Raw genomic sequence first — 88977 nt, 5'->3', positions numbered from 1 at the left:
GAGCACATCACTCATAATGATGGGGTCGCAGGTTCAAATCCCGCAGTAGCCACCACTTATACAACGTCTTATTGAAGCACCAATATTCGATATGACTATAAAGATTTGCTGCGGTCGTGGCGGAATTGGTAGACGCACCAGATTTAGGTTCTGGCGCCGAGAGGTGTGAGAGTTCAAGTCTCTCCGACCGCACCATCATTAAATAGAACCCAGCTTTTTAGCTGGGTTTTGTTTTATCTGGAATATGCAAATCTGCTAGCCAAGTCACCAAGTATTCTCTTCTATAACCTCACTTTTAATACGATTTTATAAGACAATGTCAGCTCCATTTTCTAATTGAGTATGACTAGCCTATGAAACCCCTCCCCTTAACGATCGGTTGCTACACAGATACACCAAGTAAAAGCCAAGGTGTTTATCAAACTCAGTTAGATCTAGAAACAGGAAAACTATTACCTCTAGAGCTGATCATCAAATGTACTAACCCCTCTTTTATTACTGTAACAAAGACTGGGATCTATACTGCATCGGAAGTGGACCAGCAAAAACAGCCCCAGCTCATTCATATACCTAATGTTGATTCACAGCTAACACACAATACAAGCCTCATCTCGGGAGATCACCCTTGTCACGTCGCGATAGATCCACACAATAAGTTTGCTATCACGTCGCAATACTCATCAGGCACATTCGATATTTTTAGCTTAAGTATCAACGGCAGCATCGATAAACGACTCAAAACAATCCAGATGGTTGGTTCCGGGCCAAACAAAGAGAGACAAACTAGCCCACACGCCCATCAATGCCTGTTCTTACAAAACTCACCACAGTTTGTGACTGTCGATCTCGGCACCGATCGCATCAACTTCTATTGCTTTGATGAAGAGCAAGAAGAGTTCCTTGATGAGCCAATGCAGTCTATTAAGGTGCCCGCCGGCAATGGACCTCGCCATTTAATCTTTAACAAAGCTGAAGACAGAGCCTATGTGGTCTGTGAACTCTCTGAAACGTTGCTGACTTTGGAAAAGGTTTTAGGCATTTGGAATGTAGTGGAAGAGATTGATGCATTGCCTAATATGGAGAAGGGAGAAGCCGCAGCTGCGATTAAGCTATCGCCTGATGAGCAATTCCTTTATGTGTCATGTCGACACCAATCAAGGATCAGTTGCTTCAGAATCGAGCCTACAACGAAAATGCCTATTTTTATTGATAGCTATAATACTGAAGGCAACTTCCCTCGCGATTTTCATATTACTGACTGCGGACGATGGCTTATCGCAGCAAACCAACACTCCAATAGCATCACCTCATTCAAACGAAATAGTGAGGATGGGTCTTTGGTTTATACAGGATACTCTTTAGAGATCGACGCACCGGTTTGTGTGACGCAACAGCGATAGTAGTCATCTGATACAAAAAAGGAGAGCATTCGCTCTCCTTCTCTTTATAAAGTGTCTGTAATACTCAATTAAAGGCCCAGGGCATACTTCAACACTTGAGCTTTAATCGGCCCTGAGTTCTCTGCTAGCTTGAGTGCAGCATTACGCACAAACTTAAGTGGACCAATGTCGTTGCTGAATGTCTTATAGAAGAAATCCATACCGCTTTGCATCACTAGGTTGTCACCTCTTCTCATCACCTCGTAGCGTCTTGCTACAGACTGGTTCAATTCACCCTTTTCTTTGGTGACATCCAGCAGTACTGATACATCTTTGAAGCCTAAGTTAACACCCTGCCCAGCCAAAGGGTTGATGGTATGCGCAGAGTCTCCGACCAAAATACAGTTATTCTTCGAGTATGATTGAGCATGACGTCGTGTCAGAGGAAAAGAACCCGAATTCAAGACTTTGATATCACCTAACTCTTTAGGAAAGTGAGTAAGTACTTCGTTACGTAGTTTTTCAGGGGCCATTGCTGACAGTTGCTTAATACGCAGTGGAGAATCATACCAAACTAACGAGCCCAGCCCGACTTCTTGACCGTCAGAGGTTAGAGAACACAAAGGCAAAAATGAACGAGGGCCACTTGGTAGAAATTGCTGCCAAGTAATATCTTGCTGAGGTTGTTCTGTTTCTACATTGATAAGCATACAGTGTTGTCGATAATCCCAAGCCGTGATGCCAATTCCAGCTTGTTGGCGAACGGCTGAATTCGCACCATCAGCACCAACCACCCACTTCGCAGACAACTCAGCCCCTGATTGAAGCTTTACGATATTGATTTCACCAAACTCAATCACATCGAGCTTTTCTGGGCATAACAGTTCGAGATTGTCGTAGGCATCAAATTGAGACCATAAACCTAATTGAATGAGTCTGTTCTCAACGATATAGCCCAAACGAGGAAGGTCTAGTGAGGCAGCATCAAATCGAGTACGACATTCTGGGTGTTCCCAAGTCTCTAAGCGCTTGTAAGAGCAAACTCGCATTGCTGCTATGTTCTGCCATGCACCAAGATCGTCAAGTAAATCGACTGACGCCTGAGAAATCGCTGACACTCGAATATCCATCGCTTGCGACTCATCAAATGCTTGTGGGGCAAAACCTTCGATCACCGCAACACTCAGACCTTGCTTTGCAAAACCGATTGCTGTTGCTGCGCCAACCATGCCGCCACCGACTACTACAATATCGTAACTGTTCATATTTCGTACTTATCAGTTTGATTCTTTGACTGTTTTTGATTGTACTTTTTCATAACTAACTTGTAACCAAAAACCTTATTCGAAAAAAGGGTTATCCCTTATGGCATATGGCGTTAACGATAATAAAAACCACTACATAAGAGATTTGTTCAGACTACTAGTCAGTCGGTTTTGAAACCAGTACAATACGCCGCTTGCCGCTAGAGCCTGTCATAAAATTGAATACCGAATTATGACAAACGGGGCTAGCGGATGAATAATGGGCGATTTGCTCCCTTAAATTAAACTAACGATCGAGCGAACATATAATGAGTAAGAAACTGCTAATTAAAACTTGGGGCTGTCAGATGAATGAATATGATTCATCAAAAATGGCCGACCTGCTTAACGCTGCAAATGGCTATGAGCTAACTGAAGTACCTGAGGAAGCAGACGTACTACTATTGAATACTTGTTCTATCCGCGAAAAAGCGCAAGAAAAAGTATTCCACCAGCTTGGTCGTTGGAAAACGCTTAAAGATAAAAAAGAAGGTGTGGTGATCGGTGTGGGTGGCTGTGTAGCGACTCAAGAAGGTGATCACATTCGTCAACGTGCACCTTACGTAGACGTTATCTTTGGCCCACAAACATTACACCGTTTGCCAGAGATGATTAAATCATCACTGTCTAACGAAAAGCCAGTAATGGATATCTCTTTCCCAGAGATCGAAAAGTTCGATAACCTGCCAGAGCCAAAAGCTGAAGGCGCGACGGCGTTCGTTTCTATCATGGAAGGTTGTTCTAAATACTGTACTTACTGCGTTGTACCATACACACGTGGCGAAGAAGTTAGCCGTCCAATGGATGATGTACTTTTCGAAGTTGCTCAACTTGCAGAGCAAGGCGTACGTGAAGTTAACCTGCTAGGTCAAAACGTAAACGCATACCGCGGTCCAACACACGAAGGCGATATCTGTTCATTCGCAGAACTGCTTCGTCTTGTTGCTTCTATCGACGGTATCGACCGTATTCGTTTCACAACAAGCCACCCGCTTGAGTTTGGTGACGACATCATTGAAGTTTACAAAGACACACCAGAGCTAGTGAGCTTCCTTCACCTACCAGTACAAAGTGGTAGTGACCGTATTCTTACGATGATGAAGCGCCCACATACGGCTATCGAGTACAAATCTATTATCCGTAAACTGCGTAAAGCTCGCCCTGACATTCAAATCAGCTCTGACTTTATTGTTGGTTTCCCTGGTGAGTCTAAGCAAGACTTCCAAGATACAATGAAGCTAATTAAAGACGTTGATTTCGATATGAGCTTCAGCTTTGTTTTCTCTCCACGTCCAGGTACGCCAGCGGCAGATTACCCATGTGATGTACCAGCACAAGAGAAGAAAGATCGTCTGTACGAACTGCAGCAAACGGTAAACACACAAGCTATGCGTTTCTCTCGTCTAATGTTAGGCACAGAGCAACGTATCCTTGTTGAAGGCCCATCAAGAAAGAACCTAATGGAACTTCGCGGCCGTACTGAAAACAGCCGCGTAGTGAACTTCGAAGGTTCTGCTGACCTTATCGGCCAGTTCGTAGACGTGAAAATCACAGAAGTATTTGCTAACTCACTCCGTGGTGAAATAGTACGTACTGAGAAAGACATGGATCTTCGCAGCGTGATCTCGCCGACTCAAATGATGGCGAACACAAAACGCGAAGACGAGCTAGGTGTAGCGACATTTACGCCATAGGCAATACAACTGTTTGAGCACAAAGCGCAAACACAAAGCTTGAAATTACCTAACTAAGTGACCATCTTAGAAATAGGGATATCACCATCAGAAGCCCGGTCTAAATCGGGCTTTTTGCTCTTTGTTTTATTTAAGAGTGAGTGGCACAAAATGAGAGGCTAATTTGAGCAATAAAATCGTTACCTTAGAGATAAATCTAGAACCAGCAGACAACAAGCGCTTGGCAAGTTTATGCGGACCATTTGACGACAACATCAAGCATCTTGAGCGTCGTCTGGGCGTTGAGATTAATTACCGTAGCAACTTTTTCACCATTGTTGGTAAGCCTCACACTACAGCCGCAGCTTTAGACATCATCAAACACCTCTATGTTGAAACGGCTCCAGTTAAAGGCAACATAATCGATATCGAACCAGAGCAAATACATCTGGCGATCACCGAGTCAGGCATTTTGGAGCAACACGTCGAGTCTGAAATTGACTACGGCAAAGAAGTGACCATTAAGACTAAAAAAGGCGTCATCAAACCTCGAACGCCAAACCAAGCACAGTACCTAATGAACATGGTGACTCATGACATCACCTTTGGTATTGGGCCAGCAGGTACAGGTAAAACCTACTTAGCCGTTGCTGCAGCAGTTGATGCACTTGAACGCCAAGAGGTTCGCCGAATCCTACTGACTCGTCCTGCTGTTGAAGCCGGTGAGAAGCTTGGTTTCCTACCGGGTGATTTAAGCCAAAAAGTAGACCCATATTTACGTCCACTTTACGATGCGCTGTTTGAGATGCTTGGCTTTGAGCGAGTTGAGAAGCTGATTGAACGTAACGTAATTGAAGTTGCGCCACTGGCTTACATGCGTGGTCGTACATTGAATGATGCGTTTATCATTCTTGATGAGAGCCAAAACACCACGGTAGAACAGATGAAGATGTTCTTAACCCGTATCGGTTTTAACTCACGCGCTGTGATCACAGGTGATATTACGCAAATCGATTTACCTCGTGGTGCAAAATCAGGCTTACGCCATGCGACTGAAGTGCTCAATGAAGTCGACGACATTAGCTTTAACTTCTTCATGTCTGAAGACGTCGTTCGTCACCCTGTAGTTGCTCGTATCGTCAACGCATACGAGAAGTGGGAAGCAAAAGACCAGAAAGAGCGCAAAGAGTTTGAAAAGCGTAAACGTGAAGAGCGTGAAGCCAAACTTCTTGAGGCTCAGCAGGTAGTTACGACACAATTAGCAACACAAAATAGCTCTGTAATTGCAGAACAAGGTGATAAATAGATGTCTATTGAACTAGACCTGCAATTAGCGGTCGAAAATGAGCAAGGTCTTCCAACTGAGCAAGATATTCAGCTTTGGTTGGACAAGACAATTCCTCAGTTTCAAGAGAACGCTGAGTTGACGGTTCGTATCGTTGATACACAAGAAAGCCACCAGCTCAATCATGAATATCGTGGCAAAGATAAGCCAACTAACGTGTTGTCTTTTCCATTCGAGGCTCCTCCAGGGATCGAGTTAGATCTACTGGGCGACCTCATTATCTGCCGCCAAGTTGTCGAAAAAGAAGCAGAAGAGCAAAGTAAGCCTCTGCTAGCACACTGGGCTCATATGGTTGTACATGGCAGTCTGCATCTGCTAGGTTATGATCATATCGAAGATGATGAAGCTGAAGAGATGGAGTCACTCGAGACAGAAATCATGCAATCTATGGGGTTTGAAGACCCTTACATTCTAGAAAAGTAAATTGATTCTAGTAAAGTAGGTTGCAGAGAAACAATAACTCATCGAACCTGTGATTTTCACAGGAATCTGAGTTGTAACGTGTGCTATCACACTTCTGATAGCGTTATTTTTTGAGAAATCATGAACGAAGGTAACCCCCCCACTTCTGAGGGAAGTAAAAAATCTGAAGGTCCGAGTAGAAAGTCCTTCTTTGAACGCCTAGGCCAACTATTTCAAGGTGAAGTAAAAGATCGCCAAGAGCTCGTAGATGTAATCCGCGACTCAGAAATTAATGACCTAATTGACCACGACACACGCGACATGCTCGAGGGTGTTATGGAAATTTCAGAGATGCGAGTACGCGATATCATGCTGCCTCGCTCTCAAATGGTTACAGTTGAACGCACAGATGATCTAGATACATTGATTGCGCTCATTACTGATGCTCAACACTCTCGCTACCCAGTGATCAGTGAAGATAAAGACCATGTTGAAGGCATTCTATTAGCGAAGGACCTACTTAAGTATTTGGGTTCAGAAAGTGCTCCATTTGATATCGAACAAGTGATTCGCCCTGTCGTGGTTGTTCCTGAAAGTAAGCGAGTTGATCGCCTGCTTAAGGAGTTCCAAGAAGAGCGTTACCACATGTCTATCGTTGTCGATGAGTTTGGTGGAGTTTCTGGCCTGGTAACCATTGAAGATATCCTCGAAGAAATCGTTGGTGAAATTGAAGACGAGTTCGACGATGAAGAAGAGCTAGATATTCGTAAGCTGAGTAAGCATACCTTCTCTGTAAAAGCTTTAACCACTATTGAAGAGTTCAACGATACGTTTAACACTGCCTTTAGTGACGACGAAGTGGATACGGTAGGCGGCATGGTTATGACAGCACTCGGCCACCTGCCGGTTCGTGGCGAAATTGTAGAAATCGAAAACTACCATTTCAAAATAACATCAGCAGATAACCGTCGTGTGATTCAGCTACAGGTAACCATTCCTGACGAACAGCCTCTTCCGACTATCGAAGAATAACAACTTCTCTCTAAAGAGATGACAGAAATTAGATGACTAATACCTTTATTCATCGCCTATTACGGCCGCTTGCGGCCGTTTTTGTTGGCGCTATAACCACCCTTTCATTCGCTCCATACTCTATATGGCCTCTTGCTATTCTCAGCCCAGCTTTGTTGCTGTTACTGATCCACAACCGCTCTCCTAAAAGTGCGCTTTGGATTGGCTACGCATGGGGTTTAGGTCAATTCACCACAGGTATCAGCTGGGTATACGTCAGCATTGATGGTTTTGGCGGCATGCCACTGGCAGCCAACCTATTTTTGATGGCATTGCTTGTTGGCTACCTAGCCGTTTATTCAGGGCTATTTACCTGGGGTTTGAATAAATTCTTCCCTGCCAATAACCTAAGCCGCTTTTTCCTTGCAGCTCCTGCATTCTGGCTAGTCTGTGATTGGCTGCGTGGCTGGGTAATGACGGGCTTCCCTTGGCTTTGGTTAGGCTACAGCCAAATCGATTCGCCATTGGGTTCATTTGCACCGATTGGCGGCGTAGAGCTAGTAACTTTAGCGATCATTGTTTCAGCCTCTGCATTCACTTATGCGATTGTTAACCGGGCTTGGAGCATCGCTCTCATTCCCGCCGTCGTATTTAGTGCAGGCTTTGGTATTCGCAACATCGATTGGGTCACGCCGAACCCTGAAAAAACCACGTCAGTCGTATTGATACAAGGCAACGTCGATCAAGACAGTAAATGGCTACCGAGTCATCGCTGGCCAACCATGATGAAGTACACCGACCTAAGCAGAGAAAACTGGGGAGCGGATATCATCATCTGGCCTGAAGCGGCTATTCCAGCATTCGAAGTTGAGATCCCATCTTTCCTACGTAACTTGGATAGCGCAGCGAAGATGAACAACAGCTCGATCATTACCGGTGTGCTGAATCAGTCTGAAGATAAGAAATACTACAACAGTGTTCTTTCTCTCGGTGTGAATCCATACGGTGAGTACAGCTACGATCCAGACGAACGCTACCATAAACACCACCTGTTACCATTTGGTGAGTTTGTGCCGTTTGAAGATATCTTGCGTCCATTAGCACCTTTCTTTAACTTGCCAATGTCATCATTTAGCCGTGGCGACTTTGTTCAACCAAACATAGTGGCAAATGGTCGTCACTTAGCGCCGGCACTGTGTTATGAGATCATCTTTAATGATCAAGTTAGACAGAACGTAACCGACGAGACTGACTTTATTTTAACGCTCTCTAACGATGCGTGGTTTGGTCGTTCGATTGGCCCTCTGCAACATATGGAAATTGCACAGATGCGTGCTCTGGAGCTTGGTAAGCCGGTTATTCGCTCGACCAACAACGGTGTGACGGCAGTTACTGATTACAAAGGCAATATAATCAAGCAAGTGCCTCAGTTTGAAACGGCAGTGTTAAAAGCTGAACTCATTTCAACGGATGGTCAAACGCCTTATCACACAGTAGGTACTTGGCCACTGTATATCTGGGCGATGCTCAGCTTGGTGATTGGTTGGGTAATTAGAAAGCCAAAAAGCTAGATTCGACGAAAAGTGATTTGAGGGTTGACTGATCGGGTCAACCCTTTTTCATTGCTGTGGTTTTGCGTTGATACGCTATGGTTCAGAAGCTTACGGTTTAAGGGCTTTACGACTAAACCCTTTAGAACCACATTTAATGCATGGAATGATATTGGTTGGGTGGTTATATTCGGTTTGGTGACCACACTCGTCACATACTAAGGTTCCCAAGCCAATGACTTCACCCGCTTGATACAAGCCTTGGTGTTCTAAGTCTTGGAACAGTTCAACCCATTCCACCTTAGTACGATCAGTAATATCCAACAGCCCTTGCCAAATAGAGTCCGCAATCATCAAATAGAATGGACCGCTTTTACTCTCTTCATAGCTTTCGGAAAACTCTTTTAAGTCCGACTTCACGTAGGCAGAGATCAATGAAAGCTCATCTTTAGTCATATCATTAGCTGCTTTCGCAAACTTGCCCGACGTTTCGATTTTGTTGTTGAGCTCTTCAGGGCTATGCTTCAGCGTTTCAATCACCTCTTCGACGACTTCTTCATAGAGCGCTTTTTTCTTCGGCATAACAACCTCCTTAAGATAACCAACCTTTTAGTGAGCAAACGGATGCGCTGCAATGCACTCCCGCTTACAAACAAATGCAATTCATACTCTTAAGTATAGTTGCCCTGCGAAATTCAGTGAAAATTACACAATCTACTAAGCGGCAACTGCAAGTATGAAGGGTATAACTATTGTTGTACTCAGCTCCTTTAGGTATTCTATGACGATCTGTAAGATTCTGTTCTAACCGAACTCACAAATTCCAAGATAACCGGATACCATCGATGCAAGAACAATATAACCCGCAAGAGATTGAACAAAAGGTTCAACAACACTGGGATAACAGCGAGACTTTCGTTGTAAGTGAAGACCCAAACAAAGAAAAATTCTACTGTCTTTCTATGTTCCCTTACCCAAGTGGCCGACTGCACATGGGTCACGTGCGTAACTACACCATCGGTGATGTGGTATCTCGTTTCCAACGTCTACAAGGCAAAAACGTAATGCAGCCAATTGGTTGGGATGCATTCGGCCTACCTGCAGAAAACGCCGCTGTTAAAAACAATACAGCACCTGCACCATGGACTTACGAAAACATTGAGTACATGAAGAACCAGCTTAAGCTTCTAGGCTTTGGTTACGACTGGAACCGTGAATTCGCAACGTGTACTCCAGAGTACTACCGTTGGGAACAAGAGTTCTTCACTAAGCTTTACGAAAAAGGCCTGGTTTACAAGAAGACATCTTCAGTGAACTGGTGTCCAAACGACCAAACAGTACTGGCAAATGAGCAAGTAGAAGACGGTTGTTGCTGGCGTTGTGACACTCCAGTAGAGCAAAAGAAAATTCCACAGTGGTTTATTAAAATCACTGAGTACGCTCAAGAGCTACTAGACGATCTAGACAACCTTGAAGGTTGGCCTGAAATGGTTAAGACCATGCAGCGCAACTGGATCGGCCGCTCTGAAGGTGTTGAGCTATCTTTCGCTGTTAACGGCGAAGAAGCACCATTAGAAGTGTACACAACACGTCCAGATACACTAATGGGTGTTTCTTACGTTGGTATCGCTGCAGGTCACCCTCTTGCAGAGAAAGCATCGAAGAACAACCCAGAGCTTGCTGCATTCGTTGAAGAGTGTCGTAACACTAAAGTTGCTGAAGCTGAACTCGCAACGATGGAAAAGAAAGGTATGGATACTGGCCTAACGGCTATCCACCCTCTTAACGGTCGTGTTGTTCCTGTATACGTAGCAAACTTCGTACTTATGGATTACGGCACAGGTGCGGTAATGGCGGTTCCTGCTCACGATCAACGTGACTACGAGTTCGCAACTAAGTACGGCATCGATATCATCCCAGTAATCAAACCTGAAGATGGTTCTGAACTAGACGTGTCTGAAGCGGCTTACACTGAAAAAGGTGTACTGTTTGATTCTGGTGAATTCGATGGTCTTGCGTTCCAAGAAGCATTCGATGCAATTGCTGCGAAGCTTGAAGCTGAAGGCAAAGGTAAGAAGACAGTAAACTTCCGTCTACGTGACTGGGGTGTATCTCGTCAACGTTACTGGGGCGCTCCAATCCCAATGGTAACCACTGAAGACGGTGAAGTTCACCCAGTACCAGCAGACCAACTGCCAGTCATTCTTCCTGAAGATGTAGTAATGGATGGCGTAACGAGCCCAATCAAGGCTGACAAGTCTTGGGCTGAAACAACATTCAACGGCGAACCCGCTCTACGTGAGACTGACACGTTCGATACGTTTATGGAGTCTTCTTGGTACTACGCACGTTACTGTTCACCGCAAGCAGACGACATTCTAGATCCAGAGAAAGCAAACTACTGGCTACCAGTTGACCAATACGTTGGTGGTATCGAGCACGCTTGTATGCACCTGCTTTACTCTCGTTTCTTCCATAAGCTTCTACGTGATGCTGGCTACGTGACGTCTGATGAACCGTTCAAGCAACTACTATGTCAAGGCATGGTTCTGGCTGACGCGTTCTATCACGAAAACGAAAAAGGCACCAAAGAGTGGATTGCACCGACTGACGTAACGGTTGAACGTGACGGTAAAGGTCGCATCGAAAAAGCAGTCGACGATCAAGGTCGTGAAGTTGAACACTCAGGCATGATCAAAATGTCTAAGTCTAAGAACAACGGTATCGACCCACAAGAGATGGTAGACAAGTACGGCGCTGATACAGTACGTCTATTCATGATGTTTGCATCACCTGCAGACATGACGCTTGAGTGGCAAGAGTCTGGCGTTGAAGGGGCTAACCGCTTCCTTAAACGTGTTTGGAAATTGGTTCACGCTCACTCTTCTAAGGGTGCTGCTGAATCTGTTGATGCTTCTGCGCTATCTGGCGACCAAAAAGCACTTCGTCGTGATATCCATAAAACTATCGCGAAAGTAACGGACGATATTGGCCGTCGCCAAACGTTCAACACGGCAATCGCTGCAATCATGGAACTGATGAACAAGCTGGCGAAAGCACCTCAAGAATCTGCACAAGACCGTGCAATCCTTGACGAAGCGCTAAAAGCGGTAGTACGCATGCTTTACCCAATGACTCCACACATCTCTTACGAAATGTGGATTGCACTTGGTGAATCAAACGTAGACTCAGCAACATGGCCAACTTTCGATGAGAAAGCGCTAGTTGAAGACGAGAAAACTATCGTTGTTATGATCAACGGTAAGCTACGTGCGAAACTAACCGTTGCTGCTGATGCAACAGAAGAGCAAGTTCGTGAGCTTGGTCTAAACGATGAGAACGCTAAGAAGTTCCTAGATGGCTTAACTATCCGTAAAGTTATCTTCGTACCAGGTAAGCTTCTAAACATCGTTGCTAACTAATTTCGTTAGCACAATGCAATTGCTAAAGAATTAACGAACTTAATTCATCAAAAGCAGTCTGTAGACAGGGTAGCTAATTGCCCTGTCTACTTATTTAAGCGCTTTAGACTTGAGCCTAACCACTCAAACGAACTAAAGCCTTTAAATAAGTATTCTACCTTCATGAGAGCCATCAAATAATGCGCCTGATTTCACTATCTTCATTGAAAGTTACTGTTGTTGTTTTAACCGTCAGCCTATTAAGTGCGTGTGGTTTCCACCTACGTGGTGATTACTCCGTACCAGAAGAACTCAACAAGATCTCCGTAACCAGTTACGACCAATACAGTACGTTTACACGTATGATGAAAGGTCAACTGCGTATGAATGATGTAGAAATTGTGCTACCGGCTGAGAATACACCTAACCTGCATATTATTAGTGAGAGCGTAGGTGAGCGAACTCTGTCTCTATACCAAAACACTCGTGCAGCAGAGAAAGAACTGACATTCCGCGCTTCATACCGCGTAACTGTCCCGGATCTAGGCTCAAAGACGTTCTCAACCAGCGTAACCCGTAGTTACCTAGATAACCCGCTAACTGCACTTGCGAAGTCGGTTGAACGAGACATGATCGAAGATGAGATGCGTAAGTTGGCAACAAGCCAAATCCTTCGTCAGATGGCTCGTCTAAAAGCGAACATTGCAGCTGATAGCATGGACCTAGATGCACTAGAGCACGTTCAAGTGAAAGAACTCGAAAAGCAATACAACATCAAGAATGTTGAGATCGTACCAGCTTCAGAAGAACAACCAACACTTAGCGATTCGGCTGAGTAATAGGTTTATTTGATGCGTATTTTTGCTGACCGCTTATCAGAGCAACTTATTAAACAGTTGAGTAATGTTTACCTAATTTTTGGTAACGAACCGCTACTGTTGCAAGAGAGCCGAGAAGCGATTCAAAAGGCTGCAAAACAGCAAGGCTTTGAAGAACGTCACCGCTTTGCGATTGATAGCAGTCTCGACTGGAATCAAGTCTACGACTGCACTCAAGCACTGAGCCTATTCTCTAGCCGTCAGGTCATCGAGCTTGAACTGCCAGAGTCAGGCGTCAATGCCGCAATAGCGAAAGAGCTACTCGCAATCTCCGAGCATATCCACAGTGATATCTTGTTAATCTTGGTGGGCACTAAGCTCACCAAAGCTCAAGAAAGCGCTAAGTGGTTTAAGGCTCTTTCGAATCAGGGTCACTGGGTCAGTTGCCTAACGCCAGATGTCAGTCGGTTACCTCAGTTTGTCCAAGCGCGTTGCCGTCAAATCGGTTTAACGCCAGACCCTGAAGCGATTCAAATGCTGGCGCAATGGCATGAGGGTAATCTATTTGCTCTCACCCAAAGCCTAGAAAAACTGGCTCTCCAATACCCAGATGGAAAACTCACGTTAGTACGCTTAGAAGAATCGCTGAGTCGACACAACCATTTTACTCCATTCCATTGGAGTGATGCGTTATTGGCAGGCAAAGGTAACCGAGCACAACGAATCCTGCGTCAGCTAGAAGCTGAAGGTGTCGAACCCGTCATTTTATTACGTAGCATACAACGAGAGCTTGCTCTGCTATTACAAATGCAGCAACAAATGAAACAGATGCCGATTGGTCAGGTCTTCGAAAAACACCGTATCTGGCAATCTAAAAAGCCTCTTTATAACGCCGCGCTAACAAGAGTTTCGATTTCTCAATTACACTCTTTGTTCGCGTTGCTCACTCAAGCTGAATTGATGACAAAAACTCAATATGAGCAGTCGCCTTGGCCACTAATTCATCAGTTAAGCGTAGAGTTTTGTATCCCTTCAGCTTCAATACCATTTCACGCATAAAAGCGTGGTATATTCTAGGGTCGACAGCCCCTAAAAAGCTAAATTCAGATTAAAGGAACACCCCGTGTTACGTGAAGAACTAAAAGATTTTCTTGCAGACAAAGCCGACGACATGAAAGCAGAATCGATTGTGACTATCGATGTAGAAGGCAAATCAAGCGTTACTGATTACATGATTGTTTGTACAGGTACCTCTAAGCGCCATGTTGCTTCTATTGCACAGCATGTTGCTGATGAAATACGTAAAGCAGGTATGCAGCCACTAGGCATGGACGGCCAGCAAGAAGGTGAATGGGTTGTTCTAGATATGGGCACAAGCATGCTTCACGTTATGCAAGAAGAACACCGTGAACTGTACCAACTAGAAAAACTTTGGGGCTAAGCTTTGAAGATCCAGTTAATCGCAGTTGGCACAAAAATGCCAAAGTGGGTTGAAGAAGGCTTTAAAGAATATAAACGCCGCTTCCCTCATGATATGCCATTAGAGCTCATTGAAATTACTGCGGGAAAGCGCGGTAAAAATGCGGATATTGCACGCATTCTTCAAAAAGAAGGCGAAGCGATGTTGGCAGCGGTTCCAAAAGGCAACCGCATTGTCACGCTTGATATCCCAGGTAAAAAGTGGGACACATCACAACTGGCAGAGCAATTGGAAAGTTGGAAGTTGGATGGACGCGACGTTTCTATCCTTATCGGCGGGCCTGAAGGATTAGCACCTGCATGTAAAGCGGCTGCAGACCAAAGTTGGTCTCTGTCTGCGCTTACTCTCCCTCACCCATTAGTACGCGTTATCATGGCTGAAAGCTTGTATCGAGCTTGGAGCATCACTGCTAACCACCCTTATCATCGAGAATAAGCGTTAATGTTACGTAAACGTAGCCAAATCCGTGATTACAAAGCAGAAGCACGACTATTTACTAATCGTGCTTTTGTTGCGTTTGCGGGGATCATAGTCATGATATCGATGTTGGTTGTTAATCTGTACAACATTCAGGTCAATCAATATCAAGACTATAAAACCCGCTCTAACGATAACCGTATCAAGGTCGTTCCAATCGCCCCCAACCGTGGTTTGATTTATGATCGTAATGGTGTGCTTCTTGCCGAAAATCGCCCGGTTTTCAACCTAGAAATCACACCAGAAAAAATCAAAGATATGGATGACACGCTCGTCCGTCTACAAGAATTAATCGAGATCCCGCCAGAGCGCATTGAACTATTTGATCGTGATCGTCGCAATTCACGACGCTTCAAGTCAGTACCTATTCTGAATCAGCTTACCGAAGAACAAGTTGCGATCTTCTCTGTAAATCAACATAAGTTCCCAGGCGTTGAAGTTACAGGTACGCTAAAACGTTTCTACCCTTATGGTGATGTGTTAACTCACGTGATTGGCTACGTATCGCGCATCAATGACCGTGATATGCAGCGCCTGGTTCGCGAAGAGAAAGACGCCAATTACCAAGCCACTCGCGACATCGGTAAACTTGGTATTGAGCGCTACTACGAAGACATGCTTCACGGTACCGCTGGCTATCAAGAAGTCGAAGTTAACAGCCGTGGACGAGTGATCCGTACTCTAAAATTTGTACCGTCGGTTCCGGGTAAAGATATCGTGCTCAACTTGGATATCAAGCTACAACTATACGTACATAAGTTACTGGATGGCCGCCGTGGCTCAGCTATCGTTCTCGACCCGAAAGACAATGGCGTGTTAGCCATGGTATCTAGCCCAAGCTACGACCCAAATGCATTCGTACATGGTATTTCGTCTAAAGGTTATAACGCCCTGCTTCAAGACAAAGACCGCCCTTTGGTTAACCGTGCAACGCTAGGTATTTACCCACCAGCATCGACGATCAAGCCATTCATTGCTGTTGCGGCTCTGCAAGAAGGTGTGATTACACCTAATACAACGCGTAATGACCCAGGTTATTGGAAGATCCCTAATTCAAAAACAAGACCATTCCGTGACTGGTTGCGTTGGGGACACGGGGTCGTTGATATAGAGAAAGCGATTGAAGAGTCAGTGGATACTTTCTTTTACCAAATTGCTTATGATCTCGGCATTGATCGCATATCCAAATGGATGATGATGTTCGGCTTTGGTGATTATACTGGCATCGATATTTATGAAGAAAGCAAAGCCAATATGCCAACTCGTGATTGGAAGATGGCAAGACACCGTGTGCCTTGGTACCAAGGTGACACCATCCCAGTTGGTATTGGCCAAGGCTACTGGACTGCAACACCCATGCAGATTGCAAAAGCCACATCAGTTTTGGTCAATGAAGGTGAAGTAACCGCACCTCACCTACTTCGTTCAACCATTGATAACGGTCGTCCATTCGATGAACAAATCATGTCGGACATTGAAACTTACCCACCGCTAACCGGGGTTAAGAAGAAGTATTGGGATATCGCTCAGGAAGGTATGAGGCTGGCTAACCACGGTAAGAAAGGTACGGCAAGACGTTCATTCCAGAAGATGTCTTACCAAACCGCTGGTAAATCGGGTACCGCACAGGTATTCGGCTTAAAAGAAGATGAAGAGTACAACGCGGATGAAATCGCAGAGCACTTACGCGATCACGCCCTCTTTACGGGTTACGCGCCTTTTGAAGATCCTGAAGCCGTCGTGACTATCGTTCTAGAGAACGCAGGTGGCGGTTCTTCTAACGGCGGCCCAGTAGTAAGAAGGATTTTAGACCATATTATCCTTGCAGAAGATTATCAAAGTGAGCCAATTAAATAATGAAACTTGATCCTTCAACTGGACGAAATAGAGCCCTATTCGAAAGGCTGCATATCGACCTGCCGCTTTTGCTTGGCATTCTGGTTTTAATGGGCTTTGCCCTGCTGATCATGTACAGCGCAAGCGGACAAAGCCTTGCGATGATGGACCGCCAGGCGATGCGCATGGCTCTGTCTTTAGGTGTGATGATCTTCCTAGCGCAAATCTCACCTCGTACTTATGAAACCTTGGCACCACTGCTATTTGTAGGTGGTGTCATCTTGCTATTGGGCGTGTTGTTCTTTGGTGAAGCCTCTAAAGGCGCCCAGCGTTGGTTAAACTTCGGCTTTGTTCGATTCCAACCGTCAGAGCTATTAAAGCTCGCGGTGCCTTTGATGCTGGCACGATTTATCGGTAAGCGCTCACTTCCACCAACATTCCAAACATTAGCGATATCGCTAGTGATGGTGTTTGTACCGACGATTCTAATCGCAAAGCAGCCTGACCTAGGTACATCTATCCTTATCGCCGCATCTGGTATCTTCGTGATATTCCTGGCTGGTATCAGTTGGAAAATCATTGCTAGCGCGGCAATCGCATTAGGGGCATTTATCCCAATCCTATGGTTCTTCTTGATGCGTGAATATCAAAAAGTGCGTGTTAGAACCCTCTTTGATCCTGAATCAGATCCATTAGGTGCGGGTTACCACATCATTCAAAGTAAGATTGCGATAGGCTCTGGTGGTATTTCAGGAAAAGGTTGGCTGCAAGGCACTCAATCTCAACTAGAGTTTATTCCAGAGCGTCATACCGACTTCATTTTTGCGGTCATTGCCGAAGAGTGGGGCATGATTGGTATATTGTTCTTGCTTGCTATCTACTTGTTCATTATTGGACGTGGCTTAGTGCTTGCGAGCCAAGCTCAAACCGCATTCGGTCGAATGATGGGCGGCAGTATTGTACTGAGCTTCTTCGTTTATATTTTTGTAAACATTGGCATGGTAAGTGGCATTCTACCTGTGGTTGGTGTTCCTCTTCCTCTAGTCAGTTATGGCGGTACTTCAATGGTTACCCTCATGGCTGGTTTTGGTATTTTAATGTCGATACATACACACAGAAAAGCATTCTCAAAGGCGACCTAATCGATGTCTATTACAACGTTTCCAAAAAAAGCATCCTTGGTTGATGAGCTGCCAATCAAAAAAATAGCCTCTATCTTAGGGCTAGCGATTTTAATCAATGGTTGTTCTTCAAAGCAGCCAACAGGCCGCTACGATATTGATTCAGATATTGCACCAGACGCACCTATCTCAGTAGAGCATCTCGAGGATGCTCACCCTCAGTATGAACCTTATAGTTTAGGTGGTAACACGGATTACACTTTACGTGGCGAAGACTACAAGATCGTAAAGAAGACCGAAGGGTTTACTGAGAAAGGCAAAGCCTCTTGGTACGGTAAGAAATTTCATGGTCACTTAACGTCTAACGGCGAGATCTATGACATGTATTCGATGTCTGCGGCGCACAAAACATTGCCAATTCCAAGCTATGTAAAAGTGACGAATACCGACAATAACAAAACGACGATTGTTCGTATCAATGACCGCGGCCCATTCCATGAAGGCCGAATCATTGACCTTAGTTATGCGGCAGCTTACAAGCTCGATGTGTTGAGAACCGGCACGGCAAATGTTGAGATTGAAGTCATTACTGTGGCTATGCCAACCGACGCAAATAAAAAGGCTGCTTTACCGCAATTTATTATTCAAGTCGCAACATCTCCACATGAAGATAGGACCGAAAAGTTAGCGAAAGATCTAGCCGAAAAGCTAGAAGTAGCAACGTTCTTGCAGCCAAATGATGACAAATACCGTCTGATGATTGGGCCATTTCATGACTATGCTCTGACTCAAGAGAAATTAGAACAAGTTAAGCTAATGGGTTACCCGTCAGCTTATATAAAAAAACACACCCTAACTCGCTAATTAATCTAACAGTTACTTCTGGTAATCAGCGCTCTGGTGTGACAGAGTGATTCTGTTAATATATGAATAGTTCACCAAATAATTGCATTCAAAATGATTAAATCTAATAAACTTGTTAAATCGATTTTTGCTACTTCTGTTGCTCTTTCTGCAACGATAGCTACATCGTCATTCGCCGCTCCTATTGTTGTTCCTGATGCACCTCAAATCGCCGCTAAAGGTTTTGTTCTGATGGATTACCATTCAGGCAAAGTACTAGCAGAGAAAGAGATGAATACTCAGCTTTCTCCAGCAAGTTTAACCAAGATGATGACGAGCTACGTGATCGGCCAAGAGCTCGACCGTGGCAACATCAACCTAAACGACGATGTTGTAATCAGTGAAAATGCTTGGGCTAAAAACTTCCCAGATTCATCTAAGATGTTCGTTGAAGTGGGCACTACGGTTAAAGTTGAAGAATTAAACCGCGGTATCATCATTCAATCAGGTAACGACGCATGTGTTGCTATGGCTGAACACATCGCTGGCTCTGAAGATGCATTCGTTGACCTAATGAACGCTTGGGCAAGCTCTATCGGCATGAAAGACACGCACTTTGCTAACGTGCACGGTCTAGACAACCCGAACCTATACTCAACGCCTTACGATATGGCGCTACTTGGTCAGGCGCTGATTCGCGACGTACCAGACGAGTACCGTATCTACTCAGAGAAGAAATTCACATACAACGGCATCACCCAATACAACCGTAACGGTCTGTTATGGGATAAGAGCATGAACGTTGATGGCATCAAAACGGGCCACACAAGCAATGCAGGTTACAGCCTAGTAAGCTCAGCGACAGAAGGCAAAATGCGCCTAGTGGCTGTAGTTATGGGCACCAAGAATGCGAATGCTCGTAAAACAGAAAGCAAAAAACTGCTTAGCTACGGCTTCCGCTTCTTTGAAACAGTGGCACCACACACAGCCGGTGAAACCTTCGTAGAAGAGAAGATCTGGATGGGTAGCAAGGACACAGTTGCACTGGGTGTCGACGAAGATACTTTCGTAACGCTACCTCGTGGTCAAGCTAAGAACCTGAAGGCAAGCTTCGTTCTTGAGAAAGAACTAGAAGCGCCAATCAGCAAAGGCGATGTAGTTGGTAAACTATTCTACCAAGTAGACGGTGAAGACGTTGCTGAATACCCACTACTAGCACTTGAAGATGTAGACCAAGGCAGCCTATTCAGCCGTCTATGGGACTACCTAGTTCTTCTGTTCAAGGGTTTATTCTAAACAAGCAAAAGGTTTGTTCTAGGTAAAACCCAAGCTTGTTGTATAGCTAACCTAATGAGTAAGTTCATGATTTACTCATTAGCGAACCAAAAGCCGCCATGTGCGGCTTTTGTTGATCTTGAGTTCGGTGATATTTACACGTAATATTCCGCCTTATTACTCGTGTCTGTTGACCGAACACGCTTTTTATCGACATTTCGCCAATTTGCGAGAGTCTAGCCTTTTGGAGTTAATCATGAACATCAATTCTGATGCAAAACTAAAAGACCTCTTAGAGTTCCCTTGTTCATTCACTTACAAAGTAATGGGCCACGCTAAGCCAGAACTGACTGAGCTAGTACTAGAAGTGATCCAGCGTCATGCTCCTGGTGACTACAGCCCAACGCTAAAACCGAGTGCGAAAGGCAACTACCACTCTGTTTCTATCAATATTACTGCGACTTCAATTGAACAAGTAGAAACTCTTTATAAAGAACTGGGCGAGATCGAAATCGTTCGTATGGTTCTGTAATCTCCGATTACACATGAAAAACAGCGGCTTATTGCCGCTGTTTTTGTTTAAAGCACCCTATCTAGCTCAAATTCATTCAACTTAATTTTCAATAAATACAAAGAAAGTTGAAAAACCTTGCAGTCCGTCTGTAGTTAGAATCATGTTTCGCGTTTATAATGCGTTCACTTTATTAATCCTTGAGGGAGTGCAGCTTTGCAAAATAAGCTAATCGTAAAAAAATTAGGCCGTCAGGATTACGAACCTGTATGGAAAGCCATGCATAAGTTCACAGACGAACGCACGGAAGAAGACGTAGACCAAGTTTGGTTGGTTGAACACAACCCTGTCTTCACTCAAGGACAAGCAGGCAAAGCTGAGCATGTATTAAATGCTGGTGATATCCCTGTAATACAAAGCGATCGCGGTGGCCAAGTGACTTATCACGGCCCAGGCCAATTAGTGGCTTACTTTCTGATTAACATCCGCCGCAAGAAATTCGGAGTACGTGATTTGGTTACTCATATCGAAAACCTCGTAATCAATACTCTGAAAGCTTACAATATAGATTCAGCTGCCCGACCTGACGCTCCTGGTGTTTATGTCGATGGCAAGAAAATCTGTTCACTCGGATTACGTATTCGACGTGGCTGCTCGTTCCACGGGCTAGCACTCAACGTCGATATGGACCTGTCTCCATTCCTACGTATTAACCCATGTGGTTACCAAGGTATGGAAATGGCGCAGGTAAGCCAACTCGGCGGACCAAGTGAACTAGAAAACGTTGAGCAACAGTTAATACAAGAGCTCGTAGAGCTACTCGGCTATGACCAAGTAGACATTCAAGCCACCAGTAACATTACAGCAGAAGCATAAAATCATGAGCAAACCAATCCAAATGGAAAAAGGCGTTAAATATCGTGACGCTGACAAAATGGCATTAATTCCCGTAAAGAATATGCCTGCTGAACAGAAAGAAGTTCTACGTAAGCCTGAATGGATGAAGATTAAACTTCCTTCAGACAGCCATCGTATTCAAGAAATCAAATCAGCAATGCGCAAAAACAACCTGCACTCAGTTTGTGAAGAAGCGTCTTGTCCTAACCTAGCCGAGTGTTTCAACCACGGTACGGCAACGTTTATGATTCTTGGCGCTATCTGTACTCGTCGCTGCCCGTTCTGTGATGTTGCCCATGGTCGTCCTGTTGCTCCTGAAGCTGAAGAGCCGAAGAAACTAGCTAAAACAATTCAAGACATGAAACTGAAGTACGTTGTAATCACTTCAGTTGACCGTGATGACTTGCGTGATGGCGGTGCTCAGCACTTTGCTGACTGTAACCGTGAGATTCGCGAACTCAACCCAAATATTCGTATCGAAACACTGGTTCCAGACTTCCGTGGTCGTATGGACGTTGCACTTGATCTAATGAAAGACAACCCGCCAGATGTTTTCAACCACAACCTAGAGACAGCGCCACGTCTATACCGTAAAGCGCGTCCAGGTGCGAATTACAAGTGGTCTCTTGATCTACTGAAGAAATTCAAAGAGCAGCACCCTGATATCCCAACAAAATCAGGTGTGATGATGGGTCTTGGTGAGACAAAAGAAGAGATCGTTCAAGTACTGAAAGACCTTCGTGAACATGGTGTGACTATGCTGACACTAGGCCAATACCTAGCACCAAGCCGTCACCACTTACCAGTAGAACGCTACGTGCCGCCTTCTGAGTTCGATGAGCTGAAGGAGATTGCTCTAGAGCTAGGCTTTACTCACGCAGCGTGTGGCCCGTTTGTACGTTCTTCTTACCATGCGGACTTGCAAGCTCAAGGTATGGAAATTAAGTAATCACGATTGCTTAACGAACAATGCAAAGGCGCTGAATATTATGTTCAGCGCCTTTTTTCTATCTTGTTCGTGCCGCTATAGCTTTATATTTCGTGCCACTAAGCTTTATATAAAAACAACAAAGCCACTCTTTATGAGTGGGTTTGTGCTTAATATTTCAAGTTCAGAGGAGGTAATTTCAAAAAGCCCAGATAGGGTTCTGCATTAACCGAAAGATGCCCAGATAACCGTTGCTACCAAAATTGGGCACACAAACTTCACATACATTGGCCAAACCTTACCAAACCAACCAAGTTGAAAATCAGGACTGCCTTGTTCAAGCTCTTTCACTTTTGAAGCTCGGCTCCATACCCAACCACCAAACACACAGAACATCAGTGCAGCGACTGGTTGAAGATACTGAGTTGCAATCATCGCTACCATGCCAAACATCGCAGCAAAGTTGTAAACAATCACCACACTAAACAGCGCGATAGCACCACCAATCACCCAGCTTGTTGGCGTTCGTCTAGTATTGAAACGCTCACTCACTAGCGCAACCGGGCCTTCAAGCATCGAAATCGAAGAAGTCAGTGCAGCAATCGTTAGTAGTAAAAAGAACACAATCGCAAAGATCTGTCCAAGCACACCTAAACTATCAAACATCAACGGCAAAACCGTGAATACTAGAGTGTCAGAGCTTAATAGTGAGCCGTCTTCAGCGTAGATTTGAACGCCTTTTTGCATCGCAACAAACATTGCTGGCATCACCACTAATCCAGCAATAAAAGCGACAGCAGTATCAACCAGCGTCACGTTCATCGCCATTTTTGGCAGGTTCTCTTTCTTGCTTAAGTAAGAGCCATAAACCAACATCGAGCAACCGCCAATAGTGAGCGAGAAGAAGCCCTGTCCCATTGCCGCCAGAATCAATTTTCTATCCCACACTTTCTCAAAGTCTGGAACAAGGTAATGTTTTAAGCCTTCCATCGCGCCAGATTGCGTCATGATGTAAACAAACAATAAGCCAAATAAAACAAACAGCGCAGGCATCAAACGAGTCGACCACTTCTCGATGCCTTGCTTAACACCGCCCTGCACAATCAAGATAGTCAGTACATAGAACGCGACGGTACCAAATACGTTGCGCTCAACACTGAAGCCTTTAAACCAATCAGCAATCGCTTCTAGGCCGATAAGATCCGCGACCGCACCAATTAGGAAGCAGATCAACCAGCCACCAACAATACTGTAAAACGCCAATACGGCGCTTGGTACACTCAGTCCAACCCAACCGATAAACTCACTGACTTTCTTACCCAAAGGGTTTGTCGTCAAAGATCGCATGCTATCAACTGGGTTTGCTTGGCCGTGACGGCCGATAGCCATCTCAACCACCAGCATAGGGAAAGCAACCACGAAGATCATGATCAAATAGACTAAAAGGAAAGCGCCACCACCATTGCTGGCAACTTGAGTCGGGAAACCCCAAATATTACCCAAGCCAACCGCTGCACCAGCCGCTGCTAAAATAAAGCCTAAACGAGAGCTAAAGTGCTCTCTTGAAGAGGAAGGTTGTTGGTCCATATCGCCCGCATTAAGAATCAGTGAACTAGTTGGGAAGTACAGTAATAAAAAGCAATGATAGGCACAACCAATAAATGAACAATTCTCTATTTTTTACAATCAATGCGCTATTTAGAACCACAAAATTAACAAAAGACCAGTCTTATCGTTCAATTAGAAACAACAAAGCGAAATGGAAGGCTTGAGAAGGAAATGGATTAAATAGAGATAAATACTCGCCGTATGGTTCCATTTATACAAACAAAAAGAGCACCAAACGGTGCTCTTGTGATTCATCAGTTAATTCAGATTAGATCGTGAATACTTGATAGTCCTTTAGATTCGGAATGATTTCATGCAGCTCTTGCTCTTGTTCCGCCATCTCATCAAGAGAATCACAGAACTCATTCGCTTCCTCTTTCACTTGTTGAGAGTGTTCTTTCATTCGCTCTTCAACTTTCAGCTTTAATTCAGCCATACTGTCAGCCAATTCAGTCAGGTTTAGGCCACCATCTTGTTTCATTTTTTCTGACATCGCATTAAAAGCGCTAGAGATAAATTCTTGGTTAAAGATTTCTTTCGCCTTCTCGAAATCTTCAGACCAGCCATTGGCCATCGAATCAAAGCTTTCTGCAGGTAACACTAATTCGCCATCTTTGTAATAACGCGCTTCCAGTTCTGCAAAGTAGGTTTTCATCGATTCTTTTACATTATCAAATGACTCAGGTGAATCCAGGCTAGCCGCGATATCATCAATCACGTCATTGGCTAACGCTAAGCTATCGTTCGCCATTTGTTTCGCTCGAGGTAAGTACTCACTCATATTTTCGCGGTATTTCTCAATCGCCGCTTGTTGGTCGGCATCAAGCTCAACCTTCTCACCATGGATATAGAGGTCGTTGTTATCATCAAAAACGGCCGTATCACCATTCACTTGATGGATTTCGACTTTTTGATCATCGATTCTTAGTTCATTCTTCAAATCAACTCGACACTGAGCAGCAAACGTTGGCAGGCTCACAACTGCCATCGCCGCAGTTAACGATGCAATTAATACACTGTTTTTCATAAATACATAGCTTTTCATAACATCCTCTCATCAATCTGACAGATTACTATACCCTTGGATTATGCCTCTTTGTCAGAGAAACGTTTTATATCTATTAGTCAGTTAGTTAGTCGATAGAGATAACTTCGTAGCAAAACTGCTTATCAGCGACTTTAAATTCAATCTCATCGCCAACTTCTTTACCCATTAGAGCCTGACCAAAAGGTGCATTTGCCGTCACGATGGCAATCTCATTCTCATTCCACGTGACAGAAAGCCCGCCGACTCTAGGTCCCATAAAAAAGTGTTTATATTTATCATGCTCGTCAATGACCACAACGTAGCTGCTCACTGCAATCTTCTCACTATCACGCAGCACTAAGTTGCGATAACACTGAATGTCGTCCTCACACTCTTGCACCCTCACCGCTTGGCCATGGGCGAGATATGAAGCTTCTAGTGCCAATGTATCGTACTTATGCTCAGGCACTGTCTCTTCATCTGTCGCAGCATCAATCGCGCGTTGAGTAGCAGATTGTGCGATACGTAATCGGGATTCGAGTTGCTCTATGATTATTTGGCGAAGCTCAGACTTATTCATACTATTGGGGTGCTTTTCTATAGGAGCTACAGAATAGAATTAGGTACAATCAGGTGCAAGACATTTGATTCATCAAGCGACGCTATCATGAATAGGCGCCCGCTTTAGCATCAATACGACACTTAATAACTCAGGTAGAACATAAATGATTGAGCAGAAGCTAAAACAAGTATTCGGATTCGACTCACTGCGTAATGGGCAAAAGCAAGTCATTGATAACGTTCTATCTGGTCACTCGACTGCGGCCATATTCCCAACAGGCTCAGGTAAATCTCTGTGCTATCAATTACCAGCATTAGAGTTGCCGCACTTAACCTTGGTAATATCACCGCTTTTAGCCTTGATGAAAGACCAACTCGCTTTCCTGCACAGTAAAGGCATTAGCGCAGCGGCAATCGAGTCAAGCCAAGACAGACAAACAACACAACAGGTTATGCAGTCGGTACGTAACGGTGACACCAAGATCCTCATGATCTCCGTTGAGCGCTTGAAGAACGAACGCTTTCGTCAGTTTATCTCCCAAGTGCCTATCTCACTGCTTGTGGTCGATGAAGCGCACTGTATTTCAGAATGGGGACACAACTTCAGACCCGATTACCTGAAGCTTCCTCAATACCAAAAGCAGCTCAATATTCCTCAGGTTCTACTACTGACAGCCACTGCGACTACAGCGGTTATCCAAGATATGAAGTCAAAGTTTGAAATTGATGAGGAGCGCGTTGTGGTTACGGGTTTCTATCGTCAAAATCTCGATCTGTCGATTCAACCTTGTGAACAAACCAGTAAGCTAGAAACCTTGTGCAATGTGGTTAACCAAGCTTCTCTCGCTCCGACTATTGTTTATGTCACCCTTCAACAAACGGCAGAGATGGTGGCTCAGCAGCTTCGCAATGCTGGCGTTAATGCAGTGGCTTACCATGCGGGTCTTAAGCCTGAAAATAGAGATGCTATTCAACACCAATTCATGAATGATGACGTGAGCTGTATCGTCGCAACTATCGCGTTTGGTATGGGCGTGGATAAGTCCAACATTCGCCGAGTGATTCACTTTGACTTACCAAAATCGATCGAAAACTACTCACAAGAGATCGGCAGAGCTGGTCGAGATGGGCAAGCGTCTGAATGTATTTTACTGGCTAACAAACACGGTTTAAGCACACTCGAGAACTTCGTTTTTGGTGATACGCCAGACAACATATCGATCCAAGCGGTATTAAAAGAGATCTACGAAAATCAAAACATTGGCGCTTCTGGCTCGAATCAATGGGAGATCATGCTTAATCAACTATCACGTGAATCCAACATTCGTCAGTTACCGCTAAAAACACTACTGGTGTATCTCGAAATTGAAGGTGTGATTGAGCCCAAGTACAGCTACTTCGCAGACTACAAATTTAAGTTCATTCGTCCGAAACAGCAGATCACAGAGCAATTTCAAAGTGAACGTCGTCAATTTGTCGAAGCGATTTTCCAATGCTCTCCTCAAGCAAGAGTGTGGTGCCAAGTCGACTTCGATGCGCTTTGGACACACTTCCAAGCCGATCGTCAGCGTGTGATTGCGGCTATCGACTACTTCAATGAACAAGGTTGGATTGAACTAGAAAGCAAGCAGATCACCGATGTCTACGCGATCCACAATACTTCTGAAGATATGATGCAACTGTCAGAGCGTCTAACTGAGTTGTTTAAAGCAAAAGAAAACAGCGAGATAAACCGCCTTAACCAAATGCTGAATTTCTTTGAGGCGGATACTTGCCTAAGCTCACGCCTTGCGAGTTATTTTGCCGATGATAAAGCACCAACAAACTGCGGTCACTGCTCTGTATGTCGAGGAGAAGTGGCAATCTTACCAACCGTTGATGTTGAACCTATCGATGATGAGACGGTGATGACATGGATACATGAGTTTATTTCGGCTAGCCAACAACTGATTACCGACGAGGCAATTACTCGCTTCTTATGTGGAATCGCCACCCCGCTTTCAACCAAACTCAAAGCCAGTAAAATGGTCGGTTACGGCAAGCTAGAGCAGCAACCGTTCAGTGATACCTTAGCGCGAGTAAAACAACTTCCTAGGTAATTCTTACTTATAAAAAGCCGACTAGGCTATGAAGCGTAGTCGGTATTCATCTCACTCATTATCTTTAAAAGAAGCTCAACTGACGCATTTGGTCTTTAGGTTGCAGCATTACGCTTAAACCAAGCAGGCGTATTTCTCGCCCCTGTTGTCTTTTCAGTATTTCACTAAGCAGCTCTTTGAAGTGTTCACGATCGAGAGAGGCATGGATGTGTTCAATCGTGGTTTGTTGAAAGTCGGCGAACTTGAGCTTAATGCCCTGCTTGATGATCGCTTTGCTTGGGCTAGCCTTTTCTAAGCGAGTCTCGAGTTCAGGAAATAGCTTATCTTCGATTACCTGCCAACATTCTGCGTAGCTTGAAATGTTTTGGGTAAAGGTGCGCTCTACACCTACCGATTTTCGCTCGCGCTCGATGATAACTTCTCGATCATCAATGCCATGACTGCGCTTCCAGAGTGATGCACCTTGACGGCCAAACTTGAGTAGCAGGTCTCGATAGTCAGACTCTTTGATATCCTTACAAGTAAAGAAACCCGCTTGGTGCAGCTTTTCTATGCTCACTTTGCCGACACCGGGAATCTTTTCAAGTGGTAGCTCATCGATCACTGATTGCACGTCTTGTGGAGGGATAACAAACTGACCATTGGGCTTATTCAGATCTGAGGCCACTTTCGCCAAGAATTTAATCGGTGCAATTCCTGCAGAAGCTGTCAGGTTCAGTTCGTTCCAAATATCACGGCGAATAGACTCGGCAATAAGTGTTGCTGAACCGTGACACCGCTTAGAATCGGTGACATCAAGGAAAGCTTCATCCAAGGAAAGTGGTTCAATGATTGATGTGTATCGAGAGAAGATTTCACGGATCTTTTTAGATATCTCGACATAGACCGACATTCTTCCCGGCACAACCAATAGATTAGGACAAAGCTGTAGGGCCTTTCCGGTAGGCATTGCAGAGCGAACACCAAACTTGCGGGCTTCATAATTACAGGTGCTCAAAACGCCGCGTTGCTTTTCATGCCCACCAACAGCTAACGGGCGATTTCGGTAAGCAGGGTTATCACGCATTTCTACAGCCGCGTAAAAACAATCCATATCGACATGGATTATTTTTCTGACTTTCTCTTGGTCCGAACTGCACATTTGGAAATAACTCAACCTTACAACTGTATCTATGAACAGTATAATCAATTATTCTCAGATTTAAAATGATCTGGAGTCCAGCTCAACAGGTTTCACTTCATTCGCCGCCCACTATTCTGATAGTATTGTTAGGAGTATTTAGTCTATAAGTAGGGATAGCTTTTGAGTGAAAAAATACTAGTGGTAGAGGATAGTCGCGCATTCAGAAACTATCTTTACCAACAATTTAAGAACGATGGCTATGAAGTTGCGTTGGCGGAATCTGTAGAAGAAGCCAAAGCGATCTTAGAGCAAGAAACGGATTTCTTGTGTGCAGTCCTCGACTACTGTTTACCTGACGGTCAAGACGGCGAGATCATTGATCTCGTCTTAGGCTATCAACAGAAAATCATTGTCCTGACCGGGATGTTCGACAATCAACTGCGAGAGCAAGTCCTAGCCAAAGGCGTTATCGATTACATACTTAAAGACAGTATGTCATCAGTAAGCTACCTACTTCCCCTGGTTCAAAGAATTTCGAATAATCGCCATCACAAAGCATTGGTTGTCGATGATTCAGCGGTCGTTCGCCGTTACATAGCTCAACTTCTAGAACACCAATATATCCAAACAATCCAAGCCGAAGATGGCGAACAAGCATTAAAGCTTCTTCAGAACGACCCTGATATTACATTCGTTGTTACAGACCATGATATGCCGAAGAAAGACGGTATAGCGATGATCCGTGAGATTCGACGCGATCACGACAGAAACCAGTTGGCCATTCTAGGATTATCCGGGAGTGATGATCGCACTATGACAGCGCGATTCCTTAAAGCGGGTGCCAACGATTTCCTTTACAAACCTTTTAACCAAGAAGAGTTTTTCTGCCGTATCCATCAGCTGCTTGATATGAAAGAAGCGGCTAATGAGCTATTTCGACATGCCAACGAGGATGCTCTTACTGGCTTATGGAATCGTCGCTACCTGTTCAATCATCCTTGTAAAGGCTGCGATCAACGAAACATCGCGATGATGGACATCGACTTCTTTAAGAAAGTGAATGATACCTTTGGACACGATGGTGGTGATGCCGTGCTGATCGATGTAGGGAAAATAATCAAAGATCATTTCAAAGACGATGTCGCTGTGCGCTTTGGTGGCGAAGAGTTTTGTATTCAGTCGTGCTGCGCATTTGAAAGCTTTGTTGACAACTTAGAGTCCATGAGAGAAGCCATTGAAAGCCATGTTGTTGAGCATGACTCTCAAAGAATCAAGGTCAGTATCAGTATCGGCGTAACCGATTTAGACGCGAAGTTAGATGAACAGATCAAAGCCGCTGATGAGCTTCTTTATACGGCAAAAGAGCAAGGTAGAAACCAACTAGTGTTTGCGCGTAACAGCATGCAAATCGAACAATAGTCATTCGCTTTTGTTTCCATTTTGGTATGCCAAGATTAATTGCTAGACCTCAAAACTAAAAAAGCTCAAGACGATAATCTTGAGCTTTTCAATTTGAGGGCATAGATAACTCTATCCCCTATGACTGTCACCCATTAAGCGATACGGTCTTTACTCCAAGCCGCTTCTTTTTGTTGACGCTCAGCCAGCTTCTCTTCACGGTAAGCTTCACGTGCTTCACGCTTCTTACGCGCGTCACAAGGTTCAGGGCAGTTACATACTTTATCAATACCAACAGCACCCAAACCGCCACAGCTACCTTTCACAACTTTCTTTTGGATAATGTAGCCAATTGACATCGCTGCGATTACTGCAAGAAAAACACCAAATGTAATCAGAAATGTATTCATAATTATCTCGCTTACCTTATTTACCTAAGTATGGCTTAAATGCTTCAGAAGCAATTTCTTTAAAGCCATCTGCTGTTTTTACCACCATGAACACTGGGATGTTATGTTGGTTTGCGACTTCCATTCCTTTTTCCTCACCTAAGACCATAAGGCCCGTAGATAAGCCGTCTGCAGTCATTGAAGACGGGTTTAAAACAGTCACAGAAACCACTTTATGGTGAAGAGGCTTTCCTGTTTCAGGGTTGATGATGTGTGAGTAACGAACACCATCACGTTCAAAATAGTTACGGTAATCACCAGAGGTTGCGATAGCCATATCACCCGGCTCGATGATCTCTTGGATATTACGCTCATCAACGCTTGGTTTCTCAATCGCGATACGCCAGCCCACGTTCTCACGGTTTAAACCTTTCAGACGAATTTCGCCACCGACTTCAACCATGTAGTTGTGAATACCGATAGAATCAAGGTAGTCAGCGACGACGTCAACACCCCAACCTTTTGCAATCGTGGATAGATCGACATACAGGTTAGGTAGGTCTTTCTTCAACATGTTGCCTTCAACACTAAGATGATGGATACCAATCTTAGCCTTGCGAGCCGCCAGCTCTTCATCTGATGGCACAACTTCAGGACGAGCTTCAGGACCAAAACCCCATAAGTTAACTAACGGACCAACCGTTACATCCAGAGCTCCTTCAGTAAGACCGTTCAAACGAATCGCTTCTTTCACAACCGTCGCTGTTTGCTCAGATACTTCGAACGCATCCGCACCTTTATGCTGGTTGAAACGGCTTAATTCGGAATCTTCACGGTAAGTCGACATCTGGTCGTTTACTTCTTCAAGTAGACGATCGATCTCTGTATGAACTTCATTAGACTCAGGAAATTCATCACCATTGATGTATTTAATATTGTAACTCGTGCCCATCGTTGGGCCACTCAAATGCACTTGCTCTCTTGACTGCTCACAGCCCGCAAGAAAAATCAAAGAAGTTAATGCAACAAGCCAAATTCTCACTTGCTTACTCCTGTCTAATGTTGAGGATTTATATAAGGAAAAATAAGAGTAAAAAATAGGTATTTTGAATGCCTTACTCTTTCTTATATAAGCCAGTATGTTGTCAAAAGCTGTCTTAGAAAAACAAATGGCTGACTCGTAGGAGTCAGCCATAATATCAATCACTTAAGTGGATTAACCACCGAAGTCATCTAGTAGGATGTTTTCATCTTCTACACCAAGATCTTTCAGCATGCCGATAACAGCAGCGTTCATCATCGGTGGACCACACATGTAGTACTCACAATCTTCAGGAGCTTCGTGATCCTTCAGGTAGTTTTCGTACAGTACGTTGTGGATGAAACCAGTGTAACCGTCCCAGTTGTCCTCTGGTTGAGGATCAGACAGTGCACAGTGCCACACGAAGTTTTCGTTTGCAGCCGCTAGGCCATCGAAATCTTCAATGTAGAACATCTCACGCTTAGAACGCGCGCCATACCAGTAAGACATCTTACGAGTAGACTTAAGACGCTTAAGTTGGTCGAAGATATGAGAACGCATAGGCGCCATACCTGCACCACCACCGATGAATACCATTTCATTGTCTGTGTCTTTAGCAAAGAACTCACCAAATGGACCAGAAATAGTACATTTGTCGCCTTCTTTAAGAGACCAGATGTATGAAGACATAACACCAGGAGCTACGTCAGGGTTGTTTGGCGGCGGAGTTGCGATACGCACGTTAAGCTTGATGATGCCTTTCTCTTCTGGGTATGAAGCCATAGAGTAAGCACGGATCGAATGCTCTTTAACGATAGACTCATAACGGAACAAGTTGAACTTATCCCAGTCACCACGGTATTCCTCAGGAATATCGTAATCTGCGTATTTCACGTGATGTGGTTCAGCTTCAATCTGAATGTAACCACCCGCGCGGAACGGAACTTCTTCACCTTCAGGGATCGCTAGAGCAAGTTCTTTGATGAAAGTAGCTTCGTTGTTATTCGAGATAACAGTACATTCCCACTTTTTAACACCAAAGATATCTTCGTCTAGTTCAATCTCCATGTCAGTTTTCATAGCAACTTGACATGCAAGACGTTCGCCTTCGCGAGCTTCACCTTTTGTGATGTGATCAAGTTCAGTTGGAAGGATGTCGCCACCACCAGACTTAACTTTTACACGACACTGACCACAAGAGCCACCGCCACCACAAGCAGAAGATACGAAGATACCAGCGCCAGCCAGGGCACCAAGTAGCTTGCTACCAGGTTGAGTAACGATCGCCTTTTCAGGGTCGCCGTTTACTGAAATAGTGATGTCACCTGATGGTACTAACTTAGACTTAGCGAAAAGAATCACTAGTACTAGAGCCAGTACAATAATGGTAAACATCGCTACGCCAAGAATAATACTAAACATTTGTTATTCCTTATTACTGGGTGCTTACCCTACAGTTGAACACCAGAGAAAGACATAAAGCCTAACGCCATCAGACCAACAGTAATGAACGTGATACCAAGGCCACGAAGACCTGGAGGTACGTCAGAGTACTTCATCTTCTCACGGATACCCGCAAGAGCAACGATAGCTAACATCCAACCCACACCAGAACCGAAGCCGTAAACAACAGATTCAGCAAAGTTGTAGTCACGAGTTACCATGAAAGATACACCACCAAAGATTGCACAGTTAACTGTGATCAGTGGAAGGAAGATACCTAGTGCGTTGTACAAAGGTGGGAAGAAACGGTCTAGAACCATCTCTAGGATTTGTACAAGTGCCGCGATAACACCGATGAATGCGATGAAGTTAAGGAAACTTAAATCGACACCTTCAACAAGCGCGTTTTCTTTCAGGATGTGTGTGTAAACAAGGTTGTTTACAGGAACAGCGATTGTAAGTACTACAACTACCGCAACACCAAGACCAAAAGAAGTTTTAACTTTCTTAGATACCGCTAGGAATGTACACATACCTAGGAAGAAAGAAAGCGCCATGTTTTCGATGAAAATCGATTTAACTAGCAGACTAATATAATGTTCCATGACTACCTTACCCCTTCGCTTCTACTTGTTCTGGTTTGAACACACGAATTGCCCAAATCAAGAAACCAATTAGGAAGAATGCAGAAGGTGCTAGAAGCATCAAGCCGTTTGGCTGATACCAACCACCGTTGCTCACTAGAGGTAGTACTTCCATACCAAATAGTTTGCCAGAGCCTAGAAGCTCACGGAAGAAACCAACAGTGATAAGAACGAAACCGTAACCAAGACCGTTACCAAGACCATCGATTAGAGATGGGATTGGCGCAGACTTCATTGCGAATGCTTCAGCACGACCCATTACAATACAGTTAGTAATGATTAGGCCTACGAATACAGATAGCTGCTTAGAGATATCGTATAGGTATGCTTTAAGCACTTGGTCTACCACGATTACTAGTGATGCGATAATTGCCATCTGAACGATGATACGCACACTGTTAGGAATGTGGTTACGGATCAAAGAAACGAAGAAGTTAGACAGAGCAGTAACAAACATTACCGCGATAGTCATAACAAATGCTGTTTCTAGCTTAGTGGTTACCGCAAGAGCAGAACACACACCAAGAACCTGTAGCGCGATTGGGTTGTTGTCCAACACCGGCGCTAAGATGCTCTTTTTAATTTCTTTTGCACTAGACATTAGTTCAGACCTCCGTCACGAACTTTTGCTAGGAACGGACCAAAGCCCATATCACCTAACCAGAAGTCAAATGTATGTTGAACACCAACGCTAGTCAGTGTTGCACCAGAAAGGCCATCTACACCGTGCTCAGAACCTTGAGGAGCGCCACCTTTAACAACCTGAATAGCAGGTTTGTGGTTTTCGTCGAATAATTTCTTACCAACGAATTGAGCGCGCCAAGATGGGTTCTCAACTTCACCACCAAGTCCAGGAGTTTCACCTTGCTCGTAGTAAGTGATACCAGAAACTGTGTTGCCATCAGTTTCTACCGCAACGAATGCGTACATCATTGACCATAGACCGTTACCGTGAACAGGGATGATAACTTTAGAAGTTTCAGCGCCATCTTTCACAAGGTATACAGTACCCGTGTTAGCACGACGAAGGATCTTAGCGATGTCATCTTCAGCTGAAAGCTTGATTGACTGAGCTGGATCTTTTGCCGCTTTACGTTGGTCGTATGCAGCAGCATCGCCGTCAACGAAATCGCCAGTAGCGAAATCAACTAGACGAGGTTCAATGTTCTCTGCGTACAGTTCAGGGATATTACCCGCAAGTTCAATGCCCGCAACTTCAAGGATCTTAGTTTGCTGATCTAGAACCGCGTTAGCTTGTTGCTTAGGTTTAAGAACAACTGCAGCTGTTGAAACGATGATTGAGCACACTAGGCTCAATGCGATAACAACAAACAGCGTCTTTTTAATGCTATCGTTATTACTTGCCATAGCGCGCTAGTCTCCGCTTAATGTTCTTCTCGATTACAACGTGGTCAAACAGAGGAGCAAATAGGTTTGCGAATAGAATCGCAAGCATCATGCCTTCTGGGTATGCAGGGTTAACTACACGAATCATTACACACATTGCGCCGATTAGGATGCCGTACCACCACTTACCTTTGTTGGTAAATGAAGCTGATACTGGGTCAGTCGCCATGAAGAACATACCGAATGCGAAGCCACCTAGAACTAGGTGCCAGTGCCAAGGCATGCTGAACATTGCGTTAGTATCAGAACCGATCACGTTAAACAGCGTAGACACAGCAATCATACCGATCATTACACCAGCAATGATTCGCCATGAAGCGATACGCATGTAAACGATCATCGCAGCACCGATCATAAGTGCTAGAGTCGATACTTCACCGATAGAACCTGGGATGTTACCAATGAATGCGTCCATCCAAGTGATTGCTTCACCAGATGTTACGTTCATTAGTGCGCTACCGCCGCCTTGAGCCCATTGGCTAAGAGCAGTTGCACCAGAGAAACCATCTGCAGCAGTCCAAACTACGTCACCTGAAATCTGTGCAGGGTATGCAAAGAATAGGAACGCACGGCCAGCAAGTGCAGGGTTCAGGAAGTTACGACCCGTACCACCGAAGATCTCTTTAGCGACTACAACACCGAAGGTAATACCTAGTGCTGCTTGCCATAGAGGAAGTGTTGGCGGAACGATAAGCGCGAATAAGATAGAAGTAACAAAGAAACCTTCGTTTACTTCGTGCTTACGCACCATACAGAACAGAACTTCCCAGAAACCACCAACGATGAATACCGTTGCGTAGATAGGTAGGAAGTAAGTCGCACCAAGTAGCATCTTGCTGCCAACACCTGCATCGGCTCCTAAGGAGGCTCCAAGCATTTCGGTTAGCCAGTAGTGCCAGTTACCACTGATAACAGATGCTAGTTCAGCACCTGCATACATATGGTTAAGTGCTGCGATAGCTTGGCCACCCGCGTTGTACATACCCCAGAACATTGCTGGGAATACCGCGAACCAAACCATGATCATGATACGTTTTAAATCAACGCTATCACGAACGTGCGAGCTTTTCTTTGTAATAAGACCTGGCGTGTAGAACACTGTCGCTGCTGCTTCGTAAAGCGCAAACCACTTCTCGTGTTTACCACCTGGCTCAAAATGATGCTCGATGTCTTCAAGAAACTTTTTAAGGCCCATGAAAATTACCCTTCCTTCTCAATCGTATCTAGGCATTCACGAAGTAGTTGACCGTACTCGTACTTACCTGGACATACAAAGGTACACAATGCTACATCTTCTTCGTCTAGCTCTAGCGCACCTAGTGCTTGAGCACTATCAATGTCGCCTGCACATAGATCACGAAGCAGCAATGTAGGTTCCATATCTAGAGGCATTACGCGCTCGTAGTTACCAATTGGAACCATTGAGCGGTCACTACCGTTTGTTGTCGTTGTCATGTTGAACAACTGACCTTTAAACAGGTGACCAAGGAATGAACGAGTAACAGAGAACTTGTTCTTACCAGGCATAGCCCAGCCGAATAGCTCTTTATCACGACCTTCACGTAGAACAGAAACTTGCTGATGGTAACGACCAAGGAAAGCATGTGGACCTGTTGCTTCAGTACCCGTAAGTACAGAACCAGAAATCACACGAACTTCGCCTGGCATTAACTCGCTGTCTGTCAACTCTTCAAGGCTAGCACCAATTTGAGTACGAACTAGACGTGGGTTGTTCACCACTGGACCAGCCAGAGAAACAACACGCTCAGAGTAAATCTCACCAGTAAGGAAAAGCTTACCGAATGCGATAACATCTTGGTAGTTAATGCTCCACGCTACATTTTGTGCATTTACCGGATATAGGTAATGCATATGCGTGCCTGCAAGACCTGCAGGGTGTGGGCCATCAAAAACATGTTCTTCAACGTTAGACTGAGCTGAACGAGGTAAGCTAGTACCTTTTTTACAAACGTACACTTTACCGTTAGTCAGAGTTGAAAGAAGATCTAAACCAGCAACGAAAGCATCAGACTGCTCGTTAATGATTAATTCTGGCTCAGCTGCTAGCGGATTAGTATCCATAGCAGTAACGAAAATAGCCTGAGTTTCAGAATCAACTGCTGGAACCTTGCTGAACGGACGAGTTCGCAAAGCGGTCCATGCGCCAGACTCAACTAACTGAGCTTTAACCGTTTCACGGTCAAGGCCTACTAGTTGGTTAGCTTCATAGCTATTGAACGTGATTTGCTCATTGCCTGCTACTTCAATCACTACTGATTGAAGAACACGCTTAGCACCACGGTTCACTTCAATAACTTTACCGCTTGCTGGAGAAGTAAATACAACACCTGGGTTCTTTTTATCTGCAAAAAGAACTTGGCCTTTCTTCACTTCATCACCAACGCGAGCATGCATCGTAGGACGCATACCAACGTACTCTTCGCCAAGCAAGGCGACTTTAGTGATGGACTTACCATCATTAATCACCTGGGATGGAGTTCCTGCGATAGGAAGATCCAAACCCTTCTTTATTGTAATCATACGCACTTGCACTACTTTATCGGGAAAAAGATTCTTTTAATTGCGTAAATTCGGGACGTTTTAAAATCGCCCTTAGACACGACATTACAGTGTCCGGTTTTGGTAAATTTGAGATACCAAAATCGCAACATTACATTAATAAACTCATCACAAATATTATGTGAGATTTATCAGGTGCCGTATTCTAGCATTTTTTGACAACTTGATGCCATGACCAATAACTTGAATACGGCCTTTATTTGGTGAGATTTGAAGCATATGGACTCTCAAATATGTATAAATTTGACGAGCCGCACAGATAGATTGGCTTTTGAATCGTGTTTTAAACAAGAGATTAATACTCTGTCACAAACTAATATTTTACGAGTTATGTTGAAACACTGTTAATAAAAACATTACTCATTGTAGGTGTTTTTAGTCGTTCAAATTGCCATCAGTTTGAGTGATATAACAACGAAAAACACATAGGTTTGGCGACAAAAAAGGCGGCATCACCACCTTTTGTCAATATGCTCGCTGTGTTACTTGCCACCACCCATACACATAGGGCTGTCTGGCACGTTATCGAGCTGCTTCATCCATTCATCTTTTGTATAAGTGTGAATGGACAGTGCGTGAATATTATTCGCTAGCTCTTCTGAAAGAGCTTTATTTACCGCTCGATGACGAGCAATAAGACGCAATCCTTCAAACACATCACTGACAACAATCACTTTAAAATGACTCTCAGAACCGGCCGGAACATTGTGCATATAGCTCTCATTAACCACGTTTAAATGACTTGGTGAAAACTCATTGTGCAATTTTGTTTCGATAACTTCTTGGATCATTGTGATTCCTTAATAACGTATTGGCATTATCCGTGGGATGAGTATAAACCCTAAGCGGTCGACTGTCTGAGTATTTGATAGCGAATGGCGTAGGTTTGGTTGAGTTTTTTCTATCTTGTTCAGCCTGCATTTGAGACAATATCTTTGTTATTTCTTACATAAGTATCTCAAGCAATGAAAACCGAACTTACCCTTCACGATAGAACTTTAACCTTACATCGTTTCCCGAAACGTTCAAATGAAACCCTTCAAGCTTGGGATGCGGGCGACGAATACCTGATCAGTCATGTTGAAGAGATGAACCTCGAACCTGGCAAACACATCCTGATCATGAACGACAGCTTCGGTGCCCTATCCGCTTGGTTCTCGAAAGATCATGATGTCACTATGATGAGCGACTCATTTATCTCTCACCGTGGTGCCCTGAAAAACTTGCAGCGCAATCAAAGTAACCGAGTGAACTTCTTGAACACGATGGATGATATCCCACACGGTATCGATCTTGTGATCATGCAGCTGCCAAAAACAAATCGTCACCTAATCTGGCAATTGAGTCAGCTACGCCAAGCATTGCCTGAAGGCTGCCAAGTGATCGGCGTCAACAAGGTAAAAGAGATTCACACCTCTACGCTTAACCTGTTCGAAAAATACCTAGGCGAAACCAAAACATCACTAGCGAAGAAAAAACACCGCTTAGTCTTCTCATCTCCAAACTGCCAGCCAATTCAAACGGTAGAGCCTTTTGTTGAATGGGATGTAGACGGTGAAGATATCCGCCTGAAAAATTTACCAAATGTTTACTCAGGGGAAGCACTCGATCAAGGCGCTCGCTATATGCTAGAGCACATCCCTCAAGATCCTGAGCTACGTCATATCATCGATCTTGGTTGTGGCAACGGTGTATTGAGTGTAAAAGCAGGGCAATTGAACCCACAAGCCCGTATCACCTGTGTGGATGAAAGCTTTATGGCGGTGGAATCGGCGCGCCAAAACGTCAAAGATAACCTTGGTGAAGAAGGCAACTTCCAGTTCATCGCCAACAACTGTTTAGATGGCTTCAAGAAAAACAGCACCTACTTAGTGATGTGTAATCCTCCATTCCATCAGCAACAAGCGATTACGGATCACATTGCGTGGCAAATGTTCTGTGATGCAAAGCATGTTCTAAGCAATGGAGGCAAATTAATTGTTATTGGCAACCGACACCTCGGATACGATGTCAAACTAGCAAGACTATTTGGTGAAGCTAACGTTGAAACGCTTGAACTAAACCAAAAATTTGAGATATTACAAGCAACAAGAGAACCTGCGAATTTTAATAAATAAGCAGAAACGACTTCACAAGAATTTAAGATACCGAGCTTCTGGTGTGAATTTAGAAAGGATAAAGGAATGAAAAAACTGATTTTGGCTGCTTCTATTATGGCTTTGACAGCATGTTCAGCCCCTCAGCAAGAACAGATCAATGTAATGCCAGAAGCTTCACTAAGCTCAAGCAACCTTGTACAAGGCAAAACATACACACTAACCAGTAAAGATGTTCGTGCCGCTCAATATGTTGCATTGGTTGATAGTGGCCGTTCAAACATTCAGCCAATTCACGCTAAGCAAAACATGCGTATTTCTCTAGAAAATGCTGTTGCACAGCAGTTAGAGTCTCAAGGTTTTCGTGCGAGCGTAAACAGTGAAAACTCGATTGTTTTAGAGATTCAAGAAGCACTCGTTACCGTAGAGCACACCATTATGGAAAACAAAATGGACGGTAAAGTAACGCTTGAAGTTACCGCTGAAACACCTGAAGGCAAACTAGTTAAAACATTCAACGGCACTGCAACACGCACTGGTGCATTGAGTGCATCTAACGACGACATCTCTATGGTTCTTAATGACGTGATCAACTTGGTTCTTACTGAGATCGCTAACGACCAAGAGCTACAAACTTACATGAAGGAACGTTTCTAATGGGTCGTATTTTATCTTCTATCGCATTAATGCTAGTGAGCGTGAGCGTTTGGGCTGGTCCTAAAGTAAACGTGGAAACAACATTAGGCGACTTCACTATTGAGCTTAACCAAGAACAAGCACCGGTTAGTGCGGAGAACTTCCTAAAATACGTTGCTGACGGCAGCTACGAAGGCACGATCTTCCACCGTGTTATTCCTGGCTTTATGGCTCAAGGTGGCGGCTTCGATCAAGAGATGAATCAACAAGCAACTTACGCTCCTATCAAGAATGAAGGCAGCAATGGCTTGAAGAACGATACAGCAACAATCGCGATGGCTCGTACTAATGCGCCAGATTCTGCAACTCGTCAGTTCTTCATTAACTTCTCTGATAATGACTTCTTGAACGCAAAAGGTAGCAACCCAGGCTACGCTGTATTCGGCAAAGTAACTGAAGGTTTTGATGTTGTTCAAAAGATGGCAACGATTCCAACCAAGCGAATGGGCCGCATGTCAGACATACCAGTTGACCCAATCGTCATCACTAAAGTGACCCTTCTTAAGTAATCCAATCTAACGCCCTTATTTCTTAAGGGCGTTTTTCTACACAAGGACGCCCTATGTCATCAGGCACTCCCTCTCTTTCTTGGATGCAGACTTTCCGCAGCTACCTAGATAAACGCCTACTTTGGGTGTTTATGCTCGGCTGTTCGAGTGGCTTCCCATGGGTTCTTATTGGATCCAATATGTCTGGTTGGCTAAAAGATGCAGGTTTAACGCGTGCTGCCATCGGCTACTTTGGCAGTGTGTTTGCCGTGTATGCGATTAACTTTCTATGGGCACCATTGGTAGACCGAGTAAAACTGCCGGTGCTTCACGCAATACTCGGCCAGCGACGCAGTTGGATCTTTTTCTGCCAATCCATTGTTTTAATCGGTACCTTATTCATCGCAGGCGTCAATCCCGCAGAGAACTTGGCGTTTACTTCAATGTTGGCGCTCGCTATTGCCATTGCCTCAGCCACGCAAGACATCGCGATTGATGCATTTCGTATTGATACCTTCCCAAAATCCGAAGCATCAAAACTGCCGCAAGCTTCTGCAATGGCCGTAATTGGTTGGTGGACGGGGTATTCTCTACCAGGCTACCTTGCCTTTATTAACGCAGACTCAATCGGTTGGAATGGCGTGTATTACGGAATGGCAGGCGTCGTTGTCGTACTAATGCTGTTTACTCTTTTTGTCGGAGAGCCAAATACACAACGCGAAGCCCTGCAAGAACAGGCTCAGCAACGCCACAATAAGGTTGTCGGTTCGAAAGTCGTGGCTTGGTTCAGTGTTACCGTGTTAGAACCGTTTTATGACTTCTTCAAACGAAACGGAGTTCAAGTTGCCATCACCCTACTGCTGTTCGTATTCCTATTTAAGATAGGTGAAGCCTTCCTAGGTCGCATGTCGATCACCTTCTATAAAGAGATAGGTTTCAGTAACGAACAGATCGGCCACTATTCGAAGTTAATTGGTTGGGGCGCAACCATATTCTTCACTTTGGTAGGCAGCGTCTTCAATGTAAAATTCGGCATTGTACGCGGACTGATGATTGGCGGTGTTGCCATGGCAGCCAGTAATCTAATGTTTGCATGGATCGCTCAAGCAGGCCCAAGTGAAACACTGTTCTTGGCAACGATTATTGTCGATAACTTCACGACCGCCTTTTCAACAGTAGCTTTTGTCTCTTTCTTAACGTTATTAACTGGGCAGGCCTTCTCTGCAACCCAATATGCATTACTCGCATCCTTGGGTAACTTCGGTCGAACAACACTGGCTTCATTTAGTGGTGAATTGGTCGATTACCTCAATGATTGGTCAACCTTCTTTATACTGACCGCACTTATGGTGATTCCAAGTTTGATCATGCTCTACTCGTTACGTCACTTTTTCACGGATTTATTAGAGAAAGCCAAAACTAACCAAGAATAGAGTCAAAGAAAACAAATAAGAAGAGGGTAGCATTGATCTACCCTCTTCTACGTTCTGTCTTCAGATCTAGTCTGTTGTTTCACTGACAATTAGGTTAAAACCCGTACCCATCGAATCATCAATCGCCACGACTTGATACACCACACCATCAGCTAAGGTTGCGGGCGCAGAGTCGATAGCCACAACTGACGGCTGACCCGCTACAGTAATCGTCACAAAGTAAGACCCCGCCGCAACATAAATACCATTCGCATAATCTCTGAATTTCACATCACTTAGCGCCGGAGTGCTACCAACAACACCCACCGTTTTCGGTCAAAAATAGATCAAAGACTGGATTGTAAGACGGGTTGAATGGGGCATTTTCAAAGAGAAAACGCTTAGAAATGAATACTGTTGATTTTGATATGCATGTCACTCTAATTAGTAGAATCGTTTGCTTAGCACAGTATTTCACCTATTTATCCACAAAATAATCGAGTTTCACAAAATCAATAGAATTAGAGGTGCATCAAGATGCATTGCCACATTAAAGTTCCATCATTTAGATCATTAGTGTGATCAACTTCACCTTAATAATTGTAATTTTCACTCCGTCTCACTTTTATTTGAGAACAAAATCGCTATTATGCTCGGCATTCGGACATCATAAACACGCACGGATTAGCGGGTTACTTATTTCAAACATAGAGAGTTCCATTATGCGTAAATCACTTTTAACTCTTGGCCTACTTGCAGCAGCATCTGCTCCAGTAATGGCGGCTGATTATTCTGACGGCGACATCCATAAGAACGATTACAAATGGATGCAATTCAACCTTATGGCTGCAATTGACGAACTTCCAGGTGAGTCTTCACATGATTACCTAGAGATGGAATTCGGTGGCCGCTCGGGAATCTTCGACCTTTATGGCTATGTTGACGTATTCAACCTAACGTCTGATCCAGGCAGCGATAAAGCTGGTGCTGAAAAGATGTTCATGAAGTTCGCTCCTCGTATGTCTCTAGACGGACTTACAGGTAAAGATCTTTCTTTCGGTCCAGTTCAAGAGCTTTACGTATCTACACTTATGGAATGGGGTGGTAACTCTGGCGTTAACACTCAAAAAGTTGGTTTAGGTTCTGACGTAATGGTTCCGTGGTTAGGCAAAATTGGCCTAAACCTTTACGGTACATACGATTCAAACAACAAAGATTGGAACGGTTACCAAGTTTCTGCAAACTGGTTTAAACCTTTCTACTTCTTCGAGAACGGTTCATTCGTCTCTTACCAAGGTTACATCGATTACCAATTTGGTCTGGAAGACAAGTACTCTTCTGCAAGTAACGGTGGTGCAATGTACAATGGTATCTACTGGCACTCAGATCGTTTTGCTGTTGGTTACGGCCTAAAAGGTTACAAAGACATCTACGGTATTAAAGATACTGATGGATTCAAATCAACAGGCTTCGGTCACTACGTTGCAGTAACTTACAAGTTCTAATCGAACTTCTAAGAAAGTTTCCAAAATGGCACCCTCGGGTGCCATTTTTTATTGCTTTCATTTAATGCCTCGCTATCCTTGCAGCATCACTTTCTTATCTCGGTATTACTGTGAACATCACTATTGTTGGACCAGGAGCTATCGGCTCTTTATGGGCGATTAAATTGCTTCAAGCTGGTCATAATGTCTCGTTGTGGAGTCGCTCCCCTGAAACCTCAATTGACCTAACACTTGATGAGCAAACTTCACTTTCCTTCAGTAATAACAATATCGAAAAGCTATCAACGAGTGACTTAGTGATCTTCACAGTCAAAGCTTGGCAAGTAGAAGAAGCCACTACTCCGTTACTTCAATACCTCGACTCTGACACCATTCTCATGTTCATGCATAACGGAATGGGTGCGGTCGATAACATTGCTACTAAAATTGATGATCACCCGATAGTATTGGCGACGACAACTCAAGCAGCATTCAAACCCAACCGAAACAATGTGTCTCATACTGGATTGGGGCAAACTCAATTGGGTACTTTTAACCAGACGGGTCAACAGTGCACGTTTTTAGTTGATGTCTTAGATAATGCTCTCCCCGCTGTGAGTTGGAACCCAGAGATAACATCCGCACTATGGACTAAACTCGCCATCAATTGTGCTATCAACCCACTCACTGGGTTGGAACAAATCAAGAACGGCGAACTTGCAGACCAAAGGTTTGAGGGTATTTTAAGTTCTATCGTTGAAGAGCTAACGCTAGTTATGCAGGCCGAAGAGATCGCTTGTTCATTCGACGGATTAGAAGCAAGTGTCAAGCAGGTCATCCAAGCCACGGCGCAGAACAACTCATCCATGAAGCAGGATATGTTTTACCAACGCAAGACAGAGATCGACTTCATCACTGGACACCTAATAAAAACAGCGCTTAAGCATCAGATAGAAGTTCCCGTTAACCAAAAACTGTTCGATCAGGTCAAAGAGCAAGAAAATAGCTGGAATCATCAAGATTAGTCAGCAACGGTCAACAAGTCGCGATAAAATAACAATACCGCTAAGCATAACGCTGGCACCAATTTCCAAGATTTTAGGTAAGAATAGATGCTTGATATCAATCACATCCGAGAGCAGTTTCCTGCGCTATCACAAACCATCAATCAACAACCATTGATTTACTTAGACAGCGCGGCAACGACACAAAAACCTCAGGTAGTTATTGATGCCATTAGCCAGTATTACTCCAAGCAAAATGCCAATGTTCACCGCGGTAGCCATAGTTTAACAGCGAACGCGACCAGTCAGTTTGAAGCAGCCAGAGATAAGGTCGCTCAGTTTATTGGAGCAAGCTCTTCAAAAGAGATCATCTGGACTCGCGGTGCAACCGAGGCGCTCAACCTAATAGCTCAAACCTACGCAAGAAGCACCCTTCAGCCAGGCGATGAGATCTTAGTGAGTGAAATGGAACATCACGCCAACATAGTGCCTTGGCAAATTGTTGCAGAACAAACCGGTGCTAAAGTCGTTAAAGTACCGATGACATCGGATTGTGAACTTGACCTCACTGCGTTTGATGCACTTTTAAATGAACGAACCAAGATTGTTGCATTAGCTCAGATAACCAACGTGACGGGTTCTCGTCAGCCAATTGAAGCTGTCATCGAGAAAGCACACAAGATGAATGCAATTGTGGTGGTAGATGGCGCGCAAGGGATCGTTCATGAGCCTATTGATGTTGCTGCTTTAGGTGCGGATTTCTACGTATTCTCTGGGCACAAACTCTATGCCCCTGCGGGTATCGGTGTGCTTTACGGCAAGCTTGAATTGCTCAAAGCGATGCCACCTTGGCATGGCGGTGGCAAAATGGTTGAGCGCGTCTCTTTCTCTGGCACTACTTTTTCAGAACTGCCTGGCAAATTCGAAGCGGGCACACCAAATGTGGCGGGAGCGATTGCCTTAAGCACCGCAATAGAATGGTTAAGTGGTTTTGCACAACAAGATATCGAAAATCATATCCACCAGCTACAACACGAGACTTATCTTGCTCTCAGTAAACTGGATGACATTCAGATTTTAGGGTATCAACCTAACGCAAGTGTGATTACTTTTGTGATGGATGGTGTTCACCATCAAGATATAGCGACTCTACTGGATCAGCAAGGTATCGCAGTACGTGCAGGACATCATTGTGCTCACCCATTAATGGATGCACTTAATGTGAAAGGAACGGTTCGAATTTCATTTGGTATTTACAACAACATGGATGATGTTGAAAAGCTCGTAGCGGCGATAGAAAAAGCCGTTGATATGCTTTAGGGAGTAGCGAAATTACTTAGGGTTGGCGTTTAACGTCAACCCTTTTTGCTTCTGTGTATCAAGGAGATATTAAGCACTTAGCTCTTGGATTTGAGCAACAATCGCTTTTAATCCATTACCGCGAGATGGGCTAAGGTGGGTAATTAGACCGATTTGTTCAAAGTAACCATCAATATCGAACGCTTGAACCTGCTCTGATGTTTTTCCATCATACGCAGCCATCACTAATGCAATCAGACCGCGCACAATACGAGCATCAGAATCAGCACAAAAGTGCCAAACACCGTCGATATTTTGAGAAACCAACCACACTTGGCTTTCACAGCCAGAGACAATCACCTGCTCACTTTTCAGTTCATCAGGCATCGTTGGCAGTTTCTTACCCCATTGAATCACTTGGCGATAACGGTCTTCCCAGCCGCTGAATGTCTGCATCTTCGCGACGATATCATCACTGGTAATTTCAGTGCCGAATGGAGAGCTTGGGAATGTGGTCATTTTAATATCCAGTCGATTGTTAATTGAGTAAAAGACGTTACTTAGCGTGCTTTTGAATCAGCTTTTCAACGATACGCGAAACAGCTACAAAACCAAACGTCGCCGTTACAACTGTTGCCGCACCAAAACCCGTCGCACAATCCATACGTTTTGGACCTTCTGCTGTCGCTTTCGCAGCACAGACACTGCCGTCAGCTTGAGGGTATTTCAGCTGTTCAGTTGAGAACACACAATCGATACCAAACTTACGTGCTGGATTCTTAGGGAAATTATGATGACGACGAAGGGTATCTTTTAGCTTCTTCGCGAGCGGATCTTGAATCGTCTTCGTCAGATCAGCCACTTTGATTTGAGTCGGATCGATTTGACCACCCGCACCACCAGTGGTGATCACCTTAATTTTGTTGCTACGACAATATGCCAACAGTGAAGCCTTAGCTTTCATGCTATCAATCGCATCTAACACAAAGTCGAACTCTTTCGACAGGTATTCAGCCTGATTGTCTGGGCCGATGAAGTCGTCAATCAGGTTAACTTTACACTCAGGGTTAATCAGCTTAACGCGCTCTGCCATCACTTCAATTTTGCTTTTACCAACGGTACCCGACATTGCGTGGATCTGACGGTTGATGTTGGTCACACACACATCATCCATATCGATCAAAGTCAGCTCACCTAAACCAGTACGAGCAAGCGCTTCAACCGCCCATGAACCGACACCACCAATACCGATCACACACACGTGTGCTGCTCTAAGTATGTCGACTTCACTATTGCCATATAGGCGACGGGTGCCACCAAATCGTTGGTCATAGTTTTCTGAAGCTGGAGTGGTCAATTCACGCATTGTTGCCGCCAATTTATTTCTGAGAAAAAGAAAAGAGTGCGTTTTATACGCACTCTTGAATAAAAAGTCTAGGGGATTAGCGATTCGCTTTCAATGCCCTATTTTATTGTAGCTTACTCAACCTTTTCAGGAGGCAAAGCCCAAGGCGCTTCAGTTGCGCTGCCATCTAAACCGAGCTTCCACACACGACCAAAATGCTTGTAATGGCCCGCTTCTGTACCCGCTCGAGGGCCCATGCCGTGGTAAAGGTCCAAATGGTTTTGCTTAACCGCGCCGCCCGTATCCAAAACCAATAGCAGTCTTAGTTGATGAGCGCCGCTCCAAGTACCATCAGCATTCAGTAGTGGAACCTCAGCAAGAATCGGTGTTCCCATAGGTAAGATAGAGCGATCGCCCGCTACCGCCGCCATCGGTAATAGAGGAATGCCCGCGCTGCCCATTACCGATAGGTCGTCTCTCGCTTCAAAGAAAACGAAAGAAGGGTTTTGCTCAAGCAGCTCTTTCACTACTTCAGGATCGTTTGCCAATACCCACTCTTTGATTGCTTTTAGCGACATTTTTTCGCGTGGAACTAAGCCTCGTTCAATCAGAACACGGCCAATGCTCACATAAGCTTTATTATTCTTACCCGCGTAGGCGAAATACTGCAGCGTGTCATCATCACCGAAGTGCACAAATCCACTGCCCTGCACTTCCATCATAAATGGGTCGATACGGTTTGCTGAATAACCTAACTCAAGGCCTTGACCTTCTAATGCGCCGTTGTAAATCTCTTCGCGTGTTGGACACTCTTTGCCACACTCAGGAAGCCCGTAAACAGGGTAACGGTATTCTTCATTCGCTTCGTGGCGCAGCTCCATCACAGGAGAAAAGTAGCCCGTGAACAAAACATTGCCTTGTTTATCACCACCACCTAGTTGAGCGGTTTGAACGCCAAAATTCGCTAGCTCGCTTGGATCTCCACTCAACATCGCCCACTCATTGAGTTGTTGATAAAGCGGCTCATAGATTTTAGCCATCGAAGGGGATTTAGAAACCACCATCTCAGCTTGTTCTGCAAATGCGGTGTAGTCTCTTGGTTTATTGGATTCAACCTGATCGACCTTATTCAAGGTGCGAGGAAATTCGTCATCAAGGTGTTGCTGAGCAAGATCAGTGGGTTGAGCACAGCCAAATAACAAAGAGGCAGCGACAAGGGGAAGCCATTTTTTAATCACAAGAGTCATCCTAAAAATTCTATGCATCGAGGATGACAAAAACAGTCAGATAACACAATCTTAGATTGTAAGAGTTTACAAGAAGATAACCTATCGGACGGAGTTATCGATATGGCCCTTAAGGCGGAAGATGGGATTGTAGTGACTGTCAGAATCGAGCACCATTTCTGTATTGTCAGAATTGGTCATGCGGAAGCGATAGGTTTTATCACCCGCCTTGTATTCAAAGTAGTTTCCATCAAAGTCAAAGCTCGTCGAAACAACAGACCCACGAACTGACACACCATTAGCATTCAGAACAAACTCATCGGTCGCATAATGTGCAACATCTTGCTCTATCCAAGTGCCGTATATCAGATTGTCGGGCGTCGCCGCATTTTGCACTCGGGAAAGCACATCGCCGAACAAAGAAACCACCGCAAACGAACCCACTAAGGCTAGAACCATTAAACAACGTTCAATGATCTTACGCTTCAACTTAGATTGATTGCGCTGATCAGCTTCGCTGTAGAGACCTTTGGTTATCTCATCGATTTTGTTCTTTGTTGCTGGAGCTTGTTGCATTCGGTGACTACTCATAAGGATGCTATGCGCATTCTACACTGAGACAGTTTATATATTGAAGCCTAGATAAGAATAGTTTGCGCTTTATTCCAAAAAGGTGTTGTTTACATTTGAATTTAAATGCTAAATTATCGAATAAATAAACAAAATGGACTTGTTCTGTGAAATTAAGAAGTACAGCGCTAGTAAAAGGTTTCAGACAATCAACCCCTTACGTAAATGCTCACCGTGGCAAAACCATGGTCATTATGCTGGGAGGCGAAGCCGTTGCCGACAGGAACTTTGGTAACATTATTAGTGATATAGCCTTGCTCCACAGCCTTGGAGTAAAGATTGTTCTCGTTCACGGGGCAAGACCGCAGATCAACCAATTGCTCGCCAAGCAAGATTGCCATACGCCTTATCACAAGAATATTAGGGTCACTGATGAATATTCTTTGGGCGTCGCTATGCAGGCTGCTGGACAGCTTCAACTTGCCATCACCGCACGCCTCTCAATGAGCTTAAACAACACGCCGATGGCAGGCACTCAACTCAATGTTATGAGTGGTAACTTCATTACGGCTCAACCGCTTGGCGTGGATGACGGTACGGATTATTGCCACAGCGGGCGTATTCGTCGAATCGATATCGAAGGGATCAATCGCACGCTTGACCAAGGTTCAATTGTACTGCTTGGCCCTATTGCCAGCTCCGTGACAGGCGAAAGCTTTAACCTACTTTCTGAAGAGGTCGCTACCCAAGTTGCTATTCGTCTAAAGGCCGACAAGCTGATTGGCTTCTGCTCCGAACAAGGGGTAACAGATGAACGCGGTAACGTGCTCGCCGAACTCTTCCCTAAAGATGCCAAGCAAATTCTAGAACGATTAACGGAATCTCAAAATCCTGCCGAAGACATGAGCACAGGAACACTGCGCTTCTTGAAAGGAGCGATCTCCGCTTGTCGAGCTGGTGTGCCTCGTTGTCATCTAATCAGCTACAAGGTAGATGGCGCATTAATCCAAGAGTTGTTCTCTTTTGACGGTATTGGAACCCAAGTGGTCATGGCTAGTGCCGAGCAAGTAAGACAAGCTCAGATTGACGATATTGGTGGCATATTTGACCTTATTCGTCCTTTGGAAGAACAAGGCATTCTCGTTCGTCGCTCAAGAGAACAATTGGAACAAGAGATTCACCGCTTTACGATTATCGAAAAAGACGGACTGATTATTGGTTGCGCTGCACTATATGCGTATCCGGAAGATCACATGGCAGAGATGGCGTGTGTGGCGATTCACCCTGACTATCGAGATGGAAACCGTGGGCAATTGTTGCTGGATTACATGCGTCACCAATCAAAATCTCGTGATATCGACCAGATTTTTGTCCTTACTACGCACAGCCTTCACTGGTTCCGTGAACAGGGTTTTTACGAGATAGCGGTTGATGAATTACCGATGGAAAAACAAGGGTTATACAACTATCAGAGAAACTCAAAGATCTTGGCGCTCAACGTATAAATAAAGTTTTGGAGCACAATCTCACTTCGACAGAAAAATAATTGCAAATGTAATCGTTTTCTATATGAGATTTATTAACTATGCACTTTCACTCATACGTATAATTGTATAGAATTTAGACGCTTTAATAATCTTAACAAATGTTTTTATTGGAATTGCCATCTCGATAGTCATGTCGAACTCATTGAAGTGGTCACTGCACGGATTGCTATACCCGTTGACGGCCAGCACGCTAACATTAGCTCTGCTCGTTAATATAAACAGCAAAAAGAGCAATATTGATATGAGAACCATTGTTTGTAACTCGCTGCAAAGTTTTTGGGATATGGCTGATAACCAATTCTTAGAAGGGCTAGACGTACACTGCGTGTTCCCTGTTAGCGAGAATCTAAAAGAGTTTATTTTGAATTGCCAAGCAAAGTACAAGATAAACCACATATCGTTTACTCGAGCGTTTTTAGGCTCTGATTCCTAATAACGCTCAAAGCAACCAAGGATGGTTGCTTTGTGTTTATCTAGCCCTAAGTTCAAAACCTTCTCTAGCCGTCCATAACGACTAATTCGTTAAGCGACTGCCTAAACCACTCACTCGCTCTGTTTTCACCTTAATCCCACGCTTCAACACATTTGTATCGCTGAACATCATCAGTCGTTTCTTCGCACGTGTAATACCTGTATAGATAAGCTCCCGCGTTAAAATAGGGCTGAAATCTGGCGGCAAGATCATTAAGGTCAGATCAAATTCACTACCCTGAGATTTGTGTATTGTCATTGCATAAGCCGTTTCATGATCGGGCACTCGGCTTGGTAGCACAGCTTTTACGCTGCCATCGGGCAACTCAAAATAGACCTTCAAACGAGGGGTTAAGTCAGGTTGACTAGAACCCGCCTCAAGCATACAGATACCAATATCACCATTGTACAAACCCAAGCCATGATCATTTCGCGTCACCATAACAGGACGTCCGTGATACCACAGCTCATCATTATGAGGGCTCACCAAACGCCTTGCGGCCAGTGCTCTTTCAATTCTGTGGTTGAGGCCTTTAACACCAAAATCCCCTTCACGAATGGAACACAACAGTCGGCATTGGCTGAACAAATCGAGTACCGATTTCGCTCTCGCTTCTTGAGTTTCTAACTCTTCCAACGGCACATTCATTCTATTGAGGTACGCACCATACTCGTTAACCAAAGTACGCAGCATCAGGTTATAGCTGTCACTCGACAGAGGGTGGTTTTCGATATCGCCAAAACCTTTGGCAAACACTTGGTCTACTTGATTCGCAGAACCATTATTGATTGCTTTTGCCAGCTGACCGATACCGGAGCGCGCATCGAAACGATAACTCTTCTGCAGCATACACAAGCTATCCGCAATCGCAGGCGGATTCACCGCTCCAGCTTTGTCTTGTCTTGGTTTAGCTATCGCATCAAAACCTGTCATCTCTGCAATCAAATTGCCTTGCGCTGTGCTGTACCCTGCAGAGTTGAATGAACAGATATCACCGAGCACAGCACCTGCCTCTACTGAAGCGAGTTGGTCTTTATCACCCAATAAGATGAGCCTTGCGTGCTCAGGAAGTGCATCCACCAGCTTATACATCATCGACAGATCAACCATTGAAGCTTCATCCACTACCAAGATATCAAGGTGGAGTGGATTGCGTCGGTTATGCCTAAACTCAGCACGGTTAGGAATCGCGCCGAGTAATCTGTGTAAGGTGCTCGATTCGGTCGGTATGTTGGCTTTCACTTCAGGCGCTAATGGCAGCTGTTCAATTGCTTTACCGATCGACTCGGTTAAACGCGCCGCCGCTTTACCCGTTGGTGCCACTAGCTTAATCGTTGGTGTTTTACCTTGGCTGAGAGATTGCTCGACCATCGCCGACAGTAATTTGGTTACCGTGGTTGTTTTACCAGTACCCGGCCCACCAGAAATCACCGCAAAACGACGACTCAACGCTACCGCTGCCGCGACCTTTTGCCAGTTCAAACAGACAGATAACGGCACGAGGCTATCCAGCGCATCTAAATCTGTCACTTGCTTGGCTTGAACAATCGCTTGGTCGATTGATCCCCAATCTAAAGCCTGCTCATTCACAATATCAAGATGGTCACACACCAATTGTTGGCGTAATACCTGAGACGTTTGTTGGCTTGCTTCAGCCTTGGCTAAGGCGTTAAACAGAAAATGATAGCTACGTGCAAAAAGCAGATTGAGCGTTTCAGTCAGCGCTTTTTTCTGCTCAGTATTGAACTCTACCGGCTTACTTAAACGGTTTAAGGTCTCAGCCAACACAACTTCGTAGTTCCAATAACGCTGTAAATAGACACGCTGCCCATCGAACATTAGAGGCTTAACACAATCGTTGGTCGTTCCCACTAAGTTTGATGATTGAAGCACAGCCACCCAATCAATACCCAACAGTTTTTGGTTCAATTGCAGTGCAGTTTCACCGTATAACCCAAGTAACTGAGCAAGATCTGCCGCTAGTTCAGGGCCTGTCGTATGCTGCTGTATAAGCTGAGTACAAATGTGTCCTTTGCCTAATTCATGGCTCACTACCCCCGCGAGAAAGCCGATCTCTTGAGGGTAGCTCGTGGCTTGCTGAGCAAGAAAACGGGCAAATTGATAATCCAACTGACGAATAGAACCCTTATCCGCAAGAAACTGGAGTACATCCATCAGTTGCTCAGGAATAAGTGAAACTGGCTTTGCTGTGTTCGCAGTATCTATGCCGGTATTAGTGGTCGTTGTTGTCATTATAAAAGCCCCATCTGTCCAGTTTCATCGTCATTCAATTGTGCCGAACGTCTGTCTATCACTTTACCGTCAATCAATTGATCCATTTCATCAAGTAAAGCCAGTGTTGGTTTGGCCGAGAAAATACCTTGCTGAGATTGGCCGTCCATTCCTCGTAAGAACAAGTAGTACACGCCACCAAAATGTTGTTCGTAGCTGTAATTGGCAACGCGGCTGCGTAAGAAACGGTGCAACGCCAATGCATAGATTTGATATTGCAAATCATAGCGATGGTCGGCCATCGCCGATTTCAATGCCTCGCCATGGTAGACAGCAACATCATCTCCTAAGTGATTCGATTTCCAGTCGAGTACATAGTATTTACCTTGGTGCTCAAACACCAAATCGATGAAGCCTTTCAACATACCTTGCACGGTTTGGAAACCTAGATCGCCCGCTTTGGCTGACAATGGATCGTGATATTGAATGGTTTGATTCAGTTCAGATGCAGCCAATACTTCGATCGGCAGTAAGAATTCCATCTCAACTAAACGTTGCGTCGAGTCTTTCTCGCTTAGCTTTAAGTTCTTGCCGTCTAATGCGGTGTTCAGCACTGTATCGACCAGTTGCTGAAGCACAGGTAGCCACTCTAATTCATATTGCTCTGATTCTAATAAGTGAGTGATTACTTGCGTGTTATGTTCACTGGTTGCTGGCTCGGTAAATTCAACCTCCTCAAACAAGGTGTGTAAGAAAGTACCTGGGCGAGCACCACGAGGGAACGTAAAGATAGAGCGTTCAGGCTCAATCAACTCAGACTCATCCTGCTCATCAGCCGAGTCAATATCAAAACCAGACACCTCAATGGTCGCGTCATGACTCGCACCGTGACTGCCCTGTTTGACAAGCCCCGAGTAACTGGTGATACGCCAAGCTCGGTCAATTGAAGCCTTAAGTTCACTGGCCTGTAAGTCGTCACTCACTTGCTCTGTTTGCACAAAAATTTGTTCGTGAGCGGTAGGTGTTTCTGCTAACAGCACACTGGAATTCTTACCCTCAATAGCCGATAGAGCTTGATGCAACTCGGCGATGCCTTGCTCTTGTCCGTTTTGAACCAAATAGCCCATGGCACTCAAGTGCACGCCGGTCGGCTCTTTGGTTGAACGCCCTTTACGTAGCGGTGCCATGCCAATAAAACATCCATAAACAGCACGAGTCAGCGCTACATAAACCAGGCGCAAATCTTCCGCTAGTCGTTCTTTATCGGCTTGCGCTAAGGCACTGTCGCTGCCAGTAATATCGAGTACTGTGGTGTCTGAATCATGGTCGTAGAACTTACCTTCACTCGCTTCACGATAGCTTGCAACGAACGGCAAAAATACTAAGTCATATTCCAAGCCTTTCGATTTATGAATGGTAACGATTTGAACCAAGTTTCTTTCTGATTCAAGGCGTTGAATGTCGTCGTCACTGCCACCTAAACCATTTTGTGCATCTGAGATTGCTTCAGCCAGCCAACGCAACAAGCCATAGTCACTGTCGAGTTCTTGTCTTGCTTGTTGCAACAATTCGCCAATGTGCATTAAATCAGTGAGTGAGCGCTCACCATTTTCTTCTTCCAGTAAGCGTTCCGCGAGATGTCGTTTACTGATCACGCTGCGAAGCATTGGCAACACGCCGCGCTGAAGCCACAACTTACGATATTCTCTAAACTCGTTAACGACGTTTTCCCACACCACTTCATCGTTGTTGAGTTCATCCAATGATGCGGCATCCAGAGCAAACAACTCCGACGCTAAACTGGCGCGTAATGCTCGGTCATTTTCAGGTGTCAGCACCGCCTGCAACAAACGTTGAATATCTTGTGCGACCAAGCTGGTGAACACACTGTCTCGGTTGGATAAATACACGCTCGCAATGCCTTGTTCCGACAACGCGTTCTTAATCAGACGACCTTCACTACCGGTTCGAACCAAAACAGCAATATCACCCGCATTCACGGCATGTTGTTTTTTGCCGTTATCAAAATAGGCTTGTTGATTTTGAGAAGCGGTCAGAATAGTTTGAATTTGACTCGCTGTCGCTTCTGCCATTGCCTTGTGATATTCACCTTTCGGCAATGGCTTATCTTCAGCCTCTTGCAGCCAAAAGGTAAGTGCGTGCTGAGTTTCTCCGTTCATCACCCATTGGCGTTTGTCGGCTGATGGACTGGCAGCAACGGGCAAAAATGGAATGTCTTGATCGTAGATAAACGGGCTGTCCGAATTCATAAACACTTGGTTTACTGCACTGACCATATCGGCACTTGAGCGCCAGTTAGTGCCTAAGGTGTAGTGAGCACTAACTTGGTTTCTCGCCTTGATATAGGTAAAGATATCTGCGCCACGGAAGCCATAAATCGCCTGCTTTGGGTCACCGATCATAAACAAGCCGCACTGCGGATTATCAAGATAGATTCGGCTAAAAATACTGTATTGCAGTGGGTCGGTATCCTGAAATTCATCGATCATCGCCACCGGGTAGAGCGTGCGAATCCTTTCCACCAGCAGTGACTGCTCATCGACATCGATCGACGCAGATAACTGGGTCAGTAGGTCATCAAACGACAACCACTGCTTTTGCTGTTTCGCCTTGGCGAGCATAGTTCGACAATGAGTAATCGCATGCGCCAATAACGGAGCTTTCAAATCAGCTGGGTGATTTAAGAAATCCTCAATCGCTCCGAAAACTGCATGCTGAGGTGCAGTGCCTTTCGGTGTTTTTTCAATGAGAGTGGCTTGCGAGAACTTCTCTAACTTATCTGGATATTGATAATCATGAGTGTCGCTCTGCGCCCATGCTGTCACCGCTTCTAACCATGTCGGCAGAGACTTCTTGGTGTAGCTACGTTTGTTCACATCCGAAGCAGAGATCAAAGCCAAAAAGTCCGCTTCGGATTCACACCATAGCGCTTTAAGTTGCTTCACTTTATCTAGGTTTTGGTTGTGCAGAGTTTGCAGGTCGCCCGACATCGCATCTACCGTCAATTTCAGCGGAGATCCTGTCAGATAACGATTTACGTCTGCTAATAACGCAGCCGGTGAACCCCAAATATTACGAACCTCACCAGCCAGTTGAGTCGGCAGCGGGTAAAACTGCTTACGCCAGTAGTCAGCAACCACTTGCGCTTTTAGGTGACTTTCATCGGTCACAAATTCATTATCAAAGCGGCTTCCAGACTCGAAGGCATTTTGAGTCAACATACGCTGACAGAAGCCGTGAATGGTGTAGACCGCCGCTTCATCCATTTGCCTTTCGGCATTGAGCAGTGTTTTCGCAGCGCCTGCGTGGTCTTCGATCTCTTGCAACAGAGGCGCAATCACTGGGTCATCACTTTGCCCGCGAGCAAACGCAATGCGTGCATCATGGATTCGTGCACGGATACGATCTCGCAGCTCTGCGGTTGCCGCTTCGGTAAAAGTCACGACCAGAATTTGATCTACGGTAAGTGGCTCATGATGTCGGGTAGCTTCTGTAAGCTCTCCTGTTGGTGCTGCCGTGCCGTGTCCGAGCAGTAAGCGTAAGTACAAGCCAGCGATAGTAAATGTTTTACCAGTACCCGCCGATGCTTCAATTAAACGCGCGCCATGAAGTGGAAACGTCATGGTATTGAGTGTCTGTGGAGCAATTACCTGAACACTGCTTGTGGTCGTCATGCCTTACTGCCTTCTGATAAATATGTTGTTACAAATGTGACCTAGCGTGGAAAACGTCATTCAATTTACGTCCTACGCTGATTTGTTAATAGTTAGTGCGATCTCTCTCACGGATCAATTCGGATCGCCTCGCTACTATGCGCCCACGAGTTCAGGAGCGCGTACGAGTTTTGTACTTTACGGCGTTACTTTGAACCACAGAATAATGGTCCCTCTGACCTGTGGCCGTACAGCGAACGCCCTACACTAATAATGATTTACTGGCGGCCACTTTATTTCCTGTACCTTGCTTCTATTCACCTTGATTCCCTTCATCTTGAAAGCAAGCGTACCAAACGCTTACCAGCGACTCTCTTTTGTCTTTCATTAATTCAGCGCACTCGCTATTGATCTTGTCGATCACAGCCACCTACTCCTGATCTTCCAGATCGGCAGTAGCCAACCTTGCCGCCTGTAGCACAAGCGTTGAATACATACGCGACTCAGTAGCCAATTCATCGTCCCATTTAGACCAGATTCGTGAGATGTAGGTATCTCTACCCTCGCCCGTGAAGGCGAAGCTGTCATTAAAGGTATCGGCCATTTTCTTGAGTGACTTTTCTTCATCATCGACCCACTTACCACGGCTAAAGCCCGCTTCAACACCAGCTAATGCCGTTTTCGGGAAGTATGGCAATGGTGCAGTCATACCTTGATAAAACAGTCGTACTAACTCAGCTAATATACTCTTCGCTTGCTGCGCATCGCCGATAGGTTGTAGCGTTTGGTGAACCACGCCCTCTTTTCTGTCATAGCCAATAATATGGGTCGTTTTTCCGTGTCCCATAACAGCGCAGGATAGATGATCAATCCACGCAGCCAAGTAATCTTGAGAGCGTATTTTGCCGCTACGGAAACGCACTAGACCTGATTGATAGTTTTGAGTTAACCACCCCATCAAGCGAACAGGCTTACCTTCGCCTAACACGTCAAACTCGATATTCACTTCGAGATCTTGCTGCGGTGATCCGCTCACAAATCTAATCTCTTTGGCTAAGTCTTCCGCTTGAACACGATTGGTTTCAAATTCGATGTCACCAAAGGCGCCGACCGGTAATCGACCTTGGGCTTTTTGCTCAGAGACAAACAGTCGCACCGCTTCGTCTGCACCTTCTGGGTGGTCCAGCAACACTTGCAGCAGCGCATCTTTAAGCTGGAAGCTCTCTAGTCCATTGAGTACGAATGGCTCATCGTCTTCCATTACAGGAAGTGGCGGTTCAAACACCACTTTGAGACGGCGATTAAAGAAGTACTGCACTGGCAAACGCCAAAAACGCTGTAACTCAACCAGGTCCAATTCCAACGGGTACGTTGCCCCCAACAAATAGTCATCCAATGCACGATTGAATTCACCACTGCGCTCACCAGAACGATTTGCCGCAGGAAGCCATTCTTTGGCGTAGCTCAATACATGACCTGCATCACCTTGCGTAAAGGCTGCTGGGCTAAATGGTGTCATGGTGTGTTCAAAGCTGATTGCTTGAGTCAGTTTGATACCAGAATCATCACTTGGTAACGCTTGATCTGCACTTAGGCAGTAGTTCTGGTGGCAGTACTCAATCAACTCAGAAACCAATACCGATGGTACTCGCTCAGTATTATCTTGAATCGAGCGGCCGACATAACTGATGTATAAACACTCTTGCGCCGACAACATCGCTTCTAAGAATAGGTAACGGTCATCATCACGACGAGAACGATCTCCCGGACGAGTGCGTCCGTTCATCAAATCAAAACCTTCCGGCGGCATTGAGCGTGGGTAAACACCGTCATTCATGCCTAATAGACAAACGGTTTTGAACGGGATAGAACGCATCGGCATCAGAGTACAGAAATTCACTTGCCCCGCTAAGAAACGCTGACTGATACGCGCGCCCGACAGTTTATTGTTTAAGTACTGATAAATGATGCTTGGCGATAGCTCTTGTTCGTACAAGGCATCATCAAGCTGTTCATTCAGTTGAGAAAGTGCATCACGAATCGACTTAAGCACCACCTCGCCTTCTAGCTCAACGGCAAAGAAATCGTCAATCATTTGCAGCAAGGTTTCACGCCACATATCGATGGATTGCGTCTCAGTAAGGCGTTGACGGTAATGGGCAATACGGTCAATAAAGTGCGCTAACTTACCTGCAAGTTCAGCGTTAATGCCCTGAACTTCGTTATAAGCTGCAATTGGAGAGTGTTCGGTTTCAAACAGACCCGCAGAATCCGACATCGCATAACCCAATAACATTCGCTGGATACCAAATAGCCAGGTATTTTGCTCGGTGGCAGGCAAATCAAACTCAGTTGCGGTAGACGAATCGACACCCCAACGGATGCCTGCTTCTTCAACCCACTGCTTAGCTTGCTCGAATTGAAATTCATCAATGCCAAAGCGTGCCATCATCGCTGGGATTTCTAGTAGCTCTAACAACTCAGACGCTAAACAACGCGTATTCGGTAGCGCGACCAACTGCATGAACGCGGTCAGAATCGGGCTCTCTTGGTCTGCCGTTCGATCCGAGATCGAGTAAGGGATATAACGCTCACCCGGAGCATTACCAAATACCGCCTGAATCGCAGGGCTGTAAGCATTGATGTCTGCCACCATCACGATAATGTCGCGTGGCTTTAATGTCGGGTCAGCGTCAAACATTGCTAACAGCTGATCATGAAGAACTTCAACCTCACGCATTGGGCTGTGACAAGCATGTACCGTCAATGAGCGATCACCCAGCTCAACCACTTGTTTGTGGTTGCTGGAGTCTAAGATGTGATCATCTTGGTGTTCTTCTAACTGGAGAATGTCGGCTTGCAGTTGATGCAGCAGGTTATCTCTCTCTACATCAATAAAGAACTCATGCTCTTCGCTGTCTGATTGAGATAGCAAGAACAGGTTATCTCTACCTAACTTACCCATAGATGCGAGTAAGCTATTGCCTACCGCTTGGCTAGTATGCAGTTCGTCTTCAACGTTGGCTTCAATACCGTCTTTCAATGGTGAGACTTCGCCTTCTAGCTGAGGCAAGCCATCAATCAGAGCAAACTGCTTACGACGTTGCGCTTCCACTCTAGCCAAGTATTTACGGTCACGAATATCGCCCCAGTAATGTTGGCAAGGGTTGGTAAACATCAGGTGAACATCAATCTGCTCACCCAGCGCTTTCAAGGCATCCATGTAACGAGGAGGCAGCGACGATATACCAAACACAAACAGACGTTTCGGCAAGCGTTGTAGCTGACCTTGTTGGTTGGCTAGCGCTTCAATGAAGTCGTGGTACAGGTTACCACGGTGATATTTCGATTGGCCTTGAGACAGGGTTTGCTCGTAGAGTGCCTTCCACAAAATTGGCTGCCAAGGGTGTTCTTGCTGCCCTTCACCATCAATCAATTCTGTAACGGGCTCGCCCGCTTCCCACATCGCCATCCACTCAGGACGATATACCAAGTATCCATCGAAGATATCGGCAATCTTCTCAGCCAATTGATACAGCTTCGAATCATCTTCGTCGTTTTCAAGATAGCGTTGTAAGGGTAAGAAATCAGGGTGGTCAAGCTTAGCGGGTAGCAAACTCATCAGCTTCCACGTCATCGCTTCCTTGTTAAAAGCACTGCGTTTAGGTACATCAGGAAGCACTTGGGTAAACATATCCCAAATGAAGGTTGCTGGAAGAGGAAAGTCTATATTTGCTGCTACACCAAACTCTTTGGCGAGTTCCATCTTAAGCCATTGAGACATACCTGGGCTCTGAACCAAGATCTGCTCTTTTTCGAAAGGGTTGGCTAAAGGATCACTTTTGATTAAATGAACGAGAAGGATTTTTAAAGTATCGACTTTATTGGAATGGTAAACAGTAAACAAAGTGCACTCACGCTAATCTTGCCACAATATAAAGCCAGATTAGCATAAGTGCCGAGTTTGGATTAGGAATATAAGCTTATGAAATACTGAAAACTTAAGCTCCGTTTATCTTTTGAACTATTGCCCTTTACAATCTGCCCGCTACCGCACTTAAAACACGGTGAGGTTTGTAGTTCATGTAGTAACGAACCGCCACATAACCTACCACCAACGTCGCAACAATCAGCTCTAAATAAGCTAGGTTAAACACTTGGTTAATGTAATGCGCTTCAATACCTTGTGCTTGCATCCACGCAGCCAATTTAAATAACGCTGTTGCACCAATCACGATTGGGAAGGTAAACGCTGCATAACCAGGGCTAAATGGAAGACGAAGTAGTTTGAAAAACGCCATATAGATAATGAACGTCATCAACACTGCAATACCAAATAGTAAACCAATGATCACAGGTGAAGGGTTAGCAGTAACGGTTAAGTAACCCGCCAAAGATAGGCTTGCCGGTGCTGCCATAATCGCAATCGTTGGTTTTGCAGCATCTGGCACTTCGTGAGAGAAGATCAAACGGTAAACCATGATTGGTAGCATTACTGCGTAAACCAATAAGCCGAATACCAAAGTCGCATTAGCTACTGGCTCTAAAACTGGATTACCTGAGAAAGAGACGTCAGCGACGATAATACCGATCGGTGGCACAAACCAGCTTGGCACCATGTGGTGAATCTCAAAGTTTTTAGCTCTGTGGTACAAAAAGCTCATTAGAAACACAACATGCAAAGCCACAGAAGCCAACCACATAGCTTCTTGTAAGAATTGAGAGATTGGCGCCAAAGACGCTGACACCACCATGCACCCCATTGCAAATGTTGGTACCACACTGCCGACAACAGGGTGAGCAAGATCTTCACGCAATAGGTGACCATGAATCAAAAATTTCACAGCTAAAACAAGAAGTAATACCGCCGCAATGCCAGCACTGATCCACTGCACCAAACCCGGTGTGTGTAAGATACCTTGTGCGACTAGAACACCATCCCAACACCAGCCTAAGCTTGCAATTGCGAGTGCTAACCCTGCCATGGGTGTTGGAGCTCCTGTTAATCTATATTTAATACGTTGAATCATGTCAGCCTCTCTTAAACCTAATTCACTAAACTTGTGAACTCATCAGCTTGTTGAAGCCATAATACGCTTGCGCTTCGTTAAACAATATCCAATTATATATAACAAGTGTTCATCAATACTGAACAGAATCCATTTTCACCAGCAGAGTAAAACTAGGAATCTGATGGCTAATATTTCAATAAAACAGCTCAAAGTGTTCGTCACTATTACTCAGCACTCGACATTGACTGCTGCCTCTGAGGCTCTGTTTCTGTCTAAAGCTGCGGTCAGCATGGCACTAGGCGAAATGGAGAAACAACTCGGCCACTCTCTATTTGACCGGGTCAACAACCGATTAATTCTCAACCAAGAGGGACATAAGTTACTTCCATTGGCGGATGAAATATTACATCGTGCTGCTGGTATTGATGTTTTGTTCCGTGATGATCAGCCTTTAAGTGGCAATCTAAAGGTCGGCGCGAGTGACACGATTGGTAATCAGGTCGCACCGTTTATTTTGTCAGGCTTTCGCGAACGAACTCAACATCAGGATCAAAGCTTGTTCATTTCAAACAGTGCCCTGATCTGCCAAAAGTTGGTGGATTATGAACTTGATATCGCGCTAATTGAAGGAAAAACATTACACCCTGAACTCATTTCGAGTCAGTTTAGCAGCGATGAAATGTGTATTATTGTTAGTAATCAACATCCTCTCGTTGCCAAAGAAAAAGTGATTTTAAGCGATTTGGAAGACAGCCATTGGATTTTACGTGAATCAGGCTCAGGGACTCGCGAGTTTTTCCTTCGTGCCGTCGCACCGCGCATCGAACATTGGTATGAATCTTTTGAACTCAACACCACTGAAGCGATCATCAACTCTGTTTCTGCCGGTCTTGGCTTTGCCTGTTTGTCCCGTTTAGCTGCTCAGCGAGCGATCGATTCAGGCCGAGTAAAAGCGCTTAATGTGCCACTTGATATGAAACGCCGATTCTGGATGCTGGTCCATAAAGACAAATATCAAAGCCCACTGCTGAAATCTTTCATGAGTTATTGTGAAGACTGGGCGGCACATCAAGATTGAGGCCGCATAGTACGGGCTCCAACTGGACTTTTAACATCAGAAACTGTATAAAAAGCCAGTAAAATTTATCAAACTTAGAGGATTAACCATGGCTGTTATCGTCAAGTACGTGGTGGAACGCAACGGAGAAGAGAAAATGACTTTTACCTCTAAAGCCGAAGCTGACGCATACGACAAAATGCTGGATATGGCTGATGAGCTTTTTGAACTGTTAGGCAAAAGCGATTTAGTTGAAGATGAAGGCAAGCAAGAAGAACTTGCAATGTACCTAGCGAAGAACAAAGAAGAAGTTCTTTACGCATTAGGTGCTAAGCGTAAGCCAGCTCCGAAAAAAGCTAAGAAGCTTGAAGCTGTTGAAGACGCAGAAGAAGATGCAGCTTAACTAGCTGATACCTTTCTAAAAAACGTCAATGACGCCTCTAATCAGAGTTCGTTATTGGCGTTTTTTTATACTTATCGAAATATAATGAAGCTTGTTTATAGTCGAAATCGCTCTAAACATTCGCTTGCATGAAAGTGTGAGGAAGATCTAATCTATAGCCATCAGGTGATGGGGTTCCACCTAAGCTTTTGCTTCAACCGCCCGTTCTTTCCGAACAGTGCTAATGACTCCTACAGAATCGAAAACAGGTAATACTGTTGGACGTATCGCTATTCCTCCATTTTGAAATGGACTTAGTCTATTAAGACCAAGTTCCATGACACCTTTGGATTATCGATACTCAAGATCTGTAGTGAATTAGCCGCACCTCTTCCAACACGTCCTGTTTTCTCAACGCCCTAGGCCTTAAATGGCTCTATAAGTGAGAAAACATTATGCACTACTCTTCAGAAATTCAATCAATGTGCCCTATTCAAAGGGGTGATCTTCACAATTCAGCTCCAATTCCAGTTGAAGGCGCAATGGTTAGCCCAAAAGATGTCATCGCTATTTCTGGCTTAAGCCACGGTGTTGGCACTTGTGCACCACAACAAGGTGCTGCAAAACTGACTCTTAACGTAAAAAACGGCATCATCGAAGAAGCATTAATCGAAACGATTGGTTGTTCAGGTATGACTCAATCTGCCGCGATGGCTGCGGAAATCCTCACCGGAAAAACCATTCTAGAAGCGCTGAATACTGACTTAGTATGTGACGTTATCAACGTAGCGATGCGCGAAATCTTCCTGCAGTTTGTTTACGGTCGAACTCAGTCTGCTTTCTCTGAAGGTGGCCTAGAAATCGGCGCAGCATTGGAAGACTTAGGTCAAACACAGCGTAGCCAAGTCGGCACCAGTTATTCAACCTCAGCGAAAGGCGTTCGTTACCTAGAACTTGCAGAAGGTTACGTAACTAAGCTTGCACTTGATGATCACAGCGAAGTGATTGGCTATGAATATCTCAACCTCGGCAAAATGATGAAGGCGATTAACCAAGGCGTACCAGCGAATGAAGCTGCTGACCTTGCGACAGGGACTTATGGTCGCTTCGACGAAGCCGTGACCACCATTAACCCACGCCAACAATAATTTTTGCCAATAAAAGAGGAAAGATATGATGAACACTCAATTTAATGAATCAGTAACTCGCGTATTGGCAGAAATGAACTTCGACTCGTTGGAGCAAGCAAACCAATACTGTTTATCACACAATGTCGATCCAAAAGCATTAGTGATGGACACTCAACCTATCGCATTTGAAAGCGCAGCTGACGCTTACACTCTTGGTGCAGCATTGGCTCTGTTCCGTAAAGCGAACAACGCAGAACAAGCAGCGAATATCATTGGTGAAGGCCTTCAAGCATTCACAAAACCCGGCAGTGTTGCGGAGCAACGCCAAGTCGGTATCGGCCATGGCGCACTGGCTGCTCGCCTTCTCAATGAAGAGAGCCACTGCTTTGCTTTCCTTGCAGGCCATGAGTCTTTTGCTGCTGCAGAAGGTGCGATCAAGATTGCACTGAACGTGAACAAATCACGCAAAACACCATTGAAAGTTATCTTGAACGGTCTAGGTAAAGATGCCGCTTACCTAATCTCTCGCATCAATGGCTTTACTTATGTTCGCACTCAATTTGATTACCAAACGGGTGAGCTAGTTGAAACAGAACGTCGCCGCTTCTCACAAGGCCCTCGTGGCGAGATCTTGTGTTACGGCGCTGATGATGTACGTGAAGGTGTAGCGATCATGCACAGAGAAGAAGTGGATGTGAGTATCACGGGTAACTCAACCAACCCAACACGCTTCCAACACCCAGTAGCGGGTATCTACAAAGCAGAACGCACTCGCCAAGGTTTGCCATACTTCTCAGTTGCTTCAGGTGGCGGTACAGGTCGAACATTGCACCCAGATAACGTAGCAGCAGGCCCAGCGTCTTACGGCATGACCGATACCATGGGCAGAATGCACGCTGATGCTCAGTTCGCAGGTAGCTCTTCAGTTCCTGCTCACGTGGCGATGATGGGCTTCATCGGCATGGGCAACAACCCAATGGTCGGAGCGACGGTTGCATTGGCTGTGGCAGTGAGTGAATCTCAACACGCATAACGACAAAGTGAGTCCCACAATCTGCCTGTTATGTAGAGTCTGTTAGTTGAGAATCAAGCAATAACGGACGACTAAAACTCTACACCTATCACTAAAACCAAACAGCCAGCCTTATGCTGGCTGTTTTTTATTCACACTTGCTCTACTATCTATTTCTAATAATTATTTGTATCTAAGATTAAATACATTCTGCTGTCGTATTTAACTACATATTTTCAAAGGAATAATATGAAAGAGCTCATCATTCATACCATTACCGTGTTCATGGGCTTTTTTGCCATCATGAACCCTATCGCCAACACACCGATCTTTCTTTGATTAACAGGTGATAATGATAGGGAAACGGTCAAGTCTATCGCTTTCCGCTCAGTGTTCATCGCCTTCATCATCGTCAGCACCTTTGCTGTCTCGGGTAAACTCATCTTCGACCTCTTTGATATCACGCTTTACGCGCTTCGTATCACCGGCGGGATCCTCGTGTTCTTGATTGGCTTTCATATGCTGCAAGGTGACTCAACACACTCTAAAGCAAAAGAGAAGGTCAACTCAGACGCTCAACAAGATGCGGCGCTCAGTATCGCCGTCTCGCCACTGGCAATGCCAATATTAGCCGGACCGGGCACCATTGCCACCGCGATGAACTTTGCCAGCACCGAAGGCATCTACGAAACCATCGTCGCCTTTGGCCTACTATGCGCCTTAACCTACGTATTGTTTGTATTTGGCGAGCGCTTCGTTAAAGCCGTTGGACCAAGCGCACTGAACGTGATTACTCGAATGATGGGGTTGATACTCGCGGTAATCGGTATGCAGATGTTGATTGAAGGGATTGAGCAAGCTTATAAGGCACTGTTTGTTTCAGCTCAGAACAACAAATTTCTGATACAAAAATAGCCAGCGATTCGCTGGCTATTTTCTTTGGCGCTTTTGTTTACGAATTATAAATTAGTTCGCAGGGCAGCCTTTTACTTCTAAACCTTTACTCATGTAGATTAGATCACCATCCGCTGGTGCGTAATTCGCTGCAGTGACATCAGGGTTCTTAACAAAGAATTCGCGCAGTACCGAGGCATCCGTTAACTGTGTCGATTCAACGTCAATTACTGGGTAGTCATCACCACCAGCCGCACTGAAACTGATCACGGAGAACGTGTAAGTGTCTGCTAAATCAAAACCTTTGCCATTGATGTCTCGAATGGTCACATCACTCAAATCGCAGTCAACCGTTAAGCTGATATTGTCGAGTTGGGCATAAGCGCCGGATCCTGCAGTCTTCGTCGCAACAACGTCCAAATACGCTTTTACTTCAGCACCTGTCATCGTTGCTTTAGTCACGAAGTTCCCGAAAGGTTGAACCGTCAGTACATCACGATAAGCAATGTCTCCTGCCGCAATTGAGTCACGGACACCACCAGAGTTCATTACACCAAAGTCAGCATTCACCAATTCATAAGTGCGGTATGCTTCTCCTAACAAGTGACCAAGATTAGTTTGTTCTGAACGAACAACATCACGATCACCTTCCAGTTTTGCATCTGTCTTTGAGATGATGACATCGAGGAGATCTTGCCCTTGTTGTTGATATGGGTAGAGAGTAGCTTTTACATCTGCATCAGGCTTTATTTCAGATTGAATAAACTGATAATCACCGTTTTCATCCTTCTCTTTTAGGTTCACAGGAACCAGATCGTACTTCGCTAAATGCAGTTTGCCGTCATAAAACTCAAAGTCAGCTCTGCCTACATACTTACCCCACTCGTGAGCTTGCATGATGTAGGTACCATTTTGCTGATCAGGTTTGCAGTCATCCCCTGGGTTGAAGTCGGCGTATTCATTGCCTTCCATACAAACAGGGTTTTGAGAGTGTCCACCAATAATTGCATCTAGCTGACCTTCTTCTAGAGAGCGAGCAAGCAATACATCGCCAGGCGCTTCACTACCATGCTGACCATCTGCGTAATGCCCCATATGCGTGGTAGCAAAAATCAGGTCAACCGTTTCATTGGCCTCTATTTCTTTTATGGCTTTTTTGATTTCAACTTGTGGGTCGGCAAAGTGAATTGTCGCGACGTTGTCAGGATTAACTAATTTAGCCGTATCTTTGGTTGTCAGGCCAATAACAGCAATCTTTAAACCATTAATGGTGAATACTTTATATGGAGAGAAAAGGCGTTCATCAGTAACTGTGTCTCCATCTTTGATATAAATATTCGCCGCAAGCATCGGGAAGTCAGCTAGCTCAGATTGCATCTCAAGCACATCCAAGGTGTTGTCGAATTCATGGTTACCTAATGCCATCGCATCGTAACCAAGAAGGTTCATGCCAACAAAATCTGGTATCGCATCCTGCATATCAGACTCTGGAACACCAGTATTAATGTCACCACCGGACAGTAGGATCGTCTCACCACCGTTTTGAGTCACTTCCGCACGAATACTATCAATCAACGTCTTACGAGCCGCCATTCCATACTCACCCTTACTATTTTCCCAGAAGCGACCATGGTTATCGTTGGTATGTAAAACAGTAAACTTGGTACAAGAAGCGGCAGTGTCACATGTCACTGCGATATCGTCACTGTCCGAGCCACAACCAACCATCGCTACGCCGATAGATAACACCAGTAAAGACTTAGTAAAATTCATAGAAGATCCTTTATTAATCGTTTTAATGTCGTTATGGCAGGCAATATACTGACATCTTGCAGGGTTTTAGTGATCGTTCTCTTAATTACATGTCTGGAAAGTTGAGTATTTACCCTAACTGTAGGCACAAGCGATTAATCAACAGAAGTCGAATAATTCTGATAATAAACATGAATTTATAAAGAAAGTGTGACTCACTCTATTGATACGGCTAACAAGAGGATGGACTAAAGATAAGTGTCAGGCATGGAAATGAAATGGCACCGCGCTACTTAAGTAAGAACGCCCATATTTAAGAGCGAGGTATAATATCCGGATAATGAAAACTATCTCTCAAAAGACAAGCAATATCATTTTACAGACTTTATCCCGATACGCCCTTTCATAACGAGGGCGCTCTCTTTATGATGAACGCAATTAAATTAACTTTGCTAACGGCAGCGCTTGTTATTCGAGCCGTTGTTTTGGAATAGCAAAATCAAGACTCAACACATGGAGATTCAACATGGCTTATTTTTCACTAGCCTTCGGTACGGCAACCAAAAATCGCGACAATAAAATCATTGAAGCGTTCTTCCCTAACCCACTTCTAAACCCAAGCGACGCTCTTGTAGCGGCTGTGGCAGAAGTATCAGGTTACTCTGAAGGCAACCAAGCTATCGAAATCTCTGCTGCACAAAGCGCAGAACTGGCGAAGGCATTCGCAGCAAACGATGATGCAGCTAACGCATCTTTAGCAGAAAAAGCGGCAGCGTCTGAACAGCCACTTGTTCTTGTTGTTCTTGCTACTGACGAGAAGCCAGCATCAGTTGCTGAAGGCTTCCTAAAGCTACAACTTATCTCTAACCGCCTAGTACAACCACACGGTACGGTACTGGACGGCATCTTCGGTCTACTGCACAACATCGCATGGACAAACGAAGGCCCTATCGACCTACCTGAGCTGGCTGAGCGTCAAATCGAAGCTCGCCTTGCAGGTCGTGCTCTGTCTGTAGATTGCGTAGACAAGTTCCCTAAAATGGTGGACTACGTAGTACCAACAGGTATTCGTATTGCTGACACTTCTCGTGTTCGTCTTGGCGCACACGTAGGCGAAGGCACAACAGTAATGCACGAAGGTTTCATCAACTTCAATGCTGGTACAACTGGCGTGAGCATGGTTGAAGGTCGTATCTCTGCGGGTGTTGTTGTAGGTAACGGTTCAGACATCGGCGGCGGCGCTTCTATCATGGGTACTCTGTCTGGTGGCGGTACGATGGTTATCTCTATCGGCGAAAACTGCCTACTAGGCGCAAACGCTGGTCTTGGCTTCCCTATGGGCGACCGTTGTACGGTTGAGTCTGGTCTTTACGTGACTGCGGGTACTAAGGTTCGCATGTTAGATAAAGAAGGCAACGAAGTAGAGATCATTAAAGCTCGCGATCTAGCTGGCGTTTCTGATCTTCTGTTCCGTCGCAACTCAATCACAGGCCAAATCGAGTGCCTAGCGAACAAGTCTGCTGTTGAGCTAAACAGCGAACTACACAGCAACAACTAATCTAAGCGCTAGATGCTAGATGCTAGATGCTAGATGCTAGATGCTAGAAAATAATAAGCCGCTGGGGTTCAATCCAGCGGCTTTTTTGTATGTTCTGGGAATCATTATTGCCCCTTTCCGAGCTAGCGACGCTCAACCTCACAAATCACGATGCGGTAGTTTGACCTACTTTTTCTAAGCTGCACAATACCTATGAGATTAGACTTATATCAATCCATCTATAATCGTTAACACTTCTAGTAGGGCGTACAGTGAATATACCAAAAGAGTTATTTAAGTACCGAGATTTCGGAAAATACTCGGTGTTAAGCTTATTAAATAAAGGGCTTTGGATTCCTAAACCTTCTCAATTAAATGATCCTTTTGATGCCCAACTTAAGTTAAGTAAATCAGATGTCAACTCAAAGCAATTTAAGGAAGCCCTTTCCCACTTCATGTCTAGTTCTCTTAATTCCAAAGAAGAAGTACTCGACCCAGAATTTATTGATAGCTTATTTATCAATGGTAAACCTAACGATTATCTCAAAGATAAAGTTAATCAATTTTGCAGATTTTGGGATGAGACATCTGATAGTGTTGGTATTTTGTCGTTATCTGAAGACCCGATAAGTACCACTATGTGGTCTCATTATGGAGATGAACATAAAGGAATTTGTCTTGGTTACGACCCCGAGATATTGGCTCCAGAATCTCCAAACGGAGCGGGGGACTGGTTGCGTAAAGTTACATATAAAAATGAAATAGACATTGTAAGGAACGCGTATCTATTGTTTGCTATGACTGGAATGTCAAACTGCCATTATTCTCTAATGGAACTTTTTTATAGGATGCTCTCTACAAAATCCTCTGATTGGGAATACGAAAAAGAATGGAGGTTTCTGTGTCCAGATATAGGGGGCTGTGTATATAAACTCAATATTGATGCTATCACTAGTGTTACTTTTGGGCTGAGAACAACTGTCGAAACTAAAACAGCGGTTGGGCACCTTTTGCGCTATCACAAAAAACCTACACAGTTTTATCAAGTAATAAGGAGTGAACATACTGTAGGTTTAGAGCGCGTAAGAATGATCGATAATAAAAAGTATTGGTATCAACCATACGAATAGTTTTAATAACAAACTTTTAAGGTTTCAAGATACTTTTTCTAATCTTGTATAAAAGGTTTAGAGCTATAGGTCTAAGTCGTTCTATGTCCAAAAGTTTGTTATACACACATCCATTATACGGTGATCCCTACACCACACTCACCACCAAAAAAAGCGCAGACCTTTCGATCTGCGCTTGTGGTTATTGTCCCGATAACACTGTTTAAATCGTTTTCAATTAACCCACGTTCTTACGTGCGTTTTGGAACATACGCATCCAAGCGCCATTCTCGCCCCAACCTTCCGGAGACCAAGAGTTTGCAACCGTACGGAATACACGCTCTGGGTGAGGCATCATAATTGTCACGCGGCCGTCAGTCGTTGTTAAACCTGTGATAGCGTTTGGCGAACCATTCGGGTTATTCGGGTATTGCTGCGTTTGGTTACCGTTGTTATCAACGTAACGTAGAGCAACCGTACCTGAGTTTTCAATCGCGTTTAGGTGGTCGTTATCACGTACTTCTACGCGGCCTTCACCGTGAGAAACAGCGATTGGCATACGAGAACCTTCCATGCCGTTGAAGAATACAGAATCTGACTTCTGAACTTCTACTAGGCTGAAACGTGCTTCAAAGCGCTCAGATTCGTTGCGAACGAAACGTGGCCAGTACTCCGCACCTGGGATAAGTTCACGTAGATTCGACAGCATCTGACAACCGTTACACACACCTAGAGAGAAGGTATCTTCACGCTTGAAGAAGTTTTCAAACTGGTCACGAGTCGAGTCATTAAACAAAACCGACTTCGCCCAACCTTCACCAGCACCTAGTACATCACCGTAAGAGAAGCCACCACATGCCACAAGGCCGTTGTATTCTTCTAGTACCGCTTGACCTGTTAGGATGTCGCTCATGTGAATATCAGTTGCTTCGAAGCCTGCACGGTCGAATGCTGCTGCCATTTCAACGTGAGAGTTAACACCCTGCTCACGTAGAATCGCCATCTTAGGCTTAGCACCTGTGTTGATGAACGGTGCTGCGATGTCTTCGTTTACGTCAAAGCTCAGTTTCACGTTCAGACCTGGGTCCGAGTTGTCTTTCTTCGCTTCGTGTTCTTGGCCAGCACATACTGGGTTATCACGCAGACCTTGCATCTTGTGCGTTGTCTCAGCCCAGATAGTACGTAGTTCAGTACGGTTACGTTCAATCACTACAGACTCGCCAGACTTAATCACTAGTTCATCTGATGCTTCCCCTTCACCAACAACGCTGCCAATCACATGAGAACATGCTTCTAGACCGTTAGCTGCAAGAGTAGAAAGTACTGCGTCTAGGTCGTCGTTACGGACTTGGATTACTGCACCTAGCTCTTCGTTGAACAGTGCTGCTAGCGTGTCTTCACCTAACGCTTCAATGTTTGCATTAACACCACAGTGACCTGCGAATGCCATTTCTGCTAGCGTTACGAATAGACCACCATCGCCTTTATCGTGGTAAGCGACAACTTGGTCGTTCGCTACAAGTGCTTGAACGCCTTCGTAGAAACCTTTTAGTTGCGCTGCGTTGTCTACGTCTGCTGGCTTGTCACCAAGCTGCTTGTAAACCTGTGCAAGTGCTGTTGCACCCATACGGTTTTTGCCGTTACCTAGGTCGATAAGAACTAGGCTTGTATTACCTTTGTCAGTGCGAAGCTGAGGAGTAATCGTCTTACGAACATCTTCAACACGTGCAAACGCAGTGATAACAAGAGATAGCGGAGACGTTACTTCTTTCTGCTCGCCATTCTCTTCCCACTTAGTCTTCATCGACATTGAGTCTTTACCCACTGGGATAGTTAGGCCCAGAGCTGGACATAGTTCTTCACCAACCGCTTTAACCGCTTCGTAAAGACCTGCATCTTCACCTGGGTGACCTGCTGGAGACATCCAGTTAGCCGACAGTTTAATGTGTTTGATATCGCCGATGTTGGTCGCTGCGATGTTAGTAATTGCTTCACCAACCGCTAGACGAGCCGATGCGCCGAAGTCTAGAAGTGCCACTGGCGTACGCTCACCAAGAGACATAGCCTCACCGTGGTAAGAGTCGTAGCTTGCCGCTGTTACTGCGCAGTTAGCAACAGGAACCTGCCATGGACCAACCATTTGGTCACGAGCTACAAGGCCTGTTACCGAGCGGTCACCGATGGTGATAAGGAATGTTTTCTCAGCGACTGTTGGCAAGCGAAGAACACGGTCAACCGCTTCGTTCATCTCGATGCCAGAACGGTCAATCGCAGGGTTGTTAGCTTTTAGCGTTTTCGCGTCACGGTGCATCTTAGGTGTTTTACCTAATAGGATGTCCATTGGCATGTCGATTGGCGTGTTGTCGAAGTGTGAATCTTCTAATTTCAGATCACGTTCTTCAGTTGCTTTACCAACCACTGCGTACGGTGCACGTTCACGCTTACAAATCGCGTCGAACGTTGCCATGTCTTTATCAGCAACCGCCATTACATAACGCTCTTGAGATTCGTTACACCAGATCTCAAGTGGGCTCATGCCCGGCTCATCGTTTGGCACGTCACGTAGATTAAAGATACCGCCACGCTCGCCATCGTCGACTAGCTCAGGAAGAGCATTCGAGATACCGCCCGCGCCCACATCGTGGATAAATGCGATTGGGTTCGCATCACCAAGCTGCCAACAACGGTCGATAACTTCCTGACAACGACGCTCCATCTCTGGGTTTTCACGTTGTACAGAAGCGAAATCAAGATCTTCAGAAGAAGAACCAGAATCCATTGAAGATGCCGCACCGCCGCCAAGGCCGATGTTCATCGCAGGACCACCTAGAACGATTAGGCTTGCACCTACCGGGATCTCTTTCTTCTGAACGTGCTCATCACGGATGTTGCCAAGACCACCAGCTAGCATGATTGGTTTGTGGTAACCACGCACTTCTTCACCTGCGTGAGAGTTTACTTTCTCTTCGTAAGTACGGAAGTAGCCAAGTAGGTTTGGACGACCAAATTCGTTGTTGAATGCCGCGCCACCAAGAGGACCTTCAAGCATGATATCCAGAGCAGTAACGATACGGCTTGGCTTACCAAAGTCAGTTTCCCAAGGTTGAACGAAGTTCGGGATCTTAAGGTTAGATACAGAGAAAGCAACAAGACCCGCTTTTGGCTTACCACCAATACCGGTTGCGCCTTCATCACGGATTTCACCGCCTGAACCTGTCGATGCGCCTGGCCACGGTGAGATTGCCGTTGGGTGGTTGTGCGTTTCAACTTTCATCAAGATGTGTGTTTTTTCTTGGTGGTAGCTGTACTGGCGAGTTTCTGGATCTGGGAAGAAACGACCAACTTCAGAACCTGTCATTACCGCTGCGTTATCTTTATAAGCAGACAGAACATGTTCTGGTGTCGTTTCAAAGGTGTTCTTAATCATCTTGAACAATGATTTTTCTTGCTTAACGCCATCGATAGTCCAATCAGCGTTAAAGATCTTATGACGACAGTGCTCTGAGTTCGCTTGTGCAAACATCATTAGCTCGATGTCCGTCGGGTTACGACCTAGCTTCTCAGTGAAGCTTTCAAGAAGGTAATCAATCTCATCTTCTGCAAGTGCAAGACCTAGGGTAACGTTTGCTTTTTCAAGCGCTTTACGTCCACCAGTTAGTAGGTCAACTTCCGCATAAGGAGCAGGCTCAGCAACGGTAAATAGTGCCGCCGCTGATTCGAAGTCAGTGAAAACCACTTCCATCATACGGTCGTGCAGGATTGCTTTCAGCTCAACAAGTTGAAGTTCAGAAAGTTCAGCAGAGGTTTCAATGTAGAAAGCAGTACCGCGCTCTAGACGTGACACTTTAGCCAGTCCGCAGTTGTGTGCGATATCTGTTGATTTTGAAGACCAAGGCGAGATAGTGCCTGGGCGTGGCGTTGCAAGCAGCAGTAAACCTTCAGGTTCATGCTCTTCAATCGTTGGACCGTAAGTCAGTAGCTTTTCTAGCTTCTCAACTTCAGACTCATCTAGGTCTGCCGTTAGATCAGCAAAGTGGGCAAACTCAGCGTAAATACCTGTTACAGGTAAGCTTAATTCACGACAAAGCTCTAAAAGCTTGTTAACACGAAACTCAGATAGAGCTGGGGAGCCACGCAAAATTCTCATGTGCTTACGTCTCTTATGCAGTTGATTAAGGTAGTATTGGAATAAATTCAGTGGGTTAAAGGAAAAACCTAACTGTTTTCTTCGAAGCTATTCCCGAAGGTTTAAAAACCTATGCCGATCCCACCTCTTCAATGCGAGCGCATTATAAAGCATTTCTTTTTGTGACGTAACACCAAAAGCAACCGTTTGCGTGATTTTTTTTATCTTTCTGCGTAAATGGTACTTTTGCTGCATTTATCACCACTTTTACAACTGTTTAATTAAACCTGCTTTGCCAGCCTTGCGGGGTTTGGTATAAAGGAGCTTCCACTTTTCGAGATTTCATTTTGATGCCTAAATTTACGCTCATCTTTTCGTCTAAGTTCCTTCTGCTCGCCATCGCCCTATTTGGGTTGGCTGGATGCCAGATTGAATCTGAACCTAAAAGTGTCCTTGAGCAGATACGAGATCGTGGCGTTCTTCGTGTCGGCACCCTAAATAACCAACTCTCTTATTACATCGGTCCTGATGGTCCTGCTGGCTTGGATTACGAATTAGCTCGTGAATTTGCGCAGGAGCTTGGTGTAAAGCTTGAGGTTAAACCCGCTTACCGTTTGTCTGGCTTGTTCCCTGCACTGCAGAAAGGCGAAATCGATCTTATCGCGACCGGCTTAACGCAAAACAACAAACTGACACGAGCTTATCGCGCCGCACCTGCTTATTACTACGTAAGCCAACAGGTCGTATACAAAAAAGGCCAGTGGCGACCGAGAAACCTTGAACAACTGATCAATTTCGAGAATGAGCGTCAGGTTGACTTTGTTAAAGCACAAACTGAATCAGAAGAGGCGGCGTCTACTGACACATTAACGCCATCTTTGGTTGTGGTGAAAGACTCACACTTTGAACCAACACTCAAACTGCTGCAGAAAACGCACGATGACTTCATCTATGACGCGGTTGGCAATGCAGACATCAATGACCTGCTAAAAGAAGTATCAACAGGCGAACGTTTATTCACAGTGGCCGACTCTATCGAGCTATCACTGGCGCAACGTTTGTACCCAGATGTTGCCTTGGCATTTGAGCTGACAGAAGACCAACCTATCTCTTGGTACCTAAATAGATCGGAAGATGAAAGCCTGTATGCTTTGCTGATTGAGTTCTTCGGTAACCTAAAACAGTCTGGTGAACTGGCTTCACTAGAAGAGAAATACATCGGTCACATCGGCACTTTTGACTACGTTGATACTCGTGCCTTTATCCGCGCACTGGACAGCAAGTTGCCAAAATGGTCGCCGCTATTTCAAAGGTACTCTCAAGAATTTGATTGGCGCTTGATTGCCGCTTTGGCCTACCAAGAATCACACTGGAACCCTGTTGCGCGCTCACCAACGGGTGTTCGTGGCATGATGATGTTGACACTGCCCACCGCGAAGAGTGTTGGGGTAACCAACCGTCTCGACCCGAACCAGTCGGTACAAGGCGGTGTTGAGTACCTGCGTCGTATCGTGAACCGAGTACCAGATTCAATCACTCAACACGAAAAGATCTGGTTTGCACTTGCTTCATACAATGTCGGTTACGGGCACATGATGGACGCGCGTCGCCTCACGAAGGCACAAGGAGGAGATCCTGATGCTTGGGGCGATGTGAAAGACAGATTACCTCTGTTAAGACAGAAGAAGTACTACAGCCAAACTCGATATGGGTATGCGCGTGGTGATGAAGCGAGAAACTACGTTGAAAACATTCGCCGTTATTACCAAAGCATTATTGGCCATGTAAATAAGCGCAATAAAGAACAAGAAGCGACCCTTGAAGGTTTGGTGGTGATCCCACCTTTAGAAACCTCAGGTGCTGAATCGAGTATCAGCGCAGCTCAGTCGACAGTAAGCAGTTCTGAGCCTTCACAGTAAAACCCAAAAGAGCAATGCCATCTAGCATTGCTCTTTTTTATTGTCTTTTTTCGACTCTTCTTTCGTCACTAAGGGATAAGGGAAGCAGGCAAGAAAATGATGATGAGATCTAGAGTGTCATATTGCAGTAACAATCGAACCTTATAACGGCACACCACAATCAAGATTATGCTCTGTTGCACTGCAATGCTGGCTTTAGACTAGAACTGCTCTTCTATTTAAGCCAAGCGTGCGACAGGCCAAACAAACGAATAACACTATAATTAAATCGTTAGTCCAAACTAAAAAGTCAGACGACAAATAGGAAATCATTGAAATGATGAAGAAACTGAAATCGAAACGCCTTGATAAGACCGTTGCTGCAAACCGTCGTAAGCGTATGCTTTCAAATAATAAGAAGAAGATCATTTGGCGCAATCGCGCTTTCATGCAGATGATTGCTGAGTAAATGTAGTTACTCAGTCAGTTTGCTTGGCACTCTTGCGATAGAGAGTGCCGAAAGTACGCTGCTATTTCTTATTGCCAGCCTTCATCTCTGCTTCTAAACGCTGCTCTTCCAACAGACGTTCTTGCTTTCGCTTCTCTTTTATCTCTTTTCTACGACGCTTGAAAAACGCTTGTAATTGCTCACGGCACTCTTCCTCTAACAAACCATGTTCAACGTCGGCATAGTGGTATGAGGCCTGGCTTTCAAACAAATTCAACACTGTACCTGCAGCGCCTGCTTTTAAGTCTGGAGCACCAAACACAATGCGCTTTACTCGGCTGTGTAGCAAGGCACCTGCGCACATTGGGCAAGGCTCTAGCGTAACGTATAAAGTGGTATCGAGTAGCCGATAGTTTTCTAAGGTTTGACCGGCTTTACGCAAGGTTTCAATTTCTGCGTGTGCCGTTGCATCGTGGCTGCCAATCGAACGGTTCCATCCTTCAGAGATAATCTGCCCATCTTTCACTAATACCGCACCCACTGGAACCTCTCCCTCGCTCTCTGCTTGCTTAGCTACCTCAATGGCGCGTCGCATGAAGATTTCATCTTGAGGGGTGAATTGATGGTCTGACAAAGGGAACTCCAGAAAACAAAGGATAAAAACGAAAACAGGTATGCGGTGAAGCATACCTAATCTTCGTGATAATGAACAATAAAGAGGTTAAGACAACAAGAGACAATGAACCATTGCCGCTTGCTGGTTGGTCGAACTGTTAGCTATTAGCGTCTTCTGTGTCACCGGCTATTGGCGTCGCTTTGATGCTCACAATACGGTTATTCTCAACAGAGATAATTTCAAACTGCCACTGCTGGTATTGAACAACTTCGCCTGCATCCGGTAAGCGCCCTATTAACCAAGTCACAAGGCCATTCAACGTTTGGAAGCTCTCGCTTTCGCCCTCAAAATCCGATAGCTCTAAACGGTTTTTCAGTTCACTGATAGGAATCAATCCATCCACCAACAAACCGTCTTCCACTTGCTCGGTCCAAAGATCGTTCGGATTATTCGATAGCTCGCCAGCAATCGCCTCAAGAATATCGTAATGAGTCACAAGACCTTGAACATCGCCATACTCGTCGACAATGAATGCCATCTCGGTGCCCGACTCTTTAAAGTAGCCAAGTAGACGCAGAGCTTTCATCGATTCTGGAACATAGATCGGCGAGCGAGACAGCCCCATGATCACTTGAATGCTTAGATTGCCCGCCTGATTCAGCAAGGCTTTGGCTGACACTGTACCCACCACTTTATTGAGGTGATCTTGGCACAATGGAAACACACTGTGTTTTGATGAACGCAGTTTCTTTAATATCTGCTCAACGGGTTGGTCGACATCCAGAAAGTCGATGTCTCGACGCGGAGTCATCAATGAGCTCACAAGACGATCATCAAGCTGCAAGATATTACGAATCATCTCTTGTTCGCCGCGTTCAATCACACCCGATTCTGAGCCCTCTTTCACAAGTGCATGGATATCATCTTCGGTAACGCTATCTTCTTCACCGCCTCGGCCCATCAACTTAAGAATACCTTCCGTTGAAGCCGACAACGCAAACACAAACGGCGTCGCGATTTTAGATAACCAGAAGATTGGCAGCGCGACTAACACAGCAATGTTTTCAGCTTGAGACTGAGCAAAACGCTTTTGTACCAACTCACCGACAACGATAGCGAAATAAGTAATACCTACCACCACAACCGCAGTAGACAAGATGTTCGCTTATGTTGGGTCTAGTCCCCACAGTTCAAGTTGAACGGCTAGTGGAGCCGATAGCGTCGCCTCACCCACAATCCCGCTGAGTAGGCCGATTACCGTGATACCGATTTGGATTGTAGAGAGGAAGCGGGTTGGGTTTTCTTTGAGATCAAGAGCAACCTGAGCGGAGCGGTGTTTTTCGGCTAAGCGTTTCAGCCGACTATTTTTTGCTGCTACCAATGCAATCTCAAACATGGCAAACAGACCATTTAAAACAATTAACCCTACTAAAAGCAGAATTTTCATGTGGCTTGGATTTCCTAAATTTACCGGCCAACAATTAGCCGTAATCCGGAGTATAAGCTGAGTGCGTTTATTTGGGATATAGAAAGTTTTGAATATAAAAAGTTTTGGATATAGAAAGTTTTGGATATAAAAACCTTGGATATAAAAAACGGAAAAAATAGCGAAAAAAAGCCCGCACATTTCGGTGCGGGCTTAGCAATGAATAAAGCTTAGTTTTGCTTAGTTCAATCTTACATTGTGTAAGTGTAAGGTGCTTGGATACCTAGTGGGATACCAAGAGCCCAGTAAGCTAGCAAGAAGATAGACCAACCGATTAACATCGCAATCGAGAATGGCATCATTAGAGAAGCTAGAGTACCGATACCTGTCGACTTAACGTAGCGCTGACAGTAAACAACAACCAGTGGGAAGAACACCATTAGTGGAGAGATGATGTTAGACACTGAGTCACCTACACGGTAAGCCGCTTGAGATAGCTCAGGAGAGATACCCACAACCATTAGCATTGGAACTAGGATAGGACCAATCAGTGCCCACTTAGCTGAAGCAGAACCAACAAGAAGGTTAACTGCAGCCGTTAGTAGAATCATACCAACAACCGTTGCTTCACCTGGAAGGTCCATCGCTTTCAAGCCTTCAGCACCGTAAAGTGCCAGCATAGTACCGATGTTTGATTGAGCGAATGCAGATAGGAACTGAGCACAGAAGAACGACATTACAATGTATGCGCCCATCGTTGCCATCGTCTCAGACATTGCTTTGATAACATCATTACTATTCTTGAATGTACCCGCTACACGGCCGTAGACGATACCCGGAATAATAAACAGGATGAAGATCAGAGGAACGATAGACTTCATTACTGGTGCTGAGAACGCCGTTAATTCGCCTTCAGGTGAACGAAGTGCTGAGTTTTCAGGCATTAGAGCCGCGATAAGCAGACCAATACCGGCAACCATTGCCCAACCAGCGAATTTGAATGCTTTAGATTCAATGGCTGTGAACGTACCTAGATCAGGTGCTTGTTCTGCATCTTCATCTACAGGCGTATTAGCAAGACGAGGCTCGATAATTTTCTCTGTAACGTACCAACCAATTGCCACAATTAGAATTGAAGACAAACCAGTAAAGAAGATGTTCGCTAGAGGGTTGATCACATATGCAGGGTCAAGAACGTTTGCCGCTGTTTGAGTGAAACCAGCTAGTAGCGGATCAATACCTGAAGGGATAAAGTTCGCTGAGAAACCACCTGATACACCAGCAAACGCTGCTGCAATACCCGCTAGAGGGTGACGACCCGCAGCGTGGAAGATGATACCGCCAAGAGGGATTACTAGAACGTAACCTGCATCAGCTGCTGTGTGAGACACGATAGCAACCAAGATTAGCATCGGCGTTAGTAGCTTAGCTGGCGTGAAGTTAAGCATCTTCTTAAGGCCAGTCGTAATGAAGCCTGAAGAGTCTGCAACGCCAACACCTAGCATAGCAACAAGTACGATGCCTAGAGGTGCGAAGCCTGTGAATGTGGTAACCATATTCGCTAGGAAGCTAGCAAGCGCTTCACCAGTTAGTAGGTTGTTTACTTCAAGAGCAGCACCCGTTTGAGGGTTGATTAAGTCGAATGAAAGATTCGATAAAAGTGCAGATGCTACCCATACAATAACTAGAGCCCAGAAGAACAGGATTGCTGGATCTGGAATTTTGTTGCCGGCGCGTTCAATGAAGTTTAGAAAGCGGTCCATACCACTGATCTTCTCAGTCGATGGTGCTTTTTTTACGGCTTGGTTACTCATTGTAACTCCATATGTGATGTTGTTTTGTTTAGGCCTAATATAAGTTTTGACCACGGCCTATTGGTACAGCACATATTCTATTAAAGTCGCTGTTAAAAAGCACAAGGTTCCACATCATTTTCCATAAATGGAGACATATTTTGCAAAAATACTGTACAACAGCAACAATATAAAAACACAAAAAACACCATTCCATATACAGAGTTTTAACTGGCACGTAAACAATGTCCGAGGAGTGAAAACTATCAGTAAAGGGGATGCGTAGGCCTTGGCATGCAGTAAACGTTTGCTTGAGGGTCAATCAAACTCACTGTATTTGGAGAGCATAGTTTCGAGATAAATACTTTGCGCGCGGTTCATACGATCTTGCCATGCAATTGTGACAGTAATGTTTTTGAGCGCGCCAGATAAGGCTCCGCTCGCATTGGTGACTTCACATGTCATCGAATACGCAGAGCCCGATAAACCGGATAAGGGATCTGAACTCGCAATGTTGAGACAGTAGCTCGATTGATTTAGTTCCTCAAAAGGAATAAGCCCTACCGCCCCACTAACATTGAGCGCGCGAGTTCGATAATACTCCATCTGCCTTTCAGCAAAGTGAAGTGCCTGTACACTGTGAAGCGCAAAGTCCGACTTTTGCTCCGCATAAACTTGCAGCTTAACCAACCCTAACGAAGCAACACCGATGAGCAAAAAAGAGATAAGCACCTCTATCAAACTGAAACCTCGTTGTTTAGAAGTCATTCCATGATCCTCGCTTCCATTGATAAATAGAAGGCGGATCACTCGGATTAGACTCTGAACGAAAATCCAAATCCATATCACCCACAATCGTTGTCACCCCAAGTGGCGAATCGAAGATAAGGCCACCTGAAGGTAAACCAGAAGCAAATTGAATCCCGACACTTTTTTTCAGGACGGTAGCGTCATCGATGTCTTTGATAAAAGGTGCAAATACATTAGGAGTAACAAGCGCTTCCCAGAAGTCATCTATACGAGTTTTAACATGACTCTTTTGATAATCGACCAAATGATAAATCACACCGTTGTAAGTCATGGCACCATTTAACGCGAGCACACCATCTTGAATCACTAGAAGTTGAGATTGATTGTTGGCGGCGGCAACCGCTGAATTGATATAGCAATTTCCCTCAACCCACAATCCCTTGGTTTGCCCAGGAGTAAAATGGTCCATGATTTCGGTGCCACACTCTGTCGCATTCAGTATCTGTACGTGCTTAAAAAGGTCAGTGTCTTGAGATAAGTCGACAATATTTTGATCCGTTTTAGCGATACCAAAAAAGGTATAAAACGGGTTCATATTAGGATCAGGATTAAAATCTTTTTTGAAGGGAAGCGGATTCGTTCCTTGATAGGAATCAGGCGCATAGATTGAATAACTACTTCCCGAACTGCCTTTAGGGATCTCCGTCTTATAGTCGCTATCACACACGCCATCAAAACCAGAAAACGGACCATCCGCACTTGGGTCAAGCACTTCTAAGCCTAACGTTTGTCCTGAATCACCATGTGTTGAATCGTATTGGTAAGTAAAAAGGTCGGCAAAAGTAACACTCACGCATTCATATTCATTACCACTAATCGGTTCTTCTTTAACTGTAGGCTTCAGGCTCAATGTACCAACTATCTCTATTGGCCCTGTCGACTGGATTGCTCCCGTGCCTAACTGGGAATGTTCTCTTATCGTCTTATGAAGAGAGTTGGTGTTCGAAGAAGACGTCACCAAATAAGCACTAGAACTAGCACTGCTCGATACATCGATTTGAGGCTGATTTTGATAAGGAGAGCACCAATCTGCAAAGTCGGCTGGACGAGTACTGGCATCTTGAATATCAGCAACACTTTTATCTAATTCAAGTAGATAAGCGTAAGTGCACTCTAAACCACCTTCCGCTTGCCAGTGTTCTTTGCGCGATTGGACCTCATTTTGCGCCCGCTTGATTTGATAGAACGTGACCTTAAATGAACCAAGAGAAACGATCAGTACACCAATCAAGAGAATACTGACTAACATCAGCGTTATCGCTCCTTGTTGCTTATCACTCTTCATTGCCAGTTCCTTTGCACAACGGATGTCATCACTTTTTGGCTCAAATCCGCATTCACTAACGACGCCTCAAGCGTCATGTTGATCCTTTGAGAACTCGCCTGACTGCTCGATATGTCTTTCACAGAAACAGAGAACGCATCTATCTGAATTTGTCGTTCGAAGAACAAACTTTGACACGTCATCGTCACATCACCGCTTGCATTGCTAAATGGCTTTTCATCGATAGCCAAAAGATCGGTCGATTCTCCAAGGCAGTAGTTGAGCTTATTGTCTTTGAACTGATAAACAATATTTCGATAAGCAGATGAGGTACTATTTTGCAGATAAACAAAACCAAGATAAGCTTCATCAGCACTGATTTGCTGGGCATAAATCGTATTTGGTGCACCTGATAACTTTACCGACTGTCCGGCATTGGCGTTATATCCGGCACGCAAAATCTCTTCTTTCATCATTTGTGCAGTGGAGAACAAGTTTTGTGAAAGGAGCACCTCCAGGCTTTTCTCTGAGCTTAGACGTTGGTTAGTGATGAACACACTACCAATCGTCCCTATAACAATCACGCCTATAGCAGAGGCCACCATCATTTCTACCAAGGTACTACCTTGAGCAAGCTTAGTTGCAGATCTCATAACCATAGTGACCAATGCTGTTGCGCCCATCGCTATTAGGGTCGCTGCTGCAAATCCGAATACGCCCTGTTGTATTTGATGCCTTAATAGAAAGTTCTTCAGACGGGGGACTCACTGAAGCTATGGTGACGTTACCATTAATAAAGCGACCTCTTACTCCATCAATAGAGATTGAGTTCTGATTTAAAAAGCTGAACGAGACTGTGATATCTTGATAGGCTGAACCATCAAGATGCATCACCACATTACCTGGCACATAAGAAGCGGTAGTGCTGAGAACCAAATCCCACTCACCTTCTGTATCCTCAATCGCACCTAACGTATTCGAAACCAAAAATAGAAGGTGTAGTTCTTGGTTTCGGGCAATGGCTTCGGATCGCGCAGTAACCAAGAAACCATGAACCTCAGGGGCGAGTCTTTGAATTTTGGAGGATGCTAACAGAGAACTAAAACTCGGGGCAGCAGCAGCCAGCAGTACTGAAAGTACCACGACCGTAATCAGCAGCTCTAGAAGCGTAAACCCGCGAGTCATTTCCCAAATTCCTATGTAATTCAGTGCGTAACCGTATTTAATCTTGCAGCGATGCTACCACCGGAGAAGAATGTACTGGGTTATGAAAGGAAACTACTCGCGATGATTCGAAAAAATATATGCAACAGCAACAACATAAGCATGAGAGGGATGACATTGATCGAGTTATTGCTCGCTGTCGCTATCGTGGGGATACTCGGTGCAATTGCTTACCCAAGTTATACAAACCATGTCATCAAAGCGCATCGAGTCACAGCAATGGCCGATATGACCAAGATGCAACTGGAGATGGAGACCTTGTACACGGGGAACTATGCATCGGCAGCAGAGAGTATAATTTCAGGAGGGACATGCTTGTTTTGTGATACCGATACTAACCGGTACACGCTAGCGATATCTGCGAGTAGCTCCACCTATTCAATTCAAGCTGAACCACTCTCACCACAAACAAACGATGATTGCTTAGATTCGACGACCGATATTTTGGAGCTAAACCATTCTGGCGTTTCAGAGCCAGAAGCGTGTTGGAAGTAACAAGAGCAACCACCAAAGGGCTCTAGAATTTATCTGATAAATCTCGACTCTTTCTTCTCGAGCTTCTTTTCCCCTGATCTACAGATACAAAAAAGCCTGCTACATGAGCAGGCTTTTCTAATATTATCAACAACCTAAAGTATCAATAACCTAATACATCAATGAATTGATTACTTAGTTAGGTCATCGAAGAAGTTTTTAACGCCGCTAAAGAAACCTTCAGATTTTGGCTTATGCTTACTTGCCGCTTCACCACAACATGTTTCTTCGAATTCACGCAGTAGTTCTTTTTGGCGAGAGCTTAGCTTAACTGGAGTCTCAACCACTAGCTTAACAATTAGGTCACCCACACCGCCGCCACGAACGCCTTTCACGCCTTTGCCACGCATACGGAACATACGGCCCGTTTGTGTTTCTTCTGGCACTTTAAGGTTTACACGACCATCCAGTGTTGGAACTTCAACTTCACCGCCTAGAGCAGCCATAGAGAAGCTTACTGGTACTTCGCAGTAAAGGTTGTTGCCGTCACGTTCGAAGATGTTGTGCTCTTTTACGTGTACTTGTACGTACAGATCGCCAGCTGGAGCGCCTTGCTCTCCCGCTTCGCCTTCGCCTGATAGACGAATACGATCGCCAGTATCAACACCAGCAGGGATCTTAACGTTAAGTGTTTTCGTCTTCTGTTTGCGACCTTGACCATGACATGAGTTACATGGGTCTTTGATGATCTTGCCTTTACCGTTACAAGTAGGACAAGTCTGTTGAACCGCAAAGAAACCTTGGCGCATTTGTACTTGGCCGTGGCCATGACAAGTGCCACACGTTTGTGCAGAAGAACCCGCTTTCGCGCCGCTGCCGTCACAAGTATCACACTCTACAAGTGTTGGTACTTCGATTTCTTTAGAAACACCACGAACCGCTTCTTCTAGAGAAAGTTCCATGTTGTAACGTAGATCTGAACCACGTTGTGCACGCTGTTGACCGCCACCACGACGACCGCCGCCGAAGATGTCGCCAAATACGTCACCGAAGATATCGCCGAAGTCACCTTGGCCACCGCCGCCAAAACCACCGCCGCCGCCCATGCCACCTTGTTCAAAGGCTGCATGACCGTATTGGTCGTAAGCTGCTTTCTTTTGAGAATCGGTTAGGATCTCGTACGCTACTTTTACTTCTTTAAACTTATCTGCTGCGGTCTCATCACCCTGGTTACGGTCCGGGTGGAATTTCATCGCTAAGCGTTTGTACGCTTTTTTAATATCGCGCTCTGATGCATCGCGGCTTACGCCTAATACTTCGTAAAAATCACGTTTTGACATGTTCTAGGTCACCAAAATAATTGCTACTACCGAATGATCACTTCAGTAGTCTGTGTATCAATCTAGATAAAAGTTCTGCCGGCTGAAATGCCGAATAAAGCTATTATCTAGATCGACAAGTCTAAATACAAATTTACGGGCGTGAGAGTTACCTCTGACGCCCGCAATAATAAGTCTTTGAGACAAATTTCTAAGCAGATAGCTTGAGTCCTAAGTGGAAGCGCGGAGCCTACGTTAGTAGGTGGACACTTCCGATAACGAAATCAGGCTACTCTGCGACGAAATTATTTTTTGTCTTCTTTAACTTCTTCAAACTCAGCGTCTACAACATCATCGTCTTGCTTAGGTTGTTCACCAGCGTCAGCACCAGCTTGTTCAGCTTGAGCTTTCTGTTGAGCAATTTCCATTAGCTTTTGAGCTGCTTGCATCAGTTCTTGAACTTTAGCGTCGATAGCTTCTTTATCGTTACCAGACTTAACTTCTTCTAGTGCAGTGATAGCCGCTTCGATTTTAGCTTTCTCGTCTGCAGGTAGAGCTTCACCAGCTTCTTCTACTTGCTTCTTAGTGCCGTGAATCATTTGGTCAGCTTGGTTACGTGCAGTTACTAGCTCTTCGAACTTTTTGTCCGCTTCTTTGTTAGCTTCTGCTTCTTGTACCATTGCTTCGATCTCTTCCTCAGACAGGCCGCCTGATGCTTGGATAGTGATCTTCTGCTCTTTACCTGTTGCTTTATCTTTAGCAGATACGTTCAGGATACCATCAGCATCTAGGTCGAATGTTACTTCGATTTGTGGCATGCCACGTGGTGCTGGTTGGATACCTTCTAGGTTAAACTGACCAAGAGACTTGTTGTAAGTCGCTTGCTTACGCTCACCTTGAAGAACGTGGATAGTTACTGCGTTTTGGTTGTCTTCAGCTGTAGAGAACACTTGATCCGCTTTAGTAGGGATAGTTGTGTTTTTCTCGATAAGCTTAGTCATCACGCCGCCCATCGTTTCGATACCGAAAGATAGAGGAGTAACGTCTAGTAGTAGAACGTCTTTAACGTCACCCGCTAGTACACCACCTTGAACAGCAGCACCCATTGCAACAGCTTCGTCAGGGTTCACGTCTTTACGTGGCTCTTTACCGAAGAATTCAGTTACTTTAGCTTGAACCATAGGCATACGAGTTTGACCACCAACTAGGATAACGTCAGTGATTTCGCCTACAGATAGGTCAGCATCCGCTAGAGCAACTTTTAGTGGCTCAAGAGAACGTTGAACTAGGTCTTCAACTAGAGACTCAAGCTTCGCACGAGTCACTTTGATGTTCATGTGCTTAGGACCAGTCGCATCAGCAGTAACGTAAGGTAGGTTTACGTCAGTTTGAGTAGTAGAAGAAAGCTCGATTTTCGCTTTTTCTGCTGCTTCTTTAACACGCTGCATTGCTAGTGGATCAGCTTTAAGGTCGATACCTTGCTCTTTCTTGAACTCATCTACTAGGTAGTTGATCATGCGGTTATCGAAATCTTCACCACCAAGGTGAGTGTCACCGTTAGTTGAAAGAACTTCGAAAGTCTTCTCGCCTTCTACTTCATCGATTTCGATGATAGAGATATCGAATGTACCACCACCAAGGTCGTATACAGCGATAGTGCGATCACCACCTTGCTTGTCTAGGCCGTAAGCTAGAGCAGCAGCAGTTGGTTCGTTGATGATACGTTTAACATCTAGACCAGCGATACGGCCAGCATCTTTCGTTGCTTGACGTTGAGCATCGTTGAAGTAAGCAGGAACAGTTACTACTGCGCCAGTTACTTCTTCGCCTAGGAAGTCTTCAGCTGTTTTCTTCATTTTCTTAAGAACTTCAGCAGATACTTGAGGAGCAGCCATTTTTTGGCCTTGCGCTTCTACCCATGCATCACCGTTGTCAGCCTTAACAATGTTGAAAGGCATGATTTCGATATCGCGTTGAACTTCTTCATCTTCAAAACGACGACCGATTAGACGCTTGATAGCGAACAGTGTGTTTTGAGGGTTAGTAACAGCTTGACGTTTTGCAGGTTGACCAACTAGCGTTTCGCCTTCTGTGTATGCGATTACTGATGCTGTTGTGCGTTCGCCTTCAGCATTTTCAATTACGCGTGGTTTGTCGCCGTCAAGAACAGCAACACAAGAGTTAGTAGTACCTAAATCAATACCAATGATTTTACCCATCAGGCCATCTCCGAATATATATTATTTAGTTTTTTGCTATACCCACATATGTGGGGGTGGTAATCAGGGAATCAACCCTAATACACAAAATTAAAGTGCAAATGTAATTTGCTTTCGTATGCACCATAGATAAGGGCTGCAAACTGGTTTTCAAGGGAAAAAGTAAAAAAAATCTGATTTTTTCCCTATCTTTCTGCTTAAGAAGAAAAAGTAGCTCATCCCTTACGGTTTAAGGCGCCAAAGTTGACACATTCATGCGTTCACCTTCAGCAATAAAATAGTCGCCCTATTCTATTTCACATAAAAAAAGACCTTCACTAGGAATAATGCCGTTCACTTAAGAGTGAACGGCATTTTTGTTCTTAGCATACCGTTGTGG

At 44.9% G+C, this 88977-nt stretch carries 71 protein-coding genes, 1 tRNA gene, 3 pseudogenes and 1 riboswitch; of the genes and pseudogenes, 40 read left to right on the top strand and 35 right to left on the bottom strand.

Features of this window, described 5'->3' with window-relative positions:
• The first annotated feature begins 110 nt into the window (after positions 1 to 110).
• Positions 111 to 195: transfer RNA gene (locus tag ACED41_RS13090), tRNA-Leu, on the top strand.
• A gap of 158 nt (positions 196 to 353) precedes the next feature.
• Positions 354 to 1400, top strand: coding sequence for a lactonase family protein (locus ACED41_RS13085; RefSeq protein ID WP_371725105.1), 1047 nt, complete (start codon positions 354 to 356; stop codon positions 1398 to 1400).
• Between the two features lie 68 nt (positions 1401 to 1468).
• On the opposite strand, the gene ACED41_RS13080 is transcribed toward ACED41_RS13085, so the two are convergent.
• Positions 1469 to 2644, bottom strand: coding sequence for a 2-octaprenyl-3-methyl-6-methoxy-1,4-benzoquinol hydroxylase (locus ACED41_RS13080; protein WP_371725104.1), 1176 nt, complete (start codon positions 2642 to 2644; stop codon positions 1469 to 1471).
• Between the two features lie 308 nt (positions 2645 to 2952).
• Between ACED41_RS13080 and miaB the strand changes: the two genes are divergently transcribed.
• The 5 genes from miaB (at position 2953) to lnt (ending at position 8685) form a co-directional block, all read left to right on the top strand.
• Entirely contained in the window at positions 2953 to 4377 is a 1425-nt protein-coding gene (gene miaB, locus ACED41_RS13075) for a tRNA (N6-isopentenyl adenosine(37)-C2)-methylthiotransferase MiaB (protein ID WP_017064168.1), read from the top strand.
• A 163-nt stretch (positions 4378 to 4540) separates the two neighbouring features.
• Complete coding sequence (locus ACED41_RS13070; protein ID WP_017064169.1) at positions 4541 to 5662, top strand: PhoH family protein; 1122 nt, start codon at positions 4541 to 4543, stop codon at positions 5660 to 5662.
• Positions 5663 to 6124, top strand: coding sequence for an rRNA maturation RNase YbeY (ybeY, locus tag ACED41_RS13065; protein WP_012603383.1), 462 nt, complete (start codon positions 5663 to 5665; stop codon positions 6122 to 6124).
• 120 nt (positions 6125 to 6244) lie between these two features.
• Positions 6245 to 7135, top strand: coding sequence for a CNNM family magnesium/cobalt transport protein CorC (corC, locus tag ACED41_RS13060; RefSeq protein WP_012603382.1), 891 nt, complete (start codon positions 6245 to 6247; stop codon positions 7133 to 7135).
• A gap of 32 nt (positions 7136 to 7167) precedes the next feature.
• Entirely contained in the window at positions 7168 to 8685 is a 1518-nt protein-coding gene (gene lnt, locus ACED41_RS13055; protein WP_017064170.1) for an apolipoprotein N-acyltransferase, read from the top strand.
• A gap of 90 nt (positions 8686 to 8775) precedes the next feature.
• Here the strand turns inward: lnt and ACED41_RS13050 are convergent, their stop codons facing one another.
• Positions 8776 to 9246 carry a zinc ribbon-containing protein gene (locus ACED41_RS13050; RefSeq protein WP_017062329.1) on the bottom strand — a complete coding sequence of 157 codons (471 nt, stop codon included), beginning with the start codon at positions 9244 to 9246 and terminating at the stop codon, positions 8776 to 8778.
• A 263-nt stretch (positions 9247 to 9509) separates the two neighbouring features.
• On the opposite strand from ACED41_RS13050, the gene leuS reads away from it, so the two are divergent.
• The 12 genes from leuS to lipA all read left to right on the top strand — a co-directional run bounded on the left by leuS (position 9510) and on the right by lipA (position 22272).
• On the top strand, positions 9510 to 12086 hold the full coding sequence (gene leuS, locus ACED41_RS13045; RefSeq protein WP_048614215.1) for a leucine--tRNA ligase: 2577 nt from the start codon (positions 9510 to 9512) through the stop codon (positions 12084 to 12086).
• A 179-nt stretch (positions 12087 to 12265) separates the two neighbouring features.
• Positions 12266 to 12904 (top strand): LPS assembly lipoprotein LptE, encoded by a 639-nt coding sequence (lptE, locus tag ACED41_RS13040; RefSeq protein WP_102333779.1) that lies wholly within the window; start codon positions 12266 to 12268, stop codon positions 12902 to 12904.
• 12 nt (positions 12905 to 12916) lie between these two features.
• Positions 12917 to 13942 (top strand): DNA polymerase III subunit delta, encoded by a 1026-nt coding sequence (holA, locus tag ACED41_RS13035; RefSeq protein ID WP_017068505.1) that lies wholly within the window; start codon positions 12917 to 12919, stop codon positions 13940 to 13942.
• Between the two features lie 64 nt (positions 13943 to 14006).
• Entirely contained in the window at positions 14007 to 14324 is a 318-nt protein-coding gene (gene rsfS, locus ACED41_RS13030; RefSeq protein WP_017067142.1) for a ribosome silencing factor, read from the top strand.
• 3 nt (positions 14325 to 14327) lie between these two features.
• Positions 14328 to 14798 carry a 23S rRNA (pseudouridine(1915)-N(3))-methyltransferase RlmH gene (gene rlmH / locus ACED41_RS13025; protein ID WP_065584443.1) on the top strand — a complete coding sequence of 157 codons (471 nt, stop codon included), beginning with the start codon at positions 14328 to 14330 and terminating at the stop codon, positions 14796 to 14798.
• 6 nt (positions 14799 to 14804) lie between these two features.
• The gene (gene mrdA / locus ACED41_RS13020) at positions 14805 to 16697 is read left to right on the top strand and encodes a penicillin-binding protein 2 (protein WP_017062333.1); all 1893 of its coding nucleotides are present in this window, start codon (positions 14805 to 14807) and stop codon (positions 16695 to 16697) included.
• The gene (rodA, locus tag ACED41_RS13015) at positions 16697 to 17818 is read left to right on the top strand and encodes a rod shape-determining protein RodA (protein WP_017062334.1); all 1122 of its coding nucleotides are present in this window, start codon (positions 16697 to 16699) and stop codon (positions 17816 to 17818) included. Before mrdA ends, rodA begins: the two co-directional genes overlap by 1 nt.
• Before the next feature lie 3 nt (positions 17819 to 17821).
• Positions 17822 to 18661, top strand: a complete 840-nt coding sequence (locus tag ACED41_RS13010) for a septal ring lytic transglycosylase RlpA family protein (RefSeq protein WP_371725103.1) — start codon at positions 17822 to 17824, stop codon at positions 18659 to 18661.
• A gap of 93 nt (positions 18662 to 18754) precedes the next feature.
• On the top strand, positions 18755 to 19936 hold the full coding sequence (locus ACED41_RS13005) for a serine hydrolase (RefSeq protein WP_017068508.1): 1182 nt from the start codon (positions 18755 to 18757) through the stop codon (positions 19934 to 19936).
• A gap of 232 nt (positions 19937 to 20168) precedes the next feature.
• Entirely contained in the window at positions 20169 to 20447 is a 279-nt protein-coding gene (gene ybeD / locus ACED41_RS13000) for a DUF493 family protein YbeD (protein ID WP_026084358.1), read from the top strand.
• 195 nt (positions 20448 to 20642) lie between these two features.
• Positions 20643 to 21302, top strand: coding sequence for a lipoyl(octanoyl) transferase LipB (lipB, locus tag ACED41_RS12995; protein WP_004737632.1), 660 nt, complete (start codon positions 20643 to 20645; stop codon positions 21300 to 21302).
• Between the two features lie 4 nt (positions 21303 to 21306).
• A complete protein-coding gene (lipA, locus tag ACED41_RS12990) occupies positions 21307 to 22272 on the top strand; it encodes a lipoyl synthase (RefSeq protein WP_017064177.1) in 966 nt (321 codons plus the stop codon).
• A gap of 204 nt (positions 22273 to 22476) precedes the next feature.
• Here the strand turns inward: lipA and ACED41_RS12985 are convergent, their stop codons facing one another.
• From ACED41_RS12985 to ACED41_RS12975, 3 genes are all read right to left on the bottom strand, one after another.
• Complete coding sequence (locus ACED41_RS12985) at positions 22477 to 23838, bottom strand: sodium-dependent transporter (RefSeq protein ID WP_371725102.1); 1362 nt, start codon at positions 23836 to 23838, stop codon at positions 22477 to 22479.
• Between the two features lie 289 nt (positions 23839 to 24127).
• Positions 24128 to 24904 carry a YggN family protein gene (locus ACED41_RS12980; RefSeq protein WP_102333775.1) on the bottom strand — a complete coding sequence of 259 codons (777 nt, stop codon included), beginning with the start codon at positions 24902 to 24904 and terminating at the stop codon, positions 24128 to 24130.
• An 88-nt stretch (positions 24905 to 24992) separates the two neighbouring features.
• Positions 24993 to 25466 carry a GreA/GreB family elongation factor gene (locus ACED41_RS12975; RefSeq protein ID WP_102333774.1) on the bottom strand — a complete coding sequence of 158 codons (474 nt, stop codon included), beginning with the start codon at positions 25464 to 25466 and terminating at the stop codon, positions 24993 to 24995.
• Between the two features lie 145 nt (positions 25467 to 25611).
• Here ACED41_RS12975 and ACED41_RS12970 point away from each other — a divergent pair, with 145 nt between their 5' ends.
• Entirely contained in the window at positions 25612 to 27546 is a 1935-nt protein-coding gene (locus ACED41_RS12970) for an ATP-dependent DNA helicase RecQ (RefSeq protein WP_371725101.1), read from the top strand.
• Positions 27547 to 27610: 64 nt separating this feature from the next.
• Here ACED41_RS12970 and dinB read toward each other — a convergent pair whose 3' ends face one another.
• Complete coding sequence (gene dinB, locus ACED41_RS12965) at positions 27611 to 28687, bottom strand: DNA polymerase IV (RefSeq protein WP_029235195.1); 1077 nt, start codon at positions 28685 to 28687, stop codon at positions 27611 to 27613.
• A gap of 162 nt (positions 28688 to 28849) precedes the next feature.
• Between dinB and ACED41_RS12960 the strand changes: the two genes are divergently transcribed.
• Positions 28850 to 30088: a response regulator gene (locus ACED41_RS12960; RefSeq protein WP_371725100.1), complete on the top strand. Its 1239-nt coding sequence runs from the start codon at positions 28850 to 28852 to the stop codon at positions 30086 to 30088.
• Between the two features lie 134 nt (positions 30089 to 30222).
• On the opposite strand, the gene nqrM is transcribed toward ACED41_RS12960, so the two are convergent.
• From nqrM to bolA, 9 genes are all read right to left on the bottom strand, one after another.
• Positions 30223 to 30477, bottom strand: coding sequence for a (Na+)-NQR maturation NqrM (gene nqrM / locus ACED41_RS12955; protein WP_009848378.1), 255 nt, complete (start codon positions 30475 to 30477; stop codon positions 30223 to 30225).
• 16 nt (positions 30478 to 30493) lie between these two features.
• Complete coding sequence (locus tag ACED41_RS12950) at positions 30494 to 31498, bottom strand: FAD:protein FMN transferase (protein WP_017059913.1); 1005 nt, start codon at positions 31496 to 31498, stop codon at positions 30494 to 30496.
• Between the two features lie 174 nt (positions 31499 to 31672).
• Entirely contained in the window at positions 31673 to 32899 is a 1227-nt protein-coding gene (nqrF, locus tag ACED41_RS12945; RefSeq protein ID WP_017059912.1) for an NADH:ubiquinone reductase (Na(+)-transporting) subunit F, read from the bottom strand.
• 29 nt (positions 32900 to 32928) lie between these two features.
• Positions 32929 to 33525: an NADH:ubiquinone reductase (Na(+)-transporting) subunit E gene (nqrE, locus tag ACED41_RS12940; protein WP_009848375.1), complete on the bottom strand. Its 597-nt coding sequence runs from the start codon at positions 33523 to 33525 to the stop codon at positions 32929 to 32931.
• Between the two features lie 7 nt (positions 33526 to 33532).
• Positions 33533 to 34165, bottom strand: coding sequence for an NADH:ubiquinone reductase (Na(+)-transporting) subunit D (locus ACED41_RS12935; protein ID WP_008223083.1), 633 nt, complete (start codon positions 34163 to 34165; stop codon positions 33533 to 33535).
• On the bottom strand, positions 34165 to 34932 hold the full coding sequence (locus ACED41_RS12930; protein ID WP_017059911.1) for a Na(+)-translocating NADH-quinone reductase subunit C: 768 nt from the start codon (positions 34930 to 34932) through the stop codon (positions 34165 to 34167). Before ACED41_RS12930 ends, ACED41_RS12935 begins: the two co-directional genes overlap by 1 nt.
• Complete coding sequence (locus ACED41_RS12925; protein ID WP_017067139.1) at positions 34922 to 36166, bottom strand: NADH:ubiquinone reductase (Na(+)-transporting) subunit B; 1245 nt, start codon at positions 36164 to 36166, stop codon at positions 34922 to 34924. The genes ACED41_RS12930 and ACED41_RS12925 overlap by 11 nt, the downstream gene beginning before the upstream one ends.
• Before the next feature lie 5 nt (positions 36167 to 36171).
• The gene (locus ACED41_RS12920) at positions 36172 to 37512 is read right to left on the bottom strand and encodes a Na(+)-translocating NADH-quinone reductase subunit A (RefSeq protein ID WP_019823845.1); all 1341 of its coding nucleotides are present in this window, start codon (positions 37510 to 37512) and stop codon (positions 36172 to 36174) included.
• A gap of 521 nt (positions 37513 to 38033) precedes the next feature.
• Positions 38034 to 38342, bottom strand: a complete 309-nt coding sequence (gene bolA / locus ACED41_RS12915; protein WP_017064186.1) for a transcriptional regulator BolA — start codon at positions 38340 to 38342, stop codon at positions 38034 to 38036.
• Between the two features lie 174 nt (positions 38343 to 38516).
• On the opposite strand from bolA, the gene ACED41_RS12910 reads away from it, so the two are divergent.
• The 4 genes from ACED41_RS12910 (at position 38517) to ACED41_RS12895 (ending at position 42264) form a co-directional block, all read left to right on the top strand.
• Positions 38517 to 39668 carry a methyltransferase gene (locus tag ACED41_RS12910; RefSeq protein ID WP_017068516.1) on the top strand — a complete coding sequence of 384 codons (1152 nt, stop codon included), beginning with the start codon at positions 38517 to 38519 and terminating at the stop codon, positions 39666 to 39668.
• Positions 39669 to 39734: 66 nt separating this feature from the next.
• On the top strand, positions 39735 to 40304 hold the full coding sequence (locus ACED41_RS12905; RefSeq protein WP_017059907.1) for a YajG family lipoprotein: 570 nt from the start codon (positions 39735 to 39737) through the stop codon (positions 40302 to 40304).
• Positions 40304 to 40852, top strand: a complete 549-nt coding sequence (locus tag ACED41_RS12900; RefSeq protein WP_017059906.1) for a peptidylprolyl isomerase — start codon at positions 40304 to 40306, stop codon at positions 40850 to 40852. Before ACED41_RS12905 ends, ACED41_RS12900 begins: the two co-directional genes overlap by 1 nt.
• A 53-nt stretch (positions 40853 to 40905) precedes the next feature.
• Positions 40906 to 42264, top strand: a complete 1359-nt coding sequence (locus ACED41_RS12895; protein ID WP_017059905.1) for an MFS transporter — start codon at positions 40906 to 40908, stop codon at positions 42262 to 42264.
• Positions 42265 to 42330: 66 nt separating this feature from the next.
• Here the strand turns inward: ACED41_RS12895 and ACED41_RS12890 are convergent.
• A pseudogene (locus tag ACED41_RS12890) lies at positions 42331 to 42592 on the bottom strand (2-dehydropantoate 2-reductase); the annotation flags it as partial.
• 373 nt (positions 42593 to 42965) lie between these two features.
• Here ACED41_RS12890 and ACED41_RS12885 point away from each other — a divergent pair.
• The 3 genes from ACED41_RS12885 (at position 42966) to csdA (ending at position 46051) form a co-directional block, all read left to right on the top strand.
• Positions 42966 to 43748, top strand: a complete 783-nt coding sequence (locus tag ACED41_RS12885; RefSeq protein WP_017059903.1) for an outer membrane protein OmpK — start codon at positions 42966 to 42968, stop codon at positions 43746 to 43748.
• Between the two features lie 110 nt (positions 43749 to 43858).
• Positions 43859 to 44752 (top strand): 2-dehydropantoate 2-reductase, encoded by an 894-nt coding sequence (gene panE / locus ACED41_RS12880; RefSeq protein ID WP_102394086.1) that lies wholly within the window; start codon positions 43859 to 43861, stop codon positions 44750 to 44752.
• 87 nt (positions 44753 to 44839) lie between these two features.
• Entirely contained in the window at positions 44840 to 46051 is a 1212-nt protein-coding gene (gene csdA, locus ACED41_RS12875; RefSeq protein ID WP_137001986.1) for a cysteine desulfurase CsdA, read from the top strand.
• Between the two features lie 69 nt (positions 46052 to 46120).
• Here the strand turns inward: csdA and csdE are convergent, their stop codons facing one another.
• From csdE to ACED41_RS12855, 4 genes are all read right to left on the bottom strand, one after another.
• Positions 46121 to 46549 carry a cysteine desulfurase sulfur acceptor subunit CsdE gene (gene csdE, locus ACED41_RS12870; protein WP_017059900.1) on the bottom strand — a complete coding sequence of 143 codons (429 nt, stop codon included), beginning with the start codon at positions 46547 to 46549 and terminating at the stop codon, positions 46121 to 46123.
• 37 nt (positions 46550 to 46586) lie between these two features.
• Positions 46587 to 47396 carry a tRNA cyclic N6-threonylcarbamoyladenosine(37) synthase TcdA gene (tcdA, locus tag ACED41_RS12865; RefSeq protein ID WP_017059899.1) on the bottom strand — a complete coding sequence of 270 codons (810 nt, stop codon included), beginning with the start codon at positions 47394 to 47396 and terminating at the stop codon, positions 46587 to 46589.
• A 113-nt stretch (positions 47397 to 47509) separates the two neighbouring features.
• Positions 47510 to 48622: a murein transglycosylase A gene (gene mltA / locus ACED41_RS12860; RefSeq protein WP_017059898.1), complete on the bottom strand. Its 1113-nt coding sequence runs from the start codon at positions 48620 to 48622 to the stop codon at positions 47510 to 47512.
• 81 nt (positions 48623 to 48703) lie between these two features.
• Positions 48704 to 49177 carry a DUF2850 domain-containing protein gene (locus ACED41_RS12855; protein ID WP_017064193.1) on the bottom strand — a complete coding sequence of 158 codons (474 nt, stop codon included), beginning with the start codon at positions 49175 to 49177 and terminating at the stop codon, positions 48704 to 48706.
• A gap of 161 nt (positions 49178 to 49338) precedes the next feature.
• Between ACED41_RS12855 and argA the strand changes: the two genes are divergently transcribed.
• Together argA and ACED41_RS12845 are read left to right on the top strand one after the other, a co-directional pair.
• Positions 49339 to 50676: an amino-acid N-acetyltransferase gene (gene argA / locus ACED41_RS12850; RefSeq protein ID WP_017065782.1), complete on the top strand. Its 1338-nt coding sequence runs from the start codon at positions 49339 to 49341 to the stop codon at positions 50674 to 50676.
• 283 nt (positions 50677 to 50959) lie between these two features.
• Positions 50960 to 51151: a hypothetical protein gene (locus ACED41_RS12845; protein WP_046224581.1), complete on the top strand. Its 192-nt coding sequence runs from the start codon at positions 50960 to 50962 to the stop codon at positions 51149 to 51151.
• Positions 51152 to 51232: 81 nt separating this feature from the next.
• On the opposite strand, the gene recD is transcribed toward ACED41_RS12845, so the two are convergent.
• The 4 genes from recD to ACED41_RS12825 form a co-directional block, all read right to left on the bottom strand.
• Positions 51233 to 53443: an exodeoxyribonuclease V subunit alpha gene (recD, locus tag ACED41_RS12840; RefSeq protein ID WP_017059894.1), complete on the bottom strand. Its 2211-nt coding sequence runs from the start codon at positions 53441 to 53443 to the stop codon at positions 51233 to 51235.
• Positions 53443 to 57117, bottom strand: coding sequence for an exodeoxyribonuclease V subunit beta (gene recB, locus ACED41_RS12835; protein ID WP_371725099.1), 3675 nt, complete (start codon positions 57115 to 57117; stop codon positions 53443 to 53445). Before recB ends, recD begins: the two co-directional genes overlap by 1 nt.
• A 409-nt stretch (positions 57118 to 57526) precedes the next feature.
• Positions 57527 to 61003: an exodeoxyribonuclease V subunit gamma gene (recC, locus tag ACED41_RS12830; protein WP_371725098.1), complete on the bottom strand. Its 3477-nt coding sequence runs from the start codon at positions 61001 to 61003 to the stop codon at positions 57527 to 57529.
• A gap of 127 nt (positions 61004 to 61130) precedes the next feature.
• Entirely contained in the window at positions 61131 to 62081 is a 951-nt protein-coding gene (locus ACED41_RS12825; protein WP_371725097.1) for a TDT family transporter, read from the bottom strand.
• A gap of 208 nt (positions 62082 to 62289) precedes the next feature.
• Here ACED41_RS12825 and ACED41_RS12820 point away from each other — a divergent pair, with 208 nt between their 5' ends.
• From ACED41_RS12820 to ACED41_RS12800, 5 genes and pseudogenes are all read left to right on the top strand, one after another.
• A complete protein-coding gene (locus ACED41_RS12820) occupies positions 62290 to 63186 on the top strand; it encodes a LysR family transcriptional regulator (protein ID WP_017059889.1) in 897 nt (298 codons plus the stop codon).
• A gap of 88 nt (positions 63187 to 63274) precedes the next feature.
• Entirely contained in the window at positions 63275 to 63568 is a 294-nt protein-coding gene (locus ACED41_RS12815) for a YebG family protein (RefSeq protein WP_008223840.1), read from the top strand.
• Positions 63569 to 63723: 155 nt separating this feature from the next.
• Positions 63724 to 63808: riboswitch (Fluoride riboswitch) on the top strand.
• 194 nt (positions 63809 to 64002) lie between these two features.
• Entirely contained in the window at positions 64003 to 64695 is a 693-nt protein-coding gene (locus ACED41_RS12810; RefSeq protein ID WP_371725096.1) for an iron-sulfur cluster assembly scaffold protein, read from the top strand.
• Positions 64696 to 64720: 25 nt separating this feature from the next.
• Complete coding sequence (locus tag ACED41_RS12805) at positions 64721 to 65710, top strand: GGGtGRT protein (protein ID WP_065584394.1); 990 nt, start codon at positions 64721 to 64723, stop codon at positions 65708 to 65710.
• Positions 65711 to 65938: 228 nt separating this feature from the next.
• Positions 65939 to 66604, top strand: a pseudogene (locus ACED41_RS12800) (MarC family protein).
• Between the two features lie 51 nt (positions 66605 to 66655).
• Here the strand turns inward: ACED41_RS12800 and ushA are convergent.
• Positions 66656 to 68356 (bottom strand): bifunctional UDP-sugar hydrolase/5'-nucleotidase UshA, encoded by a 1701-nt coding sequence (gene ushA, locus ACED41_RS12795; protein WP_371725095.1) that lies wholly within the window; start codon positions 68354 to 68356, stop codon positions 66656 to 66658.
• Positions 68357 to 68861: 505 nt separating this feature from the next.
• Between ushA and dapD the strand changes: the two genes are divergently transcribed.
• Complete coding sequence (gene dapD, locus ACED41_RS12790) at positions 68862 to 69893, top strand: 2,3,4,5-tetrahydropyridine-2,6-dicarboxylate N-succinyltransferase (RefSeq protein ID WP_371725094.1); 1032 nt, start codon at positions 68862 to 68864, stop codon at positions 69891 to 69893.
• Between the two features lie 251 nt (positions 69894 to 70144).
• Positions 70145 to 71002, top strand: a complete 858-nt coding sequence (locus ACED41_RS12785; RefSeq protein ID WP_371725093.1) for a DUF2971 domain-containing protein — start codon at positions 70145 to 70147, stop codon at positions 71000 to 71002.
• A gap of 217 nt (positions 71003 to 71219) precedes the next feature.
• Here the strand turns inward: ACED41_RS12785 and purL are convergent, their stop codons facing one another.
• Positions 71220 to 75128: a phosphoribosylformylglycinamidine synthase gene (gene purL / locus ACED41_RS12780; protein WP_371725092.1), complete on the bottom strand. Its 3909-nt coding sequence runs from the start codon at positions 75126 to 75128 to the stop codon at positions 71220 to 71222.
• A gap of 329 nt (positions 75129 to 75457) precedes the next feature.
• Here purL and mltF point away from each other — a divergent pair, with 329 nt between their 5' ends.
• Positions 75458 to 77026, top strand: coding sequence for a membrane-bound lytic murein transglycosylase MltF (gene mltF, locus ACED41_RS12775; protein WP_371725091.1), 1569 nt, complete (start codon positions 75458 to 75460; stop codon positions 77024 to 77026).
• Between the two features lie 316 nt (positions 77027 to 77342).
• Positions 77343 to 77474, top strand: coding sequence for a hypothetical protein (locus ACED41_RS12770; protein ID WP_017059878.1), 132 nt, complete (start codon positions 77343 to 77345; stop codon positions 77472 to 77474).
• Positions 77475 to 77535: 61 nt separating this feature from the next.
• Here the strand turns inward: ACED41_RS12770 and tadA are convergent, their stop codons facing one another.
• The 7 genes and pseudogenes from tadA to ACED41_RS12735 form a co-directional block, all read right to left on the bottom strand.
• A complete protein-coding gene (gene tadA / locus ACED41_RS12765) occupies positions 77536 to 78141 on the bottom strand; it encodes a tRNA adenosine(34) deaminase TadA (RefSeq protein WP_371725090.1) in 606 nt (201 codons plus the stop codon).
• 85 nt (positions 78142 to 78226) lie between these two features.
• Positions 78227 to 79516: pseudogene (locus tag ACED41_RS12760) on the bottom strand (hemolysin family protein).
• Positions 79517 to 79746: 230 nt separating this feature from the next.
• Positions 79747 to 81309 carry an AbgT family transporter gene (locus ACED41_RS12755; RefSeq protein WP_017059875.1) on the bottom strand — a complete coding sequence of 521 codons (1563 nt, stop codon included), beginning with the start codon at positions 81307 to 81309 and terminating at the stop codon, positions 79747 to 79749.
• A 297-nt stretch (positions 81310 to 81606) separates the two neighbouring features.
• Positions 81607 to 82056, bottom strand: a complete 450-nt coding sequence (locus tag ACED41_RS12750; protein WP_371725089.1) for a prepilin-type N-terminal cleavage/methylation domain-containing protein — start codon at positions 82054 to 82056, stop codon at positions 81607 to 81609.
• Positions 82046 to 83383 carry a hypothetical protein gene (locus ACED41_RS12745; protein ID WP_371725088.1) on the bottom strand — a complete coding sequence of 446 codons (1338 nt, stop codon included), beginning with the start codon at positions 83381 to 83383 and terminating at the stop codon, positions 82046 to 82048. The genes ACED41_RS12750 and ACED41_RS12745 overlap by 11 nt, the downstream gene beginning before the upstream one ends.
• Entirely contained in the window at positions 83380 to 84015 is a 636-nt protein-coding gene (locus tag ACED41_RS12740) for a PilW family protein (protein WP_371725087.1), read from the bottom strand. The genes ACED41_RS12745 and ACED41_RS12740 overlap by 4 nt, the downstream gene beginning before the upstream one ends.
• Entirely contained in the window at positions 83999 to 84547 is a 549-nt protein-coding gene (locus ACED41_RS12735; protein WP_371725086.1) for a Tfp pilus assembly protein FimT/FimU, read from the bottom strand. The genes ACED41_RS12740 and ACED41_RS12735 overlap by 17 nt, the downstream gene beginning before the upstream one ends.
• A 102-nt stretch (positions 84548 to 84649) precedes the next feature.
• On the opposite strand from ACED41_RS12735, the gene ACED41_RS12730 reads away from it, so the two are divergent.
• Positions 84650 to 85081, top strand: a complete 432-nt coding sequence (locus ACED41_RS12730; RefSeq protein WP_371725085.1) for a type IV pilin protein — start codon at positions 84650 to 84652, stop codon at positions 85079 to 85081.
• A gap of 170 nt (positions 85082 to 85251) precedes the next feature.
• On the opposite strand, the gene dnaJ is transcribed toward ACED41_RS12730, so the two are convergent.
• Both dnaJ and dnaK read right to left on the bottom strand, forming a co-directional pair.
• The gene (dnaJ, locus tag ACED41_RS12725; protein ID WP_048608049.1) at positions 85252 to 86400 is read right to left on the bottom strand and encodes a molecular chaperone DnaJ; all 1149 of its coding nucleotides are present in this window, start codon (positions 86398 to 86400) and stop codon (positions 85252 to 85254) included.
• A gap of 284 nt (positions 86401 to 86684) precedes the next feature.
• Positions 86685 to 88598 (bottom strand): molecular chaperone DnaK, encoded by a 1914-nt coding sequence (gene dnaK / locus ACED41_RS12720; protein WP_017067645.1) that lies wholly within the window; start codon positions 88596 to 88598, stop codon positions 86685 to 86687.
• Between the last annotated feature and the right edge of the window lie 379 nt (positions 88599 to 88977).

The sequence above is a fragment of the Vibrio sp. 1F255 genome (genome assembly GCF_041439145.1).
Taxonomy (GTDB): Bacteria; Pseudomonadota; Gammaproteobacteria; order Enterobacterales; family Vibrionaceae; genus Vibrio; species Vibrio crassostreae_C.
Note: the sequence above shows the minus strand (reverse complement) of the source record. Positions and strands in the feature narration are given on the sequence as shown.

Bases quoted from the DNA above. Each gene is read 5' to 3' on its own strand.
- ACED41_RS13085 (WP_371725105.1), top strand. From the start codon at position 354: ATGAAACCCCTCCCCTTAACGATCGGTTGCTACACAGATACACCAAGT.
- ACED41_RS13080 (WP_371725104.1), bottom strand. From the start codon at position 2,644: ATGAACAGTTACGATATTGTAGTAGTCGGTGGCGGCATGGTTGGCGCA.
- miaB (WP_017064168.1), top strand. From the start codon at position 2,953: ATGAGTAAGAAACTGCTAATTAAAACTTGGGGCTGTCAGATGAATGAA.
- ybeY (WP_012603383.1), top strand. From the start codon at position 5,663: ATGTCTATTGAACTAGACCTGCAATTAGCGGTCGAAAATGAGCAAGGT.
- corC (WP_012603382.1), top strand. From the start codon at position 6,245: ATGAACGAAGGTAACCCCCCCACTTCTGAGGGAAGTAAAAAATCTGAA.
- lnt (WP_017064170.1), top strand. From the start codon at position 7,168: ATGACTAATACCTTTATTCATCGCCTATTACGGCCGCTTGCGGCCGTT.
- ACED41_RS13050 (WP_017062329.1), bottom strand. From the start codon at position 9,246: ATGCCGAAGAAAAAAGCGCTCTATGAAGAAGTCGTCGAAGAGGTGATT.
- leuS (WP_048614215.1), top strand. From the start codon at position 9,510: ATGCAAGAACAATATAACCCGCAAGAGATTGAACAAAAGGTTCAACAA.
- lptE (WP_102333779.1), top strand. From the start codon at position 12,266: ATGCGCCTGATTTCACTATCTTCATTGAAAGTTACTGTTGTTGTTTTA.
- holA (WP_017068505.1), top strand. From the start codon at position 12,917: ATGCGTATTTTTGCTGACCGCTTATCAGAGCAACTTATTAAACAGTTG.
- mrdA (WP_017062333.1), top strand. From the start codon at position 14,805: ATGTTACGTAAACGTAGCCAAATCCGTGATTACAAAGCAGAAGCACGA.
- rodA (WP_017062334.1), top strand. From the start codon at position 16,697: ATGAAACTTGATCCTTCAACTGGACGAAATAGAGCCCTATTCGAAAGG.
- ACED41_RS13010 (WP_371725103.1), top strand. From the start codon at position 17,822: ATGTCTATTACAACGTTTCCAAAAAAAGCATCCTTGGTTGATGAGCTG.
- ACED41_RS13005 (WP_017068508.1), top strand. From the start codon at position 18,755: ATGATTAAATCTAATAAACTTGTTAAATCGATTTTTGCTACTTCTGTT.
- lipA (WP_017064177.1), top strand. From the start codon at position 21,307: ATGAGCAAACCAATCCAAATGGAAAAAGGCGTTAAATATCGTGACGCT.
- ACED41_RS12985 (WP_371725102.1), bottom strand. From the start codon at position 23,838: ATGGACCAACAACCTTCCTCTTCAAGAGAGCACTTTAGCTCTCGTTTA.
- ACED41_RS12980 (WP_102333775.1), bottom strand. From the start codon at position 24,904: ATGAAAAGCTATGTATTTATGAAAAACAGTGTATTAATTGCATCGTTA.
- ACED41_RS12975 (WP_102333774.1), bottom strand. From the start codon at position 25,466: ATGAATAAGTCTGAGCTTCGCCAAATAATCATAGAGCAACTCGAATCC.
- ACED41_RS12970 (WP_371725101.1), top strand. From the start codon at position 25,612: ATGATTGAGCAGAAGCTAAAACAAGTATTCGGATTCGACTCACTGCGT.
- dinB (WP_029235195.1), bottom strand. From the start codon at position 28,687: ATGTGCAGTTCGGACCAAGAGAAAGTCAGAAAAATAATCCATGTCGAT.
- nqrM (WP_009848378.1), bottom strand. From the start codon at position 30,477: ATGAATACATTTCTGATTACATTTGGTGTTTTTCTTGCAGTAATCGCA.
- nqrF (WP_017059912.1), bottom strand. From the start codon at position 32,899: ATGTTTAGTATTATTCTTGGCGTAGCGATGTTTACCATTATTGTACTG.
- nqrE (WP_009848375.1), bottom strand. From the start codon at position 33,525: ATGGAACATTATATTAGTCTGCTAGTTAAATCGATTTTCATCGAAAAC.
- ACED41_RS12935 (WP_008223083.1), bottom strand. From the start codon at position 34,165: ATGTCTAGTGCAAAAGAAATTAAAAAGAGCATCTTAGCGCCGGTGTTG.
- ACED41_RS12930 (WP_017059911.1), bottom strand. From the start codon at position 34,932: ATGGCAAGTAATAACGATAGCATTAAAAAGACGCTGTTTGTTGTTATC.
- ACED41_RS12925 (WP_017067139.1), bottom strand. From the start codon at position 36,166: ATGGGCCTTAAAAAGTTTCTTGAAGACATCGAGCATCATTTTGAGCCA.
- ACED41_RS12920 (WP_019823845.1), bottom strand. From the start codon at position 37,512: ATGATTACAATAAAGAAGGGTTTGGATCTTCCTATCGCAGGAACTCCA.
- bolA (WP_017064186.1), bottom strand. From the start codon at position 38,342: ATGATCCAAGAAGTTATCGAAACAAAATTGCACAATGAGTTTTCACCA.
- ACED41_RS12910 (WP_017068516.1), top strand. From the start codon at position 38,517: ATGAAAACCGAACTTACCCTTCACGATAGAACTTTAACCTTACATCGT.
- ACED41_RS12905 (WP_017059907.1), top strand. From the start codon at position 39,735: ATGAAAAAACTGATTTTGGCTGCTTCTATTATGGCTTTGACAGCATGT.
- ACED41_RS12900 (WP_017059906.1), top strand. From the start codon at position 40,304: ATGGGTCGTATTTTATCTTCTATCGCATTAATGCTAGTGAGCGTGAGC.
- ACED41_RS12895 (WP_017059905.1), top strand. From the start codon at position 40,906: ATGTCATCAGGCACTCCCTCTCTTTCTTGGATGCAGACTTTCCGCAGC.
- ACED41_RS12885 (WP_017059903.1), top strand. From the start codon at position 42,966: ATGCGTAAATCACTTTTAACTCTTGGCCTACTTGCAGCAGCATCTGCT.
- csdA (WP_137001986.1), top strand. From the start codon at position 44,840: ATGCTTGATATCAATCACATCCGAGAGCAGTTTCCTGCGCTATCACAA.
- csdE (WP_017059900.1), bottom strand. From the start codon at position 46,549: ATGACCACATTCCCAAGCTCTCCATTCGGCACTGAAATTACCAGTGAT.
- tcdA (WP_017059899.1), bottom strand. From the start codon at position 47,396: ATGCGTGAATTGACCACTCCAGCTTCAGAAAACTATGACCAACGATTT.
- mltA (WP_017059898.1), bottom strand. From the start codon at position 48,622: ATGACTCTTGTGATTAAAAAATGGCTTCCCCTTGTCGCTGCCTCTTTG.
- ACED41_RS12855 (WP_017064193.1), bottom strand. From the start codon at position 49,177: ATGCAACAAGCTCCAGCAACAAAGAACAAAATCGATGAGATAACCAAA.
- ACED41_RS12845 (WP_046224581.1), top strand. From the start codon at position 50,960: ATGAGAACCATTGTTTGTAACTCGCTGCAAAGTTTTTGGGATATGGCT.
- recD (WP_017059894.1), bottom strand. From the start codon at position 53,443: ATGACAACAACGACCACTAATACCGGCATAGATACTGCGAACACAGCA.
- recB (WP_371725099.1), bottom strand. From the start codon at position 57,117: ATGACGACCACAAGCAGTGTTCAGGTAATTGCTCCACAGACACTCAAT.
- ACED41_RS12825 (WP_371725097.1), bottom strand. From the start codon at position 62,081: ATGGCAGGGTTAGCACTCGCAATTGCAAGCTTAGGCTGGTGTTGGGAT.
- ACED41_RS12820 (WP_017059889.1), top strand. From the start codon at position 62,290: ATGGCTAATATTTCAATAAAACAGCTCAAAGTGTTCGTCACTATTACT.
- ACED41_RS12815 (WP_008223840.1), top strand. From the start codon at position 63,275: ATGGCTGTTATCGTCAAGTACGTGGTGGAACGCAACGGAGAAGAGAAA.
- ACED41_RS12810 (WP_371725096.1), top strand. From the start codon at position 64,003: ATGCACTACTCTTCAGAAATTCAATCAATGTGCCCTATTCAAAGGGGT.
- ACED41_RS12805 (WP_065584394.1), top strand. From the start codon at position 64,721: ATGATGAACACTCAATTTAATGAATCAGTAACTCGCGTATTGGCAGAA.
- ushA (WP_371725095.1), bottom strand. From the start codon at position 68,356: ATGAATTTTACTAAGTCTTTACTGGTGTTATCTATCGGCGTAGCGATG.
- dapD (WP_371725094.1), top strand. From the start codon at position 68,862: ATGGCTTATTTTTCACTAGCCTTCGGTACGGCAACCAAAAATCGCGAC.
- purL (WP_371725092.1), bottom strand. From the start codon at position 75,128: ATGAGAATTTTGCGTGGCTCCCCAGCTCTATCTGAGTTTCGTGTTAAC.
- mltF (WP_371725091.1), top strand. From the start codon at position 75,458: ATGCCTAAATTTACGCTCATCTTTTCGTCTAAGTTCCTTCTGCTCGCC.
- ACED41_RS12770 (WP_017059878.1), top strand. From the start codon at position 77,343: ATGATGAAGAAACTGAAATCGAAACGCCTTGATAAGACCGTTGCTGCA.
- tadA (WP_371725090.1), bottom strand. From the start codon at position 78,141: ATGCTTCACCGCATACCTGTTTTCGTTTTTATCCTTTGTTTTCTGGAG.
- ACED41_RS12755 (WP_017059875.1), bottom strand. From the start codon at position 81,309: ATGAGTAACCAAGCCGTAAAAAAAGCACCATCGACTGAGAAGATCAGT.
- ACED41_RS12750 (WP_371725089.1), bottom strand. From the start codon at position 82,056: ATGACTTCTAAACAACGAGGTTTCAGTTTGATAGAGGTGCTTATCTCT.
- ACED41_RS12745 (WP_371725088.1), bottom strand. From the start codon at position 83,383: ATGAAGAGTGATAAGCAACAAGGAGCGATAACGCTGATGTTAGTCAGT.
- ACED41_RS12740 (WP_371725087.1), bottom strand. From the start codon at position 84,015: ATGAGATCTGCAACTAAGCTTGCTCAAGGTAGTACCTTGGTAGAAATG.
- ACED41_RS12735 (WP_371725086.1), bottom strand. From the start codon at position 84,547: ATGACTCGCGGGTTTACGCTTCTAGAGCTGCTGATTACGGTCGTGGTA.
- ACED41_RS12730 (WP_371725085.1), top strand. From the start codon at position 84,650: ATGATTCGAAAAAATATATGCAACAGCAACAACATAAGCATGAGAGGG.
- dnaJ (WP_048608049.1), bottom strand. From the start codon at position 86,400: ATGTCAAAACGTGATTTTTACGAAGTATTAGGCGTAAGCCGCGATGCA.
- dnaK (WP_017067645.1), bottom strand. From the start codon at position 88,598: ATGGGTAAAATCATTGGTATTGATTTAGGTACTACTAACTCTTGTGTT.